This window comes from Roseateles sp. P4_D2, from assembly GCF_056401875.1.
In genome coordinates this window covers 224,752-336,383 of sequence record NZ_JBFUIM010000008.1, presented here as the reverse complement: position 1 = coordinate 336,383, position 111,632 = coordinate 224,752, and the positions used below count along the sequence as shown (strand labels likewise).

Sequence of the window (111,632 nt, the reverse complement as noted above, 5' to 3'; positions counted from 1 at the left end):
CGGCGATACCGAAGTCCAGCAGATGCGGCCGGCCCTCGGCGTCGACCAGCACATTGGCCGGCTTCAGATCGCGATGCAGCACCAGGCGGCCGTGGGCATACGCCAGCGTGCGGGCGATCGTCACGAACAGGCGCAGCCGCGCCGGCAGCGCCAGTCCGGCGGCCGCCTCGTCCAACGGCCGCCCCTCGACGTAGGCGATGGCCAGATACGGCCGCGGCTGGCCGTCGGGGCCGGGCTCCAGGCCGGCGTCGTACAAACGCGCGATGCGCGGGTGCTCCAGGCGGGCGACGAGACCGGTCTCCCGGGCAAAGGCCTCGCCGTCAGCCCAGTGCCCGCGAGGCAATTTCAGCGCCACCTGGCGCTCGAACAGGCCGTCAGCCCGATCGGCCAGCCACACCTCGCCCATGCCGCCGCGGCCCAGCGGGCGCAGCAGCCGATAGGGCCCGACACGTTCGCCCGCCCGCAGAGCGAGCGGTTCTGCCAGGCCTGGCAGCGCAGCGAGGAAGCCCTCGTGCTCCCCGGCGTCATGGCGATCCAACATCTGCGCCAAACGCTCGCGCAGCGTCCCCAGGGGCAGCGCCGCCAGCCAGGCCGGGCGCGCCGCGGGCGCCAGTTCCAGGCCCTCGTCCAGCAGTTGGCTCAGCGTGCGCAGCTCGTCGAAGGACATCGCAGTCATGCGCCGCAGTTTGCGGTCAGCAGGCCGCTCGTGCCGTCCCCAACTCGGTGGACAGCGGGCGGAATGGCCTGCGCCGTTGCGTCAGACCGCCGTCGTGGCCGGGTCGATGAGGCGGCGCACGCCCGCAACCAGGACCTGTGCCGCTGTAGGTGCAGGCCTGCACAGGCGCGTGGCCGAGACCGATGTCGCCAGCGGAGCAGGCCGGACAACATCAGCCCGTTGCACAGTTGCAGGAGACACCGCATGCCTGACCTGACCTCCGCCACCGAACTGGCCTCCCGGGCCAAGACACCCTTTCCCGGCGCCTCTGCCGATTACGAGCAGGCCCGCAAGGCCCTGCTCGCCGAGGAGATCGAGTTCCGTCGCCACATGACGCGCCTGACCGAGCAGCGCCGCGCGCTGCCACCCGGCCCGGTGATCGCCAAGCCCTACAAGTTCAAGGACGAGCAGGCCTTCGACGTCAGCCTGCTCGAGCTGTTCGGCGACAAGGACACGCTGGTGACCTACTTCTGGATGTACGGCCCGCAGCGCGAGCGCCCCTGCCCGATGTGCACCAACTGGCTGGGCGCCGTCAACGGCAATGCGGCCGACATCAAGCAGCGCGTGGCGCTGAAGATCCTCGGCCGCTCGCCGGTCGAGCGGCAATACGCCTTCGCCCAAGAGCGCGGCTGGCGCGACCTCAACTTCGTGCAGACCGTCGGCGACGACTACGCCAAGGATCTTGGCATCCTGCAGCCCGACGGCAGCGAGTACCCGGCCCTCGTGGTGTTCAGGCGCGACGGCGAGCAGGTCAGGTTGTTCTGGGCCAGCGAGATGACCAAGGCCATGGGCGACCCCGGCCAGGACCCGCGCGATGCGCCGGACATCGCCTCGCTGTGGTCGGTGCTGGACCTCACGCCCGAGGGGCGGGGCACCGATTGGTACCCCAAGCTCCAATACTGAAGCTCAGACCTCGGCCGTCACCGGGTCGATGATGCGGCGCACCTGGCTGACCTGGTCTGCCGGGAAGCCGCCCAGCCGCGCATGCTCACGCACCTTGGCCTCGTCAGGCGCGTTGTAGACGCAGTAGATCTTGTCGTCGGTCACGTAGCTGTGCACCCACTGGATGCTGGGGCCCAGGTCGCGCAGGACGCCGCAGGACGTGGCGGAAATGCCTTGCAACTGCTCGGCCGTGAGCTGACCGGCGCCGGGAATGTTTCTTTCGATGACGTACTTGGGCATGGAGAACTCCTGTTGAAGCGGGCCTGCCGGAAGTCGACCGGCCTGACGCCATCCTCTTTCCAGGGAGTGGGTGACGTCCTTTAACCGGCTTGAAATCTGGCTAAATTCGACCCCTCGATGTCCACCAACCGATTCCGCTTCGGCGACTACAAGCTGCTCCCGGCCGAGCGCCTGCTGTTCCGCCGCGGCGCCGAGGTGGCGTTGACGGCGCGCGCCTTCGAGCTGCTGGTCGCGTTTGTCGAGAGGGCCGGGCAACTGCTGGCCAAGGACGAACTGCTGCGGCGCGTCTGGGCCGGTGTCGTCGTCGAGGAGAACAACCTCGCCGTGCAGGTCGGCGTGCTGCGCAAGCTGCTCGGCGCCGAGGCCATCACGACCATCCCCGGCTTTGGCTACCGCTTCGCGCTGCCGGTGCTGGATGTGGCCGAGGCCGCGCCCGGCGAGCCTGGCCTGGGTGCCCGCGGCCGTCTGCCGGTGCGTCTGCCGCCGCTGATCGGCCGCGAGACTGAGCTGGGCGAGCTGCAGGCCCTGCTGCGCGACCAGCCGGCCGTCACGCTGTGCGGCGGCCCTGGCGTCGGCAAGACGCGGCTTGCGCAGGAGCTCGCGCTGAGCCTGCGCGGCGACCACGCCGACGGGGCCTGGTGGGTGGACCTGACGCTGCTGCGCGAGGACGAGCCCGTCGCGGCCGCCGTGGCCCGCGCGCTGGGCCTGGCACCCGGCCCGGACCCGCTCGCGACGCTGGCGGCCAAGCTGTCGGCGCTGGCGCTGCTGATCGTGCTGGACAACGCCGAGCACCGCGCCGCGGATGTCGCCGAGCTCGTCTCGACGCTGGTGCGCGACACCGAGCGGGTCAGCCTGCTCATCACCAGCCAGCTGCCGCTGCAGGCCCAGGGCGAACGCGTCTACCGCCTGGAGCCGCTGCCCCTGCCCGACGCCGTGCGCCTGCTGGCCGCGCGCACCGGCGCGGCCGAAGCGGGCGTCAGCCACCGGGCCGAGGAGATCTGCGAGGCGCTGGACTGCAACCCGCTGGCCATCGAGCTGGCCGCTTCGCGCCTGGATGTGCTGGGGCTGGACGGCCTGGCCGCGCGGCTGCACCAGCGGCTGACGCTGCTGGCTCCCAGCGATGCGCGCAGCCCGTCGCGCCGCAACGCGCTGGCCGAGGCGCTGAGCTGGTCGCACGAATTGCTGGCCGAGCGCGAACGCCTCGTGCTGCGCCGCCTGGCCGTGTTCCCGGGTAGCTTCTCGCTGGAAGGCGCAGCCCTGGTGCTGGCCGACGACAAGCTGCCCGCCGCAGCCGCGGTGGCCGCAGTGCTCAGCCTGGTCGAGCGGTCCCTCGTCAGCATCGACCGCGGCACGGCGCAGCGGCGCTTGCGCCTGCTGGAAACCATGCGCCTGTTCGCACTGGACAAGCTCGTCGCCGCCAGCGAGACGGCGTTGGCCCAGGCCCGCCACTGCGCGGGGCTGCGCTGGCTGCTGGACGACGCCTACGAAGAGTCATGGCGGCTGCCGTATGCCGCCTGGAAATCGCGCTATGAACCCGAGTTGCCCGGGCTGTGGGCAGCGCTGGCATGGGCCGGCGAGCACGACTTGACCGGCGCCGTGGCCCTGTTCGGCGCCGCCGCGCCGCTGTGGATGCCCCGCGCAACGCAGGCCCGCCCGCACGCGCTGGCGCTGGCCGCGCGGCTGGCGGACGACACCACCATTGCAAAGCCGGAGCTGGCCCGTTTCTGGTCGGCCTGCGCGCGCTGTCACAGCGCCATCCACCCGGGCCTGGCGCGCGACGCCGCCGAGCGCGCCGCCCGGCTGTACCGCGAGCTGGGCGACGAGCGTGGCGAATACCTGGCCCTGGTGGAGCACGCCTTCAACTGGCGCGTCGACGGCCCCGAAGCCCGCGCCGCACTGGCCGCTGCGCGCACGCTGGAAAGCCCGGGCTGGCCGGCCGCCGTGCTGGAGCGCGGCCTGACGACCGAAGCCGTGCTGCACCTGACTTCCGGCCGGCACGACGAAGCCCGGCGCTGCTATCAAGCGGCGCTGGCGTTGTGCGAGCGCGGTGGCTTCGACGCCGGCGTGATGCGCGCCCGGCTGAACCTGGCCGACCAGGCCCGCGCTGCTGGCGAGCTGGACCTGGCCGTGCAGCTGGGCGAGGCGCTGCTGGCCGAGCCGGGCGATGCCGGCGACCTGGCCTGCCTGGCCACCATCATGGGCAACCTGATCGGCGCGCTGATTGCGCAGGGGCGCTTCGAGCGCGCCCGCGAGGTGGCGCGGCAAGCCCCAAGCCGCCTGGGTCGCCTGGCGGTGGATGACCAACTGTGGGTGTCGCTGGACGCGCTGGCGCTGCTGCATCTGCAAACCGGCCGCACGGCGCTGGCCGCGCAACTGGCCGGCGCAGCGGACCGCGAGTTCGAGGCTCATGGCCAGATGCAGCGACAGCCCAACGAGGCCGCCGACCGCGCGACGCTCGCGGCAGGGCTGGCGGAGCGGTTCAGCACGGAGGACGTGGAACGGCTCGCGCAGGAAGGTCGGCGCATGAAGCTGTCCGACGCGATGCGCGCGGCCTTCGAGCTGTGACTCAGGCAGCGAACAGGCGCGTCGCCAAATCGTCGGCCGAGTTCACGGTGCGCAGCTCGGCATAGGCCGCATCGGCTTCGGGGTAGGCGCGCTTCAGGTAGTGCAGCCACTGCTTGAGTCGACCGCCCTGATGCTTGGCGGCGACCGTGGCGCGGACCTGGTCGAAGAAGACCTGCATCAGCGGCAGCAGCTCGCGCCAGGGCACCGGGTCTGCGCGCGCGCCGGCGACACGCAGCGCCAGGCCCGGGTCGGCCACCATGCCGCGACCCAGCATCAGGTGTTCGCAGCCGCTGCGCTCGCGGGCCAGCTCGGCATGCTCGACCGTCCAGATCTCGCCGTTGGCAATGATGGTGATGGGCACCGCCTCGCGCACGGCGGCGATGCGCTCCCAGTAGGCCGGCGGCTTGTAGCCATCGGCCTTGGTGCGGGCATGCACGACGATCTCCTGGGCGCCCGCGTCGTGAATCGCGCGGGCCACGTCGAGCGTGCGGCTGTCATCCATGTAGCCCAGGCGCATCTTGGCCGACACCATCACGTCCATCGGCACCGCACGGCGCACGGCCGAGACGATCTCGTGGATCAGCTCGGGTTCGTCCAGCAACACGGCGCCGCCACGGTGGCGGTTGACGCACTTGGCCGGGCAGCCGAAGTTCAGGTCGATGCCCTCGGGCTTCAGCTCGGCAAGTCGCCCGGCGTTCTCGGCCAGGCAGGTCACGTCGGAGCCCAGCAACTGCGGATGCACCGGCACGCCGGCAGCCGTGCGCCCACCGTTCCTCAGCTCCGGCACGATGCGCGTGAACACGCGGCTGGGCAGCAGCTGGTCGGTCACGCGGATGAACTCGGACACGCAGCGGTCCACGCCGCCCACGCGCGTGAGCACGTCGCGCAGGATGTGATCCAACAGCCCTTCCATGGGCGCCAAGAGGATCATTTCGACTCCTCTTGGTTCATCAAATAGAGCCGCAGGTCGAACTCCAGCTGGAAGTAGTCCGGCTCCATGTGCTGGCAGAGCTTGTAGAAGGGCTTGTTGTGCTCCAGCTCCCGCAGATGCGCCAGCTCGTGCACGACGATCATGCGCAGCAGCGCGGCCGGCGCCTCCTTGAACAGCGTGGCCACGCGGATCTCGCGGCGCATCTTCAGCTTTGAGCCTTGCACCTGGGTGCGGCGGGTGTGCGTCCCCAGCGCCTGCTGCAGCACGCGCAGCTTGGCGTCATAGCCGACGAAATTCAGCGGCTCGGCATTGCGCAGGTGGCGGGCCTTGAGCGCCTTCACATAGTCGAACAGGGCGCCATCGCTGCGCACCTCGTGGCGCTCAGGCAGGCGGCGGGCGAGATGGTCGGCCAAGCGGCCGTCCAGGCGCAGCTGTTCGGCCTGGGCGATGAGTTCGGGCGGGTAGCCAGCGAGGTAGCGGGCGGCAAGCATGCAGTCGGGATTCAAGGTGCGGCGCATCGAGTGCGCCGCGCGGGTAGCGAGGTCAGGCGACCAGCGCGTTCAGCTGGTCCAGGCTCGCTATTGTCGCGAGGCAGGCGCGTGCCACCTCCTGGCCCTTGGTGGAGAAATGCTCGGCAAAGAAGCGCTTGTGCTCGCCATGCTCATGAAAGTGGTGCGGCGTCAGCACGGCGGAGAAGACCGGCACGTCGGTGTCCAGTTGCACGTCCATCAGCGCCTGGATGACGGTCTGGGCGACGAAATCGTGGCGATAGATTCCGCCGTCGACGACGAGGCCGCAGGCGATGACGGCATCGAAGCGGCCGCTGCGCGCAAGACGCTTGGCATGCAGCGGGATCTCGAAGGCGCCGGGCACGTCGATGACCGTGACCTGTTCCGCGGGGATTCGACATCGGTCGAATTCATGCCGAATGGCCGACACGGCGACGCCGACGATGTCCTTGTGCCAGCTGGCGGCCACGATGGCCACGCGCGGCAGGCGGGTCAGGTTGAAGGTGGGATTGAGGGTCTGATTCATGGTGTCCTCTTGAAAGACGGTTTTTCCAGAATCAGGGCAAGCGCACGCAGCAGCGGCGTGCCCGCTCAAGCAAGCACGCCGACGCTCCGCGATCTCTTTCATCCGGACTGTGACCGTCGGCCCTGGCATCGCACCAGGTCTGCTGACCCTTTGCCGCCGAAGCGGCGAAGGCGCTCGCGGGCTCCCAGGCTTTCGCCCAGATACCGCCGGTGGGGAATTTCGCCCCGCCCTGAGAACGCTGCCGGCCTTGCGAGCCGGCGCCGCGATGCTAGCCGGTGCGCGGCATGATGGCGGTCATGTCCGAGACAGCCTCTTTCAAGGTGACCCTGCTGCCCGGCGGCGAAACCTTCAGCGCCATGGCGGACCAGCCCCTGCTGTTGGCCGGCCTGGCGGCGGGGCTTGCCCTGCCTTGGTCCTGCCGCAACGGCACCTGCCGCACCTGCATCGCGCGCGTGATCGAGGGGCGCGTCGAGCACAGCATTCCCTGGCCAGGTCTCTCGGCCGAGGAAAAGGCTGAAGGCTGGGCCCTGCCCTGCGTGGCCTGCCCGCGCAGCGATGTGACGCTGCAACGGGCCTGACGCATCACTTCCTCGCCATCACGAGCTTGTTGCCGCCCTGGTTCAACGTTACCGAGGCGGCCTTGCCCTCGTCGGCGCTGAAGTCGAGTTGCGCCGCGACCTGCGGCACATGGACCTGGCGAGGGGAGGTGGCCATCAGTTCAAACGCCGGCTGGCCTGGTGCCTGACCCTGCAGGCGGCCCTTGTCGTCGATGAAGACCTTGATGGAGAACTGCGGCGAGCTGTAGTCGCCCACCAAAGCCTGCATTTGCGCCGGGTTGAGCGTGATGAAGGCGGGCTCGGGCGGCAGCTCGCCACTGCGCGTCCAGCGCCCGCCTTCCTTCTCGCCATTGTTGAACACCCGCATGCCGATGACCTTGCCGTCGGCCGTGCGTTCAAGCTGCAGCTCGTCGACGGAATCGGGGAAAGCGAAGCGGTCCTGCCCGAGCGGGACCAACGCCGCGGTGCCGCCACCGGTGCGCTGCCCTTGCAGAACGCCGTCCTTCAACCGCAGCGTGCGCGACCGCTTGTCCTCACGGGTATAGACGCCCTCGGCGCTCGCAAGTTGCTCGGCCGGCACCGCCACGGGCTTGTGCTCGGCAAAGGGCTCGCCGATGGCAAAGGCCGCGAGCTTGCGCGCCACCAGGTCCGTCGCGAAGCCAGGGGCGTCGCTGTTGCGCAAGATGACGACGGTCGTCTGGCTCTTGGGGAGGTAGTTCAGCAGCGACCCAAAACCGTGGATGCCGCCGTTGTGGGCCAGCACGGGCTGGTCGCGCAGCACGTCAGTGCCGATCCCAAAGCCATAGTGATGCGCCTTGGCCGGGCCTTCCGGCGTGGTCATCCGCTCGTAGCTGGCTTTGCTGATGAGCTTGCCGCCATGCAGCGCCTGGTTCCAGCGCCACAGGCCTTCGGTATTGCCGATCAGTGCGCCGGCAGCATGGGGCTGGGTCATGCTGAGGAAACCGGCCGGCGCCACCTCGCGCTGGGCATTCAGCGTGTAACCCTGGGCCATGCCCTTGAAGAGCCGGTCGCCGGCCTGGTAGTGCACGCTGGTGATCTGCGCCGGCCTGAGCAGCAGCTCGTCGATGGACTGGTGCCAGCTCTTGCCCGAGATGGCCTCGACGACGGCGCCGAGCAGCACATAGCCGGAGTTGTTGTAGGCCCACTTCTCGCCGGGCTGGAAGTCCGCCGGCAGGTCCTTGAATTCCTTGATCAGCTCGGCCGTGCTGAGGTCGCGGCGCACCGGGTTGCCCATATAGCCAGGGATGCCGGTGTAGCTCTTGACGCCAGAGGTGTGGTTGAGCAGTTGCAGCAAGGTGATGTTGCTGCCGTTGGGATAGTCGGGCAGGAACTTGGACAGCGGGTCATCGAACCTGGCCTTGCCTTCGTCGATCTGCTTGAGCAGCGTCGCGGCGGCGAACTGCTTGGTGACGGAGCCGATGCGCATCAGCTGGTCAGGCTGCAGGGGCACGCCGAGCTCGATGCTGGCCATGCCGCGGGCGCCCTTGTAGAGAAGCTGGTCACCGCGCGCGACCAGCACCGTGACGCCGGGGCCGTCGCGGTTGAGCTTTTGCGCGTCGAGCAACTGGTCGGCATAGGCCGTCATGGCCGCGGGCGTGGCGGGTTGGCCAGCATGGGCCGTGCCGACCAGCAAAACAGACAGAGCGAAGGCGGGCGTGGCGTGTTGTCGCATGGCGGTGGGCAGGTGGTGAGACGCCGCGCAGCATGGCGTTTGGCGCGCGGCCCGGCAAGCCGGCGTGCGATGAACGGCACGAAAGAAGGCATGAGCCGCAGCAGCCATCCACAGCGCCTGTGGACAACCGCGTGCACAGCCTGCGGGCGGCAAGCCCAAGTCCTTGGCACAACAGCGCTTTCCTTGCGCTGCCTCAGATTGAGGCAGACCGGCGCACGGGACAATCGCCGCCATGCATCGCACCATCTTCACAACCCCGGGGCTGAGCACCCTGCTGCGGGGTTTGTCCGTGGCCTGGCTCAGGCTGGCAGGCTGGACCGTTCAGGGCGAGCTGCAGCCCGAGGCGCGCAAGAGCGTCTTCATCGCCGCCCCGCACACCAGCAACTGGGACCTGCCCTACACGCTGTTCGCGTCCTTCGCGCTGCGCCTGACGCCCTACTGGATGGGCAAGGCTTCCATCTTCCGCTTCCCGTTTGGTGGGCTGATGCGCTGGCTGGGCGGCATCCCGGTGGATCGCGACAAGTCCAGCAATCTCGTCGCCGCCTCAGCCGAGGCTCTGCAGGCCGCCGACGGCCCGGTGCAGCTCATCGTGCCGCCCGAGGGCACGCGCAGCAAGACCATCTACTGGAAGACCGGCTTCTACTGGATCGCCGTCACGGCGAAACTGCCCATCGTCATGGCGCACATGGACTACCCGCGCAAGCTCGTTGGCCTCGGCCCGCTGTTCCGGCCGACCGGCGATGTCGACGCCGACATGGCCGAGATCAAGCGCTATTACGCCCAGTACAAGGGCAAGAACTCAGACCAGTTCACGCACGAATGAATACGACGACCACGTCCAAGGACCCGCTGCATGGCCTCACCCTTGAGGCCATCGTGACCGCATTGGTGGAGCATTTCGGCTGGGCCGAACTCGGCCAGCGCATTGCGATCAAGTGCTTCCAGATCGACCCCAGCGTGGCGTCGAGCCTGAAGTTCCTGCGCAAGACGCCGTGGGCGCGCGCCAAGGTCGAGAGCCTCTATCTTTTCATGCGGCGCGAGCAGGCGCGCGCCGCTCGACCGTAGGTTTAGCGGCCGCCAGGCTCTGGGAGTTCGATCTTGACTTCGAGTACTTCCAGATCCCCCTGGCGCTCCATGTGCACCTTGATGTCTTCAGGGTTGATCGACACGTATTTACTGATGACGGCCACCAGCTCGCGCTGGAGTTGCGGCAGATAGTCGGGGCTGGAGCTGCGGCCGTTGCGCTCGTGCGCGAGGATGAGCTGCAGCCGCTCCTTGGCGACGCTGGCCGAGCTCTTCTTCTCGCCGAGGAAAAAGTTCAGGAATCCCATTGCGCGGCTCCCATCACTTGGCGCCGAAGACGCGCTTGAACCAGCTGGGTTTCACGGCTTCGGTGAAGCGCATGGGCTTGTCCTCACCGAGGAAGCGGGCAACGACGTCCTTGTAGGCCTCGGCCACGTCGGTCTCGGCCAAGTGGATGGCCGGCGTACCCTGGTTGGAGGCCTGCAGCACGCTCTCGCTCTCGGGGATGACGCCGATCAGCGGCGTGCGCAGGATCTCGTGGATGTCGTCCAGGCTCAGCATCTGGCCGCCCTCGACCCGGTTCGGGTTGTAGCGGGTGATGAGCAGGTGCTCCTTCACGGGCTCGCCGCCTTCGATGGCACGCTTGGTCTTGCTGGACAGCATGCCCAGGATGCGGTCGCTGTCGCGCACCGAGGAGACCTCGGGGTTGGTCACGACCAGCGCCTCGTCGGCGTAGTGCATGGCCATCAGCGCGCCAGTCTCGATACCGGCCGGCGAGTCGCAGACGATGAAGTCGAACTCCATCGCCTTGAGCTCGTTGAGCACGCGCTCGACGCCTTCCTGCTTCAGCGCGTCCTTGTCGCGCGTCTGCGAGGCGGCCAGGATGTAGAGCTTGTCAAGCTGCTTGTCCTTGATGAGGGCCTGCGTCAGTTTGATCTCTTCGTTGACGACGTTGATGAGGTCATACACCACACGGCGCTCGACGCCCATGATGAGGTCAAGGTTGCGCAGGCCAACATCGAAGTCGATGACGCAGGTCTTGTGGCCGCGCATCGCGAGGCCGGTGGCGAAGCTCGCGCTGGTGGTGGTCTTGCCGACCCCGCCCTTGCCGGAGGTGACGACGACGATCTTGGTCATCTGGAGCTTTCCTGTTCGTTCAGTTCAATCGGGTTCAGAGCACTTCAGAGGGCGAGTGGCAGCATCAGCAGCTTCTCGCCATCGAGCAGGACCTGGGCCGGCTTGCCCGCCACGTCGGCAGGCAGCGGGTTCTCGGTCGTGCGGTAGATGCCGGCAATCGACAGCAGCTCCGCCTCCAGGCTGTGGGCATAGATGCGGGCCGACGTGTCGCCGCGCGCGCCGGCGATGGCCTTGCCGCGCAGCGGGGCGTAGACATGCACGCTGCCATCGGCGATGACTTCGGCGCCGTGGTTCACCAGCGCCAGCACGACGAGATCGCCGCCCTTGGCATAGATGCGCTGGCCGGAGCGCAGCGGCTTGTCGATGACCAGGGTCGGCGCAGGTGCGGCGGGCTTCTCGATGATCTTTTCGACGGTGATCTCACGAACCACCTCACGCACTGTCTCGGCCGGCGCGGCACTGCGTTCACCCATCGGCTCGTCGGCCGCGTCGGCCAGGCCCAGCTCATGCGCCGCGGCCAGCTCCTCGGCCGTCGCACCGGCCACGGCCACTGGCTGCAGCTGGCTGTTGCGCAGCAGCTCGACGATCGCCCGCAAATCAACCGGTGCCGGCCCGTCCAGGGCCAACGGTGCCTGGCCTTCGACCGGCGCGGCCACGGTGGCCGGCGCACGCGCCAGCTGGCTCAAGTCGATGACAACGGGCTCATGCTCGAAGCCGCCGGCGCCCGCGCGCTGGGCCCAGTCGGCGGCCAGCTCGGCCATGTCGGCGCTGTGCAGCACCAGGCCCAGCAGGCTGAAGCGGCGCGACTTCAATTCGAAAGTGCCGGCGCGCGCTGCGCTCTTGCCGCGTCCGCCACTTTCCCTCGTCAAATCCGCCATTGCGCCGCTGCCGCCCGTTCAAAAGGGCGCGAGTTTAGCCGCCACCCCCGCCTTGCCTGTTGGGGCTGCCCCCAGGCGGCACTCGCGATGGCGCCTCAAAAACGGGCATTGCGGGCGGCCGGCTGGCCGATCAAGCACTTAGCGCCGCTGTCGTCAGCCGGCCCACAGACTTGTCCACAGCAGACGGGGACAAAGCGCGTCGAAATGTCCTTCCAAACCGTGACATCCGCACTTGGTGCCTTGACTTATCCCCAAATCTGGAAGGCGTCAAGCCCCGCCAGCCCTCATGCCCCCTGGCCCGCGAGCTCGCCCCGCCATTCCGCTAAGTTATTGATTCATATAAGCGAACCGAGGGTGCCTAGAAATTGAGCAACCTAAGCGGACCCGCATTCCATAAGGGCTTGGCTGCGATGGCGGCGGGTTCTCCACAAAGTTTTCCACAGACTCGGTGGATAGCTTTCAGAAGCGTTACAAATCAGTGACTTAAGCGAGGTCCTTGAGGCGCTGTGGAGCTTTCGGCTGCAACTTGGAAGCGCTCAACGCGCCATCGCAAGCTACATTGGGCCGACCACCTCAAGGAGAGTCCATTTTGGCTACCCCGAACTACAGCTATGAAAAACGCCAGCGCGAGCTGGCCAAGAAGCGCAAGGCCGAGGAAAAGCGCCAGCGCAAGATCAGCGGCAAGCCCGACGAACCCGACGCCCCCGATGAGCCTCAGGCCGATGGCGAGGCCGCAGCCGACCCGGCCGCCCCCGTTGACCCGCAAACCTAGAATCCGCAGTTCCGCCCGCCAGCTCCGTTCCCAGCGCCCATGCCCCGCCAGCTCTTCGTCACCACCGCCCTACCCTATGCGAACGCCGGTTTCCACATCGGCCACATCATGGAGTACACCCAGGCCGACACCTGGGTGCGCTTCCAGCGCATGGCGGGCCACGAAGTGCACTTCGTCTGTGCGGACGACGCCCACGGCGCGCCGATCATGATTTCGGCCGAGAAGGCCGGAAAGACGCCGCAGGACTTCGTCGCCGGCATTGCCGCCGGCCGCAAGCAATACCTCGACGGCTTTCACATCAGCTTCGACAACTGGCATTCGACCGACGGACCAGAGAACCACGAGCTGTCCAAGGCCGTCTATCTCGCGCTGCGCCACAACGAGCTGATCTCGACCAAGACCATCGAGCAATTCTTCGACCCGGCCAAGTCGATGTTTCTGCCGGACCGCTTCATCAAGGGCGAGTGCCCCAAATGCGGCGCGAAGGACCAGTACGGCGACTCCTGCGAGGTCTGCGGCGCCGTCTATGCGCCCACCGAGCTGAAGAACCCTTACTCGGTGCTGTCCGGCGCGACGCCGGTGCTCAAGACCAGCGAGCACTACTTCTTCAAGCTGAGCGACCCACGCTGCGTCGACTTCCTGACGCAATGGACCCAGGAGGCAGGCCGGCTGCAGCCCGAGGTGCTGAACAAGATCCGCGAGTGGTTCGAGACCGACGAGGATGGCAACAACAAGCTCAGCGACTGGGACATCAGCCGCGACGCGCCTTATTTCGGCATCGAGATCCCCGATGCGCCGGGCAAGTACTTCTACGTCTGGCTGGACGCGCCCATCGGCTACCTGGCCTCGCTGAAGAACTACTTCGGCAAGACTGGCAGGGACTACGACGCCTTCATGGCGGATCCGTCGGTGGAGCAGATCCACTTCATCGGCAAGGACATCACCTACTTCCACACGCTGTTCTGGCCGGCGATGCTGCATTTCAGCGGCAAGCATCTGGCCGACGGCACCTACGTGCCGCGGAAGACCCCCAACCACGTCTTCGTGCACGGCTTCATGACCGTCAACGGCGGCGAGAAGATGAGCAAGAGCCGCGGCACCGGCCTGGACCCGCTGAAGTACCTCGCTCTCGGCCTGAACGCCGAGTGGCTGCGCTACTACATCGCCGCCAAGCTCAATGCCAAGGTCGAGGACATCGACTTCAACCCCGAGGACTTCGCGGCCCGCGTCAACAGCGACCTGGTCGGCAAGTTCATCAACATCGCGTCGCGCGCCGCGGGCTTCCTGACCAAGCGTTTCGACGGCCATCTCAGCGGCGACCTTGGCGTCGAAGGCCGCATGCTGCTGGACGCGCTGCGCGCCCCAAGCGATTCGATCGCCCAGCTCTATGAGGACCGCGAATTCGGCAAGGCCATCCGCGAGATCATGCTGCTGGCCGACAAGGTCAACGAGTTCGTCGACCAGCACAAGCCCTGGGAGCTGGCCAAGCAGGAAGGCATGGACGCCGCCCTGCACGACGTCTGCAGCGTCTGCATCGAGGCCTTCCGCCTGCTGACCCTCTACCTCAAGCCGGTACTGCCGGCATTGGCCGGTCAGGTCGAGTCCTTCCTGAAGATCGCGCCGCTGCAGTGGAGCGACAGCGCCCGCGCCCTGGGCGCCCATCAGATCGGCGTCTACCAGCACCTGATGCAGCGCGTCGACCTGGCCAAGGTGGAGCAGCTGTTCGAAGCCCCGCCGGCGCCGAAGGTAGTGCCCGGTGGCGAAGACCTCGCGGAAGAGATCAAGATCGACGACTTCGCCAAGGTTGACCTGCGCATCGCGAAGATCGTCAAGGCCGAGCACGTCGAGGGCTCGGACAAGCTGCTGCGCCTGACGCTGGACGCTGGCGAGGGCCGCCTGCGCAATGTCTTCAGTGGCATCAAAAGCGCCTACAAGCCCGAGGCCCTGGAAGGCAAGCTGACCGTGCTTGTCGCCAACCTCGCACCGCGCAAGATGAAGTTCGGCATCAGCGAGGGCATGGTGCTGGCCGCCAGCCACGCCGACGAGAAGGCCCACCCGGGCATCTTCGTGCTCGAGCCTTTCCCCGGCGCTCTGCCGGGCATGCGGGTGCGCTGAGCAGCCATGAACTCGCCGCGACTGCCTCTTGGCCCGTCGCGGCGCCGGCGTTTCATCGCCGAGCACTACCACTGCGGGCCTCCGGCCGCGACCTCGCTCCTCGCGTCGTCGCCACCCCGGAGGTTCCATGCCACTGCCCCAGCTGCACCCTTTCCGCCCCCGCATGCTCGCGCTGCGGGCGGGTTACTCGCGGCAGCGCTTCCTCGCTGATCTCGGCGCCGGCCTGACGGTCGGCATCGTCGCGCTGCCGCTGGCGCTGGCCTTCGCCATCGCCTCCGGTCTGCGCCCCGAACAGGGCCTGGCCACGGCCATCGTCGCCGGCTTGCTGATCTCCCTCTTCGGCGGCTCCAGCGTGCAGATCGGCGGGCCGGCCGGCGCCTTCATCGTCGTCGTCTACGGCATCCTGCAGCGCTACGGCCTGGCCAATCTGCTACTCGCCACCATGGGCGCCGGTGTGCTGCTGTTCGCGATGGGCGCCCTCAAGCTGGGCGTGCTGGTGCGCTACATCCCGGTGGCCATCGTCACCGGTTTCACCAACGGCATCGCCGTGCTGATCGCGCTGGCGCAGCTGAAGGATGCGCTCGGCCTGTCGCGCCTGCCCATGCCGGCTGACTTCTTTGGCCAGATTGGCGTGCTGAGCGCGCACGCGGCAGGCTTCAATCCCTGGGCCGTTGCGACGACTGCCGCGGCCGTGACCGTGCTGCTGCTCTGGCCCAAGAACATCGGGCAGCAGGCCCTGAGCGGCGTGCGGCGCTGGATGGCGCTGCTGCCCAGCACCGTCATCGCGCTCGTGGGCGCGACGCTGGCCACCGCGCTGCTGGACCTGCCGCTGGAAACCATCGGCAGCCGTTTCGGTGGCATTCCGCGCAGCCTGCCAGCGCTGGCCTGGCCGGACGCGAGCTGGGAGGGCCTGCGCCAGCTCGTCATCCCGACATTGACTTTGGCGCTGCTCGGCGCCATCGAGTCACTGCTCTGCGCCCGCGTGGCCGACAAGCTCACGCCTGACCTGCCCCGCCATGACCCCAACCAGGAGCTGATGGCGCAGGGCATCGCCAACCTGGTGGCGCCGCTGTTCGGCGGCATGCCGGCCACCGGCACCATCGCCCGCACGGTGACCAACATCCGTGCCGGCGCGACCAGCCCGGTCGCCGGCATCGTGCATGCGCTGAGCCTGCTGATCATCCTGCTCGTGGCCGCGCCGCTGGCCGTGCATGTGCCCCTCGCGGCCTTGGCCGGCATCCTGCTCGTCGTCGCCTGGAACATGGGCGACTGGCACGAGTTCGCGAGGCTGCGGCGATTCAACTTCACCTACCGCACGCTGCTCGTCGGCACTTTCACGCTGACCGTCGTGACCGACCTGACCGTGGCGGTGGAGGTGGGCCTGATCGCGTCCTGCGTGTTCTTCGTCTGGCGCATGGGCCAGCTGTTCACGATCAGCCGCTTCGACGCCGGCGTCCTGCCCGAGGGCGTGGTGGCCTACGAGCTCTATGGCGCCCTGTTCTTTGGCGCGGTCGGCAAGATCGAGGCGCTGGCCGAGCAGCTGCCCGCTGGCACGCGGGCCGTCGTCTTCGAGATGCACCGCCTCATCGTCATGGACACCTCGGGCGTGGAGGCTCTGCGCGAACTGCACCGCACGCTGGCCAAGCGCAGCGTCGCCCTGGTGCTCGCCAACATCAACGCCCAGCCCCTGGATCTGCTGCGCCGCTCCGGTCTGGCCGCCGAATTGGGCGACGCCGCCATCGTGCCCAGCATCGCCGATCTAAAATCAGCCCCTTAGTCAAAGAGACCCCCATGCCGCTGTTCTGGAAGCCCTACAAGTCCGAAGTCACGAACTTCATTGAGCAACTCAAGGCCCAGCGCCCCACGCTGGAGGCCGAACAGCGCGCCGGCCGTGCCCTGCTGTGGGACAAGGAGCAGGACCGCAACGCCCAGGCCGGTTTCGACGACGCCCGCGTACCGCAGCAGCCCTACGTCTATCAAACGTCCGGCAAGTAAGCCTTGACGGCCATGGCTGAGGAATCCAGCCAAGCCGCGTCTGACCTTCCCGAGGTCGTAGACGCGGTCGCAGTGGCGCGCCTGTACGGCGAGCCGCTGTTCCAGATGCCGCTGGACCTCTACATCCCGCCGGATGCGTTGGAGGTCTTCCTGGAGGCCTTCCAGGGCCCGCTGGACCTGCTGCTGTACCTCATCCGCAAGCAGAACTTCAACATCCTCGACATCCCGCTGGCCGACGTGACCCGCCAGTACCTGAGCTATGTCGAGCAGATCCGCAAGCACAACCTCGAGCTGGCCAGCGAATACCTCTTGATGGCCGCGATGCTGATCGAGATCAAGTCACGCATGCTGCTGCCGCCCAAGAAGAGCGAGGATGGCAAGGAGGCCGAGGATCCGCGTGCCGAGCTGGTGCGGCGCCTGCTGGAGTACGAGCAGATGAAGCTGGCCGCCGCGCGGCTGGACCGCCTGCCGCAGCTGGGACGCGACTTCCTGCGCGCCCAGGTGCACATCGAGCAGTCGCTGACGCCCCACTTCCCCGACGTCAATACCGACGATCTGCGCGAGGCCTGGCTCGATATCCTCAAGCGTGCCAAGCTCAACCAGCACCACAAGATCAGCCGCGAGCAGCTGTCGGTGCGCGAGCACATGAGCATCGTGCTGCGCCGCCTGCAGGGCCAGCGCTTCGTCGAGTTCGAGGCCCTGTTCGACGTCACGCGCGGCCAGGCCGTCATCGTCGTCACCTTCATCGCGATGCTGGAGCTGGCCAAGGAGCGCCTGCTGGAGATCACGCAGGCCGAGGCGTTTGCGCCGATCTATGTGAGGCTGGCCTACTCGGCCAATTGAGGCAACGGCGCGCTGTGGATCGCCGGGACCGAGTTCTGAAGCAGATCCACGAAGCGTTCCGCGACGTGAGGCTGGGCGATGGCGTGACACTGCACGAGGCCATTGCCATCGACGATGGCGCGACGGATGCCGAGCGGCAGGCTGCCCGCCGCATGGACACGGCGCAGCATTGGCAGGACGTGCCCGATGCCCACATCGCGCGCCATGAGGCCGTCTTCTCTTTCCTCGACGTCAAGGGCTACGTCTTTTACGCGCCAGCTTATATGTGCTGGCTGCTGCGCGCGGGCTATCACACGCAGTGGAACTCCGCGGCTGAAGCGCAGATGGCGTTCCATCAAAGAGGCAGACCTGACCGCGACGGATGGCACAAGCCTCACGAAATGTTCTCGCCAGCGCAGTGTCGGGCTATCGCGCAGTACATGCTCTATGTTTACGAAGTGCTGGACGAGGAAGGCTTCTCGTACGTCAAGGAGCCGCTAGACAAGTACTGGTCGCAGTACCTTTAACCTCAGCGCCCGCGCAGCTTCTGCACCGCCGTGACGCCGGCCAGCACCAGTGCGCCGGCGATGACGCCGAGCAGCGCGTTCGCGCCGTTCTCCAGCACCAGCCCAACAGCCCAAGCCTGGCCCTCGGCCAGATGTGCAATGGCGTGATGCAGTGGCGCAATGCCATGCACAAGGATGCCGCCGCCGACAAGGAACATCGCCGCCGTGCCCAGCACGGTCAGCAGTTTCATCAACCGCGGCGCGGCGGCCAGCAGGAAGCGGCCGAAGGCCTGCGTCACCGCGCCTGCCTTGCGTGACAGCCAGAGCCCGGCGTCGTCCATCTTGACGATGCCGGCCACAAAGCCATAGACGCCCAACGTCATCGCGAAAGACACCGCCACAAGCACGGCCAACTGGGTCTGCAGCGGCGCGCTGGCCACCGTACCCAGGGCGATGACGATGATTTCGGCGGACAGGATGAAGTCGGTGCGGATGGCCCCCTTGACCTTGTCGCGCTCGAAGGTGGCCATGTCGACCTTGGGGTCGGCAATCGCCTTGACCAGCTCGTCGTGGTGAGCCTGGTCTTCCTCCGCGCTATGCAGGAATTTGTGCGCCAGCTTCTCAAAGCCCTCGAAGCACAGATAGGCGCCGCCGACCATCAGCAGCGGCGTGATGGCCCACGGGGCAAAGGCCGAGATGGCCAGGGCCGCCGGCACCAGGATGGCCTTGTTCAGCAGCGAGCCTTTGGCCACCGCCCATACCACCGGCAATTCGCGGTCGGCATTGACGCCGCTGACCTGCTGGGCGTTGAGCGCCAGATCGTCGCCCAGCACGCCGGCGGTCTTCGTGGCGGCGACCTTGGTCATGGTCGCCACGTCGTCAAGGATGGTGGCGATGTCGTCGAGCAGGACGAGCAGGCTGGAGGCCATGGGGCAGGCGATGCGGTCGTTGGAACGGCCGCGATGCTATCCGCTCAGCGGTAATGCCGAGCGAGGCTCTCCGCCACGCAGACGGGTTTGGCCACACCTTCCGCCTCGATGGCGACCTCCACCGTCAACTGCACCGCGCCACCGGCCACCGGGTCCATGGCCAGCAGCTTGAAGCCGGCGCGCAGCCGGCTGCCCACCGGCACCGGCTTCGTGAAGCGCACCTTGTTGAGGCCGTAGTTCAGCACCATGCGCGATTCGCGTACCGAGAAGCCGGTCTCAAAAAAATACGGGATCAGCGACAGCGTCAGGAAGCCATGCGCAATCGGTCCGCCGAAAGGCCCTGACTTGGCACGCTCGGGGTCGACGTGGATCCACTGCCTGTCCTCGGTCGCCTCGGCAAACGCGTTCACGCGCGCCTGGTCGACGGTGATCCAGTCGCTGTGGCCCAGGGGCTGGCCGATCAGGGATTCGAGATCGGCAAGGGTGTCGAAGTGGCGCATGCAGGGTGACGCAAGGTGGCGGGTGTGCCACTACGTTAACCTCGCGCGCCCTGATCGACCGTAGCCCACGCGACACCACCGTTCCATGCACATTCTGTTGATCGAGGACGACCTCGGCTTGGGGCCTGCGCTGCAGGCCGCGCTGTGCACCGAAGGGCACAGCAGCACCTGGCTGCGGCGCGCCAACGACGCGCCCCGGCAGCTCGACCCCGCCGCGCAGGACGCCGTGCTGCTGGACCAGACCCTGCCCGACGGCGACGGCCGCGCCTTGCTGACACGCTGGCGCCGCCAGGGCAGCGCAGTGCCAGTCATCGTCATCACCGCACGCACCACGCTGGAGGACCGCCTCGCCGGCTTCGACGGCGGCGCCGACGACTATGTGGTCAAGCCCTTCGAGATGCCCGAACTGATGGCGCGCCTGCGCTCGGTGCTGCGGCGCTGCGCCCAGCAGGCCAGCGACGAGTGGACGCTGGGCGGCCTGACGATCGAGCCGCGTCGCCAGCGGGTGCTGCTGGAGGGCGCTGAGCTGGCGCTGTCGCCGCGCGAATATCAGCTGCTGCTGGAACTGGCACGCGAACGCGGCGGTGTGGTCGCCAAGCACCAGCTCGCGCAGCGCCTGGCACCACTGGGCGAACCGATGGAGTTCGGCACGCTGGAGGTGCACCTGGCCAACCTGCGCCGCAAGGTGGGCGCGGCCCGCATCGGCACGCTGCGCGGCGTGGGCTACTGGCTCGAATGCGCATGAAGTTCGAATGGCTGCAACCCACGCTGACGCGTCGGCTGATCCTGGCGCTGCTGGTCGCCTTCACGCTGTGCTCGGTGCTGCTGCTGGTGGACGACCAGCTCGATGTCCAGCACCAGTTGGCCACCGACCCTGGTGTGCGCCAGCTGGGCCGTCAGCTCGCCGCGGGGCTGGAAGAGATCGAAGATCCCGCGCTGGCTGCCCGGGTGCTCGAGGGCCATACGCGCTACATCAACGGGCTGCGCATGGGGCAGACCATGACGACAGGCCCGCTGCTGATGCAGTTGCTGGACCGTCAAGGCCGACAGGTCTACGTGTCGGCACCCGGCGATGCCATTGCCAAGCCGGGCGTCGGCGAGCAGACCATCGCCGGCCGGACGCACTGGACCTACCGCCAGGACGGGCCGCGCTGGTCGCTGCGGCTGGCCGAGCCGGCGTTGTCGCGCGCCCAGTTGCTCGGCTTTGCCAGCGGCGCGCTGGGCATGCAGCTGCTGGTGGGCTTCCCGTTGATGCTGCTGCCGCTGTGGATCGCCGTCTACACGGGCCTGGCGCCGCTGCGCCGCTTTGCTCGCCGGCTGAACAGCCTGGACCTGCGGCAGGACCTGGCACCGCTGGACGTGGACCTGCGCTACCGTGAGCTGCGCCCGCTGGGTCAGGCCTTCGACGCGCTGCTGAGCCGCCTGCGCCGGCGCCGCGCGCGTGAACGCGCCTTTGTGCACGAGGCGGCGCACGAGCTGCGCACGCCGCTGGCCGTCGTCGCCACGCAGACCCACGCCCTCGTGCACGCAGCTGATGCCGACGCGCGCGCCACTGCTGCCGCCGGGCTGCAACAAGCCATCGCACGCAGCGCCCACCTGTCGCGCCAGCTGCTGGACCTGGCCAGCCTCGACAACGAGCAGCCCGCCGCGCCGGTCGCCCTCGACTTGGCGCATTTCTGCGCGCAGCGACTGGCCGAGCAGGCGGGCGCCGCACGCGAGCGCGGCATTGCGCTGGCGCTGGACGCGCCGGACCAGCTGCCGGTACGCCTGGACACCGTGGCCTTGCAGTCCTTGCTGCAGAACCTGCTCGACAACGCATTGCGCTACGTGGGCCGCGGCGGCCGCATCGAGGTCAGTCTCGACGTCGCGCCCGAGGGCCTGCGGCTGGCTGTGGCCGATGACGGCCCGGGTATTGCGCCCGCCGACCGCCCTCAGGCCTTCGAGCGCTTCTGGCGCGGCGCCGGGCATGACGTGCAGGGCAGCGGGCTGGGCCTGGCCATCGTGGCGCGGGCTGCCGACCGACTGGGTGGCCAGGTCACGCTGGGCGACGGCCTCACGTGGCCCGACGGCAGTGGTTGCGGTGCGCGCTTCGAACTTCGGTTGCCGGTCACCGTCTTGGGCATTCCTTAAGCCACGGCTTTCAACAATGGCCCGGTCCTTTCCACCACCGACCGGAGCCTTGTTTGAAAGCTGTGCTGTTCCTCACCGTTGCCGCGCTGGCCGCTCTGCCCGCGCATGCCGCCGACCCCTACGTCGGCTTCAACCTCACCACTCCCGGCGAGGCGAACTTCAGCATCAACGGCCATGACGTGGCCAACGACAACAAGCCGCATGCGATGAAGCTGTACGCCGGGCTGCAGTTCACGCCCACCTGGGCGGCCGAGCTGGGCTACGGCGCCTTCGGCACCTACCACGCGGCCGACCCCACGCCAGGTTCCCCCTACCAGCTGAAGATGTCCACCAGCGTCGCCTACCTGGCCGCACGGGCCACCACATCGCTCGGCGATTCCTTCGCGCTCTTCGGCAAGGTCGGGCTGGCGGTGAACCGGCTGAAGGCCAGCGACTCCCTGGGCCACGCTGATCGCGAGTCCTTCGTGCGGCCCATGTTCGGCAGCGGCCTGGAGTGGAAGCTCGCACCGCAGGTGTCCGCCACCGTCGAATACAACCGCTACGGCTCGCGCCGCAGCGACGGCGACCGCTTCACGCAGCAGAAGGCCGAGGTGGGTCTGGCCTTCAAGTTCTAGTCGGGCGGGCAAGTTAACCTCGCGGGCCATGCCTGACCGTACCGCCCGCGACATCCTCGTCCTCGCCGCTCACCCCGACCTGGCCCGCTCCCATGCGACCCGCACTGTGCTCGATGCGCTGCGGGCCTCGCCTGCGGCCGACCGCGTCGAGCTGCGTGACCTCTACCGCCTCTACCCCGACTTCCACATCCATATCGACGCCGAACAGCGCGCCCTCGAGGCGGCCAAGCTCGTCGTCATGCTGCACCCCATCTACTGGTACAGCATGCCCGCGCTGCAAAAGCTCTGGCTGGACGAGGTGCCGCGCCTGGGCTGGGCCTATGGCCCCGGCGGCACGGCCCTGCACGGCAAGGACTTCTGGCTGGTGGCCTCCACCGGCGGCGGCGCCGAGGCCTATGCGCCGGGTGGCCACAACCACCACCCCATAGCCGACTTCCTGCTGCCCTACCGGCAATCGGCCCATACCTGCGGCATGAACTACCTGCCGCCGCAGATCCTGCAAGGCGCCCACCGCGTGACGGACGCCGAGATCACCGCCCATGCCGAGCTGTTCGTGAAGCGGCTGGCGCATTACCCCGAGTGGTGCGAGCACCTCGCCGAGCCAGCCATCGGCGACGAGGAGGCCGTTGCTCTGGATGAGAGGCCACCGTTGTTCTCCACGTTGGATGCCGGGAGCGACGAATGAGCCACGGCAACTGGCTGCAACTGCCCCTCGTCTTCCTCGCCGCCGCCGTGCTCGCCGTGCCGCTGGCGCGCTGGCTGCGCTTGGGCTCCATCCTCGGCTACCTTGTCGCCGGCCTGCTGATCGGTCCGGCAGTGCTGGGGCTGATCCCCGAATCCACGGCCATCCCCGAGGTCGCCGAACTCGGCGTGGTGCTGATGCTCTTCCTCGTCGGCCTGGAGCTGGAGCCCAAGCGGCTGTGGGCCATGCGCCGGCCCATCTTCGGCTGGGGCAGCGTGCAGTTGCTGGGCTGCGCGGCCGTGCTGACCTTCGTCGGCATGGCGCTCGGCTACCCCTGGCGCCTGGCCGTCGTCGTCAGCCTGGGCCTGGCGATGTCGTCCACGGCCGTGGCGCTGGCGGTGCTGGCCGAGCGCAACCTCGGCCGCACGACGGCGGGCGAGAGCATCCTGTCCGTCGCACTGCTGCAGGACATCGCTGCCATCCCCGTGCTGGCCCTGGTACCGGTGCTGGCGCTCAGCGGCGCCTCCGACGATGGCGACGGCAAGACCTGGCTGGCGGCGGCCAAGGCCCTGGGCGCCATCATCACCATCGTCTTCGGTGGGCGCCTGCTGCTGCGCCCGGCGCTGCGCTGGATTGCCCACAGCAAGACGCCCGAGATCTTCACGGCCGCGGCCCTGCTGCTGGTGCTGGGCACGGCGGCGCTGATGCAGCTGGTCGGCCTGTCCATGGCCCTGGGCGCCTTCCTGGCCGGCGTGCTGCTGGCCGAAAGCGAGTACCGCCGCGAACTGGAAACCGACCTGGAGCCCTTCAAGGGCCTGCTGCTGGGCCTGTTCTTCATCGCCGTCGGCATGGGGCTGGACTTGAAGGCCGTCGCCGCTCAGCCGGGTTTCGTGGCCCTGCTGGTGCTGGCCCTGCTGGGCTGCAAGATCTTTGTACTGATGGCCATGTCCAAGGCGATGAAAATCCCGCTGGTGGAGCGGCCCGCCTTCGTCATCCTGCTGGCCCAGGGCGGCGAGTTCGGCTTCGTCGTCTTCCAGCTCGCGCAGAGCGAAGGCATGATCAGCGCGGCGCAGAACTCGGCCCTGGTCGCGGCCGTCGCGCTTTCGCTGGCGCTGACGCCGCTGCTGCTGACTGGCGGCGACCGGCTGATGTCGCAGAAGCTCGCCCGCCGCGGCCTCAAGAAGCGCGCCGACGCAACGCCACCACCGCCCTCGCCCATCATCATTGCCGGCAGCGGCCGCTACGGTCAGGTCGTCGCCCGCATGCTGCGCGCCAACGGCCTGGAGGCCACGGTGCTGGACCATGACTCCGAGGCCATCGAGAGCCTGCGCCGCTTTGACTGGACGGTCTATTACGGCGACGCGACGCGGCTGGACATGCTCAAGACCGCCGGCGCGCAAACGGCCCGCATCCTCGTCATCGCCATCGACGAAATCGCGCAAAGCGTCGAGATCGCCGAGCTGGCGCGCGAGCATTTCCCGCAGCTCACCGTCGTCGCTCGCGCGCGCAACGTGCAGCACTACTACCAGCTGCACGAGGCCGGCGTGCGCCACATCGAACGCGAGACCTTCGACGCCGCGCTGATGAGCGCGCGCAGCGTGCTGGAGCTGACCGGCATGGAGCCGCACGCCGCGCGCCGCCAGGCCATGCGCTTCAGGCGCCACAACATCGACGTGCTCAACACCATGGTGCCGCTGCAGGGCGACGAGGGCGCGCTGATCGCCGCCGCCCGCCTGGGCCGTCAGCAGTTCGAGCAGCTGATCGCAGCCGAGCGCGAGGCCGAGGATGCCCACCGCAAGGCCCAGCGCGGCGGCTGGGACAGGCAGGACGCCGCACCGCCTCTTTGAGGGCAGGGTTTGAAGGTGCGCGGCGACAATCGAGTCATGTTCGCCCCATCCCAGCTCGAAGTCCGGCGCTTCTTCTGCGCCACCTACCGCAAGTGGCGCGACGGCGCGCCGTTGATCCCGATGGAAGCCCTTGCAGCGGACTGGATCGCCGAGCATCCGGAGTACCACTCCGATCTCGCCGACGAAGCCGCAGCGCTGGAGAAGGTCTACACGGTGGAGGAAGGGCGCACCAACCCCTTCCTGCATCTGTCCATGCATCTGACCATCACCGAGCAACACGCCATCGACCAGCCCTCGGGCATCCGCCAGGCCATCGACCTGCTGGCTGCCAAGCGCAATTCCCGCCACGAGGCCCACCATGTCGCCATGGAAGCCCTGGGGGAAATGGTGTGGGCGTCCCAGCGAAGCGGCTTGCCGCCGGATGGGCACGCCTATCTGGACAAGGTGCGCCAGGCGGCTACCCGCTGAGCCCGGTCAGCATCGGAATAAATTCGATATTTTTCCGGCACAACAGCTTATTCAGGTCGTTGATTGTTTTCCTTTTCTGAACGACGCGTTGCTGCGGCCCTGGTGTTTCTACCGAGTCGCACTGCCTAGAGTTCAGCCCATGGACACCGCGGTCGCGATGCCCAAGCAAACCAGGCGGAACTACCCGCCACGGAACTTGAAGGAAATCATCATGAACAAGCTGTCTACCGTCTTTGCCGCCGCCCTGCTGATCGCTGCCGGCGCCGCCTCCGCACAAACAACCCGCGAATCCGTCATCGCCGACCTCGTGGCCGCCCGCAACAGCGGCGAACTGGCTGCCCTCCAAGGTGAGAAGGGTGTCGAAGCGACGACGCCGGCCACCGCCAAGGCTGCCGCCGTCGCAACCGTCAAGCTGCCCCGTCAGGCCATCCTGACGGTCAGGGCGACCGACCTGCAGGTCGAACAGACCGCAGCGCTGGCCGCCGACCATGGCGAGAACGCCGCTCGCGAGCTGGGCGATTTCCCGGCCCCGGTCGTGCGCCGCACCACTGCCCTGGCAGCCAAGTAAGCGGAGCCCTGCACCATGACGAGCGGCCCTCCGGGGCCGCTCTTCTTTTTGGCGCTTGTGGGGCGACAAGGCGAAAAAAAGCCACCCGCAGGTGGCTTCCTGTATTCAGCGACCGATCAGGCCTGGTAGCTGCCGCCGCCGACGCTGCGGCGCTCGGCCTTGCCGCCAGCGCCATACAGGCCGGTGGGCTCGCTCGGGATCAGCACGTCCAGCGCACGATCCAGCGAAGCATTGCCGCGGGCCAGGGCTTCGCGCTGGGCGGCCAGCAGGCCGCCGGCACGCACAAGGCGGTTGCGCAGGGCGCTGGGCACGCTGCCGGTGCGGGCGGCTTCGCTGAAGTTCTGCACGGCGCGGGCCAGGTGCTGGTGCAGCTCGGCGGCATGCTGTTCGATGGCCGTCGCGTCGCGGCGGGCCAGCGCATCACCGAGCTGGTTCAGCGCAGCCTCGACAGCCAGCAGAGGCTGTTCGAGTTCGGTGCCGAGGGTGGACGGAGCGATGGCGGTCATGGTTCAGTGCTTATTGACGCGGCTGTCCAGCAATTCTTGCGCATTTGAGACCAGCTTGTCGGCGATGGCGTTCGCGTTGACCGTGAACTTACCCTCACTGATGGCCTTGGAGATGCGTGCGACCTTGGCGGCGTCAAAGCTGCCGTCGTCGGCGCTGCCACTGGCAGCCAGCTTGGCGGTGTTGGAAATGGCGACCTGGGCGCTGGGCGCAGAGGTCGCGGCTTGGGCGGTCTGACGGACGACATCGGCCGTGCCGGCAGCCTCGGGCTTGCGCGAGGCGGGGCGCTCGGCCTTGGGCGGGCTGGCGGTGCCGTCTGGGCTGTTACCGATCTTCATGAGCTTCTCCAGGGTGCGGGGCGGGCCCCGCAGAGGGCATTGCAGGGGAGTTTCCTCCTGTATCGGCCCCGGGCCTAGGAACTTGAGCGGGAATTGGCCGGTTTTTCCGGCCAGTTCTCAAGATTCGTGGCAGTTTGCTCATAGCAACACGTCCACGCGGCGTTCGCCGACTGGTCGGCCGCTGGCGACGCGACCACTCTCAAACCTCACCCTGACCTCCTGGCCCTCGATGCCGGCCGACAGAGCCTGCGCCTCGGAGGCGACGGCAAATCCCTCACCCGCAACCCGGACCTGCACGGTCTCTCCGGCGGCAAACCATTGGCGCGACTTCAGCGCCGGCGCGCGCACCGCCTCGGCGGCGCCCAGCGGGCGAGCCAGCGTGCGGCCGATCAGCAGGGCCGGATCCGTGAAGACGGCGCCGGGCTCGGCAGCGATGTCGATATCGGCCACGGCCAGCTGTTCTTGAGACAAATTCACACCAGCCGGCAGCGGGCCGCTGGCGACAACGGCGCGGCCAAAGACGGCAACGCGTATTGGCAGCGTGACATTCCAGCGCGCCACGCCATCGGTGCAGCGCAGGCCGATGCGGCTCTTGCCCCAGACGGCCATGCCGGGCGGCAGATAAGGCTGGATCTGCTGGCAGGGCGCCAGGCGCAGCCGGGCGTCAAGCACGCCGATCTCAACGGCCACACGGGTATTGGGGGGTGCCGCGGCGCGCGCGGCCGCCTCGGCCAGCACGCGCACCCGCTCCACCAGCGCCGGATCAAGCACCGACGCAGGCACGGTCTGCGCCAGGCCGGGATCGGCCGAGAGCAGCATGCAGACAAGGAGCAGGGTGGCACGAAGCATGGCCGCCACTCTAGAGAGGGGCCGGCAGTCCCTAGGTCGGAATTGAACGGCTTTGCCCCCGTTTATCCCGCTCATGTTTTCGGAGCTGCTCCAGACAATTTGCGAGAAGAGCCATCCCGGCCCTTCAGCTCGAAAGCAACCTCGAAAGAGGCCCCCAGATGTTGAACCGATTGACAGACACGCTGAACTTCCAGACCCAGGCGCTCACGCTGCGGGCGGAGCGTCAGCGCCAGCTCGCCAGCAACATCGCCAACGCCGACACGCCCGGCTATCAGGCTCGCGACATGGACTTCGCCAAGGCCCTGCGTGAAGCCACCGGCGAGATCGGCACGCCCGGCGCTCTTGCCGCAACGCAGCGCGGCCACATCGCGCCGCTGGCCGGTGCGCGCGGCGAGAGCGGCAAGGAATACGCGCTGCAGTCCCAGACCAGCCTGGACAGCAACGGTGTCGACATGGACCGCGAACGCGCCAGCTTCGCGGACAACTCGGTGAAGTACGAGGCGACGCTGCGCTTCATCAACGGCGCCGTACGCACGACGCTGGATGCGATGAAGTCGCACAACCAGAGCTGAGGAGAGCTGAACCATGTCCATGTTCCAGATCTTTCACGTCGCCGGCAGCGCGGTCAGCGCCCAGAGCCAGCGCCTCAACGTCGTGGCCAGCAACCTGGCCAACGCCGATACCGTGGCCGGCCCGGACGGCCAGGCCTACAAGGCGCGCCAGGTCGTCTTCCAGACCCAATTGATGGGCGCCGGCAACGACAGCGGCAGCGCCGGCGTGCGCGTGACCAGCGTCACCGAGGACCAGACCCCCGGCCGCCGCGTGCACGACCCCAAGCATCCGCAGGCCGATGCCGATGGCTATGTGACCTATTCCAACGTGAACCCGGTGGAAGAGATGGTCAACATGATCTCGGCGTCGCGCTCCTACCAGAACAACATCGAGGTGATGAGCACGGCCAAGAACCTGCTGCTCAAGACCTTGCAACTCGGCCAGTCCTGACCGCTGAAAGCCCGCTATGGACATCACCGCACTCAACGGCAGCACGACGGGCACGCCCACCGTTTCCGCCAAGAACGCCGCCGAAACCCAGGACCGCTTCCTGAAGCTGCTCGTCGCGCAGATGAACAACCAGGACCCGCTCAACCCGATGGACAACGCGCAGGTGACGAGCCAGATGGCGCAGATCCAGCAGGTGACGAGCCTGTCCACGCTGGACACCAGCATCAAGAGCCTGGGCGGCCAGCTCGGCCAGATGCAGGCCCTGCAGTCCATCTCGCTGGTGGGCCGCGAGGTCAGCGTGCCCAGCGACAAGATCCAGGTCGAGAACGGTGCTGCCGACGGCAGCTACGAGCTCGACGGCGCGGCCCAGACCGTGAAGCTGGAGATCCTCGGCGGGGCCGGCAATGTCATCGACACCGTGCAGCTGGGTGCCCAGGGCTCGGGCCGCCAGACCTTCTCCTGGCCCGCCGGCACCAAGGTGCCTGAGGGCACTGAAGTCAAGTACCGCATCACCGCAGCCAACGGCGCCAAGGCCGTCACGTCCACGCTCTACGCCCACGACAAGGTGGACGCCGTCTACAGCGAGAACGGCAGCCTCAAGCTCAATCTCGAACGCCTCGGCCCCGTGGACTACACGGCCGTCTCCTCGGTCAACTGATCACCTCTCCCGCATAGCAAGGACTCCCCATGAGCTTCCAGCAAGGCCTTTCCGGGCTCAATGCCGCCTCCAAGAACCTGGACGTCATCGGCAACAACATCGCCAACTCCGGCACCTTTGGCGCCAAGGGTTCGCGGGCCGAGTTCTCCGACGTCTACGCCGCGGCGCTGAACGGCGCCGGCGCCAACCAGGTCGGCATCGGCACCAGCCTGCAGTCCGTCGCCCAGCAGTTCACCCAGGGCAATATCACGACGACCGAAAACCCGATGGACCTCGCCATCAACGGTGGCGGGTTCTTCCAGGTCAGCGACGGTGTGAACCCGACGCGCTACACCCGCAACGGCCAGTTCAAGGTCAGCAAGGATGGCTTCATCGTCAATAACGAGGGCCTCAAGCTGATGGGCTATCCGGCCAATGGCGCGGGTGTCATCCAACCCGGCACGGCCCAACCGCTGCAGCTGCCCACCGGCGGCATCCCGCCCGCCGTGACAACCAAGGTCAGCATGGAGCTCAACCTCGACTCCCGCCTGAAAGCCACCGCCCCCGGTGGCGGCACGGGCACCGGCATGGACCTGAAGGACAGCGCGACCTACAACAACGCGACGTCCATGACGGCCTACGACGCCAAGGGCCAGGACGTCGCCGTGACCTTCTACTTCCAGCGCGCGACCGACCCCAGTGGCGCCGTGCCGCCCAACGACGTCTGGAACGTCTACGCGACTGCCAACGGCACGCCTTTCGATACCGATGCTTCCGGCAACGCCATCCCGCTGGACGCCAACGGCAACCCGACGATCCCCTACACCACCGTCACCTTCCCGCCCACCGGCGGCGCGCCTTCGGCCATCGCCGGCAGCGCGACGACACCGCCCGGCACGATCTCCATGTCCGTGCCGGCCGGCACCAGCACGCGCGGCAACCCGACGCTGGCGATTCCCGGCATCCAGCTCAACCTGACCGGCGCGACCGAGAACGGCAGCAGCTTCGCGGTGACCAACCTGACCCAGGACGGCTATGCCCCGGGCCAGCTGACCGGCATCCAGGTCGCCAACGACGGCATCGTCCAGGCCCGCTATTCCAACGGCCAGAGCAAGCCGGCCGGCCAGGTTGAGCTCGCCAGCTTCCGCAACCCGCAAGGCCTGCAGACCATGGGCGGCAACGTCTGGATCCGCACCGTCTCCTCGGGTGACGCGGTCGTCGGCGTGCCGGGCGACGGCAACATGGGCGCGCTGCAGTCCGGCGCGCTGGAGGAAAGCAACGTCGACCTGACCGCCGAGCTCGTCAACATGGTGACGGCCCAGCGCGCCTACCAAGCCAATGCACAGACGATCAAGACGCAGGACCAGGTCCTGCAGACCATCGTCAACCTGCGCTGATCACGACGGCTGAGGACGCGCGATGGACCGCATGATCTACCTCTCGATGGCCGGCGCCAAGGCGGCCATGCAGCGGCAGGACGTGCTCTCGCACAATCTTGCCAACGTCACCACGAATGGTTTTCGGGCGGAACTGCAGGCCTTTCGCGCCGTGCCGGTGCGCGGCGACGGCGCGTCCACGCGCGCCTTCGCGCTGGAGACCACCATCGGCTACAACGACGCCCAGGGGCCGCTCACGCCGACCGGCCGCAACCTCGACGTTGCCATGCAGGGCAATGCCTGGCTGGCCGTGCAGGCCAATGACGGCACCGAGGCCTACACCCGTGCCGGCTCGCTGGACGTGAACGCCGAAGGCATCCTCGTCATGCGCAACGGCATGCCGGTGCTGGGCGACGGCGGGCCGATCAACGTGCCAGCCAACAGCGAGGTGGCCATCGGCAGCGACGGCACCGTCAGTGCCAAGGCACCGAACCAGAAACCGACCACGGTGGGCCGGCTCAAGCTCGTCACGCCCGAAGCGACCAACCAACTCACGCGTGGCGACGACGGCCTGTTCCGCGCTCTAGAGGGCGACCTGCCTGCCAACCAGGCCGCTCGCCTGCAGGACGGAGCGCTGGAAGGCTCCAACGTCAGCCCGGTCGAGACCATGGTCGCCATGATCGCCGCGGGCCGCCAGTTCGAGCAGCAGATGAAGCTGCTGCAAATTGCCCAGACCCAGGGCCAGCAATCCGCCAAGCTGCTTGGCAGTCAGTAAAGAGGCCCCACCATGATGCGCTCGCTCTGGATCGCCAAGACCGGCATGGAAGCCCAGCAAACCCAGCTGGACAACATCTCGCACAACCTCGCCAACGTCGCCACCAATGGCTACAAGCGCTCGCACGCCGTTTTCGAGGACCTGATCTACCAGAACATGCGTCAGGCCGGCGCCAACAGCACCGACCAGACCACGCTGCCCACCGGTCTGCAGGTCGGCCTGGGCGTGCGCCCGGTGGCCACGGCACGCATCTACACGCAGGGCAATCTGCAGCAGACCAGCAACAACCTGGACCTGGCCATCAAGGGCGACGGTTTCTTCCAGATCCAGCAGCCCGATGGCACGACCGCCTACACACGCGACGGCTCGTTCCAGCTCAATGCCAATGGCCAGATGGTCACCAACAACGGCTACACGCTGCTGCCCGGCATCACCATTCCCGCCAACGCGCAAAGCCTGACCATCGGCAACGACGGCACCGTCAGCGTCACGCTGCCCGGCCAAGCCGCGGCGCAGACCGTCGGCCAGCTGCAGCTCGCCACCTTCGTCAATCCGGCCGGCCTGGATCCCAAGGGCCAGAACCTGTTCACCGAGACGGCCGCCAGCGGCACGCCCAACACCGGCTCGCCCAACAACAACGGCATTGGCGCGGTGCAACAGGGCTTCGTCGAGACCTCCAACGTCAACGTCGTCGAGGAACTGGTGCAGATGATCCAGACCCAGCGCGCCTACGAACTCAATTCCAAGGCCGTGCAGACCTCCGACCAGATGCTGCAGAAGCTCGCCCAGATCTAGCTCCCCCCGTAGCGCTCGCGCGCTCCCCCCAGGGGGCGCGCCAGCGGCCCGGCAAAGCCGGTTCCGCGGCGCCGCTGGATGAGCGGCCTGCTCCGCGGCCTTATGAATGGACAAGTTGTCATGAAAATCGTTGCACTCACTGGACTCCTGGTCGCCACCGCCCTGCTCGCCGGCTGCGCCACGCCCTATCCCGAGCCCCAGGTCGAATTGGCCCACACGCCGGTCGTCAACCTGCCGCCGGTGCAGGCCATGGCGCCCACCAACGGCTCCATCTACCAGGCGGCCGCCTACCGTCCGCTGTTCGAAGACCATCGCGCCCGCCTCGTCGGCGACACGCTGACCGTCAACATCACCGAACGCGTCTCGGCCTCGCAGACGAGCACCAGCGAGCTGAGCAAGACAGGCAGCCTGTCGGCCGGCATCACCGCAGTGCCGGGCATCTCGCCCAAGGCCTTCGGCAGGGCCAGCGCCGAGGCCACGTCGGCCAATGACAACAAGGGCAAGGGCAGCAACCAGAACACCAACGAGTTCACCGGCGCCATCACGGCTGTCGTGACCGGTGTGCTGCCCAACGGCCACCTGATGATCAGCGGCGAAAAGCAGATCGGCGTGAACCGCAATGTCGACGTGCTGCGCTTCTCCGGCCAAGTCGACCCGCGCATGATTGCCCAGGGCAATGCGGTGCCGTCGACGTCGGTGGCCAATGTGCGCATCGAGCAGCGCGGCCGCGGCGCAGCGGCGGACGCCCACGCCGTGGGCTGGCTGTCGCGCTTCTTCCTGAACCTCGCGCCGAGCTGATCGGGCGGCGCAGGCACACTCAGAAGTGTCCTCTGTGCAGCCATTGCCATTGCCGCTGTTCAGCGCGCAGGCCACGGGCGGTAGTTCGCCGCCAGGACCGGTCAACCCTTCGCGGCTACGATGCGGTGACCGGCATCGCTGCTCGGCAAAGTCCAGTCATCAAGGGCGGGTCTGAGGCACTTCAATGCGGCGGTCTTATCACTCATTGCAGCCGACCAGCGCCAGCCCCGCTGGTTGGTCGGCTGAATTCATTCGTTGACACCCAATGAAGCACATCGCGGTTGCCTTGGCCCTATTTCTAAACCAGGGCATCGCTTCGGCCTTGTGCATTGGGATGCCCCTGGAGAGACAATTCCAGCTGGCTCAAGAAGTGATGATTGTTCGCGTCACCGAGACGAAAAAGGAAGGTGAGGGGCGATACGGTGCTAAGCACGTAGCTAAGTACGTAGTCTTAGAGTCCTTCAAGCAGTCTGGGGTCAATCGGGATGACGTCTACTCCACGTCGGAGGTGCACGACATTGCACTGAGCCCAGGTCAAACGTATCTCTTCTTCATTGCAGAAAATCGTCATGTAGGGCTCTGCGGCGGATCAAGGACGTGGCTGTGGGATGCGCCTGAACCGGATGAAAAGACGGTCGAGACGCTCGATAAACTGAGACGCTTGCGTGATAACGGCGCCTCGCAAGAATCACCCTGATCAAGCCTTGCTGGCCAGGTAGTCGACCGCCAGATTGGCCAGTGCGCGCACGCCCACCTCCAGCCCACGTTCATCGACGATGAATCGCGGCGAGTGGTTGGAGTAGGCCTTGCTTGGCTCGATGTCTGGCGGCGTGACGCCAACGAAGAAGAACAGCCCCGGGATCAGGCGCTGGAAAAAGGAGAAGTCCTCTGCGCCCGTTGCCTTGGGCACGACCTCAATGCCCATGGGCCTTGGGCCGGTGCTGGCGACGCGGGTCAGCGTCGGCACCATCTGCTCGGTCAGCACCGGGTCGTTGCGCGTGACCGGGTAATTGCGCGTGATGCAGACCTTGCACGTCGCGCGTGACGCGGCGGAGATGCCCTCGGCCAGTTGGGTCACGCGCTCATGGATGGCCTCGCGCATGCCCTCGTCGAAGCTGCGTATCGTGCCGCGCATCTCGACGGAGTCCGGGATGATGTTCTCGCGCACGCCGCCCTTGATCGCGCCGATGGTCACGACCGCCGGCTCGCGGTTCAGGTCGAGCGTGCGGCTGACGATGGTCTGCAGGCCCAGCACGATCTGCGCCGACGTGACGATGGGATCGATGCCCAGCCAGGGCGCGGCGCCATGGGTCTGCTTGCCCTGCACGGTGATCTTGAGTTTGTCGCTGCTCGCCATCGTCGGCCCCGGGCGGTAGCCGATCACGCCCGCCTGCTGGCGCGAGGTGACGTGCAGCCCAAAGATGGCGCTGGGCGTCGGGCTCTCCAGCACGCCTTCCTTGATCATCAGCGCCGCCCCGCCCTCCTCGCCTTCGGGGGGCATCTCCTCGGCCGGCTGGAAGATGAATTTGATCGTGCCGGGAAGGTCGGCGCGCAGGCTGGCCAGGATGCTGGCCACGCCCATCAGGATGGCGACATGACAGTCATGCCCGCAGGCGTGCATGACGCCGACCTCCTCGCCGTTCCATACCGCGCGAGCCTTGGATGCGAACGGCAGCTCCACTTCTTCGGTGACCGGCAGGCCATCCATGTCGGCCCGCAGTGCGACGACACCACCGGCCAGGCCTCCCTTGAGCAGGCCGACGACACCTGTGTGGGCGACGCCCGTCTTGACCTCGTCAAAGCCCAGGCTGCGCAGATGCTCGGCGACGACGGACGCGGTGCGGAATTCGCGATTGCCGAGCTCGGGGTGCTGGTGCAGGTCACGCCGCCAGGCGATGACCTGGGGCTCCAGGGCCGCCGTCAGCGCGGCGATGCGCTCGCTAAAAGGAGGCTGGGGGCTCATGAAGAGCCATGGTAGACCTGTGCGGCCCGGGTGTGTGCGGGCGGCGTCTCAGCGATCCAACAGGCGCCCTATCCGTGTAAAGCGACGTTTCAAATCCAACCACTGCTTGCCGCGCGAGCGGTCGATGCGCTTCACGTCGATGAGCGTGTAACCGCCGCAGCCCGTCAGTGTGTGCAGGCCGGCCTGGTGGCTGTCGCTGACCAGATCGCCGGTCAGCCGCTCCAGGCTCGCCTCGATCTCGACCTGCCCGGGCGTCAGGCGTGGAAAACGCAGCAGGCGCGTCGCGCCGCCATAGCCGGTCGAGCAGTCCTGCACCGGAAGGGTCAGCACGCCGTCACGGCCGATGAAGGGCCGGCCGGCCGGGCGGGCGCCTTCGCGGTTCACGCGCACCGGGTTGGCAGCCAATGGCACCCAGGGCCCGAACAATGCCGGCGCATGGGCCATGTGCAGTTCACGCTGGTCGCGCGCTCCCGGCCCGACCAGGGTGTAGAACATCCACCAGCGCCCCTCATGCTCGATGATGGACGCATCCGCCCCGGGCAGGCCGCCCAGCAAGGCGCATTCGCGTTCCCAGTGATTGAGGGATCTGTCGCAGGCGCGGTAGAGGGCGATCTCACCGGCCTGGTAGCTCTCCGGCACCATCCAGGTCTCGCCGTCGTGCTCAAAGACCTGGGGATAGGACAGGTGGAAGGGCCGGTCCAGCACCGTCGACTGGCGGCGCCAGGCCAGGTCCGGCAGGCCGAACTCGTGGCGCTCGATGGTGGCACGCTTGACGCGGTAGTCGAAGGCCTCGACGAACACGTGCAGGGCGTCCCCACGCACTAGGCCGAAAGGATCCGCCAGGTAGCGCCAGCGGCCGGCATCGGGCAACCATGTGATGCGCTCCCGCGCGGCGCTCAGCCGGCGGGCATCGATGTCTTCAATGGGAACAGGGACGATGCCGACCTGCCAGAAGTCGGTGCGCGGCCGCTTGAACATCAAACGTGCCAGGCGGCGTGAGCTTCATCCTCAGCGTCGAAGCCCCTGGCCCGGGCAGCCCGATGGAGCATCACGTCGCGATAAAAGCCCAGCGTGCGGGCAACCGCATTGGTGCGATCGTAGGCCGCCGTCGCGTAACGCACGCTGCGCTCCTGAGGAAGCAGGCTGCGCAGCCGGACCAGTTCCTCGGCCATCGCATGGCCCAGAGCGTGAGCATCACCCACCGGCACCAACCGGGCGGGCTGCCCGGCCAGCATCTCCCGTGGGCCCTGGGTGGCGCTGGACAGCACGGCGCACCCGGCGCGCATGGCCTCCAGGATGGCGAGCGGAAAAGCCTCCTCACGCGACGGTGACACGAAGAGATCGAAGGATTTCAACGCCTGATCAACATCGCTGCGAAAACCCAGCAGGCGCACACGCGAGTCGCCCGCAGCCAGTTCCTTCAGCGCGGCCTCGTCCGGCCCTTCGCCCAGGATGGCCAGCACGGCATCGGCCGGTGCATGAGCCCTGAAGCCGGCGATCAGCAAGTCCATGCCCTTGCTGCGGTGCAGGCGGCCCACGCTGCCGACCAGCAGCTGGCCGGGTGCCAGACCGAGCTCGGCGCGCAGATCGGTGTGACGGGCGGCGGCCGCGGCGTCGCGCTCCGGCGCCCAGTTGTAGATGACGCTGGCCAGCGCTTCACGCTCAGGCAGGCTCTCGTACTGGGCGCGATTCACGCAGATGAGGCCGTCCATGCGTGCATGGTGATGAGCCTTGTAGCCGACGTGCAGGGTGCCGACGCGGGTCGAAGGCCGGGCGTGCGCGACGGCCTTGCAGGCCGGGCCGAGGTGGCCATGGCAGACATCGGCCGCCAGCCGGCGCGCCAGGTTGGCCACTCGCCAGCCGCGCAGCAGCGGCAGTTTCAGCCCGTGGAAGCGCACCGCGGGAGCCAACGCAGCGGCAACAACGGAATTGGCCGTGCCAATGACGTGGACACGATGGCCCAGTGCGGCCTGGGCATTGGCGAGGTCGATGCAATGCCGCTCACCGCCCGCGATGCGGGATGAAAACACGACATGAACCAGGGTCAACGGTTCGAAGGGCGGGGGCATGGCAGGTCTTGCAACTGAATGCAGCTCGAATCGGCAAGCAAAACTTTACCGATATACACATTCAGAAACCTGTCACCGCCCCTCCGCAAACGGGTGCCGCTAAGCTCCCAATTGCTCTCAAACGTCCGCAATTGGCGGGAATGCGGGAAAACGTTTAGCAGTCCCGGGGAGCCGGCGGAGACATCGCGGCCTCGGTCTATCTACGGCGGGCCGGAAGTCGGGATTGACAGGATCTCACGCACGCAGGTCCAAGGGCTTAGCCGGACCTTGCAGACGGCAACGGAAAATGCCCGACCAAGCGGTCGGGCATCCATGTCCGGATTGCCCCGACAGGGCTGCAGGGCTCAGCGCATCTTGCTGACCCACTCGTTGCGCTGCTCGTCGTAGCGATACATCATCAAGAAGCGCAGCGTCTCCATGTTGACCTGCTCGCGCGTCAGCGTGCTCATGTCGCGCGGCGCCTTGATCGGCACCCAGCTGCCGACGGTGTCGTCGTAGACATTCATGCGCAGGAACTGGTCGCGCATCGCCAGAACCTCGGCACGCGACATGACACCCTTGGGCGGCTCCATGCCGGACTTCAGCACCCACATGCCGGTGAGTTCGTCCCAGCGCATCAGGGCCAGGAAGGTGTCGCGCTCCATCTTGACCTGTTCGCGGGTCAGGCCCTGGGCCTGACTGGGGGCAGAAAAGGCAGCAAGCGAGGTGGCCAGCACGAGGGTCAGCAGGGAAAGGCGTGTCATGTCAGTCTCCAAAAGGGACGGTGGAAGAGAGGTTGCTGTGCTGACTGGGCGCCTCAGTGCTCACAGGTGGTGAGTGGTCGGGCGAAGGTCGCCGGCCTTACAGCCTCGGCGGGGTGTGAAAAATACCCGCGGCTCATGGCGGCCACGACCAATGGTTCAGAAAAGCGGGGCTGACCGCGCCCTTTTCGTCGGCTTCGCGGGCTCAAGGATCCGCAGAATCGGTCGAGTGAAGTACCTGCAAGCCCTCCTCCTCAGCCTGGCCGTCGTGCTGGCGCCCGTTGCCCCTGCCCATGCCGCGCGCATCAAGGAGGTCGCCTCGGTCGCCGGCGTGCGTTCCAACCCTTTGACCGGCTACGGCTTGATCGTTGGTCTGGACGGCACGGGCGACCAGACGACGCAGGCGCCCTTCACCGGCCAGAGCCTGACGGCGATGCTGCAGCAGTTCGGCGTACTGCTGCCCCAGGGCGTCACGATGCAGCCGCGCAATATCGCCGCCGTCATGGTGACGGCCTCGCTGCCGCCTTTTGCCCAGCCCGGCCAGCAGTTGGACATCAACGTCTCTTCCATCGGCAATGCCAAGAGCCTGCGCGGCGGCACGCTGATCGCCACGCCGCTGCGCGGCGCCGATGGCCAGATCTATGCCATCGCCCAGGGCAACCTCGTGGTCGGCGGCGCTGGCGCTTCCGCCGGCGGCTCCAAGGTGCAGATCAACCACCTCAGCGCCGGCCGCATCCCGGCAGGCGCCCTCGTCGAGCGCTCGGTACCCACGCCCCTGTCCCAGGGCGACAGCATCCAGCTCGACCTGAACAGCAGCGACTACGCCACCGCGCGCGCCGTCGCCCAGGCCATCAACAAGGCCAAGGGCGCGGGCATCGCCCAGGCGCTGGACGGCCGTGTCGTGCGCGTGAAGGCGCCGTCCACGCCCGACGAACGCGTCGGCTTCCTGGCCGACGTCGAGAACCTCTCCATCGACATGGCGACGCCCGCGGCCCGCATCGTCATCAATGCGCGCACCGGCTCCATCGTCATGAACCAGGCCGTCACGCTGTCTTCCTGCGCCGTCGCGCACGGCAGCCTGTCGGTGACCATCAGCTCCACGCCCATCATCAGCCAGCCCAACGCACTGTCCGGCGGACAGACGACGGTGGCCGAGAAGGCCGACATCTCCATCCGCCAGGAGCCCGGCAGCCTCATCCAGCTGGCCGCCGGCGCGCGCCTGGCGGACGTGGTCAAGGCCCTGAACTCCCTCGGCGCGACACCTCAGGATCTGCTCGCCATCCTGCAGGCCATGAAGAGTGCGGGCGCCCTCAACGCCGAGCTCGAGGTGATCTGATGTCGTCGTCGTTCCAGTCCATTTCCGGCCAGAGCCTGGGCAGCCTTGATGCGCTCAAGGCGCAGGCCTCGCGCGACCCCAAGGCGAGCATCCGTGAGACGGCCAAGCAGTTTGAGTCGCTCTTCATGCAGGAAGTCATGAAGAGCATGCGCGCGTCCACCCTGTCCAGCGGCATGCTGGACAACAACGCGACCCAGCTCGGCACCGAAATGCTGGACACGCAGTTCGCCGGCAAGATGAGCGGCCTGCCCGGCGGCCTGTCGGAGGCGATCCAGAAGCAGCTGCAGCGCCAGATGGGCATCCAGGACCTGTCGCCCGAGAACATCAAGAAGAACAGCCAGACGACGCTGGCCCAGGCCCTGCCGGCCCTGGCCACCAAGGGCATCCCCAACCACGTGCAGGGCTTCATCCAAAAGCACGATGCCGCGGCCCGCGCCGCGTCAACCGCCACCGGCATCCCGGCCAGCTTCATGGTGGCCCAGGCCGCCCACGAGAGCGGCTGGGGCAAGCGCGAGATCACCGGCGCCGACGGCACGCCTTCGCACAACGTCTTCGGCATCAAGGCCACGCCGGGCTGGAAGGGCAAGACCGTCGACGTGAGGACCACCGAGGTCATCAACGGCCAGGCCGTCAAGGTGACGGCCAAGTTCCGCGCCTACGGCAGCTACGACGAGGCCTTCAAGGACTACGCCAAGCTGATCAGCGGCAACGACCGTTATGCCAAGGTCGTGGCGCAAGCCCAGAACGGCAATGCCGCCGGCTTTGCCCGCGGCCTGCAGCAAGCGGGTTACGCCACCGACCCAGCCTATGCCGAGAAGCTGGCGAAGACCATCCAAACCACCCAGCGCGTGCAAAGCACGCTCATGGCTTGATATGACGCCCCTCGCCCAAGAAGAATCTTGGTCGGTCCCCCGCGGGGACGGCGATGCTTGCCGGTTCGACCGGCAAGCACATCGCCAGCGCGGGCCGGCTAGGGAGCGGCCCGGCGCTCGGCCCGCAAATCTGATGCACCGCAACTGCCGCGTGCGCGGAACGGAGAACTGAAATGGCCGGCTTGCTCACTCTCGGCGCCCGCGCGATGTTCGCCAACCAGGCGGCGTTGCAGACCATCGGCCAGAACATTGCCAACGCCAACACGCCGGGCTATTCGCGCCAGTCCGTGGTGCTGACAACCTCGGCCGGCCAATACACCGGTGCCGGCTTCTTCGGCAAGGGCGTGGACGTGCAGACCGTCGTGCGTTCGCACAACGAGTTCCTGACCAAGGAGGCCGCTTCCTCCAAGGCCACCGCCATGGCCGATTCCACCCGTGCCGAGCAACTGGCGCGCATGGAGAAGATCTTCCCGCCCGGCACCGAGGGCCTGGGCTATGCCGCCAGCCAGTTCCTGAACGCCATGGTCGACGTGACCAGCCGCCCCAACGACCCGTCGGCGCGCCAGGTCGCCCTGGGCCGGGCCAACGAGCTGGCCGTGCGCTTCTCCAACGCCGGCCAGCAGGTCACCGATCTGCAGGCCGGCGTCGTCAGCGACCTCAAGGCCAATGTCGTCGTCGTCAATCAGCTCGCGCAGCAGATCGCCAACATCAACGACCAGATCTCCAAGACCCGCGGCAGCGGCCACACACCCAACGACCTGATGGACCAGCGCGAACGGCTGATCTCGCAGCTCGGCGAGCATGTGGCGGTGACGACACTGGCCGCCGACGACGACACCGTCGGCGTCTTCATCGGCGGCGGCCAGCGCCTTGTGCTCGGCAACCAGGCCTCGTCGCTGCAGGTCTCGGCCGACGCCTACGACCCGCTGCGCGCCGTGGTGTCGCTGAACGAAGGCGGCCAGAGCCGGCCGCTGGACGAGAGCGTGCTGACCGGCGGCTCGATGACCGCGCTGCTGAGCTTCCAGAACAAGGATCTGCAGGACGCAAAGAACCTGCTGGGCCAGCTCGCAGCCGCCATCGGCACGCGCGTCAACGACCAGAACGCCCTCGGCCTGGACCTGTCCAACCCGCCCGGCAAGGGTGCCGCCATCTTCAGCGTCGCCGTACCCAACGTGCTGCCAGCGGCCAGCAACCAGCGCAACCCCGGCGGCGGCTTCACCAACGGCGTCGCGGCCAGCATCGTCGACGCCAGCCAGCTGCAGGCCAGCAGCTACAAACTGAGCTCCAGCACGTCCGGCAGCTATGAGCTGACGCGCCTGTCCGACGGGCTGGTGCGCACCGTCAACGACGGCGACACCATCGATGGCTTCAAGATCGTCTTCACCCCTGCAGCGCCGGCCGCGGGTGAGAGCTTCCTCATCGAGCCCGTGGGTTCCGCCGCCGTCAACATGAAGCGCGTGCTGGACGCCCCCACGGGCATCGCTGCCGCGTCGCCGCTGACCGCTTCCACGAACGTCAACAACACCGGCACCCTCAGCGTCGACAGCATCTACGCGGTCAACCAGAACTTCGACCCGACCACGGCGCCCATGACCCTGCAGTTCGGTGCGCCCGATCCGGCCAACGCCAACAATGTGCAGTACACGCTGACGTTGGCCAACGGCAGCGTGCTCAGCGGCATCTGGAGCTCGGGCCAGCCCATCGGCAACCAACCCGCCGCCGGCATCGACCTCGGCTTCGAGCTGCGCACCAACGGCGTGCCGCGCAGCGGCGACAAGATCGCCATCGACCCGACGACCTACACCGCCACGAACAACGGCAACGCCAAGGCCTTCCTCAACATCCAGAGCGAAACCTTCGTCGGCCGCCAGGTGCTGGCTGGCGGCGGCTTCACGCCGGGTTCGACCATCAACGACACCTATGCCGCGGCGATGAGCGACATCGGCGCCCGCGTGCAGAGCGCCAACTACCTGTCCGACGTGTCCACCAGCGTCGCCGGCGATGCCGAGACCAGCCGCGCCGGCCAGGCCGGCGTCAACCTCGACGAGGAAGCCTCGCGGCTGATGCAGTTCCAGCAGGGCTACCAGGCCGCCGCCAAGGTGCTGCAGACAGCCCAGACCCTGTTCGACGAACTGATGCGTATTGCTCAGCGCTAGGCGCAGAGGTAAATCATGAGACTCGCTACCGCCAACCTCTTCGACGCGTCCATCGCCAATCTGCAACGCCGGCAGAACGCGATGCAGACCCAGCAAGAGCAGCTGACCTCGGGCAAGCGCATCGCCCTGGCCAGCGACGACCCCACCGGCGCTGCGCGCGCCGAGCGGGCTCTGGCCTCCATCGGCCGCGTCGAGGCCAACCAGCGTGCACTGGAGGCCAGCCGCAACAGCATGACCCTGGGCGAATCGGCCCTGGGCGACGCCAACGAGCTGCTGCAGCAGGCCCGTGAAACCATGGTTTCGGCTGGCAATGCCAGCTATTCCGACGCCGAACGCCAGGGGCTGGCCACCAAGCTCAAGGGCATCCGCGACCAGTTGCTGGCCATCGCCAACCGGCCCGACGGCTCCGGCGGCTACATCTTCTCCGGCCAGGGCGCCTCCACCCCACCCTTCCTGGATCAAGCCGGCGGCGTCAGCTACATCGGCGTGCCCGGCAACATCCAGACCGGCAACCTCGACAACTTCCAGCTGACCATCGATGGCCGGGCCTCCTGGGAGCAGGCGGGCAGTGGCAATGGCTCCTTCGAGACGGCGCCGCGCACGCTGACCACCGACCCCACGACCGGCAAGTCCGTCGTGCAGCTGATCGACCCGGCCACCGGCGGCCCGCTGGTCAATGGCATCACCGGCAACGTGGCTTCGGGATGGATCGACAGCGGCCGCACCATCGACCCCAAGCTGCTGACCGGCCACAACTACCGTGTCGACATCGCCGGCGCCACGCCCTCGCAAACCTACACGCTGACCGACACCGACCTCGGCAGCGTCGTCTCCAGCGGCAGCTTCAAGCCGGGCCAGGCCATCACGGGCGACGGCATGGCCTTCACCGTTTCAGGCACGCCGGTCGACGGCGACGCCTTCGCCATCGCCGGCTCCAAAAACGGCCTCAAGGTCTTCGACGTCATCGACAAGGCCATCGCCGACCTCAACACCACGCAGCGCACCCCCACGCAGGTGACCCAGGCCAACACCACCAGCATCCGCGACATCGACGCCGTCATGGGCAATATGCAGAGCATGCGCAGCCAGGTGGGCGAACGGCTGAACAACCTCGACGGCACAGAAAGCCGCCTGGCCGCCTTGAAGCAGTACAGCTCCGAGGAAAAGAGCGCCGCCGAGGATCTGGACATGGTGCAAGGCATTTCCGACTTCCAGAACCAGCAGACCGGCTACGAAACGGCGCTCAAGACCTATGCCATGGTCCAGCGCATGACGCTGTTCCAGTACATCCAGGGCTAGGCACGCCCCGCTGCACATGATTTCAGGACGGCGCCGCGCCGTCGGCTGCCATCTCTGGTGTGGCGCCACCGGGAATGAATTCGGTCACGAATCGTCCCGGTAGGGCGGCGGCGCTCGTGGCAGACTGCCGCATTCACCGCCAGCCCAGCGCCGCGCCATGCCCGACAACTCTCCCGCCGCTCTCGATCGCGCAATCCTGCCCGGTGTTGCCCTGGGCTATGCCCCCGTCATCGACCGCCAGCGCAACATCGCCGGCACACGGTTGACGCTGGTGCCGCTTCGCGCCGATGCCAGGACCGATCACGCCGAGCTGCTGGCCGCGCTGGCCGCGACCTGGCCCCAGGGCGGCGCCGTCATCAGCGCCCAGGGCGAAGCCCTGCTGGCCGCCCTGCTGGCCCAGCCGCCGGCCGAGCCGACCCAGATCGAGGTGCCGGCCTTCATCGCCGCTGATGCCGCGCACGGCGACGCCATCGCCGCGTTGAAGGCGGCTGGCCACAGGGGCCTGCTCAAGGGCCTGCCCAATGCACCGCTGCCGGCCGCCGTCGGCGCCGCCTTCAGGCAGGTGGTGCTGGAGCCCGGCCAGGCCGCGCCGGCCGGCGTTGCCGTCGTGCATGCCGGCGTGCGTGGCGCCGACGCCATCGACGCCAGCTTCAAGGCTGGCGCCGAAATCGTCATCGGCTGGCCCATGGACGGCCCCTACGAAGCGACCGCCGGCGCCGCCAAGACTGAGATCGCGGCCGACCTGCAGGTCATCATGGAGCTCATTTCACGCGTCGACGAAGGCGAGGACGTCGAGCGCCTGGAGCAGACCTTGAAGCGCGACCCCAGCCTGGCCTTCAAGCTGCTGCGCTACATGAACTCGGCCGCCTTCGGCCTGCCGGTCGAGGTGTCGAGCTTCCGTCACGCCATCATGCTGCTCGGCTATGCGCGCCTGAAACGCTGGCTGGCCCTGCTGCTGACGACGGCCAGCAAGGATCACAGCATGCGCCCCATCATGTTCGGCGCCGTGCGCCGCGGCCTGCTGATGGAGGAATTTGCCGCCAGCATCGAAGACCGCGAGCAGCGCGACGAGATGTTCATCTGTGGCCTGTTCTCGCTGCTGGACCACATGCTCAAGGCGCCGTTCGAGAAGCTGCTGCAAAGCATTCCCGTGCCCGAGCGTGTGCGCCAGGCCCTGGTGGACGACAGCGGCCCCTTCCACCCCTATCTGGAGCTGGTGCGCGCCATCGAATCCGAGAGCGTGTTCGACTACCGCGAACGCGCTGACGCGCTGATGCTCGGCGCCGGCGAGATCAACGCCTGCGTGCTGCGGGCCTTGCACAAGGCCACCCAGCTCGAATGAGCAAGGCGCCATTGCGGATCATCGGCTCGCCAGGCTGAGCCATGTTCGGCCCGCCCGCCTCCACTGCCCTGCTCGACCTCGTCGGCGACCCGGTGCTGACGTTACGGGCGGATCTGTCCGCACTGCGCGCCAATCCAGCGGCGCGCGAATGGCTGGGCGCCGACGCCGCCGAGGGCTGGCGGCTGCTTCGCCATGCCGCCGGAGCGCGGCTGGAAAGCTGGCTGCGCGAGGCTGCCCATGCCATCGACGCCGGTCGCGCGCCGCCACTTGCGCCACCGCTCAAGCTCGCCGACGGCCAGCGCGCCACGCTGCACCTGCTGCGCGAACGACCCAACTGGGTGCTGCATGCGCGCCTCAGCGCAGCCGACCCTGGCGAGCCACCGCTGGCCGAATGGCTGGCCCTGCTGCCCCTGCCGGCCCTGCTGGCCGATGCCGCCAGCGGCACGCTGCTGCGCCACAACGCCGCTTTTGCGGGCCTCTACGCCGGCGCCCCCCGCCACCTGAACGACCTGCCCGATCTGCTGCAGGCCCTGCTGGGTTGGCACCGCGGCATGCCGCTGCCGGCACTGACGGCGCAGCGCCCGCAGGACGGGCCGCTGATCACCGAGGCCGAGTACATCGACCCGCAGGGCCAGCACCGCTGGCTGCAGGCGCGGCTGCGCCTGTGGCGCCATGCCGGCCGCGCCCAGCTGCTGGCGGTGCTGGAGGACCACAGCACGCTGCATGAGCGCGACCTTGCCCACCAGCAGCTCGACGCGCTGATGGACACGGCCGCGGTGGGCCTGGCCACCTTCCAGCCCGAAGCCGGCTGGCTCAAGGCCCACCGCAAAGGCTCACCCTTCAAGACCGGCAGCAAACAGCCAGGTGGCACGACAGGCACGGCCGGCTCGCTGCAGGGCATCAGCCGCGAGATCGTCGAGCCCGCCTCCCTGCCCGAATTCGAACGCCTGCAGCGTGCGCTGAAAAAGGGCGACGCCGTCGAGGTGCGCTATGCCGTGCGCCACCCCGAGCTCGGCCGGCGTTGGCTGCTGACCCGCGTCGCGCCTGGCCTGCTGGCTGGCGGACGGCGTTCCACCTCGGTCGTCACGCTCGACGTGACGGCCCAGGCCCAGGCCGAGAACGCGCTGCTGCTGCGTGCCGAGAGCGAACGCGCCGTGCTGGACTCCGTGCTGGTCGGCATCGTCACCGTCGGCCCCGACGGCATCGAGTGGATGAACCGCTCGGCGCGCCGCATGTTCGGCTGCGAACTCGAGGACGTGCAGGGCCAGCCCATGGGCGTGCTGGCGCCGGAGGATGATGAGCACGCCTTTCACACGGAGCCCGGCGCCGATGTGTTCGAGTGCCGGCTGCGCGGCCGCGACGGGCGCGAGTTCTGGGTCATCGGCAATGCGGTGCAGACGCAGCGAGAGGATGGCCCCGGCAAAGTCACTCAGCAGCTGACCTACGCCCTGCTGGACATCGACCGCCGCCGCCAGGCCGAGGCCCAGAGCCGGCTGGCCCAGGCATCGCTGGCCCGCATCATCGAAGGCGCGCCACTGGCCATCACGCTGCACGAGGCGCAGAGCCTGCGCATCGTCAAGCTCAACCACGCCGCCGCCACGCTCGCCGGCAGGCCCGAGGCCGCGATGCTGGGCGGCACGCCGGCGCAGCTCTTCGGCGACGAGCAGGGGGCGCAGGTGGTCGCCGACATGCGCGAGGCCCTGGAATCCCAGACCGTCGTGCAGCGGGAATACCACGTGCCGGCCGGCAACTCGACGCGCATCTGGGACGCGCGGCTGCTGCACCTGGCCGGTGTCGGCGGCGACGACACGCCCGAACTGCTGCTGCTCGTGGCCAGCGACGTCACCGAGCAGCGCGCCGCCGAGCAGGCCAGGCTGCAGGCCGCCATCTCGCAGCGCGAGCTGTTGGTGCGCGAGGTGCACCACCGCATCAAGAACAACCTGCAGGGCGTGGCCGGCCTGCTGCAGCAGATCGCCGTGCGCCGCCCCGAGGTGGCCGGGGTGCTGAAGGAGGCCGTGGGCCAGGTGCAGGCCATCGCCCAGGTCTATGGCCTGCAGGTCGGCGCCTCCGGGCCGCTGGTGCTCAAGCGGGTGTTCGACGCCATCGTCGGCTCGGTGCAGCGCATGCAGGGCCGCGTCATCACCACGGCCGCCGAGGGCGGCGCGCTGATGGAGGACTGGTGCCTGCCCGAGGCCGAGGCCATCCCGATCGCGCTCAGCCTCAACGAGCTGCTCGGCAATGCGCTGCGGCACAGCAACGGCGCCCAGGTGCGCTGCCAGCTCATCTGCGACATGGCCGGCATCACCGTCGAGATCGCCAACCCCGGCCGCCTGCCCGAAGGCTTTGCGCTGCAGAACGTCAAGAGCGGCGTGTCGGGCCTGGGCCTGGTGCGCGCCCTGCTGCCGCGGCGCAGCGCCATCCTGAGCCTGGAACAGCAAGGCGACGATGTCGTCTGCCGGCTGGAACTGATTCCACCGAGCGTGGTTCACAATCCGGCCATAAAACCAAGTTCTGGATAGAGGGGCACGGTGAGCAAGGGCAAGATCCTGGTCGTCGATGACGACCGTCTGGTACTGGCGACGCTGAGCTATGGGCTCACGCAGGCCGGCTTCGAGGTCATCGACGCCGACAACGGCGACGATGCCATCCTGCTCGCCCGCGAACACCGGCCCGAACTGGCCCTGCTGGACATCCGCATGGAAGGCCTGACCGGCTTCGATGTGGCCGCCTATCTGCGCGAATTCCTGCAGACACCCTTCATGTTCCTGTCCGCCTTCACCGACGAGGCGACAGTGGCGAAGGTCAAGGAGCTGGGCGCCGTTGCCTACCTCGTCAAGCCGCTGGACATCTCGCAAATCGTGCCCGCCGTCGAGGCCGCTTTTGCACGTTCAACCACGCGTTCGACGCCCCCCGTCGCCACCTCAGCCCCGGCGGCACCGGCCGCCATGGCCCAGGCTTTCGAGGCCCCCTCGGAATTGCCGTCCATGGACGTGACGGCCCTGGCAGTCGGCGTGTTGATGCACCGCTATTCCCTGCCACGCGACGAGGCGCTCGCCCGCCTGATGAGCCTGGCCTCCGCCGATGGCCACAGCCTGCCCGAGCAGGCACGGCGTGTCGTGGATGCGCTGGAGCTGCTGGCGCGCCCGGGCCAGAAGTGAGCCCCTCGTCCAAGGAATACCTTGGCCGGTCCCCCAGGGGGACGGCGATGCTTGCCGGATCGACCGGCAAGCACATCGCCTAAGGCGGGCCGGCTAGGGAGCGGCCCGGCGCTCGGCCCGCAAAGCAATGGGCGTCAGCCCAAAGTGAAATAAAAACGCGAGCCCTCGCCCACGGCGGATTCGGCCCAGATGTCACCACCATGGCGGCGAACGATGCGCCGCACCAGGGCCAGGCCGACACCGGTGCCCTGGAAGTCGCTGGCGCTGTGCAGGCGCTGGAAGACGCCGAACAGGCGCTCGGCAAAGCGCATGTCGAAGCCGGCGCCGTTGTCCGACACGACGAAGACGCGCCGCCCGCCCTGCTGCACGCTGCCAAAGCCGATCTGCGTGCACTCGACCTTGCCGCTGTACTTCCAGGCGTTGCCCAGCAGGTTCTCCAGCACCATGCGCAGCAGCGTCGGGTCGCCCTGCACCGTCAGGCCCGGTTCGATGTCCAGCACCAGCTCGCGCTGCGGCGCCCCGCGCTTGATCTCTTCCATCACATAGCCGGCCTGTTGCGACAGGTTGACAGGCTGGCACGCCAGTGGCCGCGTCGACAGCTGGGAGAGCGACAGCAGCGCGTCGATCATGCTGTTCATGCGCGCGGCAGCGCTCATGACGCGGTCGAGGTGGTCATTGCCGACGCGATCCAGCCGCGCGCCGTAGTCTTCCTTGAGGATGCGCGCAAAGCCCTCGACGACGCGCAGCGGCGCACGCAGATCGTGGGAGACCGTGTAGCTGAAGGACTCGTGTTCGGCGGCCAGGTCGGCGGCATGCGCCGGCTGTGGCGCTGGCGTCGCCTCGGCGGGCTCGTCGGGGCGGGCCGTGCCCAGGTAACCAGCGAAATGGCCGTGCGAGTCGATACAGGGCAGGCCGCGCAGCCGCCAGGCGGTGCTGCCATCGGCAGCGGCGAGCTGCAAGTCGACAAAGGGCTGGTGGGCACCGAGGCGCTCGCGCAATTGGGCGGCCGGCTCGGCAACCTCGAAGCGCTCCCACAGCTGCTGGGTGCTGGCGCCCGCACCCACCCAGCTCGATGACGGCGCGCCCTGCGGCGCCTGCCAGCGCACCAGGCGGTGCTCGGCATCGGTGGCCCATTGCCAGTCACGCTGCAGCTGGGCCTGCATCAGCAGCTGCTGGCGCACTTCGCGCAGGGGCTCGGCCAGGCGCTGGCGCGTCAGCCGCACGCCGGCATGCCAGCCCAACGCAGCCGCAACCAGCAGCAGGACGCCGGTGAAGAATGCCGTCAGCACCAGGGCCGCATGCACGAGGCCAACCTCGCCGCCCCAGACCCGCATCAACGCCAGCACCACCAGGCCGCCCAGTACCAGCATCAAGATGGAGACCGTGGCCAGGGTCAGCATCAGCAGCCGCATCGGCAGTCGTCGCTCCTGGCGGCGCGAGATGAGCGCGCTGTCGTCGCTGAGGCTGTTCATGCGCTTCATTGTAGGCAGCGCTTCCCCAGCAACAGGGCCTGGGCATGCCCGGCGTCGCCCGATGTCAATAACCACAGCGCAGCCGGCCGAAAGTGTGCATTCCTTCGCGTTTGGCCCCCCTCCCACCCGAGATACATTTAGGCGTGCCGAGTCCCTGACCCGCAGACCAGTCCATGACCGCCTCACAGCCCGCAGCCCTGCTCGATCCCGAGGCGATTCGTCGCCTGCGGGAACTCGACCCGAGCGGCGGCAACAAGCTGCTGGAACGCGTCGTGGCGGCGTTCTCCAACTCACTGGACCGTTTGCTGCCCGACCTCGCCCGCGCCCGTGAAGGCGCCACACCTGACCTCGCCGTCGTGCGCCATGTCAGCCACACGCTGAAATCCTCGTCGGCGAGCCTGGGCGCCATGGCACTGTCTGCGCGCTGCGCCGACATCGAAACCATGGTGCGCGATGGCCGCGTGGACGGCCTTTCCGAGCAGTTGGACGCTATGCTCCAAGACATCCAACAGGTACGCGCGGCGTTGGCCGCGCTGCTCTAAGAGAAGCATGCTGCCTACCGGTCAAGCCCTCGACGACCTCCCGCCGCGCCCGCGCGTGCTGCTGGTGGACGATGACGAGGTCAATCTGCTGTTGACCGCCGCCGCGCTGCGCGAGCGCGGCTTTGAAGTCACCGAAGCGCCCAGTGGCAGCGAGGCCCTGGGCCTGCTGTCCACGCGCACGCCCGACGTCGTCGTGCTGGACGCGCTGATGCCCGAGCTCGACGGCTTCGAAACCTGCTCGCTGCTGCGCGCCACACCCGGCTTCGAATCCCTGCCCGTGCTGATGCTGACCGGCCTGGACGATGAAGCCTCCATCAACCGCGCCTACCAGGCCGGCGCGACCGACTTCTTCGTCAAGTCGCCGCAATGGAGCCTGCTCGACGGCCGGCTGCGCTATCTGCTGCGCAGCTCGCGCACCCGGCTTGAGCTGGAGCGCAGCAAGGCCAAGCTGGCGCGCGCCCAGGATCTGGCCCGCATGGGCAGCTTCGAATGGTGGCGCGACACAGCCGCCAGCTTCGCCATCTCCGCCGAGGGCCTGCGCGTCTTCGGCCGCGGCCCACAGGACCGGCTGGACTTCATCGGCGTCATGCGCATGGTGCCGGCGGACGACCGCCATGTCTTCCTGCGCCTGCTGCGCGACGTCATCGCCCACACCTCGGTGCTGGTCACCGACCTGCCACTGACCCTGCCCGACGGCCGCCAGCGCGTCGTCCATATCGAGGCCGAGCCCGAGTTCAATGAGCAGGGCGGCGTCAACGGCTACACCGGCATCCTGCAGGACGTGACCGACCGCCGCCAGGCCGAGGACCGCATCCGCCAGCTGGCCCACTTCGACGCGCTGACCGGCCTGCCGAACCGCCGCCAGCTGATCTATCGCGTCGAGCGCGCGATCGAGAGCGCCCGCCGCGGCGGCCATGAGGTCGGCCTGCTGCTGATCGACCTGGACCGCTTCAAGGTCATCAACGACACCCTGGGTCACGCCGCTGGCGACGAGCTCCTCGTCGAGGTCGGCCGTCGCCTGCGCAGCTGCGTGCGCCATTCCGACCAGATCCTGGAAGGCGTGCTCGACGGCCTGGGCAACCGCAGCCACCGCGGCCTGGAGGCCGTGGGCCGCCTGGGCGGTGACGAGTTTGTCGCCCTGCTGCCCGAGGTGGCCGACGAACGTGATGCCGAACGGGTCGCCCAGCGCGTGCTGGACGCCCTGCGCGAGCCCATCTTCGTCGGCGGCCAGGAATGCTTCGTCACGGCCAGCGTCGGCATTGCGCTGTACCCGCGCGACGGCCAGACCATGGCCGACCTGCTGCGCAATTCCGACGTGGCCATGTACGCGGTCAAGAGCCAGGGCCGCAATGCCTCGGCCGTCTATTCACCGCAGCTGGCCGGCCACGGCAAGCAGAAGCTGGAACTGGAAAGCGCCCTGCACAAGGCGCTGGAGCGCAACGAGATCGTGCTGCACTACCAGCCCAAGATCGACGTGCGCGCCGCCCGCATGGTGGGCGCCGAGGCGCTGATGCGCTGGCAGCGTGGCAATGTGCTGGTGCCGCCGGCCGATTTCATCCCGCTGGCCGAAGAGACTGGCCTCATCGTGCCGTTGTCCGAATGGGCGCTGAAGGAGGCGGCCCGCCAGGCCAAGCTGTGGTCGCTGCAGTTCGGCTTCAGCGACTCCATCGCCGTCAACCTGCCCAGCCGGCTGTTCGAGCGTACCGATCTCGTCGAGCACATCCACCAATGCGTCAGCGCCTATGGCGTGCCGCACCGGTCGATCCAGCTCGAGATCACCGAGAACAACCTGATGAAGGACTTGCAGAACGTCATCCCGTCCCTGCATCGCCTGAACGAAGTGGGTGTGGAGATCTCCATCGACGACTTCGGCACCGGCTATTCGTCCCTCGCCTACCTGACGACGCTGCCGATCTCGGAAGTGAAGATCGACCGCACCTTCGTGCGCGACCTCGGCATCACGCCGCAAAGCTCGGCCGTCGTCACGGCCATCATTGCGTTGGCGCGGGCCCTGGGCTTGCGCGTCATTGCCGAGGGCGTCGAGACGCTGCGCCAGATGGAGGTGCTGCACCGCCTGGGCTGCTCGCTGATGCAGGGCTTCCTGTTCAGCAAGGCGCTGCCGCCCGATGAGCTGGAGCGCTGGATCGCCCAGACCGTGCTGCCACGCAAGGCGCCCTGGATCACGCAGGCCGACGGCAACAACGACGTGACGTCTCGCGGGCAACGTTGATGCGTTCGCAACTGCCTCCGGCCCAACTGGCCAAGGCCGCGCTGCAGCGCCTCGCCCAGGCCAGGCTGGAACCCACACCCGAGAACTACGCCCGCGCCTACGCCATCGAAAGCGGTGGCGAGCCGGCGCAGGCCGCCAGTGGCGCCACCAGCGCCGTCTCCGAGCGCCTCCAGCAGCTGATGTCCAAGCTGATCAGCCTGGCCCTGCCCTCGGGCAGCACGCGCCAGGAGCTGCAGACCGCCTTGCGTGAACAAAAGCTCGACGAACTGCAACGCCAGGTCGACAAGCTGCTCGACGTGGCCGGCCCCGCCGCTCAGGCCGAGGCCCTGGCCCAGGCCATCGAGCGCCTGTTGCGCGGCCTGGAGCGCGGCGGCAAGCACTGGACGCTGGCGCGCAAGAAGGACGGCATCAGCCGCGTGCTGGAGCTGGGCCGCAACGACAGCGGCAAGCTCGTCAAGCGCCTGGGCCAACTGGTGGCAAGCTGGGACAAGGACGGCGACGGCAGCGGCGTGGAGACGGATGAGGACGGCGGCACGCCCAGCCAGTTCTTCTCCGAGAGCACATTTGCCGAGACGGGCTTTGGCGAAACGTCCCGTTTTCGCGAGAGCACCGGCTTTGGTGAACTCAGCCGCACCGGCCTGCGCGACACGCCGCCGCCGGTTGTTGACACCAGCCCCCACTGGGCCGACGTCAGCAGCGAACTGAACGGCACGGTGCGCCATGCGCTGCGCTCGCCGCAGACCGAGGCGACGCCTGCCGACGCCTTGATGCGCGAGCTCGACGCCGCCCAGGCCGAATTGAAGTCCCATGGCGCCAGCCCCGACCGCGCCACGCAGATGGCCGCGCTGTGCCTGCGCGCCCGGCATCTGCTGGACCACCGCCGCCATCTCTTTGATGAACTCGGCGGCCTGTGCCGCGAGCTGAGCGGCAGTCTCGTCGATCTGGCCGAGGACGATTCCTGGGCCCGAGGCCAGGCCGAGGCGATGAGCAACGCACTCGCCCAAGGCCTGTCGGGCCGCGGCGTGCGCACCGTGTCCGAACTGCTGTCGGGCACACGCGAGCGCCAGCGCGCGCTGCGCGAGGAACGCTCCAAGGCGCGAGACTCATTGAAGGGCCTCATCCAGCGCATGCTGGCCGAACTCGGCGAGCTGGGCCAACACACCGACCGCTTCCAGACCAGCGTCGGCCGCTATGCCGAGGCCATCGAGCAGGCCGATTCGCTGGAAAGCCTGACCGGCACCGTGCGCGAGATGGTCGAGGAGAGCCGCAGCGTGCAGAGCCTGGTGTCCCAGACTCAAGCGCGCCTGACCCTCGAGCACGACCGCGCGGCCGCGCTGAACCAGCGCGTCGACGAGCTGGAGGGCGAGCTGCGCCGCCTGTCCAACGAAGTCCACACCGACCAGCTCACGCAAGTGGCCAACCGCCGCGGCCTCATCCAGGCCTTCGGCATCGAGCAGGCCAAGGCCGAGCGGGAATCAACTCGCGTGGCCCTGGCTTTGCTGGACATCGACAACTTCAAGAAGCTCAACGACAGCCTCGGCCACCACGCCGGCGACATCGCGCTGAAGTCGCTGGCCGAGCGCACCCAGGCCTCGCTGCGCCCTGGCGACATGGTGGCGCGCTATGGTGGCGAAGAGTTCGTGCTGATGCTGCCCAACACGCCGCTGGACGAGGCCCAGCAGGTGCTCGTGCGGCTGCAGCGCTCGTTGTCCAGTGCGCTGTTCAACCACGAGGGCAAGGACGTCTTCGTGACCTTCTCGGCCGGCGTCACGCTCTACCGCCCCGGCGAGACGCTGGAAGCCGCGCTGGACCGCGCCGACGTGGCCCTGTACGAGGCCAAGCACACCGGCAAGAACCGGGCGTGTATCGCGGAGTGATTTGCACGGGCGCGTCCCAAAGCAGGCTGCACGCCAACTTTGACGCGGTTCCCCTGGGGTGAACGGAAAGTTGCAATTGGCACTCCGGCCGGGAGCGGGCTCGCCGGCATGATGCGCGCGGGCGCGGCAACCGGCGCTCGCAGATCATCCAGCAGGAGCCTCCTTGCGTTCGACCTTTACTGGCGCCAGCCGGCGCGGAATTTTATTGGCCGGCTGCGCCGTCATCACGACGGCCTGTGGCGGCGGTGGAGACGCCACCAGCACGAGCGCGACACCGGACGCCTCCGCCCTGGCGGTCCAGGCCACCAGGGATATCACAGCGGACGTTCTCGCCAATCGTGACATCACGCTGGACGGTAGCGCCGTCATCAAGCTGCCCGCGGGCACGACGACTTATTCCGGCGTCATCAGCGGGCAGGGCACGCTGCGCCTCATGCCCGCCGCCGGCACGGGCACGCTGACCATCACGCGCACCAGCACGTTCACGCTACCGACGGCCCAGCAAGTCCAGGTCATCAAAAAGACAATCTATCCCGGCGCAGGCTACGCGCTGACCCGCACCGGCTTGAACCCGCCGGTGCTGACCATCGATCCCGGCGCCACGCTCCAGATCGGCACCAACACCAGTGCCGACAGCTCGCCCAACATCATCGCGACGTCCGACAGCAAGAATGAGGCGAGCCTGATCAACCGGGAGATCAACCTCAACAACATCCTGAACAACGGCACGATCATCCTCAGCAGTGCGCAGTTCGTGCTGCTGGGCCAGATCAGTGGCAGCGGCAGCATCGTCCAGGCCCCGGACGTCTGGGGCGGCAACTCATCGGGTGGCGTCAATACCTACTCGGGTGTGCTCGCTCTTACCGTCGGGCAGGATTTCGGCAGCAACCATGTCGCTGCATCGCTGGCCAATGCCAAGGCGGTCCTCAACGAAGGCTCATGGCTGGTCTGGAGCCCGCCAGGCAGCGTCGTCACGGTGACGCAGAACATCTATGAAGCGGCCTACGGGAACGACATCAACTTCCACGCCATCGGCCCGTCGACCATCGTCATGTCGGGCGTCTACAGCCACACCGACAACAGCCCGCACAACCATCCCAACCTGGTCAACCCGGGCCTGAGCGACCTCAGCTTGAACTTCGCCAAGGTCATCTACCGCGGCGGCGCGAACGACGTCAACGGCAACGACGGCAGCTACCGCGGCATCAACATCGAGCGCGGCGCCGGCGTCGTCCAATGGGGCGACGGCACACACGCCAACTTCTTTCTGCCGTCGGCGCCGTCGCCGGCCGACCCCTACCCGACGCTTGGCAAGAAGAACGCCTACATCAACCTGCGCAGCGGCACGCTGGCCTTCAACTACAACGGACCGGTGACTCTGCACGTGGGCATCACCGGCGGCGGGGGCGGCCCGCACCGGGATGGCGCGGTCGGTACGGGCAACGTCAAGGTCATGCCGACGCCGGGCAACGACGTGACCTTCGCCCAACCGCAGAACTACAACGGCACCACGACCATCGGCGCCAACGCCATCCTGCGCCTGGGCACAGGAACGCCCGTGCCGCTGAACTACATCACCGTCAATGCGAGCAAGGGCAAATCGACCTTCCTGCAGGCCACCTACAGCGGTGACGCCAGCCTGCTGACGGCCGAGTCGCCCAATGGCGTGGCGAGCAATGCCATCGTCAACGACGGCCAGCTCATCGTCCAGAACACCACGACCGCGATCACGCTGTCCAACATCAGCGGCAGCGGCAGCCTCGCTCACAACGGCGCTGCTGCGCTCACGCTGCAGAACAACAGCTACAGAGGTGCCACGCTGTTCAATGGGGGCACCACCTGGGCCGGCAGCGCCAATGCGATGGGCACGGGCGACGTCGTCAACAACGCGGCCCTGGGGCTGGCCAGCGGCCAACATGAATTGGCGCTGGGGGGTAGCTTCCGGCAGGGCGCGACCGGCCAGCTCACGCTCTCTATCGCCGGCACCGCACCTGGCGTCACCCACGACCATGTCAGCGTTGCCGGGCCTGCCATGCTCGGTGGCAGCCTGGTGCTGAACTTCAGCGGCAGCTACGCCCGGGGGCAGAAGCTCGTGCTGATCCAGGCCACCGGTGGCCTCAGCGGTGCGTTCAGCTCGATCAGCAGTAATGGGGCGACCGTGGCGCCCGGGCAGGATGCCACGAGCTTCTTCGTCACCGTGCAGTAGCTCCCGATCAGAAATTGAAAGCCAGGCGGAGTCCGCCCCAGTGCTTGCCGGCGACGATGATGGGCGCCGCGGCCTCCTTCAGGATGACGAAGCGGCCACCGCCCATGTCGCGCCGATAGGTCTGCAGCAGGAAGGGCCGCGTGTTGCGTGCCGAGGCCAGGCCCGTGCGGTCGTTGAAGATGCGGCGGTAGCGGCTGTTGGCCGTGTTCCAGACCGTGTCGCCCGGGCGCTGCGGCTGGCAGTACTTGCGGTTGTGCGTCGCGATATAGCCGTTGCGGTCGGCCGCGATGCAGAACACCACCTTGTCGCTGAACGCCAGCATCTTCTCCTGCACGGTGGGGAAGAGGCGATCCGTCAGCTGGCAGAAGCGCGTCGTGTGCTGCTGCGGCGCCGTGCCTTCGATCGGGCGATATTTGTCGTCGAACAGATCGGCCTGGCTGATCTGGCCACCGCGCAGCGCCTCTTCGAGCAGGGCACCGATCTCGGCGGCGGCCTGCTGCGCAGTACGGATGAAGGGCATGTCGTCGACCTCGACGCCGCTCTCGGCGATCTGCTCGACGAGCTCCTCGGACATGCGCAGGAAGCGGTCGCTGCCGTCGAAGGCCACCTTGAGGCCGTGCGAGGCCTGGGACACCTCGCGCTCCAGCTCATGGGCGCGTTCGTTGAGCAGGCTCATCTGCTGGCTGCTCTCGCCGGCCGACGCGGAGATGCGCTGCACGTCCTGCTCGACCTCGTGGAAGGCGGCGTGGATCTGGCTGGGCTTGGCCGGGTTCTCGGTCAGCTCGGCGCTGAAGCGATCGATGCGCTCCTGCAGGCTGGCGATGGCGCTGACGATGGCCTTGGATGAGGCCTCGACCTGGCCGGCCAGGGCTTTGACCGCCTCGGCGACGACAGCGAAACCGCGCCCGGCATCGCCCGCATGCTTGGCTTCGACGGCGGCGTTGAAGGCGACCAGGCGGGTTTGCAGGGAAATCTTGGTGATCTCGGCCGCGGCGCCCGACACCTGGGCCAGCGTGGACGCCATGCCAACGACCTCGCCACCGACGACGCCGAGCGCGCCGCGGGCCCGCTGCACGGCGGCAGCGCTCTGGGCGGTGGCGGTGGTGATGGCGGTCTGCGCCTGCCCGATCTGGTTGAGCTGCTGAGCCAGGGCCTGCATGGCCTGGCTCTGTGCCTGGACGATGCGCTGGGTATCTTCCAGGGCACCGCGCACTTCCGCGGCATCCTTGCCGACCGTGGAAATCGAGCGGGCCAGCCGCTTGACGACATTCAACGCCGCACTGTCATCTCGCCGGACGGGCTCGTCCCGAGTGATGGCGGGGGAAGAACCTCCGCCCTTGGGCCACTTGAACATGCATTTGTCCCCGCTTATTGGCCGGGGCTCGGCAAGAAGTGGCCCCGTAAATTACCAGTCACGCAGCTTAACGCGCAACCTTGCAATCGACTGACTGTGCAACTGGCACACGCGGGACTCCGTGACCTTGAGCACGGCCGCAATCTCCTTGAGATTCATGTCGTGCTCGTAGTACATGCTCATGACGAACTGCTCGCGTTCGGGCAGGTTCTTGATGGCCGCAACCAGCGCCTCGCGCATGCGGTGGTCCTGCAGCTGGGCGACGGGGTTGGCACCCTCGTCGGCCACATGGCGGTCGAGGTAGTCGTTGTCACCGTCGGCGCCCGACATGTCTTCCAGATAGACCAGTTGGGTGCCTCGCACCTTGCCAAGCAGCTCCTGGTATTCGGCCAGCGGCAGGCCCATCTCGGCGGCGATCTCGTCCTCGCGCGGCGCGCGGCCCAGGCGCTGCTCGACCTTGTGCACCGCGACTTCGATCTCACGCTGCTGGCGGCGCGTGCCGCGGCTCATCCAGTCGCCGCCGCGCAACTCGTCGAGCATGGCGCCGCGGATGCGCTGGGTGGCGAAGGTCTCGAACTGCACGCCCTGCTCGGCGTCGAAGCGCGACAGCGCATCGGTCAGGCCGATCAGCCCGACCTGGATCAGGTCATCCACCTCCACATTGGCCGGCAGCTTGGCAATCATCTGGTGCGCCAGGCGTCGGACCAGCGGGCTGTACTGCTTGATCAGCGTGCTGTTGTCGAGGCGGCCTTTGGGTGTGTACATGGTCAGCTCCGCACGGCCGCCCGAAGGGGCTGAAGCGCCCCCGCGGGGGGCAGCGAACGCAGTGAGCGTGGGGGCATCATGTTTGGTCTCCGGCGAGATCAATGCGCAGCGATGAACGGGGAAGACGCCTTGCGCGCCGGGCGCAGCGGAGTCGCGTCGGAGGCGGCGTCAACGGCCGCTCCCGGGGGAGCTGCAAGCAGCAGCTCGCGGGCGAGATGGCGCAGTTCAGGCGTGAGTGGTGCGTGCTGGGAGGCTCTTGGGTCCAGGCAGGCCCAATCGCGCAGCACCGCGCCGAGGAAGCCGTCGGCGCAGGAATGAAGCTGTTGCGCGATGCGGGTGGCCACGCGCAGTTGAGGGTGGCAGGCCATCAGCAGACTGTAGACCATCAGCCCCGCTCGTTGTGTGAGCCATTTCATGCCCGCGTAGGCTTCCGTGACGCTGGCGGGCTCGGTATCAGCCAGCAACAGCGGGCGCACCTCTCGCAGGGCCACGATGCGGGCGAGTTCGGCCGCCGGCGCGTGCAGCAGGATGACGTCGGCGTCGGGTGCGGCGTCGGCCACGGCCTCCAGGAAGGAGGCGGCCGAACCATGGGCATTGATGTGGCGCAGCGGCAGCCCGCGCGCGGCAAGGTAGGACACCTTGGGCGACAGGCGCTCGATGCAGTTGGACAGATCGACGCTGGCCAGCTCCGAGGGCTTGGCCGAGTGTTCACCGGCGTCGACGACCAGGGTGTTCAGGTTCAGCTCGGCAAAGGCCGCGCACAGGCCTTCCAGCAGCACGCCGGCCCCCATGACGCGCGGATTGCTGACAACCGGCACGAAGCGGGTCTTGGAAGCGGCGAACAGCCGCCGCAGGCCGTGGGCTTGGTCTTGCATGATGGACATCAGTGGACTGCCCTCATGCCTTCGGTCAGCGGCGCACCGGCAAAGATGAGATTGACGTCGGTGTTGTCCATGCGCCAGGCACCAGAGGCGGCGCCCTTCAGGGCACGCTGCACCAGGCCGACGCTGGGCAGGCGGTGCCAGTCTTCCGGCACGCGCTGGCCATTGGCCACGCCCAGCACCTTGAGCTTGTGGCGGATCAGGGTGTCCAGGGCCGGAGCGAGCTTGACGGCTTCGTCGATCTTGCTGAGCACGACGCCTTCGCAGGCCGCGCCCTTCCAGGCGTTGACGACGTCTTCAATGGTTTCACCCTGCTGGGCTGCGTTGATGACGAGCAGCTTCTTGATGCTGGGGTGGGCCAGCATCTCCAGCAGCTCCTGGGTGCGGCTGTCGCGCTGGGCCATGCCGGCGGTGTCGATGAGCACCAGCTTCTTGCTGGACAGCAGGTCGAGCAGGTCATCGAGCGAGGCGCGGTCGTGGGCGGTGTGCACGGGCACGCCGAGGATGCGGCCGTAGGCGCGCAGCTGCTCGTGGGCGCCAATGCGGTAGGCGTCCAGTGTGATGAGGCCGAGCTGGCTGGCACCGAACTTGGTGGCGAAGTGGGCAGCCAGCTTGGCGGTCGTCGTCGTCTTGCCGACGCCGGTGGAGCCGATCAGCGCGAACACGCCGCCGCGGTCCTCGATGGCCGGGGCGGCCTCATCGGTATGCAGGTTGCGTGACAGCACATGGGCGGCCCAGGCGGTCTCGTCGGCCGGGTCGGCGGGCGAGCCGGGCTTGAACTCGGACGGGCAGCTCTCGGCCAGCTTGCGAACCAGGGCCGGGCTGAAGCCCAGTTCCAGCAGCTTTTGCGTCAGACGCGCCTGCACGGGCTGGCGCTGCAGCTTTTCCATGAAGGCCAGCGACGAAAAACGTTCTTCGATCAGGCCACGCATCTGGCGCAGCTCGGAAGCCATGTCCATCTGGTTGCGCTGGCTGGCATTGGGCTGGCCGGGCAGCGGCATGGGCTCCACGGCACCGATGTCGCTGAGCTGCGGCACCGCGCGTTGCGAACTGGCTGACGGGATGCGGATCTCGTCGCGCAGCACGGGCGGCGCCGGGCGAGGTTTAGGCTGAGGCTGAGATTGAACCGGTGCAGCGGCGCGCTTGGGTGCCAGCGCGGCAATGGCCTCGGCGGCGCGGCGCTCGCGCTGCTGGCGGGCGGCGTCCAGGGAGGTAGCCGCCGGCTGGGTCGGCGGCGGGGCGATCCGCGGTGCCGTTGCGATGGGATCGGGCTGGCCCGTCATCTCGGCCTGGCGGCGGCGCAGCACGCGCTCGCGCACATAGTCCTGGAAGCTCAGCGTGCTCATGGCGAGTTGCTCGACGTCGCCACTCACCTCGGGGCTGCCGAAGCTGGGCTCCATGCGGGAGCGGTCGGCGAAATTGGCACGGGCGGCAGGCGCCTGCGGTTGCACGGTGGGCGGCGGAACCTGCGGGCGGACCTGGCTGCGCGGCGCACTGTGGGCCATCTGCTCGATCTGCCCCATGCCTTCCGGCGCCATCGCCAGCACCTCGACGCCTTCTGGCACGGTCTTGTTGGACAGCACGACGGCGTCGGCGCCGAACGCCTGCTTGACGAGCGCGAGCGCCTCGCGGGATGTGCGAGCGGTGAATTTGCGGACGTTCATGCTGTGCCTCCGATGATGGAGCCGATGCGGATGGTGTGGGTCTCAGGAATCTCGCTGTGGCCGAGCACCTTGAGGCGGGGCGCGGCGCGCCTGAGCAGGCGCGCCATGGGCGCGCGGATCAGGTCGGGGACCAGCAACGTGGCGGGCACGCCGCGGTCTTCCTGCTTCTGGGCGTTCTCGGCGGCGCTGCGCGCCAGCGTGTCGGCCACGCCCGGGTCGAGTGCTGCGCCGTGCGGCGAATTGAGGGCCTGGGTGACGAGGCGCTCCAGCTCGGGCTCCAGCGCGATGACGTCCAGCTCCTTGGTGGAGCCGTAGATCTGCTGCACGATGGCCGGCGCGATATGGGTACGGATGCGGCGAGCCAGCTCGACCGGATCGGTGACGGCGGCGGCATGCTCGGCCAGGCATTCGACGATGGAGCGCATGTCGCGGACGTGCACGCCCTCCTCCAGCAGCAGCTGGAGAACGCGTTGCAGTGTGGCGATGCTGACCATCTTGGGAATCACGTCTTCGATCAATTGCGGCGCCTGCTTGGTGAGGTGTTCCACCAGGGCTTGTGTCTCCACGCGGCCCAACAACTTGGCCGCGTGCACTTGCATCAAGTGTGAAAGATGGGTGGCCACCACGGTCGAGCAATCAACGACCGTAAAGCCGCTCATTTGGGCCATCTCCTTTTGCCGCTCCTCGATCCACACGGCCGGCAGGCCGAAGGCGGGGTCGGTCGTCGGCGTGCCGATGAGCTTTTGCGTCGCATGGCCGGGGTTGATGGCCAGCCACATGCCGGGGAAGGCCTCGGCCTCCCCGACAACGGCGCCGCGCAGCGAGATGCGGTACTGGCTGGGGCGCAGCTCCAGGTTGTCACGGATGTGCACCGGCGGCGGCAGGAAGCCGACTTCCTGCGCGAACTTGCGGCGCACGCCCTTGATGCGGCTCAGCAGGTCGCCTTCCTTGCTCTTGTCGACCAGGGTGATGAGGCGGTAGCCGACCTCCAGGCCCAGGGTGTCGACCGGCACCAGGTCTTCCCAGCTCGCTTCGCCGGCGCCTTCGCTGCTGGGCATGATGGGCTTGACGGCCTTGGCGGCCTCCAGTGCCTGCTCCTTGCTGCGCAGCCAGTAGGCCAGGTAGCCCAGGCCGGCGGCGATCAGCAGGAAGACGACGTGGGGCATGCCCGGGATCAGCCCCAGCGCAGCGATGACGCCAGCCGTGATGGCCAGCGACTTGGCCGAGCCGAACACCTGCTTGCCGATCTGGCTGCCGATGTCCTTGTCCGTGCCGACGCGCGACACCACCATGGCAGCCGCGACCGAGATCAGCAGGGCCGGCACCTGGGCCACCAGCGCGTCACCGACGGCCAGCAGGATGTAGCTGTCGGCGGCCTGGCCGGCGGACAGGCCATGCTGGGCCACGCCAATGATGAAGCCGCCGACGATGTTGATGGCCAGGATCAGCATGCCGGCGACCGCGTCGCCACGCACGAACTTGCTGGCACCGTCCATGGAACCGAAGAAGTCGGCCTCGTCGGAGAGTTCCACGCGGCGGCGCTTGGCCTCCGCTTCGTTGATGAGGCCGGCGTTCAGGTCGGCGTCCACGGCCATCTGCTTGCCGGGCATTGCGTCCAGCGTGAAGCGCGCACCAACTTCGGCGATGCGCTCAGCGCCCTTGGTCACGACGATGAAGTTGATGACCACCAGGATGGCGAAGACGATCAGGCCGACCGCGAAATTGCCGCCGATCAGGAAGTGGCCGAACGATTCGATGACCTTGCCGGCGGCGCCCGTGCCGGTGTGGCCTTCCAGCAGCACCACGCGCGTGGAGGCGACGTTCAGCGACAGCCGCATCAGCGTGGTCAGCAGCAGCACGGTCGGGAAGGCCGCGAAGTCCAGCGGCCGCACCATGTGGGCGGCGACCATCATGACCATCACGGCCATCGCGATGTTGAAGGTGAACAGCAGGTCCAGCGCGAAGGGCGGCAGCGGCAGCACCATCATGGACAGCACGAGCAGCACCGCGATGGGCGCGCCGAGCGCGGCGATGATGCCTGCGCGCGGGCCGAGCAGGGCTTGGAGTTTGGCGGTGAGCTGGTTCATGCGGCAGGTCTGGTCTCACCTGCATTCTTCGCGGCGGCCCGGAAAACTTGAGCCGGAGAAACGGCGGGAAAGCCGGGCTGTTCTCCCCGCAGCGCTCACTCCGTGAAGTCTTCCTCGGGCTCGGGTGCCCAGCCCGGCTTGTTGTGCGGGTCGAGCTCCGGCGGCACATGCGGATGCGGCACATCCGGGCGGGCCATGTTGCGCGAGGCCAGGGCGGCGCGCAGCTGGTAAACGTAGGCCAGCACCTGGGCCACGGCGCCGAACAGCGCGGCGGGGATCTCGTGGTCGACCTTGGCATGGGCGTAGAGGGCGCGGGCCAGCACCGGCTGCTGCAGCACCGGCACCTTGCTCTCCTTGGCCAGGTCGCGGATCTTCATGGCCAGCAGGTCGGCGCCCTTGGCGATGACCTTGGGCGCGGCCATCTTGCCTTCCTCGTACTTCAGCGCGACGGCGTAGTGGGTCGGGTTCATGACCACCAGGTCGGCCTGCGGCACGGCGGCCAGCATGCGGCGCTTGGCCATGTCGCGCATGATGGCGCGCATCTTGGCCTTGATCTCGAGGTTGCCTTCAACCTCCTTCATTTCCTGCTTGACCTCTTCGCGGCTCATGCGCATGCGGCGCAGCCAGAGCTGGCGTTGCAGCGGCACGTCGATGGCGGCAAACACCGCCAGCGCGACGGCCAGCAGGCCCAGGCCCCCCATCAGTTGCTGGCCCGCATAGGCCAGGGCGGACGGCAACGGCACGGACATGATGCCGACATAGGCCGCCAGACGGTCCTTCAGCACCATGGCGCCGACGATGCCCAGCACCAGGGCCAGCAGCACGGCCTTCAGGGCCGAGCCGAACCCCTGGCCGGTGAACAAGCGGCCCAGGCCGGCGAGGGGGTTGAGATGGCTGAACTTGGGCGCGAGCGGCTTCATCGTCCAGTTCCAGCCGCCGCTGGCCAGGTTGCTGGCGATGCCAACGATCACCAGCACGGCGGCGATCGGTCCCATGACGGCGGCGAAGGCCAGCGTCATCTCGACCAGCCGCTCACCCATGAACCCCTTTTGGGCCAGCAGGCGCGCATCGAAGTGCAGGCCGTTGATCAGCATCTGGCGCAGCTTCTCGACAATCTGCGGCGCGCCCACCGACAGCACGGCGCCGCCAGCGACCATCATGGCGAAATGCGGCAGGTCGCGCGAGCGCGGCAACTGGCCCTCGGCCCGGGATCTTTCGATCTTCTTGGGCGAGGCGGGTAAGTTGCGATCCTGTGCGTCGTGGTCGGCCATGGTGGTGCTGCAGCTGAACCGAATTGTTCGAGGCAGCCGCTGAAACTTGAGCGAGAAAAGCAGGGTGGATGCCCGGCTAATCCCAGCCGGGCCGCAGCGCGCCGGACCAGGTGTGCAGGATTGCCGCCGCCAGGGTGGCGAGGCCGGCGCGGCTCACGCTAATCTCGGGCCGTGCCCCGCTCTGCCCGCCTGCTCACGCTGTTGGCCGCGTCCTGCGCCGGCGCAGCCCTGGCCCAGGCGGAACCGTTGGCCATCGAGTACCGCGACAAGCCGCCCTACAGCTACACGGTGGACGGCAAGCCGGCCGGCTTCCTGATGGAGCGCACCGCCAAGCTGCTCAAGCGCGCCGGCATCGAGGCCCGTTATGCCGAGGTGCCGATCCGCCGCACGCTTCAGAATCTGCAGGCCAACCTGACGGCGCTGTGTTCACCGGGCCTGTACAAGAACCCCGAGCGCGAGGCCTTTGCCCGCTTCTCCCTGCCCATCCACCGCGACCGGCCGCATGTCGTGCTGGCCCATGCCAGCGTCGCGGCACAGATCCGCGCCATCCCGCGCGTCGCCCAGCTTTTTGCCGATGCTTCGCTGCAACCCGGCGTTCTGGATGGTGTGTCTTACGGCCCGCAGCTGGACCAGTTCCTCGCCACGGCAGCCAAGCCGCCCTTGCGCGCCCAGCTGGCGCCACTGCAGCTGGCGCGCATGGTGGGAGTCCGCCGCGCCGACTACATGCTGATCGACGAGGAAGACCTGAACTGGCTGCGCAAGGACCCCGAATTCGCCCCCCTGCCCCTGGTGCGCATCGAGTTCGCCGACATGCCGCGCGGGGAACTTCGCTACCTGGCCTGCTCCCTGCAAGTCAAACCACAGACGCTGGACAAGCTCAATCAGGCCATCCGCGAGCTGCCGCCCGAAGCGCAGGCCGACTGAGGCGCCAAAGAGAAAAGCCGGGCGGCCATGGCGCGTTCAGAAGCGCTGGCGGAACCCCAGCGTGATGGGCACGGCGTCGGTACGGGCGCCACTGGCATCGCTGGCGCGAAGATAGTCCCAGCTCAATTCCAGCGTCGCGGTTTCGGTGGTGCGCCAGCCGATGGAAAAGCCCAGCGTGGGCCGCACGTCATGCTTGGTGCTGCCGCCGGCAGAAGCATTGACGAAGGCGGCGCCGGCGCGCCAGGTGGCCTCGACATGCTGCCCCCACCGCACGGCCCAGGCGCCGCCCAGTACGGCAGCACGGAAATGTGCCGAGGTGGCCGGGCCGTAGAAGTCGGCGCTGAAATTTGCCTTGCCGAAGTCCACGTACCAAGCCTCGACGGCGGAGACGCCGAAGCGGTAGCCGGCGCCGACCTTGAGGGAGGTGGCACTGCCTTTGCGGCAGCGGCAGAGGAGGAAGCCGGGTTCGGACTCATAGTGGGTGCCACCGACGGCAACGTCGCCGTACCAACCGATGCGCGAGTCCGGCGCACTGGATTGAGCCTGGGCCAGCGGTGATGCGACGGCCAGCATGGCGGCCGCCAGGGCGACAGCCCCCTGTTTGATTCGGATCATTTGACTTCCCTGATGTTGTTGATGCCCGCCCGTCTGCGGGCGCGGCGGCGTTTGTAGCAGAAGCCTGCCGCCCACCCAGCGAGCGGCATCACCCATTTCGGGACAAGAAAAAGCCCGCCGAATGGCGGGCTTGATGCGGGGCGCGCGAAGCGCTTCAGAAGCCGAGACTGGCCAGCAGATCGTCGACCTCGCCCTGGTTCGTGACGACGTCGGTACGACCCTCGGCGTTGACGACCGGGCCCTGCAGGATGGTCGGGTCGACCTTCTCGCGCTGCTCGGGCGGCACGACCTGCACCAGCAGCTTGACGAGGCTGTCTTCCAGGTCGTTGGCCAGCTTCACGACCTTGGCCACCACCTGGCCGGTCAGGTCATGGAAGTCCTGGGCCAGCATGATGTCCGTCAGATGACCGTCAATGCTCGCGGTGCGGTTCTCGACATCCTTGACGAAGTTCATCACGGCACCACTGGCAACGGCGCGCACCGGATCGGCAACGATGGCAGCAGCCAATTCCTTGGTCGCCCGGCTGATGCCGGCGTGCTCGCCCTTGGCCTGGTCGACGGAGTTCAGCACCTTTTCGGCGGCGGCGGCGGTCTTCTCCGCGATGTAGCTCAGGCGGCTGCGCGCATCGGGCAGGCCGTCGGTGGCCACCTGCAGCTTGGGCATGACGCCCAGGCGCTGCATGGTGTCGTGCAGCGTGCGCGTGATGGTGCCAAGTTGCTGAAAGACTTCGGGCGAGACGAGCAGCGGCTCTTGGGCCTTGCCCAACTGCTCCAGTTGATCCATCGACATGACAGTCCCCTTTTGGTGTTGTCAGGCCGCGGCGGCCAGCTTCTGCATGATCTTGAGGACTTTTTCTTCCAGCGTCGCCTTGGTGAAAGGCTTGACGATGTAGCCCGCAGCACCCGACTGGGCGGCCAGCACGATGTCTTCCTTGCGCGCCTCGGCGGTGACCATCAGCACGGGCAGGTGCTTGAGGTTGGGGTCTTCCTTGATGGCCTTCAGCAACTCGAAGCCCGTCATGTTGGGCATGTTGATGTCGCTGACGACGAAATCAAACTTGGCGCCCTTGAGCATGTTCAACGCCTCGACGCCGTCCTCGGCCTCTTCGCAGTTGTTGTAGCCAATCTCCTTGAGCAGGCCGCGCACGATGCGGCGCATGGTGGAGAAGTCGTCGACGACCAGGAATTTCATATCAGTGCTCATGGCGATCCTCTCTCGGGTGCAGGCGGTATTTCAGGGTCAGCACGCAGTCTAGTTTCTAGCGAGCCGGCGCCGACGATTGAGTTTGCGGCATTTTTCCGTTCTGCGGCACTTGCGTGGACCCGGTCTGCGCGGGCGCTGCGTCGGCTTCGGGCTCGTCGGGCACGTTCTTCAGCACGGCGTCCTCGGCGTCGCGGTTCATGACGATGATGCTGATGCGCCGGTTCAGCGCGCCGTTGGGGTCCTTGGCGTCGAGCAGCTTGCTGGCGGCCAGGCCTTGCACGCGCAGCATGCGCGCCTCCGACAGGCCGCCCGCGACGAGCTCGCGGCGCGAGGCATTGGCGCGGTCGGCCGACAGCTCCCAGTTGCTGTAGCCCTTGTCGCCGCCGGGGAAGGCCTGGGCGTCGGTGTGCCCCTCCACCGTCAGGCGGTTGGGCACCTCGGTCAGCACGCTGCCGAGCTCGCGCAGCAGTTCACGCATATAGGGCTTCACGACGGCACTGCCACTGTCGAACATCGGCCGGTTGCCCTCGTCGACGATCTGGATGCGCAGGCCTTCCTTGGTCATGTCCAGGCGGATCTGACCGCCTAAAGCGGCGAGCTTGGGGTTCTCGGCCAGCACTTCCTCGACCTTGGTCTTGAGCTGCTCCAGCCGCGCCTTCTCGGCCTTGCGCTGTTCTTCCTTCAGCGCACGCAAGGTGTAGCTGGCCCGCTTGGCGGCGCTCTCGCCTTCCTTGACCTGGCCGGTCTCGCGCGTGAGGTCCTTGCCGCCGCCGCGGATGACGCTGGAGGAGTCCCCCGAGCCCGAGCCGCCCAGCATCGCCACCTTCAGGGGCGACTGGAAGAAGTCGGCAATGCCCTTCTTGTCGCCCTCGGTCGTGGAGCCGAGCAGCCACATCAGCAGGAAGAACGCCATCATGGCCGTGACGAAGTCGGCATACGCGATCTTCCACGCACCGCCATGCACCGCATGGCCGCCCTTCTTCACCTTCTTGATGATGATGGGCTGGAGTTTTTTCGCGTCGCCAGCCATCAGACGGTCTCCGTGTTTCCGGCGCGCGAAGCGCCGCCGCCCTCAAGCGGCAGCCGTGGAACTGGCTTTGCCAGGCCACTGGGTGCGCCCCCCTGGGGGGGAGCGCCGAAGGCGCTTCGGGGGGGGGTCATTTCTTCTTGACGTGGCCTTCGAGTTCCGTGAACGACGGCCGGTCACCCGAGAACAGCACCTTGCGGCCGAATTCGATGGCCACCTGGGGCGCATAGCCCTGCATGCTGGCCAGCAGCGTCGTCTTGATGCACTGGAATTCCTTGCCGCCGTCCTCGACCTTTTGTTCCAGCAGGCCGGCCAGCGGCTCGGCGAAGCCGTAGGCCAGCAGGATGCCGAGGAATGTGCCGACCAGCGCCGAGCCGATCATGCCGCCCAGCACCGCCGGCGGCTGGCCGACCGAGCCCATGGTGTTCACGACGCCCAGCACGGCGGCCACGATGCCAAAGGCCGGCAGGCCGCCCGCCAGGCGCTGCAGCGCGGCCACGGCGGCGTGCTCCTCCTGGTGGTGGGTCTCGATCTCGCTGTCCATCAGCGACTCGATCTCATGGGCGTTCAGGTTGCCTGACACCATCATGCGCAGGTAGTCGGTGATGAATTCGGTGACATGGTGGTCGTTGCCCACCGTCGCGTACTTCTGGAACAGCGGGCTGTTGTGCGGGTCCTCGACGTCCTTTTCAATGGACATCAGGCCTTCCTTGCGCGCCTTCTGCAGGATGTCGTACATCAGCGCCAGCAGCTCCATGTAGCGGGCCTTGCTGTATTTGCTGCCCTTGAAGCAAAGCCCCAAGCCGGCGGCCGTCGCCTTGACGACCTTCATCTGGTTGTTGGCCAGGAAGGCGCCGATGGCCGCGCCGAAGATGGTGATCATCTCGAAGGGCAAGGCGTGCAGGATGACGCCGATGTTCCCGCCGTGAGCGATGAACACGCCGAAGATGCAGACCATGGAAATGGCCCAGCCGATGATGACGAACATGCGCGGTTGAGTTTGGGGTGTTCAGGCCATATCGGCCCGGAGCCGGGGGGCTTGAGCAAGTATGCCGCGCGTCAGTTGCGGCAGTACTTTCAATTGGGCCCCTTTGAGACGGCTTTCCCTACAGTTGCATACAACCATACGGGTTGCCCACCCGGCAGCTGCCAGCTGGCCACGGGCACCACATCGGGCACGGCAAAGTCCAGGCTGACCAGCCAGGATCCCGGCGCCTGCTCGGCGCAGGCCTTCGCCCAGACACGAGGCATGGACTCGGGCCGCTGGAAGACATAGACCAGGGCGAACGGCGCCCAGTCGTCGGCCCACAGGTCGCCCTGGCGCACCATGGCGCCGCGCACGCGCCAGCGCGCCAGCAAGGCCAGGGGCCGGCTCCATTCGACGCCCTCGACGCGGGCTTGTGGGTAGACGTGCAGCAATTCACGCAGGCCATCGCCGACACCGCAGCCGGCGTCCAGCACGCGCGCACCCGGCGACAGGGGCGCCAGTGCCGGCAAACGGGCCAGCGCGCCGCGGGGGGTCGGGAACAGGGGCGCCTCGGACCAGCTGCGGCGCGGGTAGAGCCACCACAGCAGCACCAGCGGCGCCAGCCACAGCAGGCCAGACGCGCCGCCCTGCCAGCCCAGGGCCAGCACGGAGGCCGGGAAGCCCAGGGCGACGATGAGGCGGCGCCAGCGCTCGCCATTCAGCCAACCCAAGGCTGCGGCGACGGCTGCACCCAGCGCCAAGGCCGGGCCGGGTGACAGGCCGGCAAAAAGCGCGGCCGCATAAATGAACCAGGCCGCCAGCCAGCTCAGCAGAGCGGGCAGCGGCCAGCGAGCAATCCACATACCCGAGAGGGTAGCGGAGTGTGAGTTAGTGCATCTGGATGGAACCCTGCGCGCGGCCCTTGCCAGCGCGTGCGGGCGGGTTGCACAGGCCGCAGACGAAATGGCGGGCGATCTCGTGCGGGTGGGTGACGAACTGGCCATTGCACTTGGCGCACTTGGTCAGGGTCAGCATGCCGTTGTCGACGAACTTGACCAGGCGCCAGGCGCGCGTGACCGACAGCATGGCTTCCAGGCCCTGGGCCGTCGTCTGCTCCTGGTAGAGCTGGTAGGCCTTGATGACGGTGTCGATCTCGTCCATCTCCGCGGCCTTGTTCAGGTACTCGTGGATGTTCAGGAAGAGGCTGGCGTGGATGTTGGGCTGCCAGGTCATGAACCAGTCGGTCGAGAAGGGCAACTGGCCCTTGGACGGCGACTTGCCGCTCACTTCCTTATAGAGGCGCAGCAGACGCTCGTAGGACAGATCGGTTTCCGACTCCAGCACCTGCAGGCGGGCACCGAGGTGGATCAGCTGAACGGCACGGTCGATCTGCTTGGCTTCGGTGAGGATGCTCTTGACGCGCATGGTGGTGGGCTCCGGAATCTGTGACTGAATTGGCAGCGAAGGGGGCGTGATGTCAGGCGTGCTCGTGGCGGCCGGCGATCAGGATGGAGGCGTGCAGGCGGCTGACGCTCTCGTTCGCGCCGGGCTTGCTGTGGTTGGTCAGCAGGCCCCACACCAGGTCGTCGCTCATGCGGAAGGCGCACAGCAGCGTGTTGCCGGAAGCGATCTTCATGATCTGCGCCGGGCTCAGCGTGCCAATCAGCGTGGCCGTGTCCTCGCTGATGCCCAGGCGGTACAGGGCCTGTTCGCGGTCGGCGCGGATCAGGCTCTGGGCCAGCATCAGGTAGGACAGGTTGGCTTCACGGATCTCGGCGAGCATTTGGTCGGTGTTCATGGCGGCTTCCGTCAGAGGTGATGGGGTGTTGCGGATCAGTGAAACGGATTGTGTTGACCCCTCTTCTTTCGCGATATCAGGCTGCGTCGGTGCGCCACGTCACCTTTTCTGGAAGCCCTTGTCAGCCAAATTCCTACAGCCGCGTCGGGCTTGCCGGCGCCCAAAAACCAAGGCCCCGGCAGCTCGCGCTGGCCGGGGCCTTGAAGGTGTGAAATTTGTCGCGTCAGTCGCGCTGCAAGCGGTGCAATTCCATCATGGCGACCGGCATCAGTTCTGGCGACTCGGCGCGCAGGCTGTCAGCGCCGGGGCCGGACTGCAGCGCAGTCAGCACCTCGATGGCCCGCTTCTTCTCACCGCGGCCGGACAGCGCAAAGCCCAGGGTGTAGAGGCTGGGGCCGTGATCGGGCTGGATCTTCAGCGCGCGCTCGGCGCTGGCAGCGGCCTGGTCGTGGCGGCCGGCCACGAGCAGCAGCGCACCCATGTCGGCCAGCAGCTCGTGGCTCATGGGCTCGTCAGCCAGGGCGTCCTGCAGGATGCCCAGGCCCTGGCCCAGGTTGCCCCGGGCGGCCTCGGCAAAGGCAGCATTGCGGGCGCGGGCCAGCAGCATCAGGGGTTCCTCCAACGGCGCAGCGGCGGTGGGAAGGTGAACAGCTTTTTGACGGGTCGAGGCGGACAAGGCGGGCATCGCAGGCTCCAGTCCGGCGTGCGGGTTCGGCCGGGATGGAGCGGACTTTAGGCAGGCCTCAGACGACCGATCCAACGAAAAGGCAGGCCCGAGCGGGCCAAAAAATCTTCATCCGGCTGATCCGATGAACAAGGCTTTGCAGATGCCTCTGTTCAAAAGATCACGCCCCTTGACAAAAGCGACTCAAGAAACGTGTCGGCCCGTCCGATAGCCATTGCAACGGCGCCGGCAACGGTTCCGTGGTCCGGCTGGAAAGCCGAGGCGATGTCCAAAGCTCAGGCGGCGGACGAGCTTCAACGGTTGACTGGCGTCGGGCGTAGCCACAAGGGCTTGCCTATTAGTTAGTAAGGCGAGTCTGCGTGGGCAGCACGGGTGCCTCACCCGGGCACTCGGGTCTTCGCCGGCGCTTTGCCGGGTCATCTCTAGCTAAAAGGAAGCGCATCATGCCCGCAGTTATCAATACCAACCTGCTGTCGCTCAACGCGCAGCGCAATGCCAGCTCCGCACAAAGCTCGCTGGCCACCTCCATGCAACGTCTGTCGTCCGGCCTGCGGGTGAACTCCGCACGTGACGACGCCGCCGGCCTGGCCATCGCGGAACGCATGAATTCCCAGGTCAAGGGGATGAATGTCGCCATCCGTAACGCCAACGACGGTATTTCGCTGTCGCAGACGGCTGAAGGCGCCCTGGGCAAAGTCAACGACATGCTGCAGCGCATGCGTGAACTGGCCGTGCAGTCCGCCAACGGTACCAACAACACCGACGACCGCACCGCGCTGAACAACGAGTTCACGCAGTTGCAGAGCGAAATCACCCGCCTGAGCACCAACACGACCTTCAACGGCCAGGCGGTGCTGACCAACACGACGTCGTTCAACTTCCAGGTCGGTGCCAACGCGACGGCCAACGACACCATCACCATCAGCGGCCAGAACATGCTGGGCACCACCACGGCAGTCGGCAAGAACGACGGCGCCCTGGCTGAAGTGGCCAACACGACCAACACCGACATCTCGAACGTGGGCGCGGCCGGCACCGGCGCGACCTTCGATGCCTACACCGGCACCGGCACCAAGGGCGCCCTGGATTCGATCGCCAAGATCGACCAGGCCATCGCCCAGGTCAACGTGGCCCGTTCGACCTTCGGCGCCGCCCAGAACCGCTTCGACGCCGTGATCGAAAGCCTGGGCACCGCGGTCGAAAACCAGTCCGCCGCCCGCAGCCGCATCATGGATGCCGACTACGCCATGGAAACCGCCAACCTGAGCCGCGCGCAGATCCTGCAGCAGGCGGGTACGGCCATGATTGCCCAAGCCAACCAGCAACCGCAGCAAGTGCTGTCGCTTCTTCGATGATCCTGGGCCAGCCTCGACGCTGGCCCTGAGCTCCGACGCGACAGCCGTCGTCGTCGACCCCCGAGGGCAAAGCCCGCCAGCTCAAGCACCTTAAAAGGCCGCCAATCACCCCGCAATTCGCGAGATTGAGCGGCCCGTTTTACAAAGGATCACTCTCAAGCGTTCCCCCGACCGGTCCGATAACGGTTTCAACGGGTCCCAGCTCGTCAGCCCAAGCAACAGGCCACAAGGCCCCATGCGCCGGCTGCCCAGGGCTCGGATTCAACCTATTGGCACTGAAAGGAACGCGCCATGTCCGCAATCATCAACACCAACCTCGCCTCGCTGAACGCTCAGCGCAACACGTCCGCCTCGCAGGGCTCGCTGATGGTCAGCATGCAGCGCCTCTCGTCGGGCCTGCGTGTCAACTCGGCCAAGGACGACGCCGCTGGCCTGGCCATCGCCGAACGCATGAACACCCAGGTGCGCGGCATGAGCGTGGCCATCCGCAACGCCAACGATGGCATCTCCTTTGCGCAGACCGCTGAAGGCGCGCTGGGCAAGATCGGCGACATGCTGCAGCGCATGCGTGAACTGGCCGTTCAATCAGCCAACGGCACGAACAACATCGACGACCGCACTGCGCTGAACAATGAATTCTCGCTGCTGCAGTCCGAAATCACGCGCCTGTCCAGCAACACCAACTTCAACGGCAACTCCATCCTGACGGGCTCCGCAGCCACCACCTTCCAGGTGGGCGCCAACGCGACGGCCAACGACACCATCACGATCACCGGTGCCGACATCCTGAATGCCGCCACCGCTGCCAGCACCAACCAGGGCGCCCTGGCCGAGGTCACCAACACGACCAACACCGACATCCTGCTGGTCGGCGCGGCCGGTACCGGCGCCACCTTCGATCTCTACACCGGCACAGGCACCAAAGGTGCGCTGGACTCGGTCGCCAAGATCGACCAGGCGCTGTCCCAGGTGAACACGGCCCGCTCCACCTTCGGTGCCGCCCAGAACCGCTTCGACGCCGTCATCTCCAGCCTGCAGGTGTCGGTGGAAAGCCAGTCGGCCGCGCGCAGCCGCATCATGGACGCTGACTACGCCAGCGAAACCGCCAATCTGAGCCGTGCGCAGATCCTGCAGCAGGCCGGCACGGCGATGATCTCGCAGGCCAACCAACTGCCCCAGCAGGTGCTGACGCTGCTGCGCGGCGGCTGATAGAAGCAAGGCCGCCGGCGATGGGGCACCGCCGGCACGGGCTTGAGAAGCGTTGAACAACGCTTCCTTAATAGCCGTGGTTTTGACCGTTGTTCGCGGGTTTGACCTGCGCAGGGCACCAACACAATTCACTCCATCGCGTCGCTGACTTCTGCGGCGCGGACACCGGAATCAACCGGGCTGTTGCAGGAGTGCTTAAATGCCCCAGACGATCAATACCAACATCGCATCGATGAACGCGCAGCGGAACCTGAACAGTTCCCAAGGGCTGCTGGCGGTGTCGATGCAGCGCCTGTCTTCTGGCATGCGTGTGAATTCCGCCAAGGACGACGCCGCCGGTCTGGCGATCGCCGAACGGATGAACACCCAGGTCCGTGGCATGTCGGTTGCCATGCGCAATGCCAATGACGGCATCTCGCTGGCGCAGACGGCTGAAGGCTCGCTCGGCAAGGTTGGCGACATGCTGCAACGCATGCGTGAACTGGCCGTGCAGGCCGCCAACGGCACCAACAACGTGCAGGACCGCGCGGCGCTGAACAACGAGTTCACGCAGCTGCAGACCGAAGTGGGGCGGCTGATCCGCAATACCAACTTCAACGGTTCGCAGATCCTGACCGGCGCGGCGACCTCGTTCACGTTCCAGGTCGGCGCCAACGCCACGGTGGATGACCAGATCGTCATCACCCAGAGCGACATCCTGACGACGACCCTGGGAACCAGCGGCACGCCCAACGGCAACGACGGCGCCCTGGAAGCTGCCATCAACAGCACCAAGATCAACATTCTTGGCGCCTCCGGCAGCGGTACAGGGGGCGTTCCGCCGACCGCGGCGGTGGATTTCTCCGCCGCTGGCGCGCCGCCCGCCCTGACGGGCGCCAACGGCGACGAAGGTGACCCGTCGGTGGCCGTCCAGTTCCTGGACTTCGCCCTCGCCCAGGTCAATCTGGCTCGCTCCACCTACGGTGCGACGCAGAACCGCTTCGACTCGGTGATCGCCAACCTGCAGGTCGCCGTCGAGAACCAGACCGCAGCCCGCTCGCGCATCATGGATGCCGACTACGCCCAGGAAACGTCCAACATGTCGCGGGCACAGATCCTGCAACAGGCTGGCAACGCCATGGTCGCTCAGGCCAACCAGCTGCCGCAGCAGGTGCTGCAACTGCTCAAGGGCTGAGTCGCCCGCCGCACCCAAAAACGCCGGGATCCGCGTGTCGGAAGTCCCGGCGTTGTCATTTCAGCGCCGGTCCCGCGAAAGTTTTCCTAAAGTTCGCCACCGGCATGCCGAAGGCGTTACGGAACGGGTCTTAACAGGAAAGGGCTATGGCCACCATCTCATCGCTCGGTATCGGCAGTGGTCTTGATGTCGAGAGCCTGGTCAGCAAGCTGATGTCGATCGAGCAGCAGCCGATCAACAACATCAAGCAGGCTTCTGCCAGGCTTCAGACCAAGATCTCCGCTTACGGCCAGCTGCAGTCGGCCGTATCCAGCATGCAGACGGCCGCTCAGAAGCTGTCCGACGCCAGCCTGTGGAACGCTTCCACGGTCAGCGTGTCGGACACCTCGGTCGCCACCGTCAGCGCCAGCAGCGCGGGCAGCCAGAACCATCTGCTCAAGGTCAGCCAGCTGGCCTCGGCCCAGTCTGTGGCCAGCCGCATCTTCACTGGTGGCAGCGAAACCCTGGGTGACGGCACCCTGACCATCGCCCTGGGCCGTTGGGCCGGTGACCCGCCGGTCTTCACCGCCGGCAGCGGCACGCCCGCCGCCATCACCGTCAGTGCGACCGACACGCTGTCCAGCATCCGCGACAAGATCAACGCCGCCAATGTCGGTGTCAACGCCAGCCTGGTGAACGACGCGGCCGGCACGCGCCTGGTCATCCGGTCGCTGAGCACCGGCGAGAACCAGGCCTTCCAGATCACGAGCCCCGATGCCGCCCTGGCCGACCTGACCTACGATCCCGGCAGCGGCGCAGGCATGGCCCAGACCCAGGCCGCCAGCAATGCCCAGTTCAACTGGGACGGGCTGGACCTGACCTCCGAAAGCAACACGCTGACCGGCATCACCGACGGCATGAGCGTGACCCTGCTCAAGACGACGGCCAGCGCCATCAGCATCGGCACCAGCAACGACACGACCAGCATCAAGAAGGCGATCACGGATTTCGCAGACTCCTACAACAAGCTGCTCAACCTGATGCGCGACCAGACCAAGTACGACGCCGGCACCAAGACCGCCGGTGTGCTTCAGGGCGACAGCAAGGCAGTTTCCGTGCAACAGATGCTGCGCGGCATCACCGGCGGCAGCACGACACTCGCCGGCGCCTTCGGCCGCCTGGCCGACATCGGCCTGGAGCCCGGCCAGAACGGCACGTTGACGGTCAACTCGACGAAGCTCGACAAGGCGCTGACCAATCTCACGGACTTGAAGAAGCTGTTCGCCGCGCCGGACGCCGCCACGCCGCGCAACCGGGGCTTCGCTCTGCAATGGAACACCTTTGCCACCCAGATCCTGGGCACGGACGGCGCCATCACCAACGGCCAGAGCAGCCTGCAAAAGCGCATCGCCAGCAACGACGCCACGATCGACCACATGCAGGACTCGCTGACATTGACCGAAAAGCGCCTGCGCGCGCAGTACAGCGCGCTGGACACCAAGATGAGCCAGCTCAGCGCGCTGTCGTCCTATGTCAACAAGCAGTTCGGCAGCACCTCGTCGAGCTGAGCCCGTGAAGAATTGCAAACAAGGCGCCTTAGGGCGCCTTTTTCATGCCGCCAGCGGGGGTTGGTCGCCTCAAGTTCCCCGGCCGGGCGCCGAAATTTGAAGGTATCCAGCCCAGAGAGCCCCCATGTACGGATCCTCCTCCCCGTTTGCTTCCCGAGCTCACCGCGCCGGCTCCGCCTACGGCAAGGTCGGCGTCGAGACCGATGTCCTCAGCGCCAGCCCGCACCGCCTCGTCGCCCTGCTGTTCGACGGCGTCATGGAAGGCATGAACATGGCCCTGGCCGCGATCCAGGCAGGCAACACGCCGGTCAAGAACAACTCACTGTGCCGCTGTGTGCGCATCCTGGACGAAGGTCTCAAGGCTGCCCTCAACCTCGAATCCACCCCGCTGGCCCACGACCTGCGCGACCTTTACGCGTATCTGTGCATGCGGCTGACCCAAGCCAACCTGCACAGCGACGTCGCTGCCATCGAGGAGTGCAAGCGTCTGCTGGCGCCAGTACGTGACGCCTGGCAAGCCATCGCCGACAACCCCGCAGTGCGCCCGCCCAGGGCCGCCTGATCCGCCCAATCCGCCCCGCCCTGCTCACGCTTTCCGGTACGCCCCCATGAATTCCGAACTGCTCAACTATTACGAGGCCATCGAACAAGCCAGCGCCGACATGCTGTCAGCTGCCCGCACCGGCAACTGGGATGAAGTCGTCAAGCTCGAAGGCGCCTGCGTGCTGCTGATCTCCCAGCTCAAGTCCGCCGCCAACCAGTCCCAGCTGGCCCCGAGTGAATCGGCGCTGAAGACCCGCATCATGCAGCGCATCCTGCTCAATGACGCCGAGATTCGCCATCTGGCCGAACCCTGGCTGGAAGACCTGGATCATGTGATGAAGGGCAAGAGCAGGATGGTGCATTGAGCCCCTCGTCCGGTCTCGCCCTGCTGAACGCGGGCGAGTCCAGCCGGTCCCCCGAGGGGACGGCGATGCTTGCGGCGTCGAGCCGCAAGCACATCGCCCAAGGCGGGCCGGCTAGGGGCGGCCCGGCGCTCGGCCCGCAAAACCAACCCGCGCAGCTACCATCCTGGCATGAGCGCTCCTGAACCCACCTCCGAGGAACTGCGCGTCGCCTCCACTGCCGAGATCGCGGCGTATCTGCAGCAACTGCAGCGCGAGAATTCCGGCGTGCTGCTGAGCGGCCCCCAGGGCCAGAGCCTGTCCAGCCGCATCGTCGCGCTGGACGCCGACGCCGACCTCATCGGCCTGGAGATCGGCACCGATCCCGACGGCATCAGCCAGGCCCTGGTGGCCGAGGGCGAGATCACCGCCGTCGCCTACCTCGGCGCCATCAAGCTGCAATTCGAACTCGAGGGCCCCGTCCTCGTCAGCGGCGAACAGGGCACGGTGCTGCGCAGCGCGCTGCCAGCCCGCCTGTACCGTTTCCAGCGCCGTCAGTCCTTCCGCGTGCAACCGGCCGGCAGTGCCTATCCGCGCATCGTGCTGCCTGGCGCCGAGCAACCCGGCCGCGCACTGCGCGTGCTGGACCTCAGCATCGGCGGCCTCGCGCTGGCCCTGCCGCCCGATTTCAGCCCCCTGCCCGTGGGCGAGGTCAGCGACGGCCTGGTGCTCGAGCTGGATCGCATCAGCGCCCTGCGCGTCACCCTGCTGCCCCACCATGTCAGCCCCATCGCCGGCGATACGAGCGGCATGCAGCAGCTGGGATGCTCCTTCGTCGACCTCGATGCCAACGCCGGCCGCTCGCTGCAGGTCTATGTGGACCAGACGCAAAAGCGCCGTCGCCTGCTGAAGCTGGATCCATGAACGCGGCCGGCGGACGGGCTGAGCGCAGGGCCGCTCCCAAGCCAGCCCGCGTTCCCTCGGGGGACCGGTGCGCGTACTCGCGCGCCGAGGGGCAAGGTTTCACGCTTCTCGAGGTGGTTTTCGTGCTGGCCGTGCTGGGCATCATCCTGTCGGCAGCCGTGCCCAGCTACGCGAGTTATCTGGCCCGCCAGCGCCTGCGCCACGTGGCCGAGATGCTGGAGCAGGACCTGCGCCGCGCCCGCGGCCTGAGCGTGGACGAGGGCCGCAACATCTATGTCAGCTTCAGCAGTGGCGCGCAATGGTGCTGGGGCACCAGCCGCACCGCGCCCTGCGACTGCGCCACAGGCGTGCCGCGCTGCGAGCTCGGCGCCATCAACTCCCGCGAGCACAAAGGCACGCTGCTGCAGTCTGGCCAGAGCGTCACCTTCCAGGCCGGCATGGGCCGGGCGCTGGAATGGACGCGCATCGGCATCTCCAACGACCGCAACCAGCAGCTGTATCTGGACTTGAACCCGTTGGGCCGGCCAGCGATCTGCGGAGCAGACGCACGAAAAGGCGCCTGCTGAGTGGTGCACATCGCCAAGCCGGGCCGGCTCGGGAGCGGCCCAGCGCTCGGCCCGAAAGCCGCTAGATCTGCATGTTCATGATCTCGGAGTAGGCCGAGACCAGGCGGTTCCTGACCTGCAGCGTGGCCTGGAAGCCGATCTGCGCCTTCTGCATCGAGACCATGGTCTCTTCAAGGCTGACGGTCGGGTTGTCCAGTTGCACCTCGCGCTGCAGGCGGGCGGCCTCGTTCTGCGAGGCGCTGACATTCTTCAGCGCCTGCGTCATCGCGTCGCCGAAGCTGGCGCCTGACGTGGCGGCCGGCTTGGGCGCTAGCGGCGTGCCATTGACCGCCAGGCCCGCTCGGGCGGCGGCCTGTGCAAAGTCGAAGGGGCGCAACTTCATGTCCATGGGGCAGGACTTTGGCAGCAAGTCACGCGCACTAAGGGCGGAGATGCGCGGGCTCAGTCGGCCACTTCGGCGCTTTCTTTAGGGGCCTGGCACGAATAATTTGCGCCATCGCCGGATTCCCCGGCCCCCGCTGTACTCGCCCATCCGATGGACAACGCCCTGAGCGCCTCTGCTGCTGCTGCCCCGGTGATGATCACCCCGATCAACGCCCAGCCCAACTTCGTGCAGCGCTTGAACGGCCTGCCGCTGCGCAGCAAGCTGACCATGGGCGCCGGCCTGGCCGCCCTGGCCGGCGCCGTGCTGGCCATCACGCTCTGGTCCAGCCAGGGCGACTACCGCCCGCTGTTCAGCGGCCTGGCCGACAAGGACGGTGGTGCCGTCATCGGCCAACTGGCTGCCCTGCAGGTGCCCTACAAGCATGAGGCAGGCGGCACCATCCTCGTGCCCGCCGGCCAGGTTTACGAGCTGCGCATGAAGCTGGCGGCGATGGGCCTGCCCAAGGGCGGCACCGGCAACGCCGTCGGCTTCGAGCTGATGGACAAGTCCAGCATCGGTCAGACCCAGTTCAACGAACGCCTGAACTTCCAACGCGGTCTGGAAGGCGAACTGACACGCACCATCACCGCCATGTCGGACGTGGCCGATGCCCGCGTGCACCTGGCCATCCCGCAGCAGAACGGCTTCTTCCGCGAGCAGCAAAAGCCCAGCGCCTCCGTCGTGCTGACCCTGCGCGGCGGCCGCACGCTGGATCGCAACCAGATCGCCGGCATCGTGCACCTCGTTTCCAGTGCCGTGCCCGAGCTCAATCCCAAGGCCGTCAGCGTACTGGACCAGACCGGCGCCCTGATCTCCCAGACCGGCGCGGACACCGCCACCGGACTCGACAGCCAGCAGCTCCTTTACAAGCAGCAGGTCGAAGCCGGCTTCAACAAGCGCATCTTCGAATTGCTGGAGCCCGTTGTCGGGCGCGACAACCTGCGCTCCTCCGTCACCGCCGACGTGGACTTCTCCCAGACCGAGGCCACCGCCGAGGAGTACCGCCCCAACCAGGGCCCGAACGCCCAGGCTGCGGTGCGCTCCAGCCAGAGCAACGAGAGCAACAACGCCAGCAATGCCACGCCCACCGGCGTACCCGGTGCTGCCACCAACCAGCCGCCTGTGCCGGCCACCGCCCCGGTCAACGGCGCCAGCGCCCCGCTGCAGGCCGCTCAAGGAGCGGGAGCTGGCGGCAACAGCCGTCGCGAACAGGTCACCAACTACGAGGTCGACAAGACCGTGCGCGTCACGCGCGGCGCGGTCGGCAACGTCAAGCGCCTGAACGCGGCCATCGTCGTCAACCACCGCTCGGTGACCGATGCCAAGGGCAAGACGACGCAGCAGCCCGTGCCGGCTGAAGAGATCACGCGCCTGACCGACCTCGTCAAGGAAGCCATGGGCTTCAACACCGAGCGCGGCGACTCGGTCAAGGTCATCAGCGCGCCCTTCGTCGTCGACAAGACCGAACCGGCCGATGTGCCGATCTGGAAGCAACCCTGGCTGCTGGACGTTGCCCGCAGCGCCATCGTGCCGCTGGCCTTCGTCGCCATCGCGCTGATCGCCGTCTTCGGCATGATCCGCCCCGCCATCAAGGCCGCGGCGCCGCAGCCGCCCGAGGACAAGGCCGAGACGGTGGATGAAGTCGTCGATGACGAAGAGCTGCTGCCTGGGGGCGCCGGCATGCCGCGCCTTGAAGCGCCGATTCATAACGAAAAACTCGAGCGTGCCCGCGCCCTGGCCCGCGACAATCCGGTAGCGGTCGCCAACATCATGCGCGACTGGATGGCCGGCGAGACGGCTGCATGAAAATGAACCCCTCGTCCAAGGCGTACCTTGGCCGGTCCCCCGAGGGGACGGCGATGCTTGCGGCGTTGAGCCGCAAGCACACCGCCATGGCGGGCCGGCTTGGCGAACTGGAGTCGGACACAAGCAGTCCCTGCGGACTGCTTGTGCCTACGACAGGCCAAGGGCCTCTGGCCCTTGGCAGCCCGGCGCGCGGCCCGGAAGGCACTACGCCTCGCAATGAGGTTTGATCATGGATGACAAGGGCATAGAGAACGCTGCAATCCTGTTGATGTCGCTGGGCGAAGAAGAAGCCAGCGAGGTCTTCAAGCATCTGTCGCCCAAAGAGGTGCAGGCGCTGGGGGAGCAGATCGCCAAGCTCAAGGTCATCAAGCGGGCCCAGGTCGAGACCGTGCTCGACAAGTTCGATGCCGTCGCCGAGACCCAGAGCACCCTGGTCACCGACACCGACGAATACGTGCGCGCCGTGCTGCGCAAGGCCCTCGGCGAGGACAAGGCCAACCTGCTGCTGGACCGCATCCTGCAGGGCAGCGACGTCTCCTCCATCGAAAGCCTGAAGTGGATGGACGCCGCCAGCGTGGCCGAGCTGCTGCGCAACGAACACCCGCAGATCATCGCGGCCATCCTGGCCCACCTGGATTTCGACCAGACCAGCTCGGTGCTGAAGATGTTCACCGAACGCGGCCGCAATGAGGTGCTGATCCGCATCGCCACGCTGGACGGCATCCAGCCAACGGCGCTGAAGGACCTCAACGAAGTGATGAGCCAAATCCTGGCCGGCGGCGAGCGCATGAAGAAGAGCTCACTGGGCGGCGCCAAGACGGCCGCTGAGATCATCAACATGATGGGCTCCAGCGTCGAGGCCTCGGTGCTGGACTACATCCGCGAGGCCGACTCCGACCTGGCGCAGAAGATCATGGACAACATGTTCACCTTCGACGATCTGAACAAGATCGAGGACAAGGGCATCCAGGCCGTGCTCAAGGAAGTGCAGAGCGAGGCACTCATCGTCGCACTCAAGGGCGCCGGCGCTGAGCTGCGAGAAAAGATCTTCCGCAACATGTCCACCCGCGCCGCCGAGACGCTGCGCGAGGACCTCGAGACCCGCGGGCCGGTGCGGCTGTCCGAGGTCGAGGCCGAGCAGAAGGAAATGCTCAAGATCGTGCGCCGCCTCGTCGACGAGGGCCAAATCGTCCTGGTCGGCGGCGGCGACGACCAATTCGTTTAATCATGAAGCCCCTCGTCCAAGGAGTACCTTGGCCGGTCTTGCAGACCGCGCTGCGGCATGTGCCGCAGCTCTTCGGCAGGCACATCGCGCCCACTGGGCGCAATGTGTCCGGCCTCAGCCCCCGAGGGGACGGCGATGCTTGCCGGATTGACCGGCAAGCACATCGCCATGGCGGGCCGGCTTGGGAGCGGCCCTGCGCTCGGCCCGCAGAATCCCTGGTGCGCAACGACGCACATTGGAGCAACTGACATGGCCACCGGTCGCCAACCCCCGCGGCAAGTCCCGCCGCCCGATCGCCGTGAGACTGATCGGCGTGGCAGCTATGCCCGCTTCATTCCTGGCGAGGAACTCCAGGGCGCCAAGGCCTGGAACCTCGACAACCTGGGCAACGCCGCACCCTCGCCCTTCGCGCCGATGCGCCCCGGCAACCCGCCGGCCACACCCACCGCCGCCGCACCGGTAGAGCCGCCGCCCCCGCCCGAACCCAGCGCGCAGGAACTGCTACACGCCGCGCGCCAGAGCGGCTATCAGGACGGCTACCGCGATGGCATGGCCGCGCTGGACGCCTTCAAGCAGAGCTTTGCCCAGCAGATGAGCAAGCAGCTCGGCACGCTGGTGACGGGCTTTGATACCGAGATGCGCTCGCTGGAAGACGAGATGGCCCAGTCCATCGCCCGTATCGCCGTCGAGCTGGCCCGCCAGGTCGTGCGCAGCGAGCTTGAGCAACGCCCCGAGCTGATCGCCCGTGTGGCCCACGACGCCGTCGAGGCCCTGCAGTTGTCGGCGCGCCACGTGCGCGTGCGTGTCCACCCCGATGACCACCCCCTGGTGCAGGAAGGCGCCGGCAACGAGTTGCAGGCCCGCGAGGCGCAGCTCATCCCCGATCCCGAGGTGCCGCGCGGCGGCGTCAAGGTGGATGCCGACATTGCCAGCGTCGACGCGACGATTGCCACGCGCTGGCAACAGGCCGTCTCGGCCATCGGCCAGCAATCGATCTGGGAAGACCGGCGCACGGAGGACGAATGACTTCGGCGCGCACCGATCGCTGGCAGCGCTATCTCGCCGACCTTGAGACGCTGGCGGCCAACACCGCGCCGCTGGAATCCCACGGCAAGCTGGTTCGCGTGGCCGGCCTGGTGCTGGAAGCCACCGGCATCAAGGTGCCGATGGGCTCGGTCTGCCGCATCCAGATGCCCAGCAGCGGCAACAGCCCGCGCCGCGGCTCGGCGCCAGTGAATGCCGAGGTCGTCGGCTTCTCGGGGGACCGCGCCTATCTGATGCCCACCGACGAGGTCCAGGGCCTGTCCAGCGGCGCCACCGTCGTGCCGCGCCACCTGCCGCCGCTCGCTCCCCAACTCGGCCAGCCCTTGCACCCCTGGCGCCGTGGCGAGGATCGCGGCCTGCACCTGCCGATGGGCGACGGCCTGCTCGGCCGCGTCGTCGACCCGCATGGCCACCCGCTGGACCGCGGCGGCGAGCTGGCCGACATCCACAACGAACCCATGGTGCGGCGCCCCATCAACGCGATGGACCGCGACCCGGTGCGCATCCCGCTGGACACCGGCGTTCGCGCCATCAACGCACTGCTGACCGTCGGCCGCGGCCAGCGCCTCGGGCTGTTCGCCGGCACGGGCGTCGGCAAGTCGGTGCTGCTGGGCATGATGGCCCGCTACACCCAGGCCGATGTCATCGTCGTCGGCCTGATCGGCGAGCGCGGCCGCGAAGTCAAGGAATTCATCGAGGACATCCTCGGCATTGAAGGCCGCCAGCGCAGCGTCGTCGTCGCCGCACCCGCCGATTCGCCGCCGCTGATGCGCATGCAGGGCGCGCACTACGCCACGGCGATTGCGGAACATTTCCGCGATCAGGGCCGCCATGTGCTGCTGCTGATGGATTCGCTGACCCGCTATGCGATGGCCCAGCGCGAGATTGCCCTGGCCATCGGCGAGCCGCCGGCCACCAAGGGCTACCCGCCGAGCTGCTTCGCCAAGCTGCCGCAGCTGGTGGAGCGCAGCGGCAACGGCCTGCCGGGCGAGGGTTCCATCACCGCCTTCTACACGGTGCTGACCGAGGGCGACGACCCGCAGGACCCCATCGCCGACGCGGCGCGGGGCATCCTGGACGGCCACATCGTGCTGTCGCGCGACCTCGCCGAGGCCGGCCACTACCCGGCCATCGACATCGAGCGCTCCATTTCCCGGGTGATGACCAGTGTTGCACCCCAAAACCAGGTCGATTCCGCGCGTCGATTCCGCCAGCTTCTGGCGAAATACAACAAGGCCCGCGACCTGATCCAGCTTGGCGCCTATGCCCCGGGCAGCGACCCCGAGCTGGACCTGGCCGTACGCCTGCATGCCGACATGACGCGGCTGCTGCAGCAGGACATGCACAGCCCGGCACTTCTTCACGCCAGCGTCAGCCAATTGCAGGCCGTGGTCCAAGGCGCCTAACCTTTCGGGTCGGGCCGCCGATATCGACTGAGCGCCGGGCCCCCTGTCGGGGTCGCCGGGCGCTGTGCTGGAGTTTGAGATGAGTGCACCCGCCAAAGACACACTGAGCCTGCTGTTGGAACGCGCCGAGAACGAGCGCGACGCCGCCGCTCAGGCCTTGCATGCCGCCAGCACCCAGGCCCAGGCCGCCCGTGCCCAGCATGGCGAGCTGTCCGGCTACCGTCAGGACTACCAGCAGCGTTGGACGCAATCCTTCGCCCAGGCCACGACCATGGACATCGTCGGCTGCTACCAGAGCTTTGGCCGCCGCATCGACCAGGCCGTGGACACGCAGGGCCACGTCGCCAGCCACGCCGACCAGCGCCAGGTGCGCGCCCGCGAGGCCCTCGGCCAGGCCGAGATGCGCGTCGCCGCCTTGCGCCAGCTGATCGCCCGCCGCCAGGCCGAAGCCGCCAAAGCGGTGCAGCGCAGCGAACAGCGCGCCACCGACGAATTTGCCGCCCGCGCCCACCTGCGGCGCATGGCGCACGCCTGAGGAGGCCGCCACCATGCTCGCCTCCTCGCAGACCATCGCTCCCAAGCCGGCCGCCTTGCCCTCCGTTCAAGCTTCTCAGCCCGCCCACCCCGCCCTGCCCGGCAGCGGTGCGGCCGGCGGGCCGAGCTTTGCGCAATTCCTGAACGACCAGCCTGGGTTGCCGACGCCACCGGCCCACGCCGATCCGGTGCCGCGCGAGCCTGAGTCCCCGACCCACGAGCCCGCGCCAGCTGCCGCCACAGCCACAGCCACAACCCGCCGCCCTGCCGCGCCTGCACCCGCCAAGCCGGCGCAGGGCCGCACGCCCGACGCTGCAGCTTCGGCCAAACCCGAGCAGGGAGCCGTCAGCGGCGAGGCAGGCGATGACAGCACCGTCGCCACGACCGACGGCGACGGCGCGCAAGACCTTGAAACCTCCGGCCTGGCCGAGTTCACCCAGCTCATCGGCCTGACGCCGCCGGCCTTGCCCGCCCAGGCCATCGTGGCCGCTCAGCCGGGCGCCGAGGCCACGGCAGACGACACGCCTGGCGGCAAGCATGTCGCCCGCGGGCGCATCAACCGGCTGGCCGACGACGACAGCACATCAACCGCCCGCGCCGGTACCGGCGCTGATGCCGCTTCGGCTGGAGCTTTCGAGCGCCGCCCGGCGGACGCCACCTCACAGGACGTCGCGCCTCGCGCCAAGGGCGTGGAACAAGCCATTGCCGCCGACAAGGTGGCGGCACGCGCGGCCATCCACAGTGACGCCCTGCAAGCCGCCTCCTCCGGCGATGCCAGCACGGCTCACGCGGCCACCTCGCCTGATGCCCTCCCCACCAGCTTCGCCGCGGTGCTCGCCCAGGCCATGCCGGCCCTGGCAGCCGCGGCCGACACCGCACCGGTCAGCGCCAGTGGCCAGGTGCAGGCCGCCGTTCACAGCAATGCCTTCGCGCCCGAGCTTGGCGCGCGCGTCAGCCTGCTGGCGGTGGACGGTGTGCAGCAGGCCGAGTTGCAGCTCAACCCGGCCGACATGGGCCCGGTGGCGGTGCAGATCGTCATCGACGGCTCCCAGGCGCAGGTCTCCTTCCATGCCGCCCAGGCCGAAACCCGCCAGGCGCTGGAGCAGAGCCTGCCCGACCTGGCAGCCGCGCTGCAGAGCCAGGGACTGACCTTGTCGGGAGGGGGCGTCTTCCAGCAAACCCAGCAGGATCAGAAGGATCCCAGGGGCAGCGATGCCGACGCCGGCAACAGCGGTGACGACCGCAGTTCGCGCACAACGACCGGCGGCGGGCGCATCGCCGCCGGCACCGCGGCAGCACCCGCCCGGCGCGCCGTCGGCCTGCTCGACACATTTGCCTGAAGCTGAAGCGGAAATAGGCACACCTCGCTCCAGCTAATCGGCGCTTGCCCGGCGGGCCCGGGGTCAATAATCCAGCGCATGTGCCCACGGCCTGCAGTGGCTGGCCTGGGCGATGGACGTCTCAAGGAGTGCTCATGGCGACTGCGCCGGCTGCTGCGGAAACTGCCGCGCCCAAGGGGGGCGGCAGCAAGAAGCTCATCATCATCCTCGCCGCCGTGCTGGTGCTGGTGCTGGTGGGCGGCGGCGCGGCCGTCATGCTGCTCAAGAAGAAGCCCGTTGCCGAGGACGGTGAAGACGGCGCCGAAGCCACCACCGAGAGCCCGGCCAAGCCCAAGGCCCACGCCAAGAGCGACCACCCGCCCACCTTCGTGCCGCTGGACCCCTTCACGGTCAACCTGGCGGACAAGGACGTGGACCGCTTCGCCCAGATCGGCATCACGCTGCAGGTCGAAGACCCGAAGTTCGCCGACCAGATCAAGGCCTACATGCCTGCCATCCGCAGCAATGTGCTGATGGTGCTGGCGCACAAGACCGCCGCCGAGCTCTTGACCCGCGAGGGCAAGGACAAGCTCGCCAAGGACATCATGCGCGAGTCGGTGCGCCCCATGGGGATCGAGCTCGATGAGGACGACGAGCACGAAGCCGCCGACGCGCCCAAGAAGAAAAAGAAGAAAAAGGCCCACGTCGAAAGCCCGGTGACGCAAGTCCTGTTCTCCAACTTCATCGTCCAGTAAGCCTGGGTCAGCAATGAATCAGCAGATCCTTTCCCAAGACGAAGTCGATGCACTGCTCCAGGGCATCACCGGCGAGAGCCAAAAGCTCGAGCAGGAAGAGGAGCAGGTCGGCGGCATACGCGAGTACAACCTCGCCAGCCAGGAACGCATCGTTCGTGGGCGCATGCCCACGATGGAAATCATCAACGAACGGTTCGCGCGCAACATCCGTGTCGGCCTGTTCAACTTCATCCGCAAGAGCCCGGAAGTCGCCATCGGCGGCATCAAGGTGCAGAAGTACAGCGCCTTCCTGCGCGAGATCGTCGTCCCGACCAACTTCAACATCGTGTCGGTGAAGCCGCTGCGCGGCAGCGGGCTGATCGTCTGCGACCCGACGCTGGTGTTCGCCGTCATCGATTCCCTGTTCGGCGGCATCGGCAAGTTCCACGCCCGCATCGAGGGCCGCGACTTCTCGCCCACCGAGCAGCGCGTCATCACCCGCATCGTCGAGGTCATCCTCGCCGAGTACCACAAGGCCTGGAAGGGCATCTATCCGCTCGAGCTGGAATACCAGCGCTCGGAGATGCAGCCCCAGTTCGCCACCATCGCCACGCCCAGCGAGATCGTCGTGTCGACCTCGTTCACGCTGGAAATCGGCGAGACCAGCGGCACCATTTATTTCTGCATCCCCTACTCGACGCTGGAACCCATCCGCGACGTGCTGTATTCGACGACGGTCGGCGACTCCTCCGAGCCGGACCGGCGCTGGATCAATCTGCTCAAGACCCAGATCCAATCGGCCGAAGTTGAACTGGTGGCGGAGCTGGGCACGGCGCCGGCCACCGTCGAGCAATTGCTGGCCTTCAAGCCGGGCGATTTCATCGAACTGGACCTGGACCCCATGATCCAGACCAAGGTGGACGGCGTGCCCGTCTTCGACTGCCACTACGGCACGTCCAACGGGCGTTATGCCCTCAAGATCGACAAGATGCTGACCGGCCCTCAAGAGAGCTGGTTGGGAGCCAAACATGAGCCCTGATTCACCCAGCCAAGAAGAACAAGACGCGATGGCGGCCGAGTGGGCCGCGGCGCTGGCCGAGGCCGCGCCCGCCCCCTCCACCGCGACCGAGGTCGTTACCGAGGTGCCGGAGCAGGTTTCCACGCCCAGCTTCGCCAACTTCACGCCGACCAGCGGCGCGGGTCCAGGCAATGACATCAACATGATCCTGGACATCCCCGTCCAGCTGACCGTTGAACTGGGCCGCACCCGCATCCCGATCAAGAACATCCTGCAACTGGCTCAGGGCTCGGTCGTGGAGCTGGACGCGCTGGCCGGCGAGCCGATGGACGTGCTGGTCAACGGCTACCTGATCGCCCAGGGCGAGGTGGTGGTCGTGAACGACAAGTTCGGCATCCGGCTGACAGACATCGTCACGCCTTCGGAGCGCATGCGCCGCCTGTCCAAGGCGGCATAAACGGCCCACCCCGTACCGGCTTCGCCGGCCCCCTCAAGGGGGCAACGCCGTCTGCCCGGCAAAGCCGGATCAGCGGCTGCCCTCGACGTCGCCGCGCCTACGGCAGCGGCGGTCTTTGGACAACCAAGGGTTTGCGCTGCCATTTAGGGGGTTCGCCGGCTCAAGTCCGTCCGCAGAATGCCGAGGCATGAATGCTTCCGGCCTGCTCCCCTTTCTCTGGTTCCTCGGCATCGTCGCGCTGATCCCGGTCGCGCTGTGGCTGCTCAAGCGCACGCCGCTGGGTGGCGCGGCGGCTGTCGGCGTGCTGCGTGTCGTGGCGCAACTGCCCACGGCGCCGAACCAGCGCATCCTCGTCGTCGAGGTCGGCCAGGGCGATGACCGCCGCTGGCTGGTGCTTGGGGCCACGGCCCAGAACATCACGACGCTGCATGTGATGCCGCCGCAGGCCGAGCCCGTCCCGCCAGCCAGCTTTGCCAAGCTGCTGAGCAAGGAGCGCCAAGATGCGTCTTAAGCCCCTGCTTGGCGCCACGTTGCTGCTCGCAGCCGGTGCCGCCTTTGCCCAAGCCCAGACGCCGCCGGCCACCGTGCCGCTGCTGATTGGGCAGGGTGCGGGCGGCAGCTACTCGGTGCCCATCCAGACGCTGCTGTTCTTCACCGCCCTGGGCTTCCTGCCCGCAGTCATCCTGATGATGACGGCCTTCACGCGCATCGCCATCGTGCTGAGCCTGATGCGCCAGGCGCTGGGCACGCAGGCCGCGCCGCCCAACCAGGTCATCGTCGGCCTGTCGCTCTTCCTGACTTTCTTCGTCATGAGCCCGACGCTGGACAAGGTCTACGCCGAGGCCTGGCAGCCCTACAGCGCCGGCACCATCCAGTTCGACGAGGCCTTGAAGCGCGCCGAGGTGCCGATGCGCGGCTTCATGCTCAAGCAGACGCGCCAGGCCGACGTGGCCCTGTTCTCGCGCCTGGCCAAGCTGGATGCCAGCGTCAAGGCCGAGGACGTGCCCTTCAAGGTGCTGGTGCCGGCCTTCGTGACCAGCGAGCTGAAGAGCGCCTTCCAGATCGCCTTCCTGATCTTCATCCCCTTCCTCGTCATCGACATGATCGTGGCGAGCGTACTGATGAGCCTGGGCATGATGATGCTGTCGCCCGTGCTCGTCGCCCTGCCCTTCAAGCTGATGCTGTTCGTCTTGGCGGACGGCTGGAATTTGCTTCTTGGTTCTCTTGCAGCGAGCTTTGTGACCTGATGGACGCTCAACAAGTCTTCACCTTCGGCCAGCAAGGCCTCTACATGATGATGCTGGTCGCCGCACCAGTGCTCATCGTCGTGCTGCTCGTCGGCGTCGTCGTCAGCGTGATCCAGGCGGCCACGCAGATCAACGAAGCGACGCTGTCCTTCGTACCCAAGGTCATCGCCACGGTGCTGACGCTGGCCGTTGCGGGGCCGTGGATGATGACGACGCTGGTGGAGTACATCCAGCGGACGTTGATGACGATCCCGAACGTGGTTGGGTAGGTTGGCGCCGTGAGTGGGCGGCTGGTCAATGCTTCGGGTTGGCGCCACGTTGCCGGGAGTCCGTCCCGGCGGCCGGGTAACTTTCTTCTGCGGGGCCAGAAGAAAGTCACCAAAGAAGAGGCCCTGAACCGCACACCAGCACCACATGCACGAGCTGCGCCGTGCAACAGCCGCACGGTGAGTGGTCAGACGCGAACCGCTGCGCTCTCGCTGCTGTCCCTGTCACCAGCACCATCCATCGCCCCGCCTGCCCGCTTAACGCGCGGCTGCACGCCGGGCTCACCAGAAAACCAAATACAACGTCGCTCGGGCGACGCGACGGCTAGTTGCGCTCGGCGGCGTCGCCCCAGCGACGCGGTATTCCCTGATAAGCCCGGCGTGCAGCCGGCGTTAAGCGGCGTGAAGGGGCAATGGATGGCGCTCTCCACAAGGACAGCAGCGAGAGCGCAGCGGGTCGCGTCTGCCCGTAATGCAGGTGAGTGTTTTCGCGCGACGCTCATGGCGTCGTCGCGATCGTGTGCGGTTCAGCGCCTCTTCTTTGGTGACTTTCTTCTGGCGCCGCAGAAGAAAGTTACCCGGCCGCCGGGACGGACTCCCGGCAACGTGGCGCCAACCCAAAGCACCGAAAACCGCACGCCCCCTGGCGACAAGCCCTGAACGGAGCAACAAACACCCAATGTTCTCCGTCACCGAAGCCCAACTCCTCGCCTGGTTGAATCCACTTTTGTGGCCCTTCATCCGCACGCTGGCCCTGTTCGCCGGCATGCCCACCTTCAGCCAGCGCAATGTGCCGCTGCGCCTGCGCGTGGGCCTGGCCCTCTTCATCTCGGTCGCCTCCCAGCCCTCGCTGCCGGCGATGCCGGTCACGCCGCTGGACTCGATGCCCGCTTTAACGCTGCTGGTCGCCCAGCAGCTGCTGATCGGCCTGTCCATGGGCTTTGCGGTGCGCATCGTGTTCGCGGCGCTGGAGTTCGCCGGCGAAATCATCGGCCTGCAAATGGGCCTGAACTTCGCCGGCTTCTTCGACCCCAGCACCGGCGCCCAGGGCACCGCCAGCGCGCGCTTCTTCGGCAGCATGGTGGCCTTCCTGTTCATCGCCATCAACGGCCATCTGCTGCTGATCAACGCGCTGATCCAGAGCTTCCACGCCTTCCCGGTCGGCGGCGAACCCTTCGCCTTCCTGCGCGTGGCGACACCTCAGCAATGGGGGGCCGAGATCTTCAGCATCGGGCTGTGGATCGCGCTGCCGCTGATCACGATGCTGATGTTCGTCAACCTCGTGCTCGGCGTCATCTCGCGCGTCGCGCCTCAGATCGGTGTCTTCTCGGTCGGCTTCCCGCTGACCGTCAGCATCGGCCTGATCGGCATGGTGGCCACCCTGCCGCTGATGCAGACGCCGTTCATGGTGGCGCTGGAGCGTCTGCTGTCAGCATTCAGTTAGGCCTCGCGCAACGCCGTCGTCACAGGCAGCGAAGCCGCCCGCACCGCAGGGAACAGGCCACCCACGAAGCCGATGGCCAAGGCCCACTTGATGCCCTCCCACAGCAGTCCCGGCGACACGGCCAGGTTGAAGCTGAGCTTGCCGACCGAGCCGGCCGCCATCGTGGAGGCCTCGTAGCCGTTGAAGATCAGCCAGGCGATGCCGCCGCCGATGAGGCCGCCGATCAAGGCCAGCAGCGTTGTCTCCAGCATCACGGCGACAACGACCGGGAGGCCGCGAAAGCCGATGGCGCGCAGCGTGGCGATCTCGCGGGCCCGCGCGGCCACGGCGGCGAACATGGTGTTCAGCGCGCCGAACACCGCCCCCACGGCCATGATGGAGCCGACCACGATGCCGATGATGCGCAGGATCTTGGTCATCTGCTCGCTCTGCTTGGCGAAGAACTCCACCGTCGTGGTCGCCTTGACCTTGAGCTGCGGGTTGTTCTCCAGCGATTCGCTGAAGGCCTTGATCGCTGCCGGGCTGTCCAGTTTCACCGTGGCTGAGTTGGCCCCGTTGCCACGCCGGTAGGCGTCGTTGACCATCGTCGCGTCGCCCCACAGCTCGGACTCCATCGCGTCGCCTGAGGCGAAGATGCCGACGACGGTCCAGGGCTGGTTGCCGAGCTTCAACGTGGCGCCCACCGTGAGCCCGTCGAACTGCCGCACCGCGCCCTTGCCGACGACCAGTTCCCGCAGGCCCGGCTGGAAAACCTTGCCCTCGACGATCTTGACATTGGGCCGCACGGTGAAGGCGGCTTCGCTGATGCCGCGCACCTGGGCGCTGCCCTGGTCGCCGGCCTTGCCGCCCTTGACCGGCAGGTTGGCCGCCACCACGGTTTCGGCCGACAGAATGGGCTCGCCCTTGGCATTGCGGGACACGCCCGGCGCCTGCCCGATCTGCACGACGTCCTCCCGCGTCAGCGACGACGACACCTCGTTGGCGGATGCGCCGCGCATGACGATGGCGGTGTCCAGGCTGCCCGAGTTGCGCAGGGTCTGCGCATAGCCCTCGGCCATGGCCAGCAGCGACACGAGCACACCCACCACGCCGGCAATGCCGACGACGATGACGGCCGAGGAGCCCAGCCGCTGCGTCAGTGTGCTGATGCCCACCGAAGTGACCGAGAGCGCCTGCGCGCCGCTGCGAAAGAGCAGCATCCACAGCGCCAGCAGCGCGGCCAGCGCGAGGGCGCCATACCAAGGCATGAGGATCCACGCGGCCAGCATCAGGACGGTGAGGAGGATGAGGCCGAAGTTCTTCAGGAATTTCATGCTCATGCCCTCCCGGCCAGTGCATCGGTGATGTTGATACGCATGGCGCGCAACGCCGGCAACGCGCCGACGGCCAAGCCGAACAGCAGGGCCAGGCCCACGCCGATCATCCAGCTGTCCACCCCGGCCGCGGGCAGGTTGAGTGCGCCGCCGCTACCCTGACTGACGATGGGGCCGATGACGCTGGCCAGCCCCAGGCCGGCCGTGCCGCCGATCAGCAGCAGCAGCACCGACTCAGCCAGCACCATCGAAAGCACGCTCTCACCCGAGAAGCCCAGGGTCTTCAGCACCGCGATCTCGCCGGTGCGTTCACGCACGGCCTGCATCATGGTGTTGCCGGCCAGCAGCAGCAGCGTGAAGAACACCGCACCCATGATGGAGGTGACGATGAGGTTGATGTCGGCCACTTGCTTCATCCAGCTGGACATGGCGGCTGCCTCGGTCTGGGTGCGCGTCTCGTGGTCGGAGTTGGCCGAGATCTCGTCGATGGCCTTGAGCACGCGGTCAGCCTGGTTCACATCCTTGACTCGCGTCACGTACCAGCCCACCTGGCCCTGGTTCCAGGGCGTGGTGTCGTCGAAGTATTTCCAGTTCAGCAGGAACATCTGGTCCCACCAGCCGGCTGCCTTCCTGTCCGCCACGTGGATGATGCCGACGATCTGGAAGGGCCAGTTCTGGCTGCCGTTGCGGTCCGGGAAGATGGTGGACTGCATGGGCACCTGGTCGCCGACCTTCCAGCCAAATTTGCGCGCCAGGCCTTCACCGACGAGGGCGCCATTCTTGGTCTCGGCAAACGCCTTGCGGTGCTCGGCCGAGACTTCCATCTCGGGGTAGATGTCGAGGTAGTTGGGTGCGACGGCGAAGCTGAAGACCGCGTTCTCGGGCTTCTGGTAGGCGCCGCCGAACCAGTTGGCGAAGGCTACATCCTTGACGCCGTCGAGCTGCGAGATGCGTGCGCCCAGCGACATCGGCAGCAACTGGATGAAGCTGAGCTTGGAGCCCGTCTGCAACCGTTGGGCGCCGTTGGCACTCTTGCCGGCCTGGTCGAAGCCGACGCGCACCGCGTCCAGCAGGCCGAACAGCAGGAAGGCCGTGATGATGGACACCAGGGTCAGGAAGGTCCGGCCCTTGCGCCGGAACAGCGCCGCCCAGATGAGATGAAGGTATTTCATGCCAGCCTCCGCAGAGCCGTCTCAAAGAGGCTGGACGCCCCCTCGGGGGGCAGCGAACAAAGTGAGCGTGGGGGCATCATCTGCTCCTTCAAGCGGTGGCTTCGGTTACCAGCGTGCCCTTGTCCAGATGCAGCGTGTGGCTCGCTCGGGCCGCGGCGCGCGGGTCGTGGGTGACCATGACGATGGTCTTGCCATGATCGCGGTTGAGGGCCTGCAGCAGCGTCAGCACATCCTCGGCGGATTGCCGGTCCAGGTCGCCGGTGGGTTCGTCGCAGACCAGCAGCGTCGGGTCCGACACGATGGCCCGCGCGATGGACACGCGCTGCTGCTGGCCGCCCGACAGTTCGGTCGGCTTGTGCGAGGCGCGGTCGGCCAGGCCGACGAGCTGCAGCGCAATCGCCGCGCGCTTCTTGCGCTCGCCCGCTGACAGCTTGGTCAGCAGCAGTGGCAGCTCGACGTTCTTCTGCGCCGACAGCGTGGGCATCAGGTTGTAGAACTGGAACACGAAGCCGACGCGCGAGGCGCGCCACTTGGCCAGCGCCGCGCCGGACAGCTTGTCGATACGTTCACCGCCAACGCTGATGGCGCCGCCGCTGGGAGCGTCCAGGCCGCCAATGAGGTTGAGCAGCGTGGTCTTGCCGGAGCCCGAGGGGCCCATCAAGGCAAGGAAGTCGCCCTGCTGCACATCCAGCTCGATGTGGTGGAGCACTTCCACCTTCTGCTTGCCACGGGTGTAGACCTTGGACAGGTCACGGATCTCGATCAGTGCGCTCATCTCTTCAGTCCTTCTTCACGATGTTGGAACCCTGCTTCAGTTCGGTGGGCGGCGACAGCACGACCGTTTCGCCCGCCTTCAATCCGCTGGTGACCAGCTTGAACTTGCCCGCGTCGGCGCCGAGCTTCACGGCGCGCTGCTCCGCGCGATCGTCATGGGCGACGAACACGGCGTCGCCGCCGTCGCGCTGCACCAGGGCCTCCGGCGGCAGCAGCACGCCGGGTACCGGTTTGGCTTCGGTCTTGGGCTTGGCCGCCAGGAAACTCACGCGCACGCCCATGTCGGGCACCAGACGTTCGTCCTTCTTTTCCAGTGCCACACGCACCTTGACCGTGGCCTTGCCACGATCGGCGCTCGGGATGACGGCAACGACATGGGCCGGGATCTTCCAGTCCGGGTAGGCGTCGAGAACGGCTTCGCAGGGCATGTCGGGCTTGACCTGGGCGATGTAGGCCTCGTTGACGTCGACGTTCACTTCCAGCGAGTCCATGTCGACGATGGTGCCCACGCCGGTACGGGTAAAACCCCCGCCGGCGGACAGCGGCGAGATGATCTCGCCCACCTGCGCCGCGCGGGCCGTGACGACGCCGTCAAACGGCGCCCGCACGGTGGCGTAGTCGAAGTTGACGCGCGCCTGCCGCGCCTGGGCCTGGGCGGCCTCGATCTGGCGCTGAGACGCTTCCATCTGCGCGGACACGGTCTTCACCGCCGTGGCCGCCTGCTCGCGCGACTGGCGCGTCGTCATGCCGCTGGCGTTCAGCTCGGCCTGGCGGCGCTCGTCGGCCTGGGCCTGGGCGAGCTGGGCGCGCACCTGGCCGAGATTGGCTTCGGCCGTGCGGATCTGCGCCTGGGCCGCGGCGAGGCCCGCCTTCAAGCCGGTGTCATCGAGCCGGGCCAGGACCTGCCCCTTCTTGACCTTGAAGCCCTCGTCGATGAGCACCTCAGTCAGCGTGCCGGTCATCTGGGCCGAGACGGTCGCCATGCGGCGCGCCGTCACATAACCCGTCGCCTGCAGGACCGCATCGGCGCTGGCGCCCTGACCGTTGGCGCGGACCGTGACCGTCTGCACCGGGATCGGCTTGTTCCCCGACAGCCACCACCAGGCCCAGGCGCCGCCCGCGGCCAGCAGCACGACGGCCACCACCAGGGCCCAGACCCACTTGGGCGGCCCGCCGTCGCCATGGTCCTCGCGATGCGCACCGTCGATGCGCAACTCTTTCAGCAATCCGGTATCGATGACACGCCCCCTTGAACAGTTGGCTTGGGCGGACCCTCAGGCCCGCAGCAGCACCGGTCTTTCGACCACCCATTTGGAACCGGGGCGGATTGTGCAGTGGCTGCTGCCACAGCATGTCATCAATCGATGGACGGCGGCTGGCGGTGGCGAATCGACAGCCAGGGGCGATGAACGGCGGCCGTCAGGCCTGGCGTGCCGGCGTCATTCAGCTGGCGACGAGTCCGTTGCGGATGGCATAGACCGTCAATTCGGAGTTGTTGCTCAGGCCCAGTTTCTCCAGCATGCGGGCACGGTAGACGCTGACGGTCTTGGGGCTGAGCATCAGCTCCTCGGCGATGTCGGACAGCCGCTTGCCCGAGGCGATCATGACCAGGGTCTGCAGCTCGCGGTCGGAGAGCTTGTGGTGGGCCTGCTCGGTGACGGGCGCGGTCAGGCTTTCGACCAGCATCTGCGCGATCTCGGGCGTTACATATTTTCGGCCCTGGGCCACGGTGCGCACGGCCTGCACCAGCGTGGCGGGGTCGCCGCCCTTGTTGACATAGCCATAGGCGCCGGCCTTGAGCGCGCGGATGGCGTACTGGTCCTCGGGATACATGGACACGATCAGCGTGCGTACCGGGTTGCCCTCGTCCTTGAGCACATGCAGCACGTCCAGGCCGGAGCGGCCGGGCATGTTGATGTCCAGCACCAGCACGTCGCAGGGGTTGTCCTTGCCCAGGGTGTGCAGCAGGCCGCGCAGCTCGGTGTAGTCGCCGGCCTCGCCAATGACCTCGATGTCCTGGGCATCCGCCAACGTGTCACGGATGCCGCGGCGGATCAGGCCGTGGTCGTCGCAGAGGATGACCTTGATCACGCGCGTCCCCAGATGGATTGGCCGTCATCCTTGCCGAAGTCGGTCGAGTCGTCCAGTGCGTCGATGGCGTCCTGGGCCAGCGGCACGGTCAGGATCAGGCTGGTGCCGCCGCCCGGCGGGCTGGACAGGTCGACCCAGCCGCCCACCGTCGCGGCGCGCTCGTGCAGGCCACGGATGCCGAAGGACCGCTCCTTGGCGAGGTCGCCCCGCCCCATGCCGCGCCCGTTGTCGCGGATCTCCAGCGTCAGCACGCCGGAGTCCTGGCTGAGTTCGATGTCGACCCGGGTCGCCAGCGCATGCTTGGATACATTGGTCAGCGCCTCCTGCGCCGTGCGGTAAGCCACCAGCGGCACGCCGGAGGGCAGCGCCAGCCGCTCTTCGCCGATGCGCAGGCCAGCCTCGATGCCGGTGCGGCGTTCGAAACGGGCCGTCATCCACTGCAGGGCGGCAACCAGGCCCTGCTCCAGGATAGCCGGACGCAGGTTGTGCATGATGCGCTGGCTGGCCTCGATGGCGGCATTCACAGTCTCCAATGCCGCGGCAACGCGCTGGCGCACCTCGGGCTCCTGGGCATGGCGATCGATCCAGGCGAGGTCGAACTTGACGGCGGTCAAGGACCCGCCGACGTCGTCATGGATCTCCCGCGCGATGGCGGCACGCTCCAGCTCGACGCTGGTCTGCAGGTGGCCGGCCAACTGGTGCAGGCGCTGCTTGGACTTGACCAGTTCGTGATCGGCGGCCACACGGGCCTTTTCGTTCTCGGCGGCGTCGATGGCATGCAGCAGGGCGGGTGCCAGCCGGTTCAGGTTGTTCTTCAGCAGGTAGTCGGAGGCGCCATTGCGCATCGCGCCCACGGCGGTGTCCTCGCCGATCTCGCCGGAAACGAGGATGAAAGGCGTCAGCAGCTGGCGCGCCTTCACCGCCTCCAGCACATCCAGGCCCGAGTAGCCAGGCAGGTTGTAGTCCGAGATGATGGCGTCCCAGGGGCGCTCCAGCGCGGCCAGCACGGCGGGCAAGGCGTCCAGCCTCTGCATCTCGACCTTGAGCCCCGCACGGCCGAGCTGGGCAAGGATGAGTTGATGGTCGAGTTCGGAATCCTCGACATGCAGCACACGCAGGACCCGGGGCGCCTGCTCCACAGCAGAAATCGTCATGGGGGCGCAGTATGCCGCCGCTCGCGGCAGGTGGCCCGGCGCCACACTCGACGCGGGTCAGAGCGGTAATACGGCTCGTTCTCGTGACATCTCCAGGTCGACAGGGGCCGAAAAAGGAGTGAACATGCCATGATGCATTCGCCCTGAGGGTATCCACAGGGCTGGGACAAGAAGCAGCATCCCCTCGCGGAGACACGATGCAGACAGAACCTTCCACCGCCGCCGAATTCGATGGAGCCGTGGCCGCCATGCCGCTGCTGGCGGCCGCGGAACTGCAGGATCACCTGATGACGGTGACGAACGACCTTGAGCGCCTGCAGCGCCTTCTCGACGATGCCGGTGAAGCCCTGTCCACGCATTTCTACAGCGCGTCCGGCGAGGTCATGTCCTTGCTCAGCAGCAGCGACGGCACGCCGGCCTCCGAAGGCCTGAAGCAGATCATGCAGGACATTGCCGGCGCCATCACCGCGCTGCAGTTCCAGGACATGGCGACCCAGCTCATCGCTCACACCAGCCAGCGCCTGCGCAACTGCGCCGACCAATTGGCCCGCGACGCCTTCGGTGCGGATGACGAGGACGGCGCGGCCGTCGTCGAGATCGCACCGCTGCGGCCCAACCCGGTCACGCAGGATGAGATGGACGCCGGCTCCATCGAACTTTTCTGAATCCCCCCAAGCTAAATTCAGCCCCCAGGCAACGTTCTCTCGGAGAAAACTCAAATGCACTCAATCCTCGCTGTCGACGATTCGGCCTCGATGCGCCAGATGGTGGCCTTCACGCTCAAGAACGCCGGCTTCAACGTGGTGGAAGCTGTGGATGGGCAGGACGCCTGGGAGAAATCGGGCCAGCGTGACTTCGACCTCGTGCTGACCGACCAGAACATGCCGCGCATGGACGGCATCAGCCTGACCAAGAAGCTGCGCGAGAACCCCAAGTTCAAGACCACGCCCATCCTGATCCTGACCACCGAGTCCAGCGATGCGATGAAGCAGGCGGGCCGGGCTGCCGGCGCCACCGGCTGGCTGGTCAAGCCCTTTGACCCGGCCAAGCTGATCGAAGTGATCGGCAAGGTCATTCGCTGAAGTTCGGTCCACCGGAGCAACAGCCATGGGCGACATGACCACAGAAGGCGCCAGCATCAGTGCTGGCATCGACCTCAGCCAGTTCTACCAGGTCTTCTTCGAGGAAGCCGGCGAGAACCTCGACAACATGGAGCGGCTGCTGCTCAATGTGAACGTCGAGGCGGCCGACGACGAGGAGTTGAACGCCATCTTCCGCTGCGCCCACTCCATCAAGGGTGGCGCGGCAACCTTCGGCTTCAGCGATGTCGCCGAGCTGACCCACCAGATGGAGACGCTGCTGGACAAGCTGCGCCGCCACGAGCTGCAGCCCAATGCCGCCATGGTGGACGTGCTGCTGCAGTCCGGCGACGCGCTGCGCACCCAGCTCGCCCGCCATCAGGGCTCGGGCGGCGACGTATTCGACACGACCGACCTGCTGGTCAGCATCAAGAGCTTCGTCGAAGGCGGCGGCGCGCCCGCACCTGCAGCAGCCGCTCCGGCACCCAAGGCTGCACCCGCGCCTGCTGCCGCCGCGCCCGCCGTACCGCTCAAGTCCGGCGCGCGCCTGCTGGAACTGCAGGTCGGCCCGCTGACCGACCTCAGCCTGGCCGACAACCTGGTCGAGCTGTTCAAGGAAATCACCGACCTCGGCAACATCGAGCCGCTGGACGCCGGCCAGAGTTCCGACGGCATGCGCCGCTTCAAGGTGCTGACCAGCTCGACCGACAACGACCTGCTGGACCTCTTCACCTTCCACGTCGCCCGCGAGCAGGTCAAGCTGATCCCGCTCGGCCCCGGCTTCGGCTTCTACGACGGTGCGCCCGGCGCACCACCGGCCGAGGCACCGTCCGCCGACCCCGGCTACGGCTTCTTCGATGACGCCCCCGGCGTGCCCGAAAGTGTCGCTGCGGCAGCGCCCGTCGCGGAGGCCGCGCCCACGGCCGCCATCGTGCCGACCCGCCCCGCCACGCCGGTCGCCAAGGCCGAGGCCAAGCCCGCGGCCATGGACCAGACGACGCTGCGCGTGTCGATCGAGAAGGTCGACCAGCTCATCAACCTCGTCGGCGAACTCGTCATCACCCAGGCCATGCTGGCCCAGAACAGCCGCGAACTCGACCCGGCGATGTACCAGCAGCTGACCTCGGGCCTGGCCGACCTGGAGCGCAACACGCGCGATCTGCAGGAATCGGTCATGTCGATCCGGATGATTCCGATGTCGACGGTCTTCAACCGCTTCCCGCGCATGCTGCGCGACCTGGCGGCCAAGTTGGGCAAGAAGGTCGAACTGGTCACCCAGGGTGAAGCCACCGAACTGGACAAGAGCCTGGTCGAGAAGATCACCGACCCGCTGACCCACCTGGTGCGCAACAGCTGCGACCACGGCATCGAGATGCCGGAAGACCGCACCGCCCGCGGCAAGCCCGAGCAAGGCACGATCACGCTGGTCGCTTCCCACCAGGGCGGCAGCATCGTCATCGAGGTACGCGACGACGGCCGCGGCCTGAACCGCGACAAGCTCATCAAGAAGGCGCGTGAGAAGGGCATCGACGCGCCGGACACGATGACCGATGCCGAGTGCTGGAGCCTGATCTTCGCGCCCGGCTTTTCCACGGCCGACGTGGTCACCGACGTGTCCGGCCGCGGCGTCGGCATGGACGTGGTCAAGAAGAACATCACGTCGCTGGGCGGCACGGTCGAGATCGACTCGGCGGAAGGCTACGGCATGAAGGTGTCTGTGCGCCTGCCGCTCACACTCGCCATCATGGACGGCATGAGCGTGGGCGTTGGCGACGAGTGCTACATCCTGCCGCTGTCCTCCGTCGTCGAATCCTTCCAGGTGCAGTCCGACACCATCAAGACCGTCGCCGGCTCCGGCCGCGTCGTCGAGGTGCGTGACGAGTACATGCCCGTCATCGAGCTTGAAAAAGTCTTTGACGTACCGCGCTTCGACTTCGAGCACGTCAGCTCCATCATGGTCGTCGTCGAGGCCGAAGGCGGCCGCGTCGCGCTGCTGGTGGACGAACTGCTCGGCCAGCAGCAGGTCGTCGTCAAGAACCTCGAAGCCAACTACCGCAAGGTCAATGACGTGTCCGGCGCCACCATCATGGGCGACGGCCGCGTGGCCTTGATCCTGGACGTCGGCAGCCTTGTGCGTCGTTCGCGCCATTGAACCATCACACACATAACTAGGAGGTCTGCATGGAAGCCAGCAACGTCCCTGCCCTGCGCCAACCCGGTGCCCTCAGCGCCAAGGCCCATGGCCCCAAGAGCGGCGAGTACCTGACCTTCCGCCTGGGCTCCGAGGAATACGGCATTGACATCCTGAAGGTGCAGGAGATCCGTTCCTACGAGCAGCCCACGCGCATCGCCAATGCGCCGGACTTCATCAAAGGTGTCGTCAACCTGCGCGGCGTCATCGTGCCCATCGTCGACCTGCGCCTGAAGCTGAACTGCCCGAGCGCCGAGTACAACAGCTTCACGGTCGTCATCGTGCTGAACGTGAAGAACCGCGTCGTCGGCGCCGTCGTGGATTCGGTCTCCGACGTGCTGGAGCTGAGCCGCGACGCGATCAAGCCGGCCCCCGAGTTGAGCTCGGCGTCGGTGGATACCAGCTTCATCACCGGCATCGGGTCCGTCGGCGACCGCATGTTGATCCTGATGGACATCGAAGGCCTGATGAGCAGTGCCGAGATGGGCCTGATGGAAGCGGCCATCGCCGCTTGACCGCCCTGCCCTGATTCCTGTTCACGTGCCCCCGCAACGAGGCGGGGTGTGCGGAGCCTTGCTTGCTTTGGCCCCTGGAGATTCGCATGAGTCAGCCCAACAACTCCATTGCCCGCCAGGTGTCTCTGACCGGCGCAGTCGCCGTTGCAGTGGTGCTGCTGGGTGTCAGCCTTATCGTCGGCACACTGCTGAAGCGGTCCGCCAATGACCAGGTGCAGACCTGGGTGGGCGACAAGGCCGAGTCGCTGATCGACGCGATGCAGGCGATGGACGACGTCGCCGCCAAGCAGATCCAGCGCAGCTTCGGCTCCTTCCGCCAGGATTTCGGCCCCAGCTTCACGCTGGACGAAGCCACCGGCGACCTGCGCGACTGGGGCCCCAAGCTCAATGGCAACTTCACCCAGGTCGACAAGTTCGCGGCCGTCAACGGCGGCGTGGCCACCGTCTTCGCGGCCAAGGGCGACGACTTCGAACGCATCACGACCTCGCTGAAGAACGAGAAGGGCGAGCGTGCCATGGGCACGCTGCTGGGCAAGCAGCACCCTGCCCATGCCACGGTTTCCGCCGGCAAGCCCTACACCGGCCGGGCGCTGCTGTTCGGCCGCGCCTACATGACGCATTACGAGCCGATCAAGAGCGACGCCGGCAAGGTTATCGGCATCCTCTTCGTCGGCTTCGACCTCGACGCCTTCGAGCTCGCCATGGACCGCATGGCCGGCAGCGCCAAGTTCTTCGAGCACGGCGGCACCTATATCGTGGCCGTGCCCAAGGACCCGACCAAGGCCCTGCTCGCCGCCCACCCGTCGGCCAAGGGCAAGCTGCTGTCCAGCGTCGCACCCGGCTTCGAGAAGACGCTGGCCGAACAGACCGCCAGCGCCGTCGTGCTGGACGACGTGCCCGATGTGCTGGGCAACGGCAAGACCGACAACTTCGCCGTGGCGCGCAAGAGCGAGAAGACCGGCTACTGGGTCGTCGCCCAGGTCTCACGCGGCGAGGCTCAGGCCGCCGGCCGCACGACGCTGTGGTTCTTCTGGGGCGCCCTCGCACTGACTGCCGTGGGCCTGGGCTTCGGGTTGATGTGGATGATGCGCCGTTGGGTCGCACAGCCGCTGGCCTCGCTGCAGAAGGCCGTCGGCGCGATTGCCGAGGGCGACCTGACCCAGTCGGTCAGCAGCAGTCGCAACGACGAGATCGGCTCACTGATCCAGGACACCGAGGGCATGCGCCAGCGCCTGGCCACCACCATCGGCACGGTGCGCAACTCGGTCGACAGCATCGGCACGGCCAGCACCGAGATCGCGACCGGCAACCTGGATTTGAGCCAACGCACCGAGCAGACAGCCAGCAACCTGCAGAACGCTGCTTCGTCCATGAGCGAGCTGACCGGCACCGTGCGGCAGACCGCTGACTCGGCCCGCACGGCCAACCAGCTCGTGCAGTCCGCCGTGGCGGCCGCGACACGCGGCGGCGAGGTCGTCGGCCAGGTCGTCACGACCATGGACGAGATCAATGTCGCCAGCAAGAAGATCTCCGACATCATCGGCACCATCGACGGCATCGCCTTCCAGACCAACATCCTGGCGCTGAACGCCGCCGTGGAAGCGGCGCGCGCCGGCGAGCAGGGCCGCGGCTTCGCGGTCGTGGCCGGCGAGGTGCGTTCCCTGGCCGGCCGCAGCGCGGAGGCGGCCAAGCAGATCAAGGCGCTGATCGGCAACAGCGTCGAGCGCGTCGAGAACGGCGCCCGCCTGGTGCAGACGGCCGGCACGACGATGGGCGAGATCGTCTCCAGCGTGCAGCGCGTGCAGGACATCATTGGCGAGATCAGCTCGGCCGCCACCGAGCAGAGCGAGGGCATCAATTCGGTCAACACCTCGGTCGTGCAACTCGACCAGATGACGCAGCAGAACGCCGCCCTGGTGGAAGAGTCCGCCGCCGCGGCCGAGAGCCTGAAGGAGCAAGCCCAGCGCCTTGTCGAGGCCGTCGCCGTGTTCCGCGTGGCCGGCAGCGAGCCGCAGCGCAGGGCCAGCGCCCCGGCACCGACGAAGGCGCACGCACCCGCTCCAAAGGCCGCAGCACCCAAGGCGCCTTTCAAGGCGGCAGCACCCAAGCCCGCTGCCGCGAAGCCCGCCTCCGTCGTCGCGCCCCGCCCTGCCCCGGCACCGGCACCGGCACCGGCGGCCGCCGAAGGCGACTGGGAAACCTTCTGAGCCCTGGGCGCTCCTTGTTGATGCCCGCCTAGGGCGCCATGGCCTTGAGCGTGGCAACTGCCACCGCGCGGACGGCTTTGTCGGCCTCGACGTCCTCGCTGGCGTTGCTGGTCACCAGCACGGCATCTTCGGTGTCCGGCTTCAGCACGATGAGGGCGAACCAGGCCTGATTGCTGCCGGTGTGGGCGAGGTGGCGGGCGTTCACGCCGGCCATGCTGTTCTGCGCCCGCCAACCAAGCGCAAACTTGCCGCCTTCACGCGCCGGTTGGTGCAACAGGTGGTAGGTCTGCGCCTTCAGCAGCTTGCCGCGTCCGTGCTCGCCGGCCATCTGGTCGACCGCGAACCTGGCCCAGTCTTCCAGCGACATGGTGATGCCCCCGGCCGGCGCAATGACGGCGGGGTTGTCCGCCTCCACGCCTTCGACGGGTTCGCCAGCCTTGTGCCCCAAGGGCTGGCCGCGGTGGGTGGCACCAAACCCCGCGCTGCGCAGGCCCAGCGGCTCGAACAGCTCGCGTTGCAACAGGGTCTCGTAGGGCAAGCCAGCGGCGCGCTCGGCGGCCAGGCCGGCGATCAGCACACCCGAGTTCGAGTAGCCGTCGCCGGCACCGCGTGCAAAGGCGGGAGGCTGCGCCAACGCGATGCGGGCGAAGGCCAGGCGCTGTTCGTGCAAAGGGCGCTTGTCTTTGTAGAACACCGCCATCCAGGATTCATCAATGTCCGCTTGCAGGCCGGCCTGGTGTGCGAGCAGGTCACGCAGGGTGACGTCACGATAGGCGGCCTGCATGTCCACGGCCAGCTCGGGTAGCAACTGACTCAGCGGGGCGTCCCAGGACAACACGCCCCGTTCCACCAGCCGCGCGACCATCGTGGCCGTCATGGCCTTGCCGTTGGAGCCGAGGTGCCAGACATCGCCCGGCCGGACCGGTTCGGCGTCGCCCTTGGCGCGCAGGCCGGCCACCACAAGCTCCGTCACCTGGCCACCGCGTATCACCACGGCGCCCATGGCGGGCACCTTGCCGCCCACGCTGGTTTCGAGGCGAGCCTGCAGACCGAGGGTGGGCGCCGCCTTGACCGCAGACGCGGGCGCCTGCGGCGCATCGGCTGCAAGGACTGTGAACGAGGCGGCGCATGCGGCCAGGGCGATCGCGCAGATTCTGTGGTTCATCACGGGGTTTCTTCTGTTCTGGACACACCGATCCCGCGGCTCGACACGGCGAGGCAGGACCGCCCGCCATGCGGCATGGGGAGGGTTGGAGGGCCGGCGCAGTGTTGTCGGCGCCCTCCTCGCGGGCCAGCACTTGCCGACGAAACGCACGATCGTCGGCATGGTCGGCAGCTTGCTGCCCCAGGCCGTATCCACCAAAGAAAAAGGCCCGCGATGAGCGGGCCTAATTCATTAGATCGGTAAGTCGGCGGTATTCCGGGCCGAGCGCAGGGCCGCTCCCAAGCCGGCCCGTCTGGCGATGTGCTTGCCGGTCGATCCGGCAAGTATCGCCGTCCCCTCGGGGGACCGACCAAGCTCGCCGGCGTTCAGCGCGGCGAGATTGGGCGAGGGGCAGTTTTCCTCAAACGCGCTCAGCCACCCAGCCCGCCACGCTCTGCAGCGCCGCGGCCACGCCGGCCGGCTGCGTGCCGCCCGCCATGGCCAGGTCAGGCTTGCCGCCGCCCTTGCCACCGACCTGCTGGGCGACGAAGTTGACCAGCTCGCCGGCCTTGACCTTGCCAATGCTGTCGGCCGTCACGCCGGCTGCCAGCTGGACCTTGTCGCCGTCGACCGCGGCCAGCACGATGGCCGCCGTCTTCAGCTTGTCCTTGAGCTTGTCCATGGTCTCGCGCAGCGTCTTGGCGTCGGCGCCTTCCAGCTTGGCGGCCAGCACCTTGATGCCACCCACGTCCACGGCCTGGGCCAGCAGCTCATCGCCCTGGGCGGAGGCCAGCTTGCTCTTGGCAGCGGTGAGTTCCTTCTCCAACGACTTGATCTGGTCCAGCACCGCGTGCAGACGGGCACCCAGCTCGTGCGGCGAGGTCTTGAGCGTCATCGCGGCACCCTGCACCGTGGTTTCCAGCAGCTGCAAATAGGCCAGCGCGTTGTCGCCGGTGACGGCTTCGACGCGGCGGATGCCAGCTGCAACGCCCGACTCGGCCACGATCTTGAACAGGCCGATGTCGCCCGTGGCCTTCACGTGGGTGCCGCCGCAGAGCTCCTTGGAGGAGCCGATGGACAGCACCCGCACCGTCTCGCCGTACTTCTCGCCGAACAGCATCATGGCGCCCGACTTCTGCGCGTCGTCCAGCGCCATGACCTGGGCGTTGGCCCCGGCATTGCCCAGGATCTCGGCATTCACGAGCGACTCGACCTCGCGGATCTCCTCGGCCGTCATCGGCGCGTTGTGCGCGAAGTCGAAGCGCGTGCGCTCAGGCGTAACCAGCGAGCCCTTCTGCTGCACGTGGGCACCCAGCACCTCGCGCAGGGCCTTGTGCATCAGGTGGGTGGCGCTGTGGTTGCGCACGGTCTTGGCGCGGCGCTCGGCGTCAACGCGGGCAACGAACACATCGCCCACCTTGACCGAGCCTTCCACGACCTGGCCATGGTGGCCGAACACATCGGCCTGGATCTTGATCGTGTCCGCGACGACGACGCGCGTCGTGCCGTTGCGCAACTCGCCGGCGTCGCCGACCTGGCCGCCGCTCTCGGCGTAGAAGGGCGTGTGGTCGAGCACGATGACGGCATCGTCGCCGGCCTGCGCCTCGTTGACCTGAGCGCCATCGACGTAGATGGCCGTCACCTTGCTGTGCTCGCAGACGAGGTGCTCGTAGCCGTGGAACTCGGTCGGCGCGCCGCTGTAGGCCAGGCCTTGCGCCATCTTGAACTTGCCGGCGGCGCGGGCGCGGTTCTTCTGCTCGTCCAGCAGTTCGTTGAAGCGCGTCTCGTCCACCGTCACGCCGCGCTCGCGGCAGACGTCGGCGGTCAGGTCGACCGGGAAGCCGTAGGTGTCATGCAGCTTGAAGGCCGTGTCGCCATCGACGTTGCCGCCCTTGGCAAGCGCCGCCTCAAGGATTTCCATGCCGGTGGCGATGGTCTGGAAGAAGCGCTCCTCCTCCTGCTTCAGCACGTCGGTGACGCGGGCCTGCGCCTGGCGCAGCTCGGGGTAGGCCTCGCCCATCTCGGCGCTCAGCGCCGCCACCAGCTTGTGGAAGAACGGCGTGCGTGCACCCAGCTTGTAGCCGTGGCGGATGGCGCGGCGGGCGATGCGGCGCAGCACATAGCCGCGGCCAGCATTGCCGGGGATGACGCCGTCGACGATGGTGAACGAGCAGGCGCGGATGTGGTCGGCAATGACCTTCAGCGACGGGCTGGTGGCGTCACAGTCGCCACCACCGGCCGCGTCCACAGCCTTCTTGGCCGCAGCCAGCAGCGTCACGAAGGTGTCGATCTCATAGTTGGAATGCACATGCTGCAGAACCGCAGCCAGGCGCTCCAGGCCCATGCCCGTGTCCACGCTCGGCTTGGGCAGCGGGTGCATCACGCCGTCTTCAGTCCGGTTGAACTGCATGAAGACGTTGTTCCAGATCTCGATGTAGCGGTCGCCGTCCTGCTCGGCCGAGCCCGGGGGGCCGCCAGCGACGTCGGGGCCGTGGTCGTAGAAGATCTCGGTGCAGGGGCCGCAGGGGCCCGTGTCGCCCATCATCCAGAAGTTGTCGGACATGTAGCGCGCGCCCTTGTTGTCGCCGATGCGCACGATGCGCTCGGCGGGCACGCCCACGGTCTTGTTCCAGATGTCGTAGGCCTCGTCGTCCTCTTCGTAGACGGTGACCCAGAGCTTGTCGGCCGGCAACTTGAAGTTGACCGTCAGCAGCTCCCAGGCATAGCTGATCGCGTCCTTCTTGAAATAGTCGCCGAAGCTGAAGTTGCCCAGCATCTCGAAGAAGGTGTGATGGCGCGCCGTGTAGCCGACGTTGTCCAGGTCGTTGTGCTTGCCGCCGGCGCGGATGCACTTCTGGCTGGTGGTGGCGCGCGAGTAGGCGCGCTTGTCAAAGCCCAGGAACACGTCCTTGAACTGGTTCATGCCGGCGTTCGTGAACAGCAGCGTCGGGTCGTCACCCGGCACGACGGGGCTGGACGCGACGATCTGGTGGCCTTTCGACTCGAAGAACTTCAGAAAGGTCTGGCGGATCTCGGCGGCTTTCATCCGGGGTTTCCTGGAAAAGGTCTGTGACAAGGAGGGGCGATTGTAGAGAGGGGGCTTTACATCGCCCGGGTAGAGTGCCTCTCAATTCGATTGGAGAACCTTGATGGACGCGAATTCGCCGCTGGAGGCGCTCGAGAATCCCGGTCTGCTGCGCACGCAGGCCCTGATCAATGGCGAATGGGTCGGCGGCTCCGCCACGTTTGCGGTCAACGATCCGGCCACCGGCCGCGAACTGGCCCAGGTGCCCAACCTCGGCCGCGCCGACGCCGATTCAGCCATCGCCGCCGCCGCCAATGCGCTGAACGCCTGGCGCTCCAAGCCGGCCAAGGAGCGCGCCGCGGTGCTGGTGCGCTGGCAGCAACTGCTGGTCAAGCACGCCGACGACCTGGCCCGGCTGATGACGGCCGAGCAGGGCAAGCCGCTGGCGGAGGCGCGTGGCGAAGTCGTCTACGGCGCCAGCTTCCTCGACTGGTTTGCCGAGGAAGGCAAGCGCGTCTACGGCGAGACCATCCCGACAACCGACCCGACCAAGCGCTACCTGGTCATCAAGCAGGCCGTCGGCGTCTGCGCGGCCATCACGCCGTGGAACTTCCCGTTGGCGATGATCACGCGCAAGGTCGCCCCGGCCCTGGCCGCCGGCTGCACCGTCATCATCAAGCCGGCCGAGGCGACGCCACTGACGGCCCTGGCTGCTGCCGAACTGGCCCAGCAGGCCGGCATGCCGGCCGGCGTGCTGAACGTGCTGACGGCGGACTCCCAGCAATCCATCGAGATCGGTCAGGTGCTGTGCGAGAGCGATGTCGTGCGCCATCTGTCCTTCACCGGCAGCACGGAGGTCGGCCGCATCCTGATGAAGCAGTGCGCGCCGTCGATCAAGAAGCTCAGCCTGGAGCTGGGCGGCAATGCGCCCTTCATCGTCTTTGACGACGCCGACCTCGACTCCGCCGTGGAAGGCGCCATCGCCAGCAAATACCGCAATGCCGGCCAGACCTGCGTCTGCGCCAACCGCATCTATGTGCAGGCGGGTATCTACGACGCCTTCCTGGAGAAATTCGCGGCCAAGGTCGCGGCGCTGAAGACAGGTAATGGGTTTGATGCCGGCATCAATGTCGGGCCGCTGATCGACGCTGCAGCGCTGGAAAAGGTCGAGACCCATGTCGCCGACGCCATCGCCTTGGGTGCCAAACTGCTGGCGGGCGGCAAGCGCATCGAGACCGCCGGCGGCAACTTCTTCGAGCCGACGCTGCTGGCCGATGCGACGCCGCAGATGCTGTGCTCGCGCGAGGAGACCTTCGGCCCGGTGGCGCCCATCTTCAAGTTCCAGACCGAAGAGGACGCGATCCGGTTGGCCAACTCCACCGAGTTCGGCCTGGCCAGCTATTTCTACAGCCGCGACATCGGCCGCATCTTCCGCGTCGGCGAGGCGCTGGAGTACGGCATGGTGGGCGTCAACACCGGGTTGATCTCGACCGCCGAGGTGCCGTTCGGCGGTGTGAAGCAATCGGGCCTGGGCCGCGAGGGCGGGCGCCAGGGCATCGAGGACTATGTCGAGGTGAAGTACCTCTGCCTGGGCGACATCCACCGCTGAAAACCAGGCCCCGGCAACAAAAAAACCGCGAGGCAGCTTCTGGCTGCACTCGCGGTTGCCGAACCGACTGACCGGGCCTTGTGCACCCGGCAGTCAAGCTACTTACTCGAAATCCACGCTGAAGGTCAGCGAGGTGAAGCGCGGGGCACCGAGGTAGTAGAACTCGGTGCTGGCAGATTGCGATGCGGTCGAGCCATTCGTCGTCCGCAGCGGCGTTGCCTGCGTGTTGGTCAGGATCGAAGACGCGCTGCGGTACTTCGCATTGCCGATGTTGCTGACGTTCAGGCGCAGTTGGGCGTTCTTCAGCTGCGAGCCGAAGTTGCCGAACTTGAAGCCGGCGTCCAGGTCACCGGTGGTGTAAGCGGGGGCGGCTTCCTGGTTCATCAGGTCCACGTACTGCGAGCCGGTGTACTTGCCCTTCAGGCGCACATAGACCGGGCCTTGCTCGTATTGCACGGACAGGGCGGCCATCTTCTTGGGCGTCTTGCCGAACTCCTTGTCCTTGATCGGCAGGAAGCCGGTAGCGGTCAGCTGCAGATCGTCCGTGATCTTGCTCTTCTGCAGCGTCAGCGAGCCATAGGCCGAGAAGCCGCCGAAGACGCCGCTGCCCACTTCCATCTCCAGGCCACGGTTCTTCACGCCGCCGGCATTTACATAGGTGGCGACCAGGGTATTCGGGTCCGTCGCCGAGACCTGGCGGTTCTTGAAGTCTGAGCTGAACAGCGTAGCCGTGAACGAGATGTCCTTCGACTGGAAGCGGTAGCCGCCGTCGATCATCGTCGACGTTTCCGGCTTGACCTCTACAAAGGGCTGGACCGGGCCGCCGTTGACGGATGCTACATAGACGCCGCTGGAGCTGACCTGATAGGCATAGTTCGGTGGTGCGCGGAAGTTCTTCGCGGCATTCAGGAAGACATGCTGTTTGCTGTCCAGGTTGAAGCGGGCACCGATTTGCGGCAGCGCCTTGCGGAACGAACGCGTAATGTTGAAGTCTTGGTAGACGTTGGCGCCCTTGGTATAGACGCCATTGACCAGCGTGTAGGTCGGGACCGGGGTCTCGCTAGCGTAGTTGGTCACGTCACGCGTCACATGCGGCAGGCGCAGGCCCAGCGAAATGAAGGCGCGGTCGTTCAACAGCGTGATCTGGTCGTTCAGGTAGATCTGGTAGGCGGTGCTGATCGTCTTGCTGTCGCGACCTTCGTAGCAGGTGCCGTCAGTGCGCTTGATGCAGCCGTCCTGCAGCCAGGGGTCCGCCGGCGTGCCGTCGGCATTGATGCGGACGCCCGGCTGGGTCTGGCGGTGCTGGGCACGCTCATACCACAGGCCCAGCTTCAGGTAGTGGCTGTCCAGCGTGGTGCTGAGTTCGCCGGTGATGCCGGGACGCATGGTCTTGGTCACGCTGGCGCGGCCCACGGCAACCTTGTCCAGCTTGTCGCCATCGCCATTGATGTCAATGGCACCGCCAATCAGGCTAGTCCCCGAGCTACCGGTCTTGGCAGCGGTACCGGTTTCGTCAAGGATGACTTGCGACCA

Annotated in this window: 109 protein-coding genes and 1 riboswitch (2 of these 110 only partly in view); of the genes, 65 read left to right on the top strand and 44 right to left on the bottom strand. The window is 67.3% G+C overall.

The genetic code is table 11. The annotated features are described in order from the left end of the window. On the bottom strand, positions 1-676 hold part of the coding region annotated (locus AC1DW0_RS16960) for a protein kinase domain-containing protein (protein WP_477946995.1) (this coding region is incomplete at its 3' end). Its footprint begins 1,943 nt before the window's first position; 676 of 2,619 annotated nt are visible. 243 nt (positions 677-919) lie between these two features. On the opposite strand from AC1DW0_RS16960, the gene AC1DW0_RS16955 reads away from it, so the two are divergent. Next, positions 920-1,618 carry a DUF899 family protein gene (locus AC1DW0_RS16955; RefSeq protein WP_477946993.1) on the top strand — a complete coding sequence of 233 codons (699 nt, stop codon included), beginning with the start codon at positions 920-922 and terminating at the stop codon, positions 1,616-1,618. A gap of 3 nt (positions 1,619-1,621) precedes the next feature. Here AC1DW0_RS16955 and AC1DW0_RS16950 read toward each other — a convergent pair whose 3' ends face one another. After that, the gene (locus AC1DW0_RS16950; protein WP_056199060.1) at positions 1,622-1,897 is read right to left on the bottom strand and encodes a DUF4242 domain-containing protein; all 276 of its coding nucleotides are present in this window, start codon (positions 1,895-1,897) and stop codon (positions 1,622-1,624) included. Between the two features lie 117 nt (positions 1,898-2,014). Here AC1DW0_RS16950 and AC1DW0_RS16945 point away from each other — a divergent pair, with 117 nt between their 5' ends. Then, the gene (locus tag AC1DW0_RS16945; protein ID WP_477946991.1) at positions 2,015-4,462 is read left to right on the top strand and encodes an ATP-binding protein; all 2,448 of its coding nucleotides are present in this window, start codon (positions 2,015-2,017) and stop codon (positions 4,460-4,462) included. A gap of 1 nt (position 4,463) precedes the next feature. Here the strand turns inward: AC1DW0_RS16945 and AC1DW0_RS16940 are convergent, their stop codons facing one another. From AC1DW0_RS16940 to AC1DW0_RS16930, 3 genes are read right to left on the bottom strand one after another with little or no spacing between them, the layout of a single operon-like run. Then, positions 4,464-5,393, bottom strand: a complete 930-nt coding sequence (locus AC1DW0_RS16940; RefSeq protein ID WP_477946989.1) for a tRNA dihydrouridine synthase — start codon at positions 5,391-5,393, stop codon at positions 4,464-4,466. Further along, the gene (locus tag AC1DW0_RS16935) at positions 5,390-5,884 is read right to left on the bottom strand and encodes a YgjP-like metallopeptidase domain-containing protein (protein ID WP_477946987.1); all 495 of its coding nucleotides are present in this window, start codon (positions 5,882-5,884) and stop codon (positions 5,390-5,392) included. The genes AC1DW0_RS16940 and AC1DW0_RS16935 overlap by 4 nt, the downstream gene beginning before the upstream one ends. A 52-nt stretch (positions 5,885-5,936) precedes the next feature. Continuing rightward, positions 5,937-6,428 (bottom strand): 6,7-dimethyl-8-ribityllumazine synthase, encoded by a 492-nt coding sequence (locus tag AC1DW0_RS16930; protein ID WP_056199072.1) that lies wholly within the window; start codon positions 6,426-6,428, stop codon positions 5,937-5,939. 86 nt (positions 6,429-6,514) lie between these two features. Beyond that, positions 6,515-6,669, bottom strand: a riboswitch (FMN riboswitch). Between the two features lie 55 nt (positions 6,670-6,724). Here AC1DW0_RS16930 and AC1DW0_RS16925 point away from each other — a divergent pair. Then, positions 6,725-7,006 carry a 2Fe-2S iron-sulfur cluster-binding protein gene (locus AC1DW0_RS16925; protein WP_477946985.1) on the top strand — a complete coding sequence of 94 codons (282 nt, stop codon included), beginning with the start codon at positions 6,725-6,727 and terminating at the stop codon, positions 7,004-7,006. Between the two features lie 4 nt (positions 7,007-7,010). Here the strand turns inward: AC1DW0_RS16925 and AC1DW0_RS16920 are convergent, their stop codons facing one another. Continuing rightward, entirely contained in the window at positions 7,011-8,678 is a 1,668-nt protein-coding gene (locus AC1DW0_RS16920; RefSeq protein WP_477946983.1) for a serine hydrolase domain-containing protein, read from the bottom strand. Between the two features lie 232 nt (positions 8,679-8,910). Here AC1DW0_RS16920 and AC1DW0_RS16915 point away from each other — a divergent pair, with 232 nt between their 5' ends. Both AC1DW0_RS16915 and AC1DW0_RS16910 read left to right on the top strand, forming a co-directional pair. Further along, positions 8,911-9,501 carry a 1-acyl-sn-glycerol-3-phosphate acyltransferase gene (locus tag AC1DW0_RS16915; RefSeq protein ID WP_477946981.1) on the top strand — a complete coding sequence of 197 codons (591 nt, stop codon included), beginning with the start codon at positions 8,911-8,913 and terminating at the stop codon, positions 9,499-9,501. Next, entirely contained in the window at positions 9,498-9,743 is a 246-nt protein-coding gene (locus AC1DW0_RS16910) for a VF530 family protein (protein ID WP_457444698.1), read from the top strand. The genes AC1DW0_RS16915 and AC1DW0_RS16910 overlap by 4 nt, the downstream gene beginning before the upstream one ends. 2 nt (positions 9,744-9,745) lie before the next feature. Here AC1DW0_RS16910 and minE read toward each other — a convergent pair whose 3' ends face one another. Genes minE through minC form a run of 3 tightly spaced genes read right to left on the bottom strand, consistent with a single transcriptional unit; the run spans position 9,746 to position 11,716 of the window. Beyond that, on the bottom strand, positions 9,746-10,009 hold the full coding sequence (gene minE, locus AC1DW0_RS16905; protein WP_056199081.1) for a cell division topological specificity factor MinE: 264 nt from the start codon (positions 10,007-10,009) through the stop codon (positions 9,746-9,748). A 13-nt stretch (positions 10,010-10,022) separates the two neighbouring features. Continuing rightward, positions 10,023-10,838 carry a septum site-determining protein MinD gene (gene minD, locus AC1DW0_RS16900; protein WP_056199085.1) on the bottom strand — a complete coding sequence of 272 codons (816 nt, stop codon included), beginning with the start codon at positions 10,836-10,838 and terminating at the stop codon, positions 10,023-10,025. A 44-nt stretch (positions 10,839-10,882) separates the two neighbouring features. Further along, positions 10,883-11,716 carry a septum site-determining protein MinC gene (gene minC, locus AC1DW0_RS16895; protein WP_056199088.1) on the bottom strand — a complete coding sequence of 278 codons (834 nt, stop codon included), beginning with the start codon at positions 11,714-11,716 and terminating at the stop codon, positions 10,883-10,885. A 589-nt stretch (positions 11,717-12,305) separates the two neighbouring features. On the opposite strand from minC, the gene AC1DW0_RS16890 reads away from it, so the two are divergent. From AC1DW0_RS16890 to AC1DW0_RS16865, 6 genes are all read left to right on the top strand, one after another. Further along, positions 12,306-12,488 carry a hypothetical protein gene (locus AC1DW0_RS16890; protein ID WP_056199090.1) on the top strand — a complete coding sequence of 61 codons (183 nt, stop codon included), beginning with the start codon at positions 12,306-12,308 and terminating at the stop codon, positions 12,486-12,488. 39 nt (positions 12,489-12,527) lie between these two features. Continuing rightward, a complete protein-coding gene (gene metG / locus AC1DW0_RS16885; RefSeq protein ID WP_457354211.1) occupies positions 12,528-14,603 on the top strand; it encodes a methionine--tRNA ligase in 2,076 nt (691 codons plus the stop codon). A 127-nt stretch (positions 14,604-14,730) separates the two neighbouring features. Beyond that, on the top strand, positions 14,731-16,380 hold the full coding sequence (locus AC1DW0_RS16880; protein WP_457354213.1) for a SulP family inorganic anion transporter: 1,650 nt from the start codon (positions 14,731-14,733) through the stop codon (positions 16,378-16,380). Between the two features lie 14 nt (positions 16,381-16,394). Continuing rightward, positions 16,395-16,598, top strand: a complete 204-nt coding sequence (locus AC1DW0_RS16875) for a DUF3460 family protein (protein ID WP_056199099.1) — start codon at positions 16,395-16,397, stop codon at positions 16,596-16,598. Between the two features lie 12 nt (positions 16,599-16,610). Beyond that, positions 16,611-17,441 carry a segregation and condensation protein A gene (locus tag AC1DW0_RS16870; protein ID WP_056199739.1) on the top strand — a complete coding sequence of 277 codons (831 nt, stop codon included), beginning with the start codon at positions 16,611-16,613 and terminating at the stop codon, positions 17,439-17,441. A gap of 14 nt (positions 17,442-17,455) precedes the next feature. Beyond that, positions 17,456-17,947, top strand: coding sequence for a DUF6714 family protein (locus AC1DW0_RS16865; RefSeq protein WP_457390887.1), 492 nt, complete (start codon positions 17,456-17,458; stop codon positions 17,945-17,947). 2 nt (positions 17,948-17,949) lie between these two features. Here AC1DW0_RS16865 and AC1DW0_RS16860 read toward each other — a convergent pair whose 3' ends face one another. Both AC1DW0_RS16860 and AC1DW0_RS16855 read right to left on the bottom strand, forming a co-directional pair. Continuing rightward, on the bottom strand, positions 17,950-18,855 hold the full coding sequence (locus tag AC1DW0_RS16860; protein WP_457390885.1) for a DUF808 domain-containing protein: 906 nt from the start codon (positions 18,853-18,855) through the stop codon (positions 17,950-17,952). A 44-nt stretch (positions 18,856-18,899) separates the two neighbouring features. Next, positions 18,900-19,355: a MaoC family dehydratase gene (locus AC1DW0_RS16855; protein WP_457390883.1), complete on the bottom strand. Its 456-nt coding sequence runs from the start codon at positions 19,353-19,355 to the stop codon at positions 18,900-18,902. Between the two features lie 85 nt (positions 19,356-19,440). Here AC1DW0_RS16855 and AC1DW0_RS16850 point away from each other — a divergent pair, with 85 nt between their 5' ends. The 7 genes from AC1DW0_RS16850 to AC1DW0_RS16820 all read left to right on the top strand — a co-directional run bounded on the left by AC1DW0_RS16850 (position 19,441) and on the right by AC1DW0_RS16820 (position 25,664). Then, the gene (locus AC1DW0_RS16850) at positions 19,441-20,100 is read left to right on the top strand and encodes a response regulator (RefSeq protein WP_056199107.1); all 660 of its coding nucleotides are present in this window, start codon (positions 19,441-19,443) and stop codon (positions 20,098-20,100) included. Beyond that, entirely contained in the window at positions 20,097-21,485 is a 1,389-nt protein-coding gene (locus AC1DW0_RS16845; protein ID WP_477946976.1) for a sensor histidine kinase, read from the top strand. The genes AC1DW0_RS16850 and AC1DW0_RS16845 overlap by 4 nt, the downstream gene beginning before the upstream one ends. Positions 21,486-21,547: 62 nt before the next feature. Continuing rightward, the gene (locus AC1DW0_RS16840) at positions 21,548-22,099 is read left to right on the top strand and encodes an outer membrane beta-barrel protein (protein WP_477947000.1); all 552 of its coding nucleotides are present in this window, start codon (positions 21,548-21,550) and stop codon (positions 22,097-22,099) included. Between the two features lie 28 nt (positions 22,100-22,127). After that, a complete protein-coding gene (gene kefF, locus AC1DW0_RS16835) occupies positions 22,128-22,784 on the top strand; it encodes a glutathione-regulated potassium-efflux system oxidoreductase KefF (RefSeq protein ID WP_477946974.1) in 657 nt (218 codons plus the stop codon). Further along, complete coding sequence (gene kefC / locus AC1DW0_RS16830) at positions 22,781-24,628, top strand: glutathione-regulated potassium-efflux system protein KefC (RefSeq protein WP_477946972.1); 1,848 nt, start codon at positions 22,781-22,783, stop codon at positions 24,626-24,628. The genes kefF and kefC overlap by 4 nt, the downstream gene beginning before the upstream one ends. Positions 24,629-24,664: 36 nt before the next feature. Further along, positions 24,665-25,096, top strand: coding sequence for a DUF1841 family protein (locus AC1DW0_RS16825; RefSeq protein ID WP_457323396.1), 432 nt, complete (start codon positions 24,665-24,667; stop codon positions 25,094-25,096). Positions 25,097-25,307: 211 nt separating this feature from the next. After that, positions 25,308-25,664 carry a hypothetical protein gene (locus tag AC1DW0_RS16820; protein WP_457394373.1) on the top strand — a complete coding sequence of 119 codons (357 nt, stop codon included), beginning with the start codon at positions 25,308-25,310 and terminating at the stop codon, positions 25,662-25,664. Between the two features lie 116 nt (positions 25,665-25,780). On the opposite strand, the gene AC1DW0_RS16815 is transcribed toward AC1DW0_RS16820, so the two are convergent. From AC1DW0_RS16815 to flgA, 3 genes are all read right to left on the bottom strand, one after another. Then, entirely contained in the window at positions 25,781-26,170 is a 390-nt protein-coding gene (locus AC1DW0_RS16815) for a hypothetical protein (RefSeq protein ID WP_056199123.1), read from the bottom strand. 3 nt (positions 26,171-26,173) lie between these two features. Beyond that, the gene (gene flgM / locus AC1DW0_RS16810) at positions 26,174-26,506 is read right to left on the bottom strand and encodes a flagellar biosynthesis anti-sigma factor FlgM (RefSeq protein WP_056199125.1); all 333 of its coding nucleotides are present in this window, start codon (positions 26,504-26,506) and stop codon (positions 26,174-26,176) included. 138 nt (positions 26,507-26,644) lie between these two features. After that, complete coding sequence (gene flgA, locus AC1DW0_RS16805) at positions 26,645-27,355, bottom strand: flagellar basal body P-ring formation chaperone FlgA (RefSeq protein ID WP_477946969.1); 711 nt, start codon at positions 27,353-27,355, stop codon at positions 26,645-26,647. 158 nt (positions 27,356-27,513) lie between these two features. On the opposite strand from flgA, the gene flgB reads away from it, so the two are divergent. From flgB to AC1DW0_RS16765, 8 genes are all read left to right on the top strand, one after another. After that, a complete protein-coding gene (gene flgB / locus AC1DW0_RS16800; RefSeq protein ID WP_056199128.1) occupies positions 27,514-27,927 on the top strand; it encodes a flagellar basal body rod protein FlgB in 414 nt (137 codons plus the stop codon). A gap of 13 nt (positions 27,928-27,940) precedes the next feature. Then, the gene (flgC, locus tag AC1DW0_RS16795) at positions 27,941-28,357 is read left to right on the top strand and encodes a flagellar basal body rod protein FlgC (RefSeq protein WP_056199131.1); all 417 of its coding nucleotides are present in this window, start codon (positions 27,941-27,943) and stop codon (positions 28,355-28,357) included. Between the two features lie 16 nt (positions 28,358-28,373). Continuing rightward, a complete protein-coding gene (locus AC1DW0_RS16790; RefSeq protein ID WP_056199134.1) occupies positions 28,374-29,015 on the top strand; it encodes a flagellar hook assembly protein FlgD in 642 nt (213 codons plus the stop codon). A gap of 29 nt (positions 29,016-29,044) precedes the next feature. Continuing rightward, entirely contained in the window at positions 29,045-30,391 is a 1,347-nt protein-coding gene (gene flgE, locus AC1DW0_RS16785) for a flagellar hook protein FlgE (RefSeq protein WP_477946967.1), read from the top strand. Between the two features lie 22 nt (positions 30,392-30,413). Then, positions 30,414-31,145, top strand: a complete 732-nt coding sequence (gene flgF / locus AC1DW0_RS16780; protein WP_457394362.1) for a flagellar basal-body rod protein FlgF — start codon at positions 30,414-30,416, stop codon at positions 31,143-31,145. Between the two features lie 12 nt (positions 31,146-31,157). Continuing rightward, positions 31,158-31,940, top strand: coding sequence for a flagellar basal-body rod protein FlgG (gene flgG, locus AC1DW0_RS16775; protein ID WP_477946966.1), 783 nt, complete (start codon positions 31,158-31,160; stop codon positions 31,938-31,940). A gap of 120 nt (positions 31,941-32,060) precedes the next feature. Next, entirely contained in the window at positions 32,061-32,738 is a 678-nt protein-coding gene (locus AC1DW0_RS16770) for a flagellar basal body L-ring protein FlgH (RefSeq protein WP_056199147.1), read from the top strand. 265 nt (positions 32,739-33,003) lie between these two features. Then, positions 33,004-33,435 carry a hypothetical protein gene (locus AC1DW0_RS16765; protein WP_477946965.1) on the top strand — a complete coding sequence of 144 codons (432 nt, stop codon included), beginning with the start codon at positions 33,004-33,006 and terminating at the stop codon, positions 33,433-33,435. Here the strand turns inward: AC1DW0_RS16765 and AC1DW0_RS16760 are convergent, their stop codons facing one another. The 4 genes from AC1DW0_RS16760 to AC1DW0_RS16745 form a co-directional block, all read right to left on the bottom strand. Beyond that, positions 33,436-34,701: an amidohydrolase gene (locus tag AC1DW0_RS16760; protein WP_477946964.1), complete on the bottom strand. Its 1,266-nt coding sequence runs from the start codon at positions 34,699-34,701 to the stop codon at positions 33,436-33,438. It abuts the gene before it with no gap. A gap of 48 nt (positions 34,702-34,749) precedes the next feature. Continuing rightward, complete coding sequence (locus AC1DW0_RS16755; RefSeq protein ID WP_457444723.1) at positions 34,750-35,679, bottom strand: glucosamine inositolphosphorylceramide transferase family protein; 930 nt, start codon at positions 35,677-35,679, stop codon at positions 34,750-34,752. After that, complete coding sequence (locus tag AC1DW0_RS16750; protein ID WP_056199160.1) at positions 35,679-36,770, bottom strand: glycosyltransferase; 1,092 nt, start codon at positions 36,768-36,770, stop codon at positions 35,679-35,681. Before AC1DW0_RS16750 ends, AC1DW0_RS16755 begins: the two co-directional genes overlap by 1 nt. Positions 36,771-37,114: 344 nt before the next feature. Then, positions 37,115-37,513 (bottom strand): DUF4148 domain-containing protein, encoded by a 399-nt coding sequence (locus AC1DW0_RS16745; RefSeq protein ID WP_056199163.1) that lies wholly within the window; start codon positions 37,511-37,513, stop codon positions 37,115-37,117. A gap of 151 nt (positions 37,514-37,664) precedes the next feature. On the opposite strand from AC1DW0_RS16745, the gene AC1DW0_RS16740 reads away from it, so the two are divergent. The 7 genes from AC1DW0_RS16740 (at position 37,665) to AC1DW0_RS16710 (ending at position 47,673) form a co-directional block, all read left to right on the top strand. Then, the gene (locus AC1DW0_RS16740) at positions 37,665-38,846 is read left to right on the top strand and encodes a flagellar basal body P-ring protein FlgI (RefSeq protein WP_082532752.1); all 1,182 of its coding nucleotides are present in this window, start codon (positions 37,665-37,667) and stop codon (positions 38,844-38,846) included. After that, positions 38,846-39,718 (top strand): flagellar assembly peptidoglycan hydrolase FlgJ, encoded by an 873-nt coding sequence (gene flgJ, locus AC1DW0_RS16735; protein ID WP_477946961.1) that lies wholly within the window; start codon positions 38,846-38,848, stop codon positions 39,716-39,718. The genes AC1DW0_RS16740 and flgJ overlap by 1 nt, the downstream gene beginning before the upstream one ends. Positions 39,719-39,891: 173 nt before the next feature. Beyond that, entirely contained in the window at positions 39,892-41,874 is a 1,983-nt protein-coding gene (gene flgK / locus AC1DW0_RS16730) for a flagellar hook-associated protein FlgK (protein WP_056199168.1), read from the top strand. Between the two features lie 15 nt (positions 41,875-41,889). Beyond that, positions 41,890-43,173 (top strand): flagellar hook-associated protein FlgL, encoded by a 1,284-nt coding sequence (gene flgL / locus AC1DW0_RS16725; protein WP_056199172.1) that lies wholly within the window; start codon positions 41,890-41,892, stop codon positions 43,171-43,173. A 157-nt stretch (positions 43,174-43,330) separates the two neighbouring features. Continuing rightward, complete coding sequence (locus AC1DW0_RS16720; protein ID WP_477946958.1) at positions 43,331-44,515, top strand: EAL and HDOD domain-containing protein; 1,185 nt, start codon at positions 43,331-43,333, stop codon at positions 44,513-44,515. A gap of 41 nt (positions 44,516-44,556) precedes the next feature. Further along, positions 44,557-47,034, top strand: a complete 2,478-nt coding sequence (locus tag AC1DW0_RS16715) for a sensor histidine kinase (protein WP_457444729.1) — start codon at positions 44,557-44,559, stop codon at positions 47,032-47,034. 9 nt (positions 47,035-47,043) lie between these two features. Continuing rightward, complete coding sequence (locus AC1DW0_RS16710) at positions 47,044-47,673, top strand: response regulator (RefSeq protein ID WP_056199180.1); 630 nt, start codon at positions 47,044-47,046, stop codon at positions 47,671-47,673. A gap of 134 nt (positions 47,674-47,807) precedes the next feature. Here the strand turns inward: AC1DW0_RS16710 and AC1DW0_RS16705 are convergent, their stop codons facing one another. Further along, the gene (locus tag AC1DW0_RS16705; protein WP_157281726.1) at positions 47,808-49,145 is read right to left on the bottom strand and encodes a sensor histidine kinase; all 1,338 of its coding nucleotides are present in this window, start codon (positions 49,143-49,145) and stop codon (positions 47,808-47,810) included. 173 nt (positions 49,146-49,318) lie between these two features. On the opposite strand from AC1DW0_RS16705, the gene AC1DW0_RS16700 reads away from it, so the two are divergent. From AC1DW0_RS16700 to AC1DW0_RS16685, 4 genes are all read left to right on the top strand, one after another. Next, complete coding sequence (locus AC1DW0_RS16700) at positions 49,319-49,687, top strand: Hpt domain-containing protein (protein WP_056199185.1); 369 nt, start codon at positions 49,319-49,321, stop codon at positions 49,685-49,687. Positions 49,688-49,694: 7 nt separating this feature from the next. Continuing rightward, the gene (locus tag AC1DW0_RS16695) at positions 49,695-51,917 is read left to right on the top strand and encodes a putative bifunctional diguanylate cyclase/phosphodiesterase (protein WP_056199188.1); all 2,223 of its coding nucleotides are present in this window, start codon (positions 49,695-49,697) and stop codon (positions 51,915-51,917) included. Then, positions 51,917-53,794, top strand: coding sequence for a GGDEF domain-containing protein (locus AC1DW0_RS16690; protein WP_457354242.1), 1,878 nt, complete (start codon positions 51,917-51,919; stop codon positions 53,792-53,794). Before AC1DW0_RS16695 ends, AC1DW0_RS16690 begins: the two co-directional genes overlap by 1 nt. Positions 53,795-53,957: 163 nt before the next feature. Continuing rightward, positions 53,958-56,000 carry an autotransporter gene (locus AC1DW0_RS16685; protein WP_477946955.1) on the top strand — a complete coding sequence of 681 codons (2,043 nt, stop codon included), beginning with the start codon at positions 53,958-53,960 and terminating at the stop codon, positions 55,998-56,000. A gap of 7 nt (positions 56,001-56,007) precedes the next feature. Here AC1DW0_RS16685 and AC1DW0_RS16680 read toward each other — a convergent pair whose 3' ends face one another. From AC1DW0_RS16680 to flhB, 6 genes are all read right to left on the bottom strand, one after another. Then, on the bottom strand, positions 56,008-57,354 hold the full coding sequence (locus tag AC1DW0_RS16680; RefSeq protein WP_082532753.1) for a methyl-accepting chemotaxis protein: 1,347 nt from the start codon (positions 57,352-57,354) through the stop codon (positions 56,008-56,010). Between the two features lie 51 nt (positions 57,355-57,405). After that, positions 57,406-58,119, bottom strand: a complete 714-nt coding sequence (locus AC1DW0_RS16675) for an RNA polymerase sigma factor FliA (protein ID WP_056199199.1) — start codon at positions 58,117-58,119, stop codon at positions 57,406-57,408. A gap of 98 nt (positions 58,120-58,217) precedes the next feature. Next, the gene (locus tag AC1DW0_RS16670; RefSeq protein ID WP_200955297.1) at positions 58,218-58,994 is read right to left on the bottom strand and encodes a flagellar biosynthesis protein; all 777 of its coding nucleotides are present in this window, start codon (positions 58,992-58,994) and stop codon (positions 58,218-58,220) included. Between the two features lie 8 nt (positions 58,995-59,002). After that, on the bottom strand, positions 59,003-60,664 hold the full coding sequence (flhF, locus tag AC1DW0_RS16665) for a flagellar biosynthesis protein FlhF (RefSeq protein WP_477946952.1): 1,662 nt from the start codon (positions 60,662-60,664) through the stop codon (positions 59,003-59,005). Beyond that, the gene (gene flhA / locus AC1DW0_RS16660) at positions 60,661-62,751 is read right to left on the bottom strand and encodes a flagellar biosynthesis protein FlhA (protein ID WP_057295862.1); all 2,091 of its coding nucleotides are present in this window, start codon (positions 62,749-62,751) and stop codon (positions 60,661-60,663) included. Before flhA ends, flhF begins: the two co-directional genes overlap by 4 nt. 95 nt (positions 62,752-62,846) lie before the next feature. After that, complete coding sequence (gene flhB, locus AC1DW0_RS16655) at positions 62,847-64,022, bottom strand: flagellar biosynthesis protein FlhB (protein ID WP_457354249.1); 1,176 nt, start codon at positions 64,020-64,022, stop codon at positions 62,847-62,849. 171 nt (positions 64,023-64,193) lie between these two features. Here flhB and AC1DW0_RS16650 point away from each other — a divergent pair, with 171 nt between their 5' ends. Continuing rightward, positions 64,194-64,946 (top strand): substrate-binding periplasmic protein, encoded by a 753-nt coding sequence (locus AC1DW0_RS16650; RefSeq protein ID WP_477946949.1) that lies wholly within the window; start codon positions 64,194-64,196, stop codon positions 64,944-64,946. A 36-nt stretch (positions 64,947-64,982) separates the two neighbouring features. Here the strand turns inward: AC1DW0_RS16650 and AC1DW0_RS16645 are convergent, their stop codons facing one another. The 9 genes from AC1DW0_RS16645 to AC1DW0_RS16605 form a co-directional block, all read right to left on the bottom strand. Next, on the bottom strand, positions 64,983-65,561 hold the full coding sequence (locus AC1DW0_RS16645) for a hypothetical protein (RefSeq protein WP_477946947.1): 579 nt from the start codon (positions 65,559-65,561) through the stop codon (positions 64,983-64,985). Positions 65,562-65,715: 154 nt separating this feature from the next. After that, positions 65,716-66,345 (bottom strand): protein phosphatase CheZ, encoded by a 630-nt coding sequence (locus AC1DW0_RS16640; protein ID WP_157255979.1) that lies wholly within the window; start codon positions 66,343-66,345, stop codon positions 65,716-65,718. Positions 66,346-66,372: 27 nt separating this feature from the next. After that, positions 66,373-66,765 (bottom strand): chemotaxis response regulator CheY, encoded by a 393-nt coding sequence (gene cheY / locus AC1DW0_RS16635; protein ID WP_056199225.1) that lies wholly within the window; start codon positions 66,763-66,765, stop codon positions 66,373-66,375. Positions 66,766-66,820: 55 nt separating this feature from the next. Beyond that, positions 66,821-67,795, bottom strand: a complete 975-nt coding sequence (gene motB, locus AC1DW0_RS16630; RefSeq protein ID WP_457323260.1) for a flagellar motor protein MotB — start codon at positions 67,793-67,795, stop codon at positions 66,821-66,823. Positions 67,796-67,922: 127 nt separating this feature from the next. After that, a complete protein-coding gene (motA, locus tag AC1DW0_RS16625; RefSeq protein WP_457444744.1) occupies positions 67,923-68,780 on the bottom strand; it encodes a flagellar motor stator protein MotA in 858 nt (285 codons plus the stop codon). Between the two features lie 89 nt (positions 68,781-68,869). Next, positions 68,870-69,622, bottom strand: coding sequence for a class I SAM-dependent methyltransferase (locus AC1DW0_RS16620; protein ID WP_457444746.1), 753 nt, complete (start codon positions 69,620-69,622; stop codon positions 68,870-68,872). A gap of 25 nt (positions 69,623-69,647) precedes the next feature. Then, positions 69,648-70,184, bottom strand: coding sequence for a flagellar transcriptional regulator FlhC (gene flhC / locus AC1DW0_RS16615; RefSeq protein WP_056199239.1), 537 nt, complete (start codon positions 70,182-70,184; stop codon positions 69,648-69,650). A 52-nt stretch (positions 70,185-70,236) separates the two neighbouring features. Next, the gene (flhD, locus tag AC1DW0_RS16610) at positions 70,237-70,557 is read right to left on the bottom strand and encodes a flagellar transcriptional regulator FlhD (RefSeq protein WP_056199242.1); all 321 of its coding nucleotides are present in this window, start codon (positions 70,555-70,557) and stop codon (positions 70,237-70,239) included. 223 nt (positions 70,558-70,780) lie between these two features. Next, entirely contained in the window at positions 70,781-71,164 is a 384-nt protein-coding gene (locus tag AC1DW0_RS16605) for a tetratricopeptide repeat protein (RefSeq protein ID WP_457323263.1), read from the bottom strand. A gap of 521 nt (positions 71,165-71,685) precedes the next feature. Between AC1DW0_RS16605 and AC1DW0_RS16600 the strand changes: the two genes are divergently transcribed. From AC1DW0_RS16600 to AC1DW0_RS16565, 8 genes are all read left to right on the top strand, one after another. After that, complete coding sequence (locus AC1DW0_RS16600; RefSeq protein ID WP_056199247.1) at positions 71,686-72,597, top strand: flagellin N-terminal helical domain-containing protein; 912 nt, start codon at positions 71,686-71,688, stop codon at positions 72,595-72,597. Between the two features lie 291 nt (positions 72,598-72,888). Continuing rightward, positions 72,889-73,806, top strand: a complete 918-nt coding sequence (locus tag AC1DW0_RS16595) for a flagellin N-terminal helical domain-containing protein (protein ID WP_056199250.1) — start codon at positions 72,889-72,891, stop codon at positions 73,804-73,806. Positions 73,807-74,005: 199 nt separating this feature from the next. Beyond that, entirely contained in the window at positions 74,006-74,980 is a 975-nt protein-coding gene (locus tag AC1DW0_RS16590; RefSeq protein ID WP_056199253.1) for a flagellin N-terminal helical domain-containing protein, read from the top strand. A 146-nt stretch (positions 74,981-75,126) separates the two neighbouring features. After that, entirely contained in the window at positions 75,127-76,527 is a 1,401-nt protein-coding gene (gene fliD / locus AC1DW0_RS16585) for a flagellar filament capping protein FliD (RefSeq protein WP_056199256.1), read from the top strand. A 124-nt stretch (positions 76,528-76,651) separates the two neighbouring features. Next, a complete protein-coding gene (gene fliS, locus AC1DW0_RS16580; protein ID WP_056199259.1) occupies positions 76,652-77,089 on the top strand; it encodes a flagellar export chaperone FliS in 438 nt (145 codons plus the stop codon). 46 nt (positions 77,090-77,135) lie between these two features. Then, complete coding sequence (locus AC1DW0_RS16575; RefSeq protein ID WP_056199261.1) at positions 77,136-77,435, top strand: flagellar protein FliT; 300 nt, start codon at positions 77,136-77,138, stop codon at positions 77,433-77,435. Between the two features lie 168 nt (positions 77,436-77,603). Further along, entirely contained in the window at positions 77,604-78,335 is a 732-nt protein-coding gene (locus tag AC1DW0_RS16570) for a flagellar brake protein (RefSeq protein WP_457392247.1), read from the top strand. Further along, positions 78,236-78,901 (top strand): pilus assembly FimT family protein, encoded by a 666-nt coding sequence (locus AC1DW0_RS16565; protein ID WP_082532787.1) that lies wholly within the window; start codon positions 78,236-78,238, stop codon positions 78,899-78,901. Before AC1DW0_RS16570 ends, AC1DW0_RS16565 begins: the two co-directional genes overlap by 100 nt. A 61-nt stretch (positions 78,902-78,962) precedes the next feature. Here the strand turns inward: AC1DW0_RS16565 and fliE are convergent, their stop codons facing one another. After that, the gene (fliE, locus tag AC1DW0_RS16560; protein WP_056199272.1) at positions 78,963-79,289 is read right to left on the bottom strand and encodes a flagellar hook-basal body complex protein FliE; all 327 of its coding nucleotides are present in this window, start codon (positions 79,287-79,289) and stop codon (positions 78,963-78,965) included. A gap of 189 nt (positions 79,290-79,478) precedes the next feature. On the opposite strand from fliE, the gene fliF reads away from it, so the two are divergent. From fliF to fliR, 13 genes are all read left to right on the top strand, one after another. Then, positions 79,479-81,131 (top strand): flagellar basal-body MS-ring/collar protein FliF, encoded by a 1,653-nt coding sequence (gene fliF / locus AC1DW0_RS16555; RefSeq protein WP_477946938.1) that lies wholly within the window; start codon positions 79,479-79,481, stop codon positions 81,129-81,131. Positions 81,132-81,360: 229 nt separating this feature from the next. Next, on the top strand, positions 81,361-82,356 hold the full coding sequence (gene fliG, locus AC1DW0_RS16550) for a flagellar motor switch protein FliG (protein WP_056199280.1): 996 nt from the start codon (positions 81,361-81,363) through the stop codon (positions 82,354-82,356). 249 nt (positions 82,357-82,605) lie between these two features. Continuing rightward, positions 82,606-83,382 carry a FliH/SctL family protein gene (locus tag AC1DW0_RS16545; protein ID WP_056199282.1) on the top strand — a complete coding sequence of 259 codons (777 nt, stop codon included), beginning with the start codon at positions 82,606-82,608 and terminating at the stop codon, positions 83,380-83,382. Beyond that, positions 83,379-84,806, top strand: a complete 1,428-nt coding sequence (gene fliI / locus AC1DW0_RS16540) for a flagellar protein export ATPase FliI (RefSeq protein ID WP_056199284.1) — start codon at positions 83,379-83,381, stop codon at positions 84,804-84,806. Before AC1DW0_RS16545 ends, fliI begins: the two co-directional genes overlap by 4 nt. A 79-nt stretch (positions 84,807-84,885) precedes the next feature. Further along, the gene (fliJ, locus tag AC1DW0_RS16535; RefSeq protein WP_056199287.1) at positions 84,886-85,341 is read left to right on the top strand and encodes a flagellar export protein FliJ; all 456 of its coding nucleotides are present in this window, start codon (positions 84,886-84,888) and stop codon (positions 85,339-85,341) included. A 13-nt stretch (positions 85,342-85,354) separates the two neighbouring features. Beyond that, positions 85,355-86,680: a flagellar hook-length control protein FliK gene (locus tag AC1DW0_RS16530; protein WP_457354266.1), complete on the top strand. Its 1,326-nt coding sequence runs from the start codon at positions 85,355-85,357 to the stop codon at positions 86,678-86,680. A gap of 134 nt (positions 86,681-86,814) precedes the next feature. Next, positions 86,815-87,414 carry a flagellar basal body-associated FliL family protein gene (locus AC1DW0_RS16525; protein WP_056199292.1) on the top strand — a complete coding sequence of 200 codons (600 nt, stop codon included), beginning with the start codon at positions 86,815-86,817 and terminating at the stop codon, positions 87,412-87,414. 13 nt (positions 87,415-87,427) lie between these two features. Then, positions 87,428-88,432 carry a flagellar motor switch protein FliM gene (gene fliM / locus AC1DW0_RS16520; protein WP_057295840.1) on the top strand — a complete coding sequence of 335 codons (1,005 nt, stop codon included), beginning with the start codon at positions 87,428-87,430 and terminating at the stop codon, positions 88,430-88,432. Next, a complete protein-coding gene (gene fliN / locus AC1DW0_RS16515) occupies positions 88,422-88,868 on the top strand; it encodes a flagellar motor switch protein FliN (protein WP_056199299.1) in 447 nt (148 codons plus the stop codon). Before fliM ends, fliN begins: the two co-directional genes overlap by 11 nt. 187 nt (positions 88,869-89,055) lie before the next feature. Further along, complete coding sequence (locus tag AC1DW0_RS16510; protein WP_457392232.1) at positions 89,056-89,379, top strand: FliO/MopB family protein; 324 nt, start codon at positions 89,056-89,058, stop codon at positions 89,377-89,379. Next, entirely contained in the window at positions 89,369-90,115 is a 747-nt protein-coding gene (gene fliP, locus AC1DW0_RS16505) for a flagellar type III secretion system pore protein FliP (protein WP_056199304.1), read from the top strand. Before AC1DW0_RS16510 ends, fliP begins: the two co-directional genes overlap by 11 nt. Beyond that, positions 90,115-90,384, top strand: coding sequence for a flagellar biosynthesis protein FliQ (fliQ, locus tag AC1DW0_RS16500; RefSeq protein ID WP_056199307.1), 270 nt, complete (start codon positions 90,115-90,117; stop codon positions 90,382-90,384). Before fliP ends, fliQ begins: the two co-directional genes overlap by 1 nt. 676 nt (positions 90,385-91,060) lie before the next feature. Further along, complete coding sequence (gene fliR, locus AC1DW0_RS16495; RefSeq protein WP_477946935.1) at positions 91,061-91,825, top strand: flagellar biosynthetic protein FliR; 765 nt, start codon at positions 91,061-91,063, stop codon at positions 91,823-91,825. Here fliR and AC1DW0_RS16490 read toward each other — a convergent pair. From AC1DW0_RS16490 to AC1DW0_RS16465, 6 genes are all read right to left on the bottom strand, one after another. Continuing rightward, the gene (locus AC1DW0_RS16490; RefSeq protein WP_056199315.1) at positions 91,822-93,138 is read right to left on the bottom strand and encodes an ABC transporter permease; all 1,317 of its coding nucleotides are present in this window, start codon (positions 93,136-93,138) and stop codon (positions 91,822-91,824) included. The two genes, fliR and AC1DW0_RS16490, sit on opposite strands and share 4 nt — an antisense overlap. A gap of 2 nt (positions 93,139-93,140) precedes the next feature. Beyond that, positions 93,141-94,310 (bottom strand): ABC transporter permease, encoded by a 1,170-nt coding sequence (locus tag AC1DW0_RS16485; RefSeq protein WP_477946932.1) that lies wholly within the window; start codon positions 94,308-94,310, stop codon positions 93,141-93,143. An 88-nt stretch (positions 94,311-94,398) separates the two neighbouring features. Further along, on the bottom strand, positions 94,399-95,085 hold the full coding sequence (locus AC1DW0_RS16480; protein ID WP_056199321.1) for an ABC transporter ATP-binding protein: 687 nt from the start codon (positions 95,083-95,085) through the stop codon (positions 94,399-94,401). A 4-nt stretch (positions 95,086-95,089) separates the two neighbouring features. After that, positions 95,090-96,310 carry an efflux RND transporter periplasmic adaptor subunit gene (locus AC1DW0_RS16475; RefSeq protein ID WP_457325557.1) on the bottom strand — a complete coding sequence of 407 codons (1,221 nt, stop codon included), beginning with the start codon at positions 96,308-96,310 and terminating at the stop codon, positions 95,090-95,092. A 217-nt stretch (positions 96,311-96,527) separates the two neighbouring features. Next, positions 96,528-97,175 carry a response regulator gene (locus tag AC1DW0_RS16470; protein WP_056199324.1) on the bottom strand — a complete coding sequence of 216 codons (648 nt, stop codon included), beginning with the start codon at positions 97,173-97,175 and terminating at the stop codon, positions 96,528-96,530. Next, on the bottom strand, positions 97,172-98,329 hold the full coding sequence (locus AC1DW0_RS16465) for a hybrid sensor histidine kinase/response regulator (protein ID WP_056199331.1): 1,158 nt from the start codon (positions 98,327-98,329) through the stop codon (positions 97,172-97,174). Before AC1DW0_RS16465 ends, AC1DW0_RS16470 begins: the two co-directional genes overlap by 4 nt. Before the next feature lie 197 nt (positions 98,330-98,526). Here AC1DW0_RS16465 and AC1DW0_RS16460 point away from each other — a divergent pair, with 197 nt between their 5' ends. The 5 genes from AC1DW0_RS16460 to AC1DW0_RS16440 all read left to right on the top strand — a co-directional run bounded on the left by AC1DW0_RS16460 (position 98,527) and on the right by AC1DW0_RS16440 (position 104,321). Beyond that, positions 98,527-98,994 (top strand): hypothetical protein, encoded by a 468-nt coding sequence (locus AC1DW0_RS16460; RefSeq protein ID WP_056199334.1) that lies wholly within the window; start codon positions 98,527-98,529, stop codon positions 98,992-98,994. Between the two features lie 54 nt (positions 98,995-99,048). After that, positions 99,049-99,411, top strand: coding sequence for a response regulator (locus tag AC1DW0_RS16455; protein WP_056199337.1), 363 nt, complete (start codon positions 99,049-99,051; stop codon positions 99,409-99,411). Between the two features lie 25 nt (positions 99,412-99,436). Beyond that, complete coding sequence (locus AC1DW0_RS16450; RefSeq protein ID WP_477946929.1) at positions 99,437-101,560, top strand: chemotaxis protein CheA; 2,124 nt, start codon at positions 99,437-99,439, stop codon at positions 101,558-101,560. A 29-nt stretch (positions 101,561-101,589) separates the two neighbouring features. Beyond that, a complete protein-coding gene (locus AC1DW0_RS16445; protein ID WP_056199343.1) occupies positions 101,590-102,114 on the top strand; it encodes a chemotaxis protein CheW in 525 nt (174 codons plus the stop codon). An 86-nt stretch (positions 102,115-102,200) separates the two neighbouring features. Next, positions 102,201-104,321, top strand: a complete 2,121-nt coding sequence (locus AC1DW0_RS16440) for a methyl-accepting chemotaxis protein (protein ID WP_477946927.1) — start codon at positions 102,201-102,203, stop codon at positions 104,319-104,321. A gap of 28 nt (positions 104,322-104,349) precedes the next feature. Here AC1DW0_RS16440 and AC1DW0_RS16435 read toward each other — a convergent pair whose 3' ends face one another. Then, positions 104,350-105,486: a serine hydrolase domain-containing protein gene (locus AC1DW0_RS16435; RefSeq protein WP_477946925.1), complete on the bottom strand. Its 1,137-nt coding sequence runs from the start codon at positions 105,484-105,486 to the stop codon at positions 104,350-104,352. Between the two features lie 400 nt (positions 105,487-105,886). Then, positions 105,887-108,511: an alanine--tRNA ligase gene (gene alaS / locus AC1DW0_RS16430; RefSeq protein WP_477946923.1), complete on the bottom strand. Its 2,625-nt coding sequence runs from the start codon at positions 108,509-108,511 to the stop codon at positions 105,887-105,889. A 103-nt stretch (positions 108,512-108,614) separates the two neighbouring features. On the opposite strand from alaS, the gene AC1DW0_RS16425 reads away from it, so the two are divergent. Next, positions 108,615-110,099, top strand: a complete 1,485-nt coding sequence (locus AC1DW0_RS16425; protein ID WP_477946921.1) for an NAD-dependent succinate-semialdehyde dehydrogenase — start codon at positions 108,615-108,617, stop codon at positions 110,097-110,099. A 102-nt stretch (positions 110,100-110,201) separates the two neighbouring features. Here the strand turns inward: AC1DW0_RS16425 and AC1DW0_RS16420 are convergent, their stop codons facing one another. Next, positions 110,202-111,632: the 3' portion of a TonB-dependent receptor gene (locus AC1DW0_RS16420; protein WP_457354287.1), read on the bottom strand. It continues 1,125 nt past the right edge of the window; the window shows 1,431 of its 2,556 coding nt (coding positions 1,126-2,556); its start codon lies beyond the right edge, outside the window; the stop codon is at positions 110,202-110,204.

Coding starts and splice junctions, on each gene's coding strand:
- AC1DW0_RS16955 (WP_477946993.1), top strand. CDS start 920: ATGCCTGACCTGACCTCCGCCACCGAACTGGCCTCCCGGGCCAAGACA.
- AC1DW0_RS16950 (WP_056199060.1), bottom strand. CDS start 1,897: ATGCCCAAGTACGTCATCGAAAGAAACATTCCCGGCGCCGGTCAGCTC.
- AC1DW0_RS16945 (WP_477946991.1), top strand. CDS start 2,015: ATGTCCACCAACCGATTCCGCTTCGGCGACTACAAGCTGCTCCCGGCC.
- AC1DW0_RS16940 (WP_477946989.1), bottom strand. CDS start 5,393: ATGATCCTCTTGGCGCCCATGGAAGGGCTGTTGGATCACATCCTGCGC.
- AC1DW0_RS16935 (WP_477946987.1), bottom strand. CDS start 5,884: ATGCTTGCCGCCCGCTACCTCGCTGGCTACCCGCCCGAACTCATCGCC.
- AC1DW0_RS16930 (WP_056199072.1), bottom strand. CDS start 6,428: ATGAATCAGACCCTCAATCCCACCTTCAACCTGACCCGCCTGCCGCGC.
- AC1DW0_RS16925 (WP_477946985.1), top strand. CDS start 6,725: ATGTCCGAGACAGCCTCTTTCAAGGTGACCCTGCTGCCCGGCGGCGAA.
- AC1DW0_RS16920 (WP_477946983.1), bottom strand. CDS start 8,678: ATGCGACAACACGCCACGCCCGCCTTCGCTCTGTCTGTTTTGCTGGTC.
- AC1DW0_RS16915 (WP_477946981.1), top strand. CDS start 8,911: ATGCATCGCACCATCTTCACAACCCCGGGGCTGAGCACCCTGCTGCGG.
- AC1DW0_RS16910 (WP_457444698.1), top strand. CDS start 9,498: ATGAATACGACGACCACGTCCAAGGACCCGCTGCATGGCCTCACCCTT.
- minE (WP_056199081.1), bottom strand. CDS start 10,009: ATGGGATTCCTGAACTTTTTCCTCGGCGAGAAGAAGAGCTCGGCCAGC.
- minD (WP_056199085.1), bottom strand. CDS start 10,838: ATGACCAAGATCGTCGTCGTCACCTCCGGCAAGGGCGGGGTCGGCAAG.
- minC (WP_056199088.1), bottom strand. CDS start 11,716: ATGGCGGATTTGACGAGGGAAAGTGGCGGACGCGGCAAGAGCGCAGCG.
- metG (WP_457354211.1), top strand. CDS start 12,528: ATGCCCCGCCAGCTCTTCGTCACCACCGCCCTACCCTATGCGAACGCC.
- AC1DW0_RS16880 (WP_457354213.1), top strand. CDS start 14,731: ATGCCACTGCCCCAGCTGCACCCTTTCCGCCCCCGCATGCTCGCGCTG.
- AC1DW0_RS16875 (WP_056199099.1), top strand. CDS start 16,395: ATGCCGCTGTTCTGGAAGCCCTACAAGTCCGAAGTCACGAACTTCATT.
- AC1DW0_RS16870 (WP_056199739.1), top strand. CDS start 16,611: ATGGCTGAGGAATCCAGCCAAGCCGCGTCTGACCTTCCCGAGGTCGTA.
- AC1DW0_RS16860 (WP_457390885.1), bottom strand. CDS start 18,855: ATGGCCTCCAGCCTGCTCGTCCTGCTCGACGACATCGCCACCATCCTT.
- AC1DW0_RS16855 (WP_457390883.1), bottom strand. CDS start 19,355: ATGCGCCACTTCGACACCCTTGCCGATCTCGAATCCCTGATCGGCCAG.
- AC1DW0_RS16850 (WP_056199107.1), top strand. CDS start 19,441: ATGCACATTCTGTTGATCGAGGACGACCTCGGCTTGGGGCCTGCGCTG.
- AC1DW0_RS16845 (WP_477946976.1), top strand. CDS start 20,097: ATGAAGTTCGAATGGCTGCAACCCACGCTGACGCGTCGGCTGATCCTG.
- kefF (WP_477946974.1), top strand. CDS start 22,128: ATGCCTGACCGTACCGCCCGCGACATCCTCGTCCTCGCCGCTCACCCC.
- kefC (WP_477946972.1), top strand. CDS start 22,781: ATGAGCCACGGCAACTGGCTGCAACTGCCCCTCGTCTTCCTCGCCGCC.
- AC1DW0_RS16825 (WP_457323396.1), top strand. CDS start 24,665: ATGTTCGCCCCATCCCAGCTCGAAGTCCGGCGCTTCTTCTGCGCCACC.
- AC1DW0_RS16820 (WP_457394373.1), top strand. CDS start 25,308: ATGAACAAGCTGTCTACCGTCTTTGCCGCCGCCCTGCTGATCGCTGCC.
- AC1DW0_RS16815 (WP_056199123.1), bottom strand. CDS start 26,170: ATGACCGCCATCGCTCCGTCCACCCTCGGCACCGAACTCGAACAGCCT.
- flgM (WP_056199125.1), bottom strand. CDS start 26,506: ATGAAGATCGGTAACAGCCCAGACGGCACCGCCAGCCCGCCCAAGGCC.
- flgA (WP_477946969.1), bottom strand. CDS start 27,355: ATGCTTCGTGCCACCCTGCTCCTTGTCTGCATGCTGCTCTCGGCCGAT.
- flgB (WP_056199128.1), top strand. CDS start 27,514: ATGTTGAACCGATTGACAGACACGCTGAACTTCCAGACCCAGGCGCTC.
- flgC (WP_056199131.1), top strand. CDS start 27,941: ATGTCCATGTTCCAGATCTTTCACGTCGCCGGCAGCGCGGTCAGCGCC.
- AC1DW0_RS16790 (WP_056199134.1), top strand. CDS start 28,374: ATGGACATCACCGCACTCAACGGCAGCACGACGGGCACGCCCACCGTT.
- flgE (WP_477946967.1), top strand. CDS start 29,045: ATGAGCTTCCAGCAAGGCCTTTCCGGGCTCAATGCCGCCTCCAAGAAC.
- flgF (WP_457394362.1), top strand. CDS start 30,414: ATGGACCGCATGATCTACCTCTCGATGGCCGGCGCCAAGGCGGCCATG.
- flgG (WP_477946966.1), top strand. CDS start 31,158: ATGATGCGCTCGCTCTGGATCGCCAAGACCGGCATGGAAGCCCAGCAA.
- AC1DW0_RS16770 (WP_056199147.1), top strand. CDS start 32,061: ATGAAAATCGTTGCACTCACTGGACTCCTGGTCGCCACCGCCCTGCTC.
- AC1DW0_RS16765 (WP_477946965.1), top strand. CDS start 33,004: ATGAAGCACATCGCGGTTGCCTTGGCCCTATTTCTAAACCAGGGCATC.
- AC1DW0_RS16760 (WP_477946964.1), bottom strand. CDS start 34,701: ATGAGCCCCCAGCCTCCTTTTAGCGAGCGCATCGCCGCGCTGACGGCG.
- AC1DW0_RS16755 (WP_457444723.1), bottom strand. CDS start 35,679: ATGTTCAAGCGGCCGCGCACCGACTTCTGGCAGGTCGGCATCGTCCCT.
- AC1DW0_RS16750 (WP_056199160.1), bottom strand. CDS start 36,770: ATGCCCCCGCCCTTCGAACCGTTGACCCTGGTTCATGTCGTGTTTTCA.
- AC1DW0_RS16745 (WP_056199163.1), bottom strand. CDS start 37,513: ATGACACGCCTTTCCCTGCTGACCCTCGTGCTGGCCACCTCGCTTGCT.
- AC1DW0_RS16740 (WP_082532752.1), top strand. CDS start 37,665: ATGGTTCAGAAAAGCGGGGCTGACCGCGCCCTTTTCGTCGGCTTCGCG.
- flgJ (WP_477946961.1), top strand. CDS start 38,846: ATGTCGTCGTCGTTCCAGTCCATTTCCGGCCAGAGCCTGGGCAGCCTT.
- flgK (WP_056199168.1), top strand. CDS start 39,892: ATGGCCGGCTTGCTCACTCTCGGCGCCCGCGCGATGTTCGCCAACCAG.
- flgL (WP_056199172.1), top strand. CDS start 41,890: ATGAGACTCGCTACCGCCAACCTCTTCGACGCGTCCATCGCCAATCTG.
- AC1DW0_RS16720 (WP_477946958.1), top strand. CDS start 43,331: ATGCCCGACAACTCTCCCGCCGCTCTCGATCGCGCAATCCTGCCCGGT.
- AC1DW0_RS16715 (WP_457444729.1), top strand. CDS start 44,557: ATGTTCGGCCCGCCCGCCTCCACTGCCCTGCTCGACCTCGTCGGCGAC.
- AC1DW0_RS16705 (WP_157281726.1), bottom strand. CDS start 49,145: ATGAACAGCCTCAGCGACGACAGCGCGCTCATCTCGCGCCGCCAGGAG.
- AC1DW0_RS16700 (WP_056199185.1), top strand. CDS start 49,319: ATGACCGCCTCACAGCCCGCAGCCCTGCTCGATCCCGAGGCGATTCGT.
- AC1DW0_RS16695 (WP_056199188.1), top strand. CDS start 49,695: ATGCTGCCTACCGGTCAAGCCCTCGACGACCTCCCGCCGCGCCCGCGC.
- AC1DW0_RS16690 (WP_457354242.1), top strand. CDS start 51,917: ATGCGTTCGCAACTGCCTCCGGCCCAACTGGCCAAGGCCGCGCTGCAG.
- AC1DW0_RS16680 (WP_082532753.1), bottom strand. CDS start 57,354: ATGTTCAAGTGGCCCAAGGGCGGAGGTTCTTCCCCCGCCATCACTCGG.
- AC1DW0_RS16675 (WP_056199199.1), bottom strand. CDS start 58,119: ATGTACACACCCAAAGGCCGCCTCGACAACAGCACGCTGATCAAGCAG.
- AC1DW0_RS16670 (WP_200955297.1), bottom strand. CDS start 58,994: ATGCAAGACCAAGCCCACGGCCTGCGGCGGCTGTTCGCCGCTTCCAAG.
- flhF (WP_477946952.1), bottom strand. CDS start 60,664: ATGAACGTCCGCAAATTCACCGCTCGCACATCCCGCGAGGCGCTCGCG.
- flhA (WP_057295862.1), bottom strand. CDS start 62,751: ATGAACCAGCTCACCGCCAAACTCCAAGCCCTGCTCGGCCCGCGCGCA.
- flhB (WP_457354249.1), bottom strand. CDS start 64,022: ATGGCCGACCACGACGCACAGGATCGCAACTTACCCGCCTCGCCCAAG.
- AC1DW0_RS16645 (WP_477946947.1), bottom strand. CDS start 65,561: ATGATCCGAATCAAACAGGGGGCTGTCGCCCTGGCGGCCGCCATGCTG.
- AC1DW0_RS16640 (WP_157255979.1), bottom strand. CDS start 66,345: ATGGATCAACTGGAGCAGTTGGGCAAGGCCCAAGAGCCGCTGCTCGTC.
- cheY (WP_056199225.1), bottom strand. CDS start 66,765: ATGAGCACTGATATGAAATTCCTGGTCGTCGACGACTTCTCCACCATG.
- motB (WP_457323260.1), bottom strand. CDS start 67,795: ATGGCTGGCGACGCGAAAAAACTCCAGCCCATCATCATCAAGAAGGTG.
- motA (WP_457444744.1), bottom strand. CDS start 68,780: ATGTTCGTCATCATCGGCTGGGCCATTTCCATGGTCTGCATCTTCGGC.
- AC1DW0_RS16620 (WP_457444746.1), bottom strand. CDS start 69,622: ATGTGGATTGCTCGCTGGCCGCTGCCCGCTCTGCTGAGCTGGCTGGCG.
- flhC (WP_056199239.1), bottom strand. CDS start 70,184: ATGCGCGTCAAGAGCATCCTCACCGAAGCCAAGCAGATCGACCGTGCC.
- flhD (WP_056199242.1), bottom strand. CDS start 70,557: ATGAACACCGACCAAATGCTCGCCGAGATCCGTGAAGCCAACCTGTCC.
- AC1DW0_RS16605 (WP_457323263.1), bottom strand. CDS start 71,164: ATGCTGCTGGCCCGCGCCCGCAATGCTGCCTTTGCCGAGGCCGCCCGG.
- AC1DW0_RS16600 (WP_056199247.1), top strand. CDS start 71,686: ATGCCCGCAGTTATCAATACCAACCTGCTGTCGCTCAACGCGCAGCGC.
- AC1DW0_RS16595 (WP_056199250.1), top strand. CDS start 72,889: ATGTCCGCAATCATCAACACCAACCTCGCCTCGCTGAACGCTCAGCGC.
- AC1DW0_RS16590 (WP_056199253.1), top strand. CDS start 74,006: ATGCCCCAGACGATCAATACCAACATCGCATCGATGAACGCGCAGCGG.
- fliD (WP_056199256.1), top strand. CDS start 75,127: ATGGCCACCATCTCATCGCTCGGTATCGGCAGTGGTCTTGATGTCGAG.
- fliS (WP_056199259.1), top strand. CDS start 76,652: ATGTACGGATCCTCCTCCCCGTTTGCTTCCCGAGCTCACCGCGCCGGC.
- AC1DW0_RS16575 (WP_056199261.1), top strand. CDS start 77,136: ATGAATTCCGAACTGCTCAACTATTACGAGGCCATCGAACAAGCCAGC.
- AC1DW0_RS16570 (WP_457392247.1), top strand. CDS start 77,604: ATGAGCGCTCCTGAACCCACCTCCGAGGAACTGCGCGTCGCCTCCACT.
- AC1DW0_RS16565 (WP_082532787.1), top strand. CDS start 78,236: ATGCTCCTTCGTCGACCTCGATGCCAACGCCGGCCGCTCGCTGCAGGT.
- fliE (WP_056199272.1), bottom strand. CDS start 79,289: ATGGACATGAAGTTGCGCCCCTTCGACTTTGCACAGGCCGCCGCCCGA.
- fliF (WP_477946938.1), top strand. CDS start 79,479: ATGATCACCCCGATCAACGCCCAGCCCAACTTCGTGCAGCGCTTGAAC.
- fliG (WP_056199280.1), top strand. CDS start 81,361: ATGGATGACAAGGGCATAGAGAACGCTGCAATCCTGTTGATGTCGCTG.
- AC1DW0_RS16545 (WP_056199282.1), top strand. CDS start 82,606: ATGGCCACCGGTCGCCAACCCCCGCGGCAAGTCCCGCCGCCCGATCGC.
- fliI (WP_056199284.1), top strand. CDS start 83,379: ATGACTTCGGCGCGCACCGATCGCTGGCAGCGCTATCTCGCCGACCTT.
- fliJ (WP_056199287.1), top strand. CDS start 84,886: ATGAGTGCACCCGCCAAAGACACACTGAGCCTGCTGTTGGAACGCGCC.
- AC1DW0_RS16530 (WP_457354266.1), top strand. CDS start 85,355: ATGCTCGCCTCCTCGCAGACCATCGCTCCCAAGCCGGCCGCCTTGCCC.
- AC1DW0_RS16525 (WP_056199292.1), top strand. CDS start 86,815: ATGGCGACTGCGCCGGCTGCTGCGGAAACTGCCGCGCCCAAGGGGGGC.
- fliM (WP_057295840.1), top strand. CDS start 87,428: ATGAATCAGCAGATCCTTTCCCAAGACGAAGTCGATGCACTGCTCCAG.
- fliN (WP_056199299.1), top strand. CDS start 88,422: ATGAGCCCTGATTCACCCAGCCAAGAAGAACAAGACGCGATGGCGGCC.
- AC1DW0_RS16510 (WP_457392232.1), top strand. CDS start 89,056: ATGAATGCTTCCGGCCTGCTCCCCTTTCTCTGGTTCCTCGGCATCGTC.
- fliP (WP_056199304.1), top strand. CDS start 89,369: ATGCGTCTTAAGCCCCTGCTTGGCGCCACGTTGCTGCTCGCAGCCGGT.
- fliQ (WP_056199307.1), top strand. CDS start 90,115: ATGGACGCTCAACAAGTCTTCACCTTCGGCCAGCAAGGCCTCTACATG.
- fliR (WP_477946935.1), top strand. CDS start 91,061: ATGTTCTCCGTCACCGAAGCCCAACTCCTCGCCTGGTTGAATCCACTT.
- AC1DW0_RS16490 (WP_056199315.1), bottom strand. CDS start 93,138: ATGAAATTCCTGAAGAACTTCGGCCTCATCCTCCTCACCGTCCTGATG.
- AC1DW0_RS16485 (WP_477946932.1), bottom strand. CDS start 94,310: ATGAAATACCTTCATCTCATCTGGGCGGCGCTGTTCCGGCGCAAGGGC.
- AC1DW0_RS16480 (WP_056199321.1), bottom strand. CDS start 95,085: ATGAGCGCACTGATCGAGATCCGTGACCTGTCCAAGGTCTACACCCGT.
- AC1DW0_RS16465 (WP_056199331.1), bottom strand. CDS start 98,329: ATGACGATTTCTGCTGTGGAGCAGGCGCCCCGGGTCCTGCGTGTGCTG.
- AC1DW0_RS16460 (WP_056199334.1), top strand. CDS start 98,527: ATGCAGACAGAACCTTCCACCGCCGCCGAATTCGATGGAGCCGTGGCC.
- AC1DW0_RS16455 (WP_056199337.1), top strand. CDS start 99,049: ATGCACTCAATCCTCGCTGTCGACGATTCGGCCTCGATGCGCCAGATG.
- AC1DW0_RS16450 (WP_477946929.1), top strand. CDS start 99,437: ATGGGCGACATGACCACAGAAGGCGCCAGCATCAGTGCTGGCATCGAC.
- AC1DW0_RS16445 (WP_056199343.1), top strand. CDS start 101,590: ATGGAAGCCAGCAACGTCCCTGCCCTGCGCCAACCCGGTGCCCTCAGC.
- AC1DW0_RS16440 (WP_477946927.1), top strand. CDS start 102,201: ATGAGTCAGCCCAACAACTCCATTGCCCGCCAGGTGTCTCTGACCGGC.
- AC1DW0_RS16435 (WP_477946925.1), bottom strand. CDS start 105,486: ATGAACCACAGAATCTGCGCGATCGCCCTGGCCGCATGCGCCGCCTCG.
- alaS (WP_477946923.1), bottom strand. CDS start 108,511: ATGAAAGCCGCCGAGATCCGCCAGACCTTTCTGAAGTTCTTCGAGTCG.
- AC1DW0_RS16425 (WP_477946921.1), top strand. CDS start 108,615: ATGGACGCGAATTCGCCGCTGGAGGCGCTCGAGAATCCCGGTCTGCTG.